This window comes from Acidovorax sp. 210-6 (genome assembly GCF_010020825.1).
Lineage (GTDB): Bacteria > Pseudomonadota > Gammaproteobacteria > Burkholderiales > Burkholderiaceae_C > Simplicispira > Simplicispira sedimenti.
Genome location: NZ_JAACJE010000001.1, coordinates 1,524,212 through 1,637,084 on the forward strand (window position 1 = coordinate 1,524,212; position 112,873 = coordinate 1,637,084).

103 protein-coding genes, 2 tRNA genes, 1 pseudogene, 3 riboswitches and 1 other annotated feature (2 of these 110 cut by a window edge) are annotated in these 112,873 nt (G+C 65.5%); of the genes and pseudogenes, 62 read left to right on the forward strand and 44 right to left on the reverse strand.

The window, feature by feature from the left end; genetic code table 11:
* The 3 genes in view from GWK50_RS07035 to GWK50_RS07045 are tightly spaced (each overlapping or abutting the next) and all read left to right on the forward strand, a layout consistent with a single transcriptional unit that may run on beyond the window.
* Positions 1-179 carry the 3' end of an ABC transporter permease subunit gene (locus tag GWK50_RS07035; RefSeq protein WP_242455318.1) on the forward strand. 616 nt of this gene lie to the left of the window's left edge, so only the last 179 of its 795 coding nucleotides appear in the window; the start codon falls outside the window, past its left edge; the stop codon is at positions 177-179.
* Entirely contained in the window at positions 176-1,042 is an 867-nt protein-coding gene (locus tag GWK50_RS07040; protein WP_162015759.1) for an ATP-binding cassette domain-containing protein, read from the forward strand. The genes GWK50_RS07035 and GWK50_RS07040 overlap by 4 nt, the downstream gene beginning before the upstream one ends.
* A complete protein-coding gene (locus GWK50_RS07045) occupies positions 1,033-2,265 on the forward strand; it encodes an NnrS family protein (protein WP_242455319.1) in 1,233 nt (410 codons plus the stop codon). Before GWK50_RS07040 ends, GWK50_RS07045 begins: the two co-directional genes overlap by 10 nt.
* A 58-nt stretch (positions 2,266-2,323) precedes the next feature.
* Here the strand turns inward: GWK50_RS07045 and GWK50_RS07050 are convergent, their stop codons facing one another.
* Positions 2,324-3,472 (reverse strand): Fic family protein, encoded by a 1,149-nt coding sequence (locus GWK50_RS07050; RefSeq protein ID WP_162015760.1) that lies wholly within the window; start codon positions 3,470-3,472, stop codon positions 2,324-2,326.
* Positions 3,473-3,583: 111 nt separating this feature from the next.
* Between GWK50_RS07050 and GWK50_RS07055 the strand changes: the two genes are divergently transcribed.
* The gene (locus GWK50_RS07055; protein WP_162015761.1) at positions 3,584-3,817 is read left to right on the forward strand and encodes an NnrS family protein; all 234 of its coding nucleotides are present in this window, start codon (positions 3,584-3,586) and stop codon (positions 3,815-3,817) included.
* A 125-nt stretch (positions 3,818-3,942) separates the two neighbouring features.
* Here the strand turns inward: GWK50_RS07055 and GWK50_RS07060 are convergent, their stop codons facing one another.
* Complete coding sequence (locus tag GWK50_RS07060; protein ID WP_162015762.1) at positions 3,943-5,487, reverse strand: hypothetical protein; 1,545 nt, start codon at positions 5,485-5,487, stop codon at positions 3,943-3,945.
* Between the two features lie 122 nt (positions 5,488-5,609).
* Here GWK50_RS07060 and GWK50_RS07065 point away from each other — a divergent pair.
* From GWK50_RS07065 to GWK50_RS07085, 5 genes are all read left to right on the forward strand, one after another.
* Positions 5,610-6,844, forward strand: a protein-coding gene (locus GWK50_RS07065; protein WP_162014894.1) for an IS3 family transposase whose coding sequence is annotated in 2 segments (ribosomal slippage) — positions 5,610-5,898 and positions 5,898-6,844 — 1,236 coding nt in all. Because the reading frame shifts where the segments join, the coding sequence is not laid out codon by codon here.
* Positions 5,888-6,004: a sequence feature (AL1L pseudoknot), on the forward strand. (Overlaps the previous gene by 117 nt.)
* 245 nt (positions 6,845-7,089) lie before the next feature.
* Positions 7,090-7,839 carry a molybdate ABC transporter substrate-binding protein gene (gene modA / locus GWK50_RS07070; RefSeq protein ID WP_197905051.1) on the forward strand — a complete coding sequence of 250 codons (750 nt, stop codon included), beginning with the start codon at positions 7,090-7,092 and terminating at the stop codon, positions 7,837-7,839.
* Positions 7,840-7,841: 2 nt separating this feature from the next.
* On the forward strand, positions 7,842-8,513 hold the full coding sequence (gene modB, locus GWK50_RS07075) for a molybdate ABC transporter permease subunit (protein ID WP_162015764.1): 672 nt from the start codon (positions 7,842-7,844) through the stop codon (positions 8,511-8,513).
* Between the two features lie 177 nt (positions 8,514-8,690).
* The gene (locus GWK50_RS07080; RefSeq protein WP_162015765.1) at positions 8,691-9,371 is read left to right on the forward strand and encodes an ATP-binding cassette domain-containing protein; all 681 of its coding nucleotides are present in this window, start codon (positions 8,691-8,693) and stop codon (positions 9,369-9,371) included.
* Positions 9,364-10,176 (forward strand): TOBE domain-containing protein, encoded by an 813-nt coding sequence (locus tag GWK50_RS07085; protein ID WP_162015766.1) that lies wholly within the window; start codon positions 9,364-9,366, stop codon positions 10,174-10,176. The genes GWK50_RS07080 and GWK50_RS07085 overlap by 8 nt, the downstream gene beginning before the upstream one ends.
* Positions 10,177-10,180: 4 nt before the next feature.
* Here GWK50_RS07085 and GWK50_RS07090 read toward each other — a convergent pair whose 3' ends face one another.
* The 5 genes from GWK50_RS07090 to GWK50_RS07110 all read right to left on the reverse strand — a co-directional run bounded on the left by GWK50_RS07090 (position 10,181) and on the right by GWK50_RS07110 (position 13,810).
* Complete coding sequence (locus tag GWK50_RS07090) at positions 10,181-10,672, reverse strand: dihydrofolate reductase (protein WP_162018043.1); 492 nt, start codon at positions 10,670-10,672, stop codon at positions 10,181-10,183.
* A gap of 22 nt (positions 10,673-10,694) precedes the next feature.
* On the reverse strand, positions 10,695-10,997 hold the full coding sequence (locus GWK50_RS07095) for a hypothetical protein (RefSeq protein WP_162015767.1): 303 nt from the start codon (positions 10,995-10,997) through the stop codon (positions 10,695-10,697).
* Between the two features lie 2 nt (positions 10,998-10,999).
* On the reverse strand, positions 11,000-11,854 hold the full coding sequence (locus tag GWK50_RS07100) for a thymidylate synthase (protein ID WP_162015769.1): 855 nt from the start codon (positions 11,852-11,854) through the stop codon (positions 11,000-11,002).
* Between the two features lie 64 nt (positions 11,855-11,918).
* Positions 11,919-13,349, reverse strand: a complete 1,431-nt coding sequence (locus tag GWK50_RS07105; RefSeq protein WP_162015771.1) for an FAD-binding oxidoreductase — start codon at positions 13,347-13,349, stop codon at positions 11,919-11,921.
* A gap of 44 nt (positions 13,350-13,393) precedes the next feature.
* Positions 13,394-13,810, reverse strand: a complete 417-nt coding sequence (locus GWK50_RS07110) for a DUF2069 domain-containing protein (protein WP_162015774.1) — start codon at positions 13,808-13,810, stop codon at positions 13,394-13,396.
* 22 nt (positions 13,811-13,832) lie between these two features.
* Here GWK50_RS07110 and GWK50_RS07115 point away from each other — a divergent pair, with 22 nt between their 5' ends.
* Positions 13,833-15,101 (forward strand): YihY family inner membrane protein, encoded by a 1,269-nt coding sequence (locus GWK50_RS07115; RefSeq protein ID WP_162015775.1) that lies wholly within the window; start codon positions 13,833-13,835, stop codon positions 15,099-15,101.
* 42 nt (positions 15,102-15,143) lie between these two features.
* Here GWK50_RS07115 and GWK50_RS07120 read toward each other — a convergent pair whose 3' ends face one another.
* Together GWK50_RS07120 and GWK50_RS07125 are read right to left on the reverse strand one after the other, a co-directional pair.
* Positions 15,144-15,962 (reverse strand): alpha/beta hydrolase, encoded by an 819-nt coding sequence (locus tag GWK50_RS07120; RefSeq protein WP_162015777.1) that lies wholly within the window; start codon positions 15,960-15,962, stop codon positions 15,144-15,146.
* A 3-nt stretch (positions 15,963-15,965) separates the two neighbouring features.
* Positions 15,966-17,267, reverse strand: coding sequence for an O-acetylhomoserine aminocarboxypropyltransferase (locus GWK50_RS07125; RefSeq protein WP_162015779.1), 1,302 nt, complete (start codon positions 17,265-17,267; stop codon positions 15,966-15,968).
* A gap of 161 nt (positions 17,268-17,428) precedes the next feature.
* Here GWK50_RS07125 and GWK50_RS07130 point away from each other — a divergent pair, with 161 nt between their 5' ends.
* A complete protein-coding gene (locus tag GWK50_RS07130; RefSeq protein WP_162015781.1) occupies positions 17,429-17,878 on the forward strand; it encodes a CBS domain-containing protein in 450 nt (149 codons plus the stop codon).
* Between the two features lie 176 nt (positions 17,879-18,054).
* Positions 18,055-19,152 (forward strand): chorismate synthase, encoded by a 1,098-nt coding sequence (gene aroC / locus GWK50_RS07135; protein WP_162015783.1) that lies wholly within the window; start codon positions 18,055-18,057, stop codon positions 19,150-19,152.
* 19 nt (positions 19,153-19,171) lie between these two features.
* On the opposite strand, the gene GWK50_RS07140 is transcribed toward aroC, so the two are convergent.
* The 4 genes from GWK50_RS07140 to GWK50_RS07155 form a co-directional block, all read right to left on the reverse strand.
* Complete coding sequence (locus GWK50_RS07140; RefSeq protein ID WP_162015785.1) at positions 19,172-20,059, reverse strand: DMT family transporter; 888 nt, start codon at positions 20,057-20,059, stop codon at positions 19,172-19,174.
* Positions 20,060-20,216: 157 nt separating this feature from the next.
* Positions 20,217-20,666, reverse strand: a complete 450-nt coding sequence (nrdR, locus tag GWK50_RS07145) for a transcriptional regulator NrdR (RefSeq protein ID WP_162015787.1) — start codon at positions 20,664-20,666, stop codon at positions 20,217-20,219.
* A 25-nt stretch (positions 20,667-20,691) separates the two neighbouring features.
* Complete coding sequence (gene glyA / locus GWK50_RS07150) at positions 20,692-21,936, reverse strand: serine hydroxymethyltransferase (RefSeq protein ID WP_162015789.1); 1,245 nt, start codon at positions 21,934-21,936, stop codon at positions 20,692-20,694.
* A 37-nt stretch (positions 21,937-21,973) separates the two neighbouring features.
* Positions 21,974-22,127: riboswitch (ZMP/ZTP riboswitch) on the reverse strand.
* A gap of 49 nt (positions 22,128-22,176) precedes the next feature.
* On the reverse strand, positions 22,177-23,040 hold the full coding sequence (locus GWK50_RS07155; protein ID WP_162015791.1) for a lytic transglycosylase domain-containing protein: 864 nt from the start codon (positions 23,038-23,040) through the stop codon (positions 22,177-22,179).
* Positions 23,041-23,757: 717 nt separating this feature from the next.
* On the opposite strand from GWK50_RS07155, the gene GWK50_RS07160 reads away from it, so the two are divergent.
* Both GWK50_RS07160 and GWK50_RS07165 read left to right on the forward strand, forming a co-directional pair.
* Positions 23,758-27,501, forward strand: a complete 3,744-nt coding sequence (locus GWK50_RS07160) for a DUF748 domain-containing protein (protein WP_242455320.1) — start codon at positions 23,758-23,760, stop codon at positions 27,499-27,501.
* Between the two features lie 151 nt (positions 27,502-27,652).
* On the forward strand, positions 27,653-30,340 hold the full coding sequence (locus GWK50_RS07165) for a DUF349 domain-containing protein (protein ID WP_242455321.1): 2,688 nt from the start codon (positions 27,653-27,655) through the stop codon (positions 30,338-30,340).
* Positions 30,341-30,468: 128 nt separating this feature from the next.
* Here GWK50_RS07165 and GWK50_RS07170 read toward each other — a convergent pair.
* Positions 30,469-30,553 (reverse strand) — tRNA-Leu (locus GWK50_RS07170).
* Positions 30,554-30,657: 104 nt separating this feature from the next.
* Positions 30,658-30,742, reverse strand: a tRNA-Leu gene (locus GWK50_RS07175).
* A 34-nt stretch (positions 30,743-30,776) separates the two neighbouring features.
* Here GWK50_RS07175 and rnr point away from each other — a divergent pair.
* Positions 30,777-33,101 carry a ribonuclease R gene (gene rnr, locus GWK50_RS07180; protein WP_162015794.1) on the forward strand — a complete coding sequence of 775 codons (2,325 nt, stop codon included), beginning with the start codon at positions 30,777-30,779 and terminating at the stop codon, positions 33,099-33,101.
* Positions 33,102-33,144: 43 nt separating this feature from the next.
* Here rnr and GWK50_RS07185 read toward each other — a convergent pair whose 3' ends face one another.
* Positions 33,145-34,107 carry an alpha/beta fold hydrolase gene (locus GWK50_RS07185; RefSeq protein ID WP_162015796.1) on the reverse strand — a complete coding sequence of 321 codons (963 nt, stop codon included), beginning with the start codon at positions 34,105-34,107 and terminating at the stop codon, positions 33,145-33,147.
* Between the two features lie 87 nt (positions 34,108-34,194).
* Here GWK50_RS07185 and GWK50_RS07190 point away from each other — a divergent pair, with 87 nt between their 5' ends.
* Positions 34,195-34,929 carry an AraC family transcriptional regulator gene (locus GWK50_RS07190; RefSeq protein WP_162015798.1) on the forward strand — a complete coding sequence of 245 codons (735 nt, stop codon included), beginning with the start codon at positions 34,195-34,197 and terminating at the stop codon, positions 34,927-34,929.
* On the opposite strand, the gene GWK50_RS07195 is transcribed toward GWK50_RS07190, so the two are convergent.
* The 3 genes from GWK50_RS07195 to GWK50_RS07205 all read right to left on the reverse strand — a co-directional run bounded on the left by GWK50_RS07195 (position 34,916) and on the right by GWK50_RS07205 (position 39,165).
* Positions 34,916-36,442 (reverse strand): NAD(P)H-hydrate dehydratase, encoded by a 1,527-nt coding sequence (locus tag GWK50_RS07195; protein ID WP_162015800.1) that lies wholly within the window; start codon positions 36,440-36,442, stop codon positions 34,916-34,918. The genes GWK50_RS07190 and GWK50_RS07195 overlap by 14 nt on opposite strands.
* Before the next feature lie 70 nt (positions 36,443-36,512).
* Positions 36,513-37,757: an FAD-dependent oxidoreductase gene (locus tag GWK50_RS07200; protein ID WP_162015802.1), complete on the reverse strand. Its 1,245-nt coding sequence runs from the start codon at positions 37,755-37,757 to the stop codon at positions 36,513-36,515.
* A gap of 49 nt (positions 37,758-37,806) precedes the next feature.
* Positions 37,807-39,165, reverse strand: coding sequence for an amidase (locus GWK50_RS07205; protein WP_162015804.1), 1,359 nt, complete (start codon positions 39,163-39,165; stop codon positions 37,807-37,809).
* A gap of 151 nt (positions 39,166-39,316) precedes the next feature.
* Between GWK50_RS07205 and rpsB the strand changes: the two genes are divergently transcribed.
* The 16 genes from rpsB (at position 39,317) to GWK50_RS07285 (ending at position 54,315) form a co-directional block, all read left to right on the forward strand.
* Complete coding sequence (gene rpsB / locus GWK50_RS07210) at positions 39,317-40,066, forward strand: 30S ribosomal protein S2 (protein ID WP_162015806.1); 750 nt, start codon at positions 39,317-39,319, stop codon at positions 40,064-40,066.
* A 98-nt stretch (positions 40,067-40,164) separates the two neighbouring features.
* The gene (gene tsf / locus GWK50_RS07215; RefSeq protein WP_162015808.1) at positions 40,165-41,091 is read left to right on the forward strand and encodes a translation elongation factor Ts; all 927 of its coding nucleotides are present in this window, start codon (positions 40,165-40,167) and stop codon (positions 41,089-41,091) included.
* Between the two features lie 58 nt (positions 41,092-41,149).
* Positions 41,150-41,872 (forward strand): UMP kinase, encoded by a 723-nt coding sequence (gene pyrH / locus GWK50_RS07220; protein ID WP_162015810.1) that lies wholly within the window; start codon positions 41,150-41,152, stop codon positions 41,870-41,872.
* A 26-nt stretch (positions 41,873-41,898) separates the two neighbouring features.
* Entirely contained in the window at positions 41,899-42,456 is a 558-nt protein-coding gene (gene frr, locus GWK50_RS07225) for a ribosome recycling factor (protein ID WP_162015812.1), read from the forward strand.
* A 26-nt stretch (positions 42,457-42,482) separates the two neighbouring features.
* Entirely contained in the window at positions 42,483-43,190 is a 708-nt protein-coding gene (gene uppS / locus GWK50_RS07230; protein WP_162015813.1) for a polyprenyl diphosphate synthase, read from the forward strand.
* Between the two features lies 1 nt (position 43,191).
* A complete protein-coding gene (locus tag GWK50_RS07235; protein WP_162015815.1) occupies positions 43,192-44,046 on the forward strand; it encodes a phosphatidate cytidylyltransferase in 855 nt (284 codons plus the stop codon).
* On the forward strand, positions 44,043-45,230 hold the full coding sequence (gene ispC, locus GWK50_RS07240; protein WP_162015817.1) for a 1-deoxy-D-xylulose-5-phosphate reductoisomerase: 1,188 nt from the start codon (positions 44,043-44,045) through the stop codon (positions 45,228-45,230). The genes GWK50_RS07235 and ispC overlap by 4 nt, the downstream gene beginning before the upstream one ends.
* A 33-nt stretch (positions 45,231-45,263) precedes the next feature.
* Positions 45,264-46,625 (forward strand): RIP metalloprotease RseP, encoded by a 1,362-nt coding sequence (gene rseP, locus GWK50_RS07245; RefSeq protein ID WP_162015819.1) that lies wholly within the window; start codon positions 45,264-45,266, stop codon positions 46,623-46,625.
* A 44-nt stretch (positions 46,626-46,669) separates the two neighbouring features.
* Entirely contained in the window at positions 46,670-48,967 is a 2,298-nt protein-coding gene (gene bamA, locus GWK50_RS07250; RefSeq protein ID WP_162015822.1) for an outer membrane protein assembly factor BamA, read from the forward strand.
* The gene (locus tag GWK50_RS07255) at positions 48,967-49,479 is read left to right on the forward strand and encodes an OmpH family outer membrane protein (protein ID WP_162015824.1); all 513 of its coding nucleotides are present in this window, start codon (positions 48,967-48,969) and stop codon (positions 49,477-49,479) included. The genes bamA and GWK50_RS07255 overlap by 1 nt, the downstream gene beginning before the upstream one ends.
* A gap of 27 nt (positions 49,480-49,506) precedes the next feature.
* Complete coding sequence (lpxD, locus tag GWK50_RS07260; protein WP_162015826.1) at positions 49,507-50,496, forward strand: UDP-3-O-(3-hydroxymyristoyl)glucosamine N-acyltransferase; 990 nt, start codon at positions 49,507-49,509, stop codon at positions 50,494-50,496.
* On the forward strand, positions 50,496-50,936 hold the full coding sequence (fabZ, locus tag GWK50_RS07265) for a 3-hydroxyacyl-ACP dehydratase FabZ (protein ID WP_162015828.1): 441 nt from the start codon (positions 50,496-50,498) through the stop codon (positions 50,934-50,936). The genes lpxD and fabZ overlap by 1 nt, the downstream gene beginning before the upstream one ends.
* A gap of 31 nt (positions 50,937-50,967) precedes the next feature.
* Complete coding sequence (gene lpxA / locus GWK50_RS07270) at positions 50,968-51,756, forward strand: acyl-ACP--UDP-N-acetylglucosamine O-acyltransferase (protein WP_162015830.1); 789 nt, start codon at positions 50,968-50,970, stop codon at positions 51,754-51,756.
* 18 nt (positions 51,757-51,774) lie between these two features.
* Positions 51,775-52,941, forward strand: a complete 1,167-nt coding sequence (gene lpxB, locus GWK50_RS07275) for a lipid-A-disaccharide synthase (protein WP_162015832.1) — start codon at positions 51,775-51,777, stop codon at positions 52,939-52,941.
* Positions 52,904-53,542 carry a ribonuclease HII gene (rnhB, locus tag GWK50_RS07280; RefSeq protein ID WP_162015834.1) on the forward strand — a complete coding sequence of 213 codons (639 nt, stop codon included), beginning with the start codon at positions 52,904-52,906 and terminating at the stop codon, positions 53,540-53,542. Before lpxB ends, rnhB begins: the two co-directional genes overlap by 38 nt.
* A complete protein-coding gene (locus GWK50_RS07285; RefSeq protein WP_162015836.1) occupies positions 53,539-54,315 on the forward strand; it encodes an RNA methyltransferase in 777 nt (258 codons plus the stop codon). The genes rnhB and GWK50_RS07285 overlap by 4 nt, the downstream gene beginning before the upstream one ends.
* Here the strand turns inward: GWK50_RS07285 and GWK50_RS07290 are convergent.
* Positions 54,309-55,124, reverse strand: coding sequence for a hypothetical protein (locus tag GWK50_RS07290; RefSeq protein WP_162015837.1), 816 nt, complete (start codon positions 55,122-55,124; stop codon positions 54,309-54,311). The two genes, GWK50_RS07285 and GWK50_RS07290, sit on opposite strands and share 7 nt — an antisense overlap.
* A 320-nt stretch (positions 55,125-55,444) precedes the next feature.
* Here GWK50_RS07290 and carA point away from each other — a divergent pair, with 320 nt between their 5' ends.
* The 5 genes from carA to GWK50_RS07315 all read left to right on the forward strand — a co-directional run bounded on the left by carA (position 55,445) and on the right by GWK50_RS07315 (position 61,390).
* The gene (gene carA / locus GWK50_RS07295) at positions 55,445-56,614 is read left to right on the forward strand and encodes a glutamine-hydrolyzing carbamoyl-phosphate synthase small subunit (RefSeq protein ID WP_162015839.1); all 1,170 of its coding nucleotides are present in this window, start codon (positions 55,445-55,447) and stop codon (positions 56,612-56,614) included.
* Positions 56,615-56,644: 30 nt separating this feature from the next.
* Complete coding sequence (locus GWK50_RS07300; RefSeq protein ID WP_162015841.1) at positions 56,645-57,061, forward strand: hypothetical protein; 417 nt, start codon at positions 56,645-56,647, stop codon at positions 57,059-57,061.
* Between the two features lie 11 nt (positions 57,062-57,072).
* Entirely contained in the window at positions 57,073-60,318 is a 3,246-nt protein-coding gene (gene carB, locus GWK50_RS07305) for a carbamoyl-phosphate synthase large subunit (RefSeq protein ID WP_162015843.1), read from the forward strand.
* 160 nt (positions 60,319-60,478) lie between these two features.
* Positions 60,479-60,955: a transcription elongation factor GreA gene (greA, locus tag GWK50_RS07310; protein ID WP_162015844.1), complete on the forward strand. Its 477-nt coding sequence runs from the start codon at positions 60,479-60,481 to the stop codon at positions 60,953-60,955.
* Between the two features lie 9 nt (positions 60,956-60,964).
* Positions 60,965-61,390, forward strand: coding sequence for a DUF4149 domain-containing protein (locus GWK50_RS07315; protein WP_162015846.1), 426 nt, complete (start codon positions 60,965-60,967; stop codon positions 61,388-61,390).
* A gap of 46 nt (positions 61,391-61,436) precedes the next feature.
* Here the strand turns inward: GWK50_RS07315 and GWK50_RS07320 are convergent, their stop codons facing one another.
* A complete protein-coding gene (locus GWK50_RS07320) occupies positions 61,437-61,913 on the reverse strand; it encodes a YhbY family RNA-binding protein (protein WP_162015848.1) in 477 nt (158 codons plus the stop codon).
* Positions 61,914-61,999: 86 nt separating this feature from the next.
* Here GWK50_RS07320 and GWK50_RS07325 point away from each other — a divergent pair, with 86 nt between their 5' ends.
* From GWK50_RS07325 to glmM, 4 genes are all read left to right on the forward strand, one after another.
* Positions 62,000-62,671, forward strand: coding sequence for an RlmE family RNA methyltransferase (locus tag GWK50_RS07325; RefSeq protein ID WP_162015850.1), 672 nt, complete (start codon positions 62,000-62,002; stop codon positions 62,669-62,671).
* Positions 62,672-62,806: 135 nt separating this feature from the next.
* Positions 62,807-64,726 carry an ATP-dependent zinc metalloprotease FtsH gene (gene ftsH / locus GWK50_RS07330; protein ID WP_162015852.1) on the forward strand — a complete coding sequence of 640 codons (1,920 nt, stop codon included), beginning with the start codon at positions 62,807-62,809 and terminating at the stop codon, positions 64,724-64,726.
* A gap of 62 nt (positions 64,727-64,788) precedes the next feature.
* Positions 64,789-65,655, forward strand: coding sequence for a dihydropteroate synthase (gene folP / locus GWK50_RS07335; RefSeq protein ID WP_162015853.1), 867 nt, complete (start codon positions 64,789-64,791; stop codon positions 65,653-65,655).
* The gene (glmM, locus tag GWK50_RS07340; protein ID WP_162015855.1) at positions 65,652-66,983 is read left to right on the forward strand and encodes a phosphoglucosamine mutase; all 1,332 of its coding nucleotides are present in this window, start codon (positions 65,652-65,654) and stop codon (positions 66,981-66,983) included. Before folP ends, glmM begins: the two co-directional genes overlap by 4 nt.
* A 6-nt stretch (positions 66,984-66,989) precedes the next feature.
* Here glmM and GWK50_RS07345 read toward each other — a convergent pair whose 3' ends face one another.
* Together GWK50_RS07345 and GWK50_RS07350 are read right to left on the reverse strand one after the other, a co-directional pair.
* Positions 66,990-67,883 (reverse strand): EamA family transporter, encoded by an 894-nt coding sequence (locus GWK50_RS07345; RefSeq protein WP_162015857.1) that lies wholly within the window; start codon positions 67,881-67,883, stop codon positions 66,990-66,992.
* A 65-nt stretch (positions 67,884-67,948) separates the two neighbouring features.
* Complete coding sequence (locus GWK50_RS07350) at positions 67,949-68,488, reverse strand: PadR family transcriptional regulator (RefSeq protein WP_162015859.1); 540 nt, start codon at positions 68,486-68,488, stop codon at positions 67,949-67,951.
* A 135-nt stretch (positions 68,489-68,623) separates the two neighbouring features.
* Between GWK50_RS07350 and GWK50_RS07355 the strand changes: the two are divergent.
* The 3 genes and pseudogenes from GWK50_RS07355 to GWK50_RS07360 all read left to right on the forward strand — a co-directional run.
* Positions 68,624-70,654 (forward strand): annotated as a pseudogene (locus tag GWK50_RS07355) (NADPH-dependent 2,4-dienoyl-CoA reductase); the annotation flags it as partial.
* Positions 70,652-71,131, forward strand: coding sequence for a nuclear transport factor 2 family protein (locus GWK50_RS20085; protein WP_347339552.1), 480 nt, complete (start codon positions 70,652-70,654; stop codon positions 71,129-71,131). The pseudogene GWK50_RS07355 and the gene GWK50_RS20085, both read left to right, overlap by 3 nt.
* Before the next feature lie 75 nt (positions 71,132-71,206).
* A complete protein-coding gene (locus GWK50_RS07360; RefSeq protein ID WP_162015862.1) occupies positions 71,207-72,022 on the forward strand; it encodes a crotonase/enoyl-CoA hydratase family protein in 816 nt (271 codons plus the stop codon).
* 38 nt (positions 72,023-72,060) lie between these two features.
* Here GWK50_RS07360 and GWK50_RS07365 read toward each other — a convergent pair whose 3' ends face one another.
* Positions 72,061-72,960 (reverse strand): LysR family transcriptional regulator ArgP, encoded by a 900-nt coding sequence (locus GWK50_RS07365; protein WP_162015864.1) that lies wholly within the window; start codon positions 72,958-72,960, stop codon positions 72,061-72,063.
* Positions 72,961-73,045: 85 nt separating this feature from the next.
* Here GWK50_RS07365 and GWK50_RS07370 point away from each other — a divergent pair, with 85 nt between their 5' ends.
* Both GWK50_RS07370 and GWK50_RS07375 read left to right on the forward strand, forming a co-directional pair.
* On the forward strand, positions 73,046-73,699 hold the full coding sequence (locus tag GWK50_RS07370; protein ID WP_242455322.1) for a LysE family transporter: 654 nt from the start codon (positions 73,046-73,048) through the stop codon (positions 73,697-73,699).
* Between the two features lie 34 nt (positions 73,700-73,733).
* A complete protein-coding gene (locus GWK50_RS07375) occupies positions 73,734-74,354 on the forward strand; it encodes a Crp/Fnr family transcriptional regulator (RefSeq protein WP_162015866.1) in 621 nt (206 codons plus the stop codon).
* Between the two features lie 36 nt (positions 74,355-74,390).
* Here GWK50_RS07375 and GWK50_RS07380 read toward each other — a convergent pair whose 3' ends face one another.
* Positions 74,391-75,035 (reverse strand): cytochrome c, encoded by a 645-nt coding sequence (locus GWK50_RS07380; RefSeq protein WP_162015867.1) that lies wholly within the window; start codon positions 75,033-75,035, stop codon positions 74,391-74,393.
* Positions 75,028-76,290, reverse strand: a complete 1,263-nt coding sequence (gene soxC / locus GWK50_RS07385) for a sulfite dehydrogenase (RefSeq protein WP_162015869.1) — start codon at positions 76,288-76,290, stop codon at positions 75,028-75,030. Before soxC ends, GWK50_RS07380 begins: the two co-directional genes overlap by 8 nt.
* A 192-nt stretch (positions 76,291-76,482) precedes the next feature.
* Between soxC and GWK50_RS07390 the strand changes: the two genes are divergently transcribed.
* The 3 genes from GWK50_RS07390 to GWK50_RS07400 all read left to right on the forward strand — a co-directional run bounded on the left by GWK50_RS07390 (position 76,483) and on the right by GWK50_RS07400 (position 80,107).
* Positions 76,483-77,298 (forward strand): GNAT family N-acyltransferase, encoded by an 816-nt coding sequence (locus GWK50_RS07390; RefSeq protein WP_162015871.1) that lies wholly within the window; start codon positions 76,483-76,485, stop codon positions 77,296-77,298.
* A gap of 212 nt (positions 77,299-77,510) precedes the next feature.
* Positions 77,511-79,631: a polyphosphate kinase 1 gene (ppk1, locus tag GWK50_RS07395; RefSeq protein ID WP_277950305.1), complete on the forward strand. Its 2,121-nt coding sequence runs from the start codon at positions 77,511-77,513 to the stop codon at positions 79,629-79,631.
* A 14-nt stretch (positions 79,632-79,645) separates the two neighbouring features.
* Positions 79,646-80,107: a histidine phosphatase family protein gene (locus GWK50_RS07400; protein WP_162015875.1), complete on the forward strand. Its 462-nt coding sequence runs from the start codon at positions 79,646-79,648 to the stop codon at positions 80,105-80,107.
* 24 nt (positions 80,108-80,131) lie between these two features.
* On the opposite strand, the gene GWK50_RS07405 is transcribed toward GWK50_RS07400, so the two are convergent.
* Both GWK50_RS07405 and GWK50_RS07410 read right to left on the reverse strand, forming a co-directional pair.
* Positions 80,132-80,620 (reverse strand): hypothetical protein, encoded by a 489-nt coding sequence (locus GWK50_RS07405; RefSeq protein WP_162015876.1) that lies wholly within the window; start codon positions 80,618-80,620, stop codon positions 80,132-80,134.
* Positions 80,621-80,666: 46 nt separating this feature from the next.
* The gene (locus tag GWK50_RS07410; RefSeq protein WP_162015878.1) at positions 80,667-82,145 is read right to left on the reverse strand and encodes a Ppx/GppA phosphatase family protein; all 1,479 of its coding nucleotides are present in this window, start codon (positions 82,143-82,145) and stop codon (positions 80,667-80,669) included.
* Between the two features lie 212 nt (positions 82,146-82,357).
* Here GWK50_RS07410 and GWK50_RS07415 point away from each other — a divergent pair, with 212 nt between their 5' ends.
* From GWK50_RS07415 to phoR, 8 genes are all read left to right on the forward strand, one after another.
* Positions 82,358-82,669, forward strand: coding sequence for a hypothetical protein (locus GWK50_RS07415; protein WP_162015879.1), 312 nt, complete (start codon positions 82,358-82,360; stop codon positions 82,667-82,669).
* 73 nt (positions 82,670-82,742) lie between these two features.
* Positions 82,743-83,735 carry a PstS family phosphate ABC transporter substrate-binding protein gene (locus GWK50_RS07420; protein ID WP_162015881.1) on the forward strand — a complete coding sequence of 331 codons (993 nt, stop codon included), beginning with the start codon at positions 82,743-82,745 and terminating at the stop codon, positions 83,733-83,735.
* A gap of 119 nt (positions 83,736-83,854) precedes the next feature.
* Positions 83,855-84,790 (forward strand): phosphate ABC transporter permease subunit PstC, encoded by a 936-nt coding sequence (gene pstC / locus GWK50_RS07425; protein ID WP_162015883.1) that lies wholly within the window; start codon positions 83,855-83,857, stop codon positions 84,788-84,790.
* The gene (pstA, locus tag GWK50_RS07430; protein ID WP_162015885.1) at positions 84,790-85,713 is read left to right on the forward strand and encodes a phosphate ABC transporter permease PstA; all 924 of its coding nucleotides are present in this window, start codon (positions 84,790-84,792) and stop codon (positions 85,711-85,713) included. The genes pstC and pstA overlap by 1 nt, the downstream gene beginning before the upstream one ends.
* Positions 85,714-85,746: 33 nt before the next feature.
* Entirely contained in the window at positions 85,747-86,541 is a 795-nt protein-coding gene (gene pstB / locus GWK50_RS07435; protein WP_162015886.1) for a phosphate ABC transporter ATP-binding protein PstB, read from the forward strand.
* A 10-nt stretch (positions 86,542-86,551) separates the two neighbouring features.
* Positions 86,552-87,253: a phosphate signaling complex protein PhoU gene (gene phoU, locus GWK50_RS07440; RefSeq protein ID WP_162015888.1), complete on the forward strand. Its 702-nt coding sequence runs from the start codon at positions 86,552-86,554 to the stop codon at positions 87,251-87,253.
* 18 nt (positions 87,254-87,271) lie between these two features.
* A complete protein-coding gene (gene phoB, locus GWK50_RS07445) occupies positions 87,272-87,979 on the forward strand; it encodes a phosphate regulon transcriptional regulator PhoB (RefSeq protein WP_162015890.1) in 708 nt (235 codons plus the stop codon).
* Between the two features lie 132 nt (positions 87,980-88,111).
* Positions 88,112-89,437 (forward strand): phosphate regulon sensor histidine kinase PhoR, encoded by a 1,326-nt coding sequence (gene phoR / locus GWK50_RS07450; protein WP_162015892.1) that lies wholly within the window; start codon positions 88,112-88,114, stop codon positions 89,435-89,437.
* Here phoR and GWK50_RS07455 read toward each other — a convergent pair.
* The 5 genes from GWK50_RS07455 to trxA all read right to left on the reverse strand — a co-directional run bounded on the left by GWK50_RS07455 (position 89,397) and on the right by trxA (position 94,942).
* A complete protein-coding gene (locus GWK50_RS07455; RefSeq protein ID WP_162018046.1) occupies positions 89,397-90,761 on the reverse strand; it encodes an MATE family efflux transporter in 1,365 nt (454 codons plus the stop codon). The genes phoR and GWK50_RS07455 overlap by 41 nt on opposite strands.
* A gap of 7 nt (positions 90,762-90,768) precedes the next feature.
* Positions 90,769-92,487 (reverse strand): hypothetical protein, encoded by a 1,719-nt coding sequence (locus GWK50_RS07460; protein ID WP_162015894.1) that lies wholly within the window; start codon positions 92,485-92,487, stop codon positions 90,769-90,771.
* A 262-nt stretch (positions 92,488-92,749) separates the two neighbouring features.
* Positions 92,750-93,004: a type B 50S ribosomal protein L31 gene (locus GWK50_RS07465; protein ID WP_044396829.1), complete on the reverse strand. Its 255-nt coding sequence runs from the start codon at positions 93,002-93,004 to the stop codon at positions 92,750-92,752.
* A gap of 98 nt (positions 93,005-93,102) precedes the next feature.
* Entirely contained in the window at positions 93,103-94,365 is a 1,263-nt protein-coding gene (gene rho, locus GWK50_RS07470) for a transcription termination factor Rho (protein WP_162015896.1), read from the reverse strand.
* Between the two features lie 244 nt (positions 94,366-94,609).
* Positions 94,610-94,942, reverse strand: coding sequence for a thioredoxin TrxA (gene trxA, locus GWK50_RS07475; RefSeq protein WP_162015897.1), 333 nt, complete (start codon positions 94,940-94,942; stop codon positions 94,610-94,612).
* Between the two features lie 194 nt (positions 94,943-95,136).
* On the opposite strand from trxA, the gene GWK50_RS07480 reads away from it, so the two are divergent.
* The 3 genes from GWK50_RS07480 to GWK50_RS07490 all read left to right on the forward strand — a co-directional run bounded on the left by GWK50_RS07480 (position 95,137) and on the right by GWK50_RS07490 (position 98,230).
* The gene (locus GWK50_RS07480; RefSeq protein ID WP_162015899.1) at positions 95,137-96,402 is read left to right on the forward strand and encodes a TIGR03862 family flavoprotein; all 1,266 of its coding nucleotides are present in this window, start codon (positions 95,137-95,139) and stop codon (positions 96,400-96,402) included.
* 94 nt (positions 96,403-96,496) lie between these two features.
* Positions 96,497-97,426, forward strand: a complete 930-nt coding sequence (locus tag GWK50_RS07485) for an adenylate/guanylate cyclase domain-containing protein (RefSeq protein ID WP_197904986.1) — start codon at positions 96,497-96,499, stop codon at positions 97,424-97,426.
* Positions 97,427-97,510: 84 nt separating this feature from the next.
* Positions 97,511-98,230 (forward strand): hypothetical protein, encoded by a 720-nt coding sequence (locus GWK50_RS07490; RefSeq protein ID WP_162015901.1) that lies wholly within the window; start codon positions 97,511-97,513, stop codon positions 98,228-98,230.
* A gap of 314 nt (positions 98,231-98,544) precedes the next feature.
* Here the strand turns inward: GWK50_RS07490 and GWK50_RS07495 are convergent, their stop codons facing one another.
* The 5 genes from GWK50_RS07495 to GWK50_RS07515 form a co-directional block, all read right to left on the reverse strand.
* Entirely contained in the window at positions 98,545-99,801 is a 1,257-nt protein-coding gene (locus GWK50_RS07495; protein WP_162015903.1) for an acyl-CoA dehydrogenase family protein, read from the reverse strand.
* Positions 99,802-99,835: 34 nt separating this feature from the next.
* On the reverse strand, positions 99,836-100,921 hold the full coding sequence (locus GWK50_RS07500) for a phosphotransferase (protein ID WP_162015905.1): 1,086 nt from the start codon (positions 100,919-100,921) through the stop codon (positions 99,836-99,838).
* An 8-nt stretch (positions 100,922-100,929) separates the two neighbouring features.
* Positions 100,930-101,649, reverse strand: a complete 720-nt coding sequence (locus GWK50_RS07505; protein WP_162015907.1) for a Crp/Fnr family transcriptional regulator — start codon at positions 101,647-101,649, stop codon at positions 100,930-100,932.
* Between the two features lie 218 nt (positions 101,650-101,867).
* Positions 101,868-102,647, reverse strand: coding sequence for an enoyl-CoA hydratase (locus tag GWK50_RS07510; protein WP_162015909.1), 780 nt, complete (start codon positions 102,645-102,647; stop codon positions 101,868-101,870).
* Positions 102,648-102,676: 29 nt separating this feature from the next.
* Positions 102,677-104,200 carry a 3-hydroxyacyl-CoA dehydrogenase gene (locus GWK50_RS07515; RefSeq protein WP_162015911.1) on the reverse strand — a complete coding sequence of 508 codons (1,524 nt, stop codon included), beginning with the start codon at positions 104,198-104,200 and terminating at the stop codon, positions 102,677-102,679.
* 73 nt (positions 104,201-104,273) lie between these two features.
* Between GWK50_RS07515 and GWK50_RS07520 the strand changes: the two genes are divergently transcribed.
* Positions 104,274-106,439 carry a hypothetical protein gene (locus GWK50_RS07520; protein WP_162015913.1) on the forward strand — a complete coding sequence of 722 codons (2,166 nt, stop codon included), beginning with the start codon at positions 104,274-104,276 and terminating at the stop codon, positions 106,437-106,439.
* Positions 106,440-106,522: 83 nt separating this feature from the next.
* On the opposite strand, the gene GWK50_RS07525 is transcribed toward GWK50_RS07520, so the two are convergent.
* The 4 genes from GWK50_RS07525 to GWK50_RS07540 form a co-directional block, all read right to left on the reverse strand.
* A complete protein-coding gene (locus tag GWK50_RS07525) occupies positions 106,523-107,437 on the reverse strand; it encodes a thiamine phosphate synthase (RefSeq protein ID WP_162015914.1) in 915 nt (304 codons plus the stop codon).
* Between the two features lie 10 nt (positions 107,438-107,447).
* Entirely contained in the window at positions 107,448-108,254 is an 807-nt protein-coding gene (locus tag GWK50_RS07530) for a thiazole synthase (RefSeq protein ID WP_162015916.1), read from the reverse strand.
* A gap of 4 nt (positions 108,255-108,258) precedes the next feature.
* Positions 108,259-108,456: a sulfur carrier protein ThiS gene (gene thiS / locus GWK50_RS07535; protein ID WP_162015918.1), complete on the reverse strand. Its 198-nt coding sequence runs from the start codon at positions 108,454-108,456 to the stop codon at positions 108,259-108,261.
* A gap of 100 nt (positions 108,457-108,556) precedes the next feature.
* Entirely contained in the window at positions 108,557-109,639 is a 1,083-nt protein-coding gene (locus tag GWK50_RS07540) for an FAD-dependent oxidoreductase (RefSeq protein ID WP_162015920.1), read from the reverse strand.
* Between the two features lie 44 nt (positions 109,640-109,683).
* Positions 109,684-109,802: riboswitch (TPP riboswitch) on the reverse strand.
* A 67-nt stretch (positions 109,803-109,869) separates the two neighbouring features.
* On the opposite strand from GWK50_RS07540, the gene thiD reads away from it, so the two are divergent.
* On the forward strand, positions 109,870-110,718 hold the full coding sequence (thiD, locus tag GWK50_RS07545; protein ID WP_197904987.1) for a bifunctional hydroxymethylpyrimidine kinase/phosphomethylpyrimidine kinase: 849 nt from the start codon (positions 109,870-109,872) through the stop codon (positions 110,716-110,718).
* Positions 110,719-110,784: 66 nt separating this feature from the next.
* Here the strand turns inward: thiD and GWK50_RS07550 are convergent, their stop codons facing one another.
* Positions 110,785-112,059, reverse strand: a complete 1,275-nt coding sequence (locus GWK50_RS07550; protein ID WP_162015924.1) for a cytosine permease — start codon at positions 112,057-112,059, stop codon at positions 110,785-110,787.
* A 57-nt stretch (positions 112,060-112,116) separates the two neighbouring features.
* A riboswitch (TPP riboswitch) is annotated at positions 112,117-112,220 on the reverse strand.
* A gap of 145 nt (positions 112,221-112,365) precedes the next feature.
* Positions 112,366-112,873: the 3' portion of an excinuclease Cho gene (gene cho, locus GWK50_RS07555; protein WP_162015926.1), read on the reverse strand. Its footprint extends 386 nt past the window's final position; 508 of the gene's 894 nt are visible here — the last part of the coding sequence; its start codon lies off the right edge, out of view — the gene reads right to left on this strand; the stop codon is at positions 112,366-112,368.

The following is a 112,873-nucleotide window of genomic DNA, read 5'->3' on the forward strand; positions in this document are numbered from 1 at the left end:
AGCTGCTCGCCAGCACCGACGGCGTGGGCGCCGCGCTCGCGGCCAGCCGCTCGCAGCTGGACACCGCCACCACCCTGGGCTGGATCAGCGCCGTGGTGGGCTGCCTGCTGGTCGTCGAATACGGATTTTTGGAACCGCTCAAGCGCGAAGTCGAACGCTGGCGGGAGGCGCCGCGATGAGTTTGCTGCTTCAAGACGTGCGCCACAGCTACGCGCTCACCGAGGTGCTCGGCGGCGTGGGCCTGGCACTTGCGCCTGGCCATGTGCTGGCGCTGGTGGGACCCTCGGGCTGCGGCAAGACCACGCTGCTGCACCTGTGCGCGGGCCTGCTGGATCTGCAGGAGGGCCGGCTGGACAACGCCTTTGCCAATCCCGCGCTGATGTTCCAGCAGCCGCGCCTGCTGCCCTGGCAGACCACCGCCGACAACATCGCCCTGGGCCTGCGCGCGCAGGGCCTGGCGCGCGCCGCCGCGCGTGAGCGCGCCCACGCCATGGGCGCCGTGCTGGGGCTGGACCTTGAAGCCCTGGCCGCCTACCCGCACCAGTTGTCGGGCGGCATGCAAAGCCGCGCCGCGCTGGCGCGCGCCCTGGTGCTGGAGCCCGATGTGCTGCTGATGGACGAACCCTTTGCCGCGCTCGACATCGGCCTCAAGGCGCAACTGCACCGCCTGCTGCTGCGCCACCAGCGCGAGAAGGGCACGGCCGTGCTGATGATCACGCACGACCTCATGGAGGCCGTGCGCCTGGCCGACACCGTGCTGGTGATGGCCGCCGGGCCGGGTCGCATCGTGCACCGGCACAGCCCGCCAGCCCCCGCCCTGGCGCGCACCGACGCCATGGTCTACCACGACACCGCCGAGCTGCTGCGCGTGCCCGCCGTGCGCGCGGCCTTCGGGCTCGATGCGCTGGTGGACGAGGGTACCTGCCTGGCCGATGAATTCGCCGACACCCTGCCGCCGCCCGAGGCGCGCGTGCTGCCCCTGCAGCCGCTGCCGCAGGAAGGCAACGCCACCCCCACCGCGCGGAGGATGCGATGCGGATGACCGCCCCCGTGATGACCCCGCCCGGCCTGCTGTCGCTTCAGCACCCGGTCTGGATGTGTGCCATGCGCCCCTTCTTCCTGCTCACCATGGGCTCTGCCGTGCTGCTCATCGCGCTGTGGAGCGCCGTGCTGGCGCTGGGCCTGCCGCCGCCGCCCGTGGCGGGCGGCGCGCTGGTGTGGCACGCGCACGAGCTGCTGCTGGGTTTTGGCCTGGCGGCGGTGGCGGGCTTCGTGCTCACCGCCGTGCCTGAGTTCACCAATACCGCGAGCGCCAGCCCGCGCACCGCGCGCCAGCTGGTGCTGCTGTGGCTGCTGGGCCGCGCTGGCTTCTGGCTCTCGGGCGTGGCGGGCAGCCCCGCGCTGGCGCTGGCCGCCTTGGCGCACCTGGGCCTGGCGGGCAGCCTGCTGGCGCTGCTGTGGCCCGCGCTGCGCACCTTGGCCGGGCGGCGCCACCACGCCTTTGGCTGGGCGCTGGCGGGCCTGTTCGTGCTGGTGGCAGGCTTCTATGCCGATGCACTGCGCGGTGCCTACCCTATGCGCTGGCTGCTGGCCCTGCTGGGCCTGGTGATGGTGCTCATCATCGTGGCCATGAGCCGCATCTCCATGCGCATCGTCAACAACGCCATCGACCAAACGGGCGAGGGCCGCGAGCCCTACCTGGCCCGCCCGCCCCGGCGCAACCTGGCCATTCTGTGCATCGCGCTGTTCACGCTGGCCGAGTTCGTGCAACCGGGCGGCCGCGCCAGCGGCTGGCTCGCCTGCGCCGCCGCCGCCGCGCTGTGCAACCTGATGGGCGACTGGCACGTGGGCCGCCCGCTGCTGCGCCGCCTGCCGCTCATGCTCTACGCCGTGTACGCCTGCATGGCGCTGGGCTACGCCCTCATCGGCACGGCCCTGCTCGCGGGCGGGCCGGGTATGGGCGCGGGGCGCCACCTGCTCACCGTGGGGGCCATCGGACTGTCGATCTACGCCGTGATCTGCATCGCCGGGCGTGCGCACTGTGGCCATCCGTCCGACGGACGGCCCTGGGTGGCGCACGGCGCGGTGCTCATCGTGGCCGGGGCGGTGCTGCGCGCGGGTGCGGCCTTTGCGCCGGAGGCGGCTTCAGCTCTGCTGGGCCTGGCCGGGCTGTGCTGGGTGGCGGCGTTCGGGCTGCTGTGCTGGCGCATGGCCCCGGTGCTGTGGCGTGTGCGGCCGGATGGGTTGTGGGGGTGTCAGGGGTAGGCGGCTGGCCTGTGCAGAAGCCGCCGGGGCCAACGTGCTGCGGGCTTGCGGATGCTTGTCACCGCGAGAGCAGTTCAACGTAGGCCTGGTAGCTGTAGCTCCTGTTCTTTTTTTGCCCTGTCATCTCGGCCACGACGCCCAATTCTTCCAGCACCTTGACCGCGGCCGTGGCGGTGGGGAAGCTGGTATCGAGTTGCTGGCGTACGCGCTCGATGGTGAAGCGCGGCATCATGGGCAGCATTTCGAACAGCCGGTAACTTGCAGGGCCTGCCTTGGCGGATTGCAGCAGGCGCCTGCGGTCTGTGGCCACAAGGCTGGCGATCGCAATGATGTTTTTCTCCGCATCGCCCGCCGCAGTGGCGACACCCTCCAGAAAGAACCTGACCCAAGATTCCCAATCACCCTCCGTGCGGATGGCCGACAGGCGACGGTAGTACTCCGCCTGGTGCTGCTTCAGGTAGCCGCTGAGATACATCAACGGCTCGGACAGCAACCCCCAATGCTCGAACAGGGCCGCGATCAGCAGGCGGCCAATGCGCCCGTTGCCATCCAGAAACGGGTGAATGGTTTCAAACTGCGCGTGGATGAGCGCCACCTTGACCATGGGCGGCACATCCGTCGCCGTGCCGTGAATGAACCGCTCCATATCGGCCAGCAGCGCCGGAACGTGCTCCGGCGGCGGTGGCACGAAGACCGCGTTGCCGGGCCGTGTACCGCCGATCCAGTTTTGCGACCGGCGCAACTCGCCCGGTTGCTTGCCAGCGCCCCGAGCCCCATCCAGCAGGCGCCGGTGTGCTTCGCACAACAGCCGTACGCTGATGGGCAGCCCGTGGGGGTCGCGCAGCTGCTCCTGAGTCCAGCGGAATGCACGAAGGTAGTTGGTGACTTCTTCCACATCCTCGGTATTGCGCACCTTGACCCCCGCTTCTTCGTCGAACAGGTCGGTCAGCGTGGCCTGCGTGCCCTCGATCTGCGACGTGAGCAGGGCTTCTTTGCGGATGGCGCTGTACAGCAACCAATCCACCGACGGCACCAGGCCGGACACCCCCGCCAGACGAGCAAGCGCCAGTTCGGCCTGCCGGTGGAGTTCGGTGAATACCTCGGGCGACAGGTCCGGGTCCGAGGGGGGCAAGGAATGGGGCACGAATGCACGCACAGACTCGCCCAGCGTCGTGGAAATCGCGTAGGTGCCCGTGGTGCGTGTCATGGAAAGCGGCTTTGAACAGTGTGTAGGTAAATTAAAGCATTCTTTAATTTAAACGGCAACAATGAAAGAGCGCGTTCATGTGCGCAGGGTGGATCGCCAACGGGTGTTGCCATGGCCATCGTGCAAGCACCGCTTGCACCTGTCGATCTGCACTGTGATCTGCATCGCCGGGCGCGCGCACTGCGGCCAACCGGCGGGCGAAAGGCCTTTGTGCCGGACGCGGCTTCAGCCCTGCTGGGCCTGGCCGGGCTGTGCTGGGCGGCGGCGTTCGGGCTGCTGTGCTGGCGCATCGCCCCGGTGCTGTGGCGCGTGCGGCCGGATGGGTTGTGGGGGTGTCAGGGGTAGGGCGGCAATGCTGCTGAGCTGTATTCAACGAACAGCGGAACTGGCTGCCACTCATTTGTACCGAAGTATCAGTCTCGCAAAGTATATGCCAAAGGAGAAAAACAAAATTTGAATTGAAGTAGGCGTCAAGCCTTCAATTCTTGAAGTCGTGCTTTAAACATTGACAATACCCTGTTATCTGCTGCCTTCAATTCGTTCTCTAAACCTACCGGTAGTTGGTGATTTTTCCCCAATTTTTCTCGTAAATGATCGAATAAGAAAAACGCTGCGGTAATTGGATCAGAGTTTCTGGTGGCCACTTCTTGTAGAAATGGGAGTAGATCTATATCTCCGCGTCTAACACCCGCTTGGAGAAGCTCAAAATCATCAATTGATACCACTAGAACATTCCGCAATGGTAGCCGGGCATTGACGCCGATGTCATCGAAATCAATTGACCCAGGAGGCAATAGTTTCTCAAGTCGTTCGCCGTGGCCTATGTATAATTCGCGACTAGTTACGATTATCGCAAACTCTTCGATCGCGGCGGCTCGCTTGGGATAGCGTTCAGACTCTCGTCTCAAGCGCTGACTCACTCGGCGTGCTTGGTAGAGAGCATCCGTCACTCTTTCTAGTCTACTAATTAGCTTTGAGGGTTCTTCCTCCAAAATTGTCACATCACGGTTGTAGGCCATCTTCGCCTCAACGAAAACATTCGTTCCCTCAAATCCTAGAATAGATTCAACAGCGGAGCCCTGTTTACCCATTTTTAGTTGCCAGGCCTCTTCTGAAATTTGCGACGGATGAATCTCCCGACACAACTGGGTGACGTATTGCTCAAATTTCCGAGTGAATATCCGCAGATATAACTCGCCGTTTGCTTGCATTAGCTGATAATGCAGAAACCCTTCCAGGGCGCGGTTGAGCATCCGTGGATGCCAGATGAATAGAGCTTCTTGATCGGTTTCGAGAAATGGAAATTTGGCCGCAAATGGGATCTGATATAGCTCCCATTTGTTCGGTCGTTCACCAACTTCCTTTTGTAACTCTAAACGCAGTTCTAGCAAGTTTCGAGTTAGCATTTTGATGATTTTCAAAACTGCGGGGCGTACAGCCTCAGGAAAACTGTCAAAGCTTGAGGGCGGAAGTGTTCGCGCTGGAAGCCCTGTAAATCTAGCGAGAGTTGCCGCCGCGTCAATGAACATCGCCGGAGTCATGCCGATAACCTCCTCGAACATCTGTTTTGCGGCGTCAGAATTCTCATCATTCTTCAATAGAAATGCCCATCTGATGGTGGAGCCGCGTCGATCAACTTGGAACTCAATTTGCGCAGGAAGATAGGACCTTAGAGACGCTTGGAGGCTCGGTCCCTTAAGTGAGGCAGCGCCTGTTAGATTCCACAATTCCTCCCGGAGCTCGTCAAACATGATGCCGGGCAGAGACGCCCCTAAGCATTGAGATGCGGCACGGTTCCGACATGCGAGCTGAACAAGCAACAACGTAATTCCTGGGAGCCTCCCAAGGTCGTCAAGCTGGTTTTTGGCGGGTAGAGCAAGGATCTTCATCGCGACGTCAACCACCGACACGATGGAATATTCGCTGAGCACGCGAAATACGGCTTCAAGTCGTTGCTGTATCTCTATCTCAGTCAGCGTTTGTGCGAGGTCACTAGTTGAATGGGGTGTTGCCATAGCGGTTTCGAGGTGAAGCGGGTTTAACAATGAGGTTGACGGTCTGGGGAATTGAATCGGCCGGGCTCGCTATGAACCGCCCCGGGTTTTGAGGAGGCTCCAACACTTGAGAAGATGGAGCTATGAACAAGTCACCGAAGTTCTCCCCGGAAGTGCGCGAGCGCGCCGTGCGCATGGTGCAGGAGCACCGAGCCGACTACCCGTCGCTGTGGGCAGCGATTGAATCGATTGCCCCCAAGATTGGCTGCGTGCCACAGACCTTGAACGACTGGGTCAAGAAGGCCGAGGTCGACAGCGGCCAGCGCCCCGGCACCACCACCTCGGATGCGCAGCGCATCAAGGAACTGGAGCGTGAGGTCAAAGAATTGCGCCGGGCCAACGACATCCTGAAGACGGCCAGCGCGTTTTTCGCGCAGGCGGAGCTCGACCGCCGACTCAAGTCGTGAAGGCCTACATCGACCGCCACCGTGATGACTACGGGGTCGAGCCCATCTGCCGGGCGCTGCAGATGGCCCCGTCGTGTTACTGGCGCCACGCAGCCCGGCAACGCAACGCGCAACTGCGCAGTGCACGCGCCCAGCGTGACGAGGGTTTGAAGGCCGACATTCAGCGCGTGTGGCACGCCAACTGGCAGGTCTACGGAGCCGACAAGGTCTGGCTGCAGATGAACCGCGAGGGCATCGTGGTGGCGCGCTGCACGGTCGAGCGTCTGATGCGTGCCATGGGCTTGCAAGGGGCACGCCGTGGCAGGGCGGTGCGCACCACCACGCCGGATACCTCGGCCCCGTGCCCGCTGGACCACGTCAACCGGCACTTCCATGCCAGCCGTCCCAACGAGCTATGGGTGTCGGACTTCACCTATGTCTCCACCTGGCAAGGCTGGTTGTATGTGGCCTTTGTGGTGGATGTGTACGCTCGGCGCATCGTGGGCTGGCGCGTCAGTCGCAGCATGCAGACGGACTTCGTGCTCGATGCCCTGGAGCAGGCTCTGTACGAACGCCAGCCAGCGGCCCATGTCTTGACGCACCATTCCGACAGGGGCAGTCAGTACGTCAGCATCCGCTACACCGAACGCTTGGACCAGGCGGGCATACAACCTTCGGTGGGCAGCAGGGGAGACAGCTATGACAACGCGCTGGCCGAGACCATCAACGGTCTGTACAAGGCCGAGTTGATTCACCGCCGGGGACCTTGGAAGACCAGGGAATCCGTGGAACTGGCCACCCTGCAATGGGTGCACTGGTTCAACCACGTCCGACTGCTCACGCCGATTGGGGGCATCCCTCCGGCAGAAGCTGAGGCAAACTACTGGAGGCAACTCGCCGCCAGCGACACCTCGACAAAGGTGTCAACTTAAACCAACCGGCCTCCTCGATACCCGGGGCGGTTCACTACAGCCCGCAACCACCTGGCAGAGCACACGCCACAGATGCAGCTTTAACGTACATCTTTGCTGTGCGTTTAGCGTACAAGTTTGCTTAGATGCTCGGCACATAACTATTGCGGTGCATCAAAAGCCCTGTCCAAGGCCCAAAACATCGTTATAACCAAGCGTATACTTCGCTCGCTTGTAACGCTCCCGAACCTCGTCCCATGGCCCTTATGCCCCTGAAACGCAGCCTCACCGCCTGTCTTCTGGCAGGCCTTGCCGGCGCCGCCATGGCGGGTGAAGTCATGGTGTCGGCCGCCGCCAGCCTGACCAATGCCTTCAAGGACATTGCCCAAGGCTACGAAGCCGCGCACCCCGGCAGCAAGGTGTTGCTGAACTTCGGTGCGTCCGGCGCCTTGTTGCAGCAGATGGCCAAGGGCGCGCCGGTGGATGTGTTCGCCTCGGCCGACCAGGAGACCATGGACGCCGCGCAGCAGCAGGGCCTGGTGCGCGCGGCCGACTGGGCGGACTTTGTGCGCAACGCTCTGGTAGTGATTGCGCCTGTGGACGCCAAGGCGCCGCCCGCCGCGCTGAAGGACCTGGCCGCGCCCGGCGTGGCGCGCGTGGCGCTGGCGCTGCCCGCTAGTGTGCCCGTGGGGCGCTACGCCAAGCATGCGCTGGAGGCGGCAGGCCTGTGGGGCGCGGTGCTGGCCAAGGCGGTGAACACGACGAACGTGCGCCAGTCGCTGGACTACGTGGCGCGCGGCGAGGTGGATGCGGGCTTTGTCTATGCCACCGATGCCGCGCTGATGAAGGACAAGGTCAAGACCGTTTTTGATGTGCCGCTGGACGTGGCCATCCTCTACCCCATCGCGCGCACCGCTGCCAGCGGCAACGCCACGGAGGCGGCGGCGTTCATTGCCTATGTGCGCTCGCCTGCCGGGCAGGCCATTCTGGCGCGCTACGGTTTCTTGAAGCCCTAACGATGGACGGCGCCTGGCCCGCTCTCTGGCTCTCGCTGCAGGTGGCCACCTGGGCCACGCTGGCGTGCCTGGTGCTGGGCACGGGCGTGGGCTATGCGCTGGCGCGCTGGCGCTTTCCGGGGCGCGACCTGATCGACACGCTGCTCACGCTGCCCATGGTGATGCCGCCCACGGTGCTGGGCTACTACCTGCTGGTGCTGCTGGGGCGCAAGGGCTGGGTGGGCGGCTGGCTGCACGACACCTTCGGCATCCAACTCATCTTCACGCTGACGGGCGCGGTGATCGCGGCCACGGTGGTGGCGTTTCCGCTGGTGTTCAAGCCCGCGCGCGCCGCCTTCGAGGCGGTGGACCCGCAGTTGCAGGACGCCGCGCGCGTGCTCGGCATCTCCGAGGCGGGCGTGTTCTGGCGCGTCACGCTGCCGCTGGCCTGGCGCGGCATCCTGGCTGGGGTGCTGCTGGGCTTTGCACGGGCGCTGGGCGAGTTCGGCGCCACGCTCATGGTGGCGGGCAGCATTCCGGGCAGGACGCAGACGCTGTCGATCGCCGTGTACGAGGCCGTGCAGGCCGGGCAGGACGATGTGGCCAATCTGCTGGTGCTCATCACCTCGGTGGTGTGTGTAGCGGTGCTGCTGGCGGTGGGCAAGCTGGCGCCCGGGCGCGTGGCAAGGCAATGAGGCATCCCCCTGTGGCGCTGCGCGCCTTCCCCCTTCTCTCGCCTCGCTGCGCGATGCGGGAAGGGGGACGCCACCCGCGCGGCGGGGCGGCCCTTGCGCGGTGGCCGCTGGCTTGGGCCGCGCCTGTATCTTGGGCTGATTGCAGTTTGCGAAGCAGCGAAACACAGAGAGGTTTGCATGCGGCTTGACGTGGACATCCGCAAGACGCTGCGCTCGGGACACCGCACGTTTGAACTGCAAGCGCGCTTTTGCGCACAGGGCGAGCGCGTGGTGGTGGTGGGGCCCTCGGGCGCCGGCAAGAGCATGCTGCTCAAGGCGCTGGCCGGGCTGCTGCGGCCTGACGCGGGCCATGTGCGGCTGGATGGCGAGACGCTGTTCGATGCCGCACAGGGCATCCACCGGCCGCCGCGCGAGCGCGCCGTGGCCTACCTGTTCCAGGACTACGCGCTGTTCCCCCATCTCAACGTGCGCCAGAACATCGCCTTTGGCGAGCTGCAGGGCTGGCGCAACCCCCCGGCGGCGCATGCCAGCCCGGAGGTGGAGCGCTGGCTCGATGCCTTCGGGCTGCGCGAGGTGGCGCACCAGCACCCGCATGAACTCTCGGGCGGGCAGCGCCAGCGCACGGCCCTGGCGCGCGCGCTGGTGGCCCGGCCGCGCGCGCTGCTGCTCGACGAGCCCTTCGCCGCGCTCGACACCGACCTGCGCGCCAGCATGCGCGCCGAGCTGGACGCGCTGCAGCGCCGCCTGCGCGTGCCCATGGTGCTGATCACGCACGACCCCGAGGATGTGCGCGTGTTTGGGGAACAGGTGCTGCGCATGGATGGCGGCCACATGATGGAGGACATTGCCCATGCCTGAACAAGACAAACGCATCAAACTCGGCGGCTCCCTGTGGATGACCGTGGGCGGCGAGAGCCTGGGCGGCTTGGGCCGCGTGCAACTGCTGGCGCTGGTGGGCGAGCAGGGCTCCATCACCCACGCCGCCAAGGCCATGAAGATGAGCTACAAGGCCGCCTGGGACGCCATCGACACCATGAACAACCTGGCGGGCGAGCCGCTGGTGGAGCGCGTGGCGGGCGGCAAGGGCGGCGGCGGCACGCGGCTCACGCCCCGGGGCCAGCAGTTGGTGGAGAACTTCCGCCGCATCGAGGCCGAGCACCAGCGTTTCATCGCGCAGCTGGGCCAGCAGGCCCAGGGCATTGCCGACGACTACCTCTTGATCCGGAACATCAGCATGAAAACCAGCGCGCGCAACCATTTCGCGGGCACCGTCACCCGCGTGGTGCACGGCGCCGTCAACGACGAGGTCGAAATCGAAGTGCGGCCGGGCCTGTGCATCGTCGCCACCGTCACGCACGAGAGTGCCGAGGGCCTGGGCCTGGCCGTGGGCGCGCAGGCGTTCGCGCTGGTCAAGGCCTCGTCCATCGTGGTGGTGACCGAGGCCGAAGGCGCGCATTTTTCTGCGCGCAACCGCCTCGATGGAACGGTGTCGCGCATCGCGGCGGGCGCGGTGAACGACGAGGTGGTGATGGATGTGGCCGATGGGGTGTCGATCGCCGCGGTCATCACGCACGCCAGCAGCGAGGCCCTGGGCCTGGCGGTGGGCGCACGCGCCACGGCGATCTTCAAAGCGTCCAGCGTGATCGTCGGCGCCCCGGCATAGGCGCTCAGCGCCGCTCGTAGCGCACGAAGGCGAAGGGCAGGCCGCCCGCGCCGGTGTGCGCCTCGCGCGCGGTTTCCAGCCATTCGGGGCCGAGTTCGGGTGCGAAAGCGTCGCCGTCGAAGTCCTGCGCGATCTCGGTCACTTCCACGCGCTGGGCCAGGGGCAGGGCCTGGGCGTAGATCTGCGCGCCGCCAATCACCCACACCGTGGCGGGGTTCGATTGCTCTGCTATTTGTAGCGCCTCGCGCAGGCTGGATGCGTGCTGCGCGCCCATTTCATTCCAATCGTCCTGGCGCGTGACGACGATGTTCGCGCGGCCCGGCAAGGGGCGGAAGCGCGGCGGCAGCGAGTCCCAGGTCTTGCGGCCCATGATGACGGGGCTGCCTTGCGTGAGCTGCTTGAAGTGCGCCAGGTCCTCCGGCAGGTGCCACGGCATGGTGCCGTCCTTGCCGATGACGCCGTTGGCGGCGCGTGCGTAGATGAGGGCGATGTGCATGGTGTCGGCGCGGGTGAGGGGGTCAGCCAAAGATCCAGGTGAAGATGAACGTGAGCAGGGCCAGCCCAAGTACGGTGCCTGCCACCACTGCCTGCCGCCGGTTGCGCAGCAAGGCCAGCAGCGGCACGCTTGCGAGGAGCAGAGAGACCACGCCCATGCCTTGTGCGTCGGTACCGAACAGTGCCGGAGCCATGCCGAAGCGGGTGGAGCGCTCGGGCACCACTTCCGTGAGCAGGGCCAGCACGCCCAGGGCGGCCAAGGTCAGGCTGATCAGTACGAGGCACACCTTGGCCAGTGTGCCGGGTCGTGCCGGTGGCCGGGGCATGCCTACACCGCCACTGGCGCCTTGATGGCCGGGTGGCATTGGTAGTCCAGCACCTCGAAGTCTTCGTACTCATAGTCGAAGATGCTGTCCGGACGGCGCTTGATGTTCAGCGCCGGGTAGGGGTAGGGCGCGCGTGCCAGTTGCGTCTGCACCTGCTCGGTATGGTTGCTGTAGATGTGGCAGTCGCCGCCGGTCCAGATGAAGTCGCCCACGGCCAGGTCGCACTGCTGCGCCACCATGTGCGTGAGCAGGGCGTATGACGCAATGTTGAAGGGCACGCCGAGGAAGATGTCGGCGCTGCGCTGGTAGAGCTGGCAACTGAGCTTGCCCGGCTCACCGGCCACCTGCGAAGGCGCCACGTAGAACTGGAAGAACGCGTGGCAGGGCATGAGCGCCATCTGGTCCAGTTCGGCCACGTTCCAGGCGCTCACGATGATGCGGCGCGAGTCCGGGTTGCTCTTGAGCGTGTCGATCACCTGCTGGATCTGGTCGATGTGCCCGCGAGGGTTGTCAGGGGTGGGCGCGGGCCAGCTGCGCCACTGCACGCCGTACACGGGGCCGAGGTCGCCGTCCGCGCGCGCCCATTCGTCCCAGATGGTCACGCCGCGCTCCTGCAGCCAGCGCACGTTGCTGTCGCCGCGCAGGAACCACAGCAGTTCCAGGATGATGCTCTTGAGGTGCACCTTCTTGGTGGTGACGAGCGGGAAGCCCTCCGAGAGGTCGAAGCGCATCTGGTGGCCGAACACGCTTTTCGTGCCCGTGCCCGTGCGGTCGCCCTTGTCTACGCCGTGCGTGAACACGTGGCGCATGAAGTCTTCGTACTGCGAGCGGATCGGGCGGTTGGCAGCGTTGGTCATGGTCAGGAATTTTGAATCAAAAGTGGCTTCTGCGCTTGTGGATAAAGCGCCAGCAGCTACCAAATCAGGAGTTTTCTGGCATCGCCAGCACCCGCCCCGGGTTCATGAGGTTTTGCGGGTCCAGCGCCTGCTTGATGGCGCGCATCATCGACAGGGCCACGGGCGACTGGTAGCGCGCGAGCTTGTCGGTCTTGAGCGCGCCCACGCCGTGCTCGGCCGAGAACGAGCCGCCGAACTGCGCCACGGCTTCGTACACCAGATGGTTCACCCGGTCTTCCTGGTCGCGCAGGAAGGCCTTGGCGTCGCCGCCCTCGGGGGCCTGCACGTTGTAGTGCAGGTTGCCGTCGCCCAGGTGGCCGAAGTTGACCAGGCGCACGCCGGGAACCTCGCGCTGAAGCAGCGCGTCGGCGTGCTCCACGAACGCGGGGATGCGCGAAATGGGCACCGAGATGTCGTGCTTGATGTTCAGCCCCTCTTCGGCCTGGGCCAGCGGGATGTGCTCGCGGATGCTCCAGAGCTGCTGCGCCTGCGCGATGTTTTCGGCCACCACGGCGTCCTGCACGCAGCCGGCCTCGAAGGCGGTTTCCAGCAGCGCCTCGAAGCGGGCGCGGGCGTGGTCCTCGGATTCGCTGTCGGAGTTTTCCAGCAGCACGGCCCATTGCACTTCCGGCTGGTCGATGAAGGGTACGCGCAGTTGCGGCATGTGCTTGTCCACCAGTTGCAGCGCGAAGCGCCCCATCACCTCGAAGCCGGTGAGCCCGGCGCCCAGGTGCTGGTGCGCCAGGGCCAGCAGGCGCACGGCCTGCTCCATCGACGACACGGCAGCCCAGGCCGTGAGCTGCGCGGCCGGGCGCGGGTAGAGCTTGAGCGTGGCGGCGGTGATGACGCCCAGCGTGCCCTCGCTGCCGATGAACAGGTCGCGCAGGTCGTAGCCTGTGTTGTCCTTGCGCAGGCCGCGCAGGCCGTCCCACACCTCGCCCTGGGGCGTGACGACTTCCAGGCCCAGGCACAGGTCGCGCGTGTTGCCGTAGCGCACCACCTGCGTGCCGCCGGCGTTGGTGCCCAGGTTGCCGCCGATGGTGCAACTGCCTTCGGCTGCGAGCGAGAGCGGGAACAGCAATCCGGCTTTCTCGGCTGCATCCTGCACGTTCTGCAGGATGCAGCCGGCCTCGACGGTGAGGGTGAGGTTGTCGGTATCGAGCGCGCGCACGGCGTTCATGCGCGTGAGGCTCAGCACCACCTCGCGGCCCGAGGTGTCAGGCGTGGAGCCGACCGACAGGCCGGTGTTGCCGCCCTGCGGCACCATGGGCGCACCCGCGGCGGCGCAGGCCTTGACCACGGCGGCCACCTCCTGCGTGCTGCCCGGGCGCACCACGGCCAGGGCCTTGCCGTGCACGCGGCGGCGCCAGTCCTGCTCCCAGGCGCTGAGGTCGCCCTCGGTCAGTACATGGGGGGCGCCGACGATCTGGCGCAGTTGTTCAATCAGGTCAGGCATGGTTCCACTCCGTCCGCGCGGCTGCGCAGGCGCTTTGCAATCAATCAGGAAGGGTCGGTCGCTGCGGATGGGGCATAGCGCAGCCGCAGCCGCACATGGGCGGCGCAGGCGGCAAACAGGATCAGGCACAGCAGCAGTTCGGCCAGCGCCAGCCAGTTGCTCGGGGCAGGGTCGCTCCAGCCGCGCACCACGGCCTCGGTGAAGTACAGCCACACCATCAGGCTGACCCAGCGGTAGGTGTACATGCGGTTGCGCAGAATGCCCGCCAGCGGAATGCACAGCGGCAAGGCTTTGAGCGCCAGCCACGAACCGCCCGGCCGCAGCGGTGCCAGCAGCAGTTCCCAGGCCAGGCACAGCGCAATCAGGGCCAGCAGGGCGGCCACGGCGGTGCGGCGGGTGGCGTCCACCCAGCGGGTGTGATCCAGGGGCAAGGGCAGGGCAGGGGCGTCGGACGGGTGCATGGCGGATGGCATCATAGCGGCCATGCCCTTTTCCCTACAGTCCGTGGTGCAGCGCCTGCAGGCCCTGCCCGAAGAGCTTTCGCACTTTCCCTGGGCCACCACGGCCCACACCCTGCGCGAGCGCTTCCGTGAAGACCGCCTGGGCCTGACGGCCAGCAGCCTGACCTTCACCACCGTCCTGGCGCTGGTGCCCTTTGTTGCGGTGGCGCTGGCCGTGTTCACGGCCTTCCCCATGTTCGCCAAGCTGCAGGACGTGCTGCAGCGCTGGCTGGTCGAGAGCCTGGTGCCCGACAACATCGCGCGCCAGGTGCTGGGCTACCTCACGCAGTTCGCGTCCAAGGCCAACCGGCTGGGGCTGCTGGGTTTTTCCGTGCTGCTGGCCACCGCGCTGGCGCTGATCCTCACCATCGACCGCACGCTCAACAACATCTGGCGCGTGCGCCGGCTGCGCCCGCTGGGCCAGCGCGTGCTGATCTACTGGGCCGCCATCACGCTGGGCCCGCTGCTGCTGGGCGCCAGCCTGGCGCTGACCTCGTATGCGCTGTCGGCCTCGCGCGGGCTGGTGGGGCAGATTCCGGGCGGGTTGCGACTGCTGCTCGATTCGATCGAGTTCTTCGTGCTGGCGGCAGGCATGGCGGGCCTTTACCACTATGTGCCCAATACCCAGGTGAACTGGCGCCACGCCTGGGCGGGCGGTTTCTTCGTGGCGGTGTGCATGGAGCTGGCCAAGAAAGGGCTGGCGCTGTACGTGGCCAAGGTGCCCACCTATTCGGCGGTGTACGGCACCTTCGCCACGCTGCCGATCCTGCTGGTGTGGATCTACGTGGCCTGGGTTATCGTGCTGCTGGGGGCCGTGGTGGCCGCCTACCTGCCCAGCCTGCTGGCGGGCGTGGCGCGGCGCTCGGGCCACCAGGGCTGGAACTTCGAGCTGGCGGTGGAGGTGCTGCAGCAGCTTGACGTGGCCCGCCACACCCCGGCGCGGGGCCTGCGGGCCGATGCGCTGGCGCAGCGGCTGCGCGTGGATGCGCTGCAGCTCGAACCGGCGCTCGATGCCCTGCTGGCCCTGGACTGGGTGGGGCGCTTACAGGAGGAGGACGGGGCCACGCCGCGCCAGGCCGAATCGCGCTACGTGCTGCTGGCCGACCCGCAAACCACCCCGCTGGCGCCGCTGGTGCAGCGCCTGCTGCTGGAGCGCACGCCCAGCCTGGAGGGGGTGTGGGGCCGGGCGGGGCTCGATGGGCTGCTGCTCGGCGATGCGTTGGCCGGTATTGAGAGCGAAAAACGGCCTTGACGCAATACCAGTAAGCGCTAGTAGCTATCTATTCGATAGCATTCAGCGCGCCAGGAAGTCCCGGAGGGCGAACAGCGTTTCTTCCGGCGTCTCGGTCATCTGGTGGTGGCCGACCGGGAGGTGAACCACCTGTACCTGCTTGCCGGATTCACGCGCCTTGGCGATCAGACCCTGGGCGGCCTTGGGCGTCGTCATCTGGTCCTGCGCGCCCAGGGCGAACAGCACGGGGCAGGCGATGCGCGCGATGGCCTCGTTGCCGCCCGCGTAGCTGTCGCAGGCCACAAAGCCGCGGTGGAAGACGTTCACCTCGCGGTTGCTGCGCAGCACGCGGCGGCCCAGCGCCATGCTGGCGCCGTACACCCAGGTGCCGGGGCCCAGGGCCGTGGGGGGCGCGCACAGGGTGCTGCGCGAGAACACGTTGACCATGCGCAGCGCCTTCTCGGGCTCGTTCAGCGAGGCCTCGATGAGCGCGGGCGACACCTTCATCGGGAAGGCCGTGCCCACCAGCACGAGGTGACTCGCGCGCTCCTGCAGGCGCGCGGCGGCTTCCAGCGCGATCAGCGAGCCCCAGCTGTGGCCCACCAGCGCGGCGCGCGGCGCGCCCACGGCGTCCAGCAGGGCGACGATGAAGTCCGCCGCTTCCTCCACCGAGGCGGGCGCCGGGCCTGCGCTCTTGCAGTGGCCGGGCAGATCCACCGCCAGCACGTTCCAGCCGTGGTTGGCGAGGTAGCGGCTCTGCATGGCCCAGACGCTGTGGTCGTTGAGCACGCCGTGGATCATCACCACGGTGGGCTGGGCCGGGTTGAAGGGCTTGCCGCCGGTGTAGCAGAAGGTTTGGTGGCCGTTGACTTGCAGTTCCATGGCTCAGGCTCCTGCCTTTTCCGCGGCCTTGAGGGCGCGCTTGAGGTCGTCGATGAGGTCGTCCGGGTCTTCCAGGCCGATGGACAGGCGGATCGTGCCCTGCGTGATGCCCGCGCCCGCGAGCGCGTCGTCGGACAGGCGGAAGTGCGTGGTGCTGGCGGGGTGGATCACCAGGCTGCGGCAGTCGCCCACGTTGGCCAGGTGGCTGAAGATCTTGAGCGTCTCGATGAACTTCTTGCCCTGCGCGCGCGTGCCCTTGAGGTCAAAACTGAACACCGAGGCCACGCCGCGCGGCAGCAATTTTTGGGCGAGTTGGTGGCTGGGGTGGGATTCGAGCAGCGGGTGGCCCACGCGCTCGACGAAGGGCTGGCTGGCCAGGAATTGCACCACCTTCTCGGTGTTGCGCATGTGCTGCTGCATGCGCAGCGGCAGCGTCTCGATGCCCTGCAGGATGAGCCAGGCGGTGTGCGGGCTCATGCAGGCGCCGAAGTCGCGCAGGCCCTCGCGGCGTGCGCGCAGCAGAAAGGCGCCCACGGTCGATTCCTCGCTGAACACCATGTTGTGGAAGCCCTCGTAGGGCGCGGTCATCTCGGGGAAGCGCCCCGAGCCTTCCCAGTCGAACGCGCCGCTGTCCACCACCACGCCGCCGATCACCGTGCCGTGGCCGCTCAAGAACTTGGTGGCTGAGTGGTACACCAGGTCGGCGCCGTGCTCGAACGGTTTCATCAGCCAGGGCGTGGTGAAGGTCGAGTCCACCAGCAGCGGAATGCCGTGCTCGTGTGCGATGGCGCTGACGGTGGGGATGTCGAGCACGTCCAGGCCGGGGTTGCCCACGGTTTCGCCGAAGAACAGCTTGGTATTGGGCCGGATGGCGGCGCGCCATGCGTCGATGTCGCCGGGCTTGACGAAGGTGGTTTCGATGCCAAAGCGGCGCAGCGTGTAGTGCAGCAGGTTCTGCGAGCCGCCGTAGAGCGCGGTGCTTGCCACGATGTGCGAGCCCGCGCCCATCAGCGTGCAGATGGCCAGGTGCAGCGCGGCCTGGCCGCTGGCCACGGCGATGGCGCCCGCGCCGCCTTCGAGCGCGGCCATGCGCTGCTCGAACACGGCGTTGGTCGGGTTGCTGATGCGCGAATAGACATGCCCGCCGCGCTCCATGTTGAACAGCGCGGCCGCGTGGTCGCTCGATTCGAACACGAACGAGGTGGTCAGGTGGATGGGCACGGCGCGCGCGCCCGTGGCGGGGTCGGGGGTGGCGCCTGCGTGCAGGGCCAGGGTATCAAAGCCGGGATCGGCGTAACCAGGCATGGACTTGTCTCCAGAAAAGGGCTGGGCAGCCAGGGCGTGGGGCAATTGGATGATGACACGCCCTACTGATGGCTGCGCATTTGTGGGCTATATTTGACCACTCAACGTACCGCGATTCTGGCGCCCGCGTGACGCGGCGCCCTTCACGAAGGCAGCACCCCATGAAAGTCAGCGACATTCTGCGCGTCAAGGGCAACACCCTTTTTACCGTTCATCCCGACGAACCCCTGGCACGTGCCGCCGAGGCCATGGCCGAGAAGGACATCGGCTCGCTCGTGGTCATGGAGTTGGGCGATCTGGTGGGCATGCTGACCTTTCGCGAGGTGATACAGGCCCTGGTCAAGCACAACGGCAGCGTGGGCACCATGCTTGTGCGCTCTGCCATGGACGACCACCCGCTCACCTGCACCATGGAAACCGACATGGACGAGGTGCGCCGCATGATGCTGGACCGCCACGCGCGCTACATGCCGGTGATGGACAAGCGCATGCTCATGGGCGTGATCAGCTTCTACGACGTGGCCAAGGCCGTGGTGGATAGCCAGAATTTCGAGAACAAGATGCTCAAGGCCTATATCCGGGATTGGCCGGAAGAGAAGACAACCCCCTGAGTCGCCTTCGGCGCCTTCCCCCTTCTCTCGCATTGCTGCGCAATGCGGGAAGGGGGACGCCACCAGCGCGGCGGGGCGGCCCTTGCGCGGTGGCTCTGGCCAAGAGTCGCGCCCGATGCAAGCGTCGGTGGCTCTTTCCCATTGCAGTGGGTGGCCGTCTGGGATAATCCGGCGCCATGAGCGGCAACACCTTCGGCACCCTTTTCTGCGTCACCAACTTTGGTGAATCCCACGGCCCGGCCATTGGCTGCGTGATCGATGGCTGCCCGCCCGGCATGCTGCTGTCCGAGGCCGATATTCAGTTTGACCTGGACCGCCGCCGCCCCGGCACCAGCCGCCATGTCACGCAACGCAACGAGCCCGACGCCGTGGAGATCCTCTCGGGCGTTTACGAGGGCCGCACCACCGGCACGCCGATCGCGCTGCTGATCCGCAATACCGACCAGCGCAGCAAGGACTACGGCGACATCCTGCGCACCTTCCGCCCCGGCCATGCCGATTACACCTACTGGCACAAGTACGGCCTGCGCGACCCGCGCGGCGGCGGGCGCTCGTCGGCGCGCCTGACGGCGCCCACCGTCGCGGCCGGCGCCGTGGCCAAGAAGTGGCTGGCCGAGAAGTTCGGCACGCAGTTTCGCGCCTGCATGACGCAGCTGGGCGAGCTGGACATCCCGTTCGAGAGCTGGGAGCATGTGCCGCACAACCCTTTCTTTGCCCCTGTGGCCGATGTGCAGCGCTACGAGGACTACATGGACCAGCTGCGCAAGGCGCACGACTCCTGTGGCGCGCGCATCCGCGTGCAGGCCACGGGTGTGCCCGTGGGCCTGGGCGAGCCGCTGTTCGACAAGCTCGACGCTGATATTGCTTACGCCATGATGGGCCTGAACGCCGTCAAGGGCGTGGAGATCGGTGCGGGTTTTGCCAGCGTGGCCCAGCGCGGCACCACGCACGGCGATGCGCTCACGCCTGAGGGCTTTGCCAACAACAACGCGGGTGGTGTGCTCGGCGGCATCAGCACCGGGCAGGACATTGAGGTGAGCATTGCCATCAAGCCCACCAGTTCCATCCTGAGCCCGCGCGAGTCCATCGACATCCACGGCCAGAGTACCGAGGTGGTCACCAAGGGCCGCCACGACCCCTGCGTGGGCATCCGCGCCGCTCCCATCGCCGAGGCGCTGCTGGCGCTGGTGCTCATGGACCACGCGCTGCGCCACCGTGCGCAGTGTGGTGACGTGGTGCAGGCGGTGCCGCCCATTCCCGCCGCGCGCCCCTGACGACGGCAGGACGGCGCGGTCAGCGCGGACGCAGGAACGCCAGCAGGCGCAGCGGGTTGAAGCCGGTCACCAGCGTGGTGGCCAGCAGCACCAGCGCGCCGCCCCACAGCATGCCAGGGCCCAGGGCCTCGTCCAGGAAGAGGCTGCCCCAGGCCACGCCGAACAGCGGGATCATGAATGCCGAACTCATCGCCGCCACGGGCGAGATCTGGCTCAGCACGCGCAAATTGAGCCAGTAGGCCAGGCCGGAGGTCACCACCCCCATCACCGCCACGGCCAGCAGCGCGGGTAGGGTGAACTGGGCCTGGTGCCAGTCCCACACTGCGCCCGGCACCAGCAGCACCAGCGCTGCCGCATGGATGCCTGCGGCAATGGCCAGCGGGCTGATACGCTGGGTGGCGCGCTTCATCCAGGGGGTGCACACGCCGTAGCAGGCGGCTGCGGACATGCAGGCCAGCGCCGCCAGCAGCAGCGTGGGCGAGGGCTCCACCGGCCCCAGCCGCACGATCAAGGCCACGCCGGCAAAACCGCACGCGCAGCCCAGCCACTTGCGCAGCGAGAGCGTGTCCTCCTTCATCCAGGCCGAGGCCAGCACGCCAAAGGGCACCACCATGGTGTTGAGCAGCGCGCTGTAGCCCGCGGGCAGGTGCAGGGCGGCATAGGCGTAAAGCAGAAAGGGCAGGGCGACGGTCAGCGTGCCCAGGCCTGCCAGTTCACGCCAGTGGCGCCAGGGCCAGGGCTCGCGTGTGGCGCGCATGATGGCCACCAGGGTGAGCGTGGCCAGCCCGATGCGCAGCGCCGCAGCCACATGGGGCCCCAGCGCCGGGCTGGCGATGCGAATGAACAGAAAGGAAGCGCCCCACAGGGCGGACAGCAGCACAAGCTGCAAGAGGTGGCGGGTTCTCACGGCAGTGCCATTGTGCCGGGGCGGGGCCAGAGGCGCCGTGCTGTACGCGACAGCATTTTGATAAAAAATGCTTGTAACGCCCGTCCATCAAGCGCGAGTAGCTATAAAAATAGTAGCAAATGATGAAAGGAGCACGGGCGTGCCTGCCGCCACGGGATCACTGGCGCACTTCGTCCACCAGGGTCTTGAATTCGTCGATGTCCTCGAAGCTGCGGTACACACTGGCGTAGCGGATGTAGGCCACCTTGTCGAGCTTCTTGAGTTCGCGCATGACCAACTCGCCGATACGGCTGGAGGGCACTTCGCGCTGGCCGAGGTTGAGGAGTTGCTCCTCGATGCGCTCAATGGCCGAGTCCACCTGTGCTGTGCTCACCGGGCGCTTGCGCAGCGCAATGCTGAACGAGCCCATGAGCTTGGGGCGTGCGTATTCGGTGCGTCGGCCGTCCTTCTTGACCACGCTGGGGAAGCTGACCTCGGGCCGCTCGTAGGTGGTAAAGCGCTTTTCGCAGGTGGCGCAGCGGCGCCTGCGCCGGATGAAATCCCCGTCCTCGGACACCCGGGTCTCGACGACCTGTGTCTCGTGGTGGCTGCAGAACGGGCACTTCATGGGCGTGCAGGCGCGCGCGGCCGAATCAGCGGTAGACCGGGAAGCGGCTGGTCAGCGCGTTGACCTTGGCGCGCACGGCGGCGATGTTGGCTTCGTCGCGCGGGTTGTCCAGCACATCGGCAATCAGGTGGGCCGTGGCGCGGGCTTCTTCTTCCTTGAATCCACGCGTGGTCATGGCGGGGGTGCCGATGCGCACGCCGCTGGTCACCATCGGCTTTTCCGGGTCGTTGGGGATGGCGTTCTTGTTGATGGTCATGTGGGCGGCGCCCAGCACGGCCTCGGCTTCCTTGCCCGTGATGCCCTTGGCGCGCAGGTCCACCAGCATGACGTGGCTTTGCGTGCCGCCGCTGACGATGCGCAGGCCGCGCTGGGTCAGCGTCTCGGCCACGACCTTGGCGTTCTTCACGACCTGTTCCTGGTAGGCCTTGAACTCGGGCGTGAGCGCTTCCTTGAAGGCCACGGCCTTGGCCGCGATCACGTGCATCAGCGGGCCGCCTTGCAGGCCGGGGAAGATGGCGCTGTTGATGGCCTTCTCGTGCTCGGCCTTCATCAGGATGATGCCGCCGCGCGGGCCGCGCAGGCTCTTGTGCGTGGTGGAGGTCACCACGTCGGCGTGCGGCACGGGGTTGGGGTACACGCCAGCAGCGATCAGGCCGGCGTAATGGGCCATGTCCACCATGAAGATGGCGCCGATTTCCTTGGCGATTTTGGCGAAGCGCTCGAAATCGATGTGCAGGCTATAGGCCGAGGCACCGGCCACGATCAGCTTGGGCTTGTGCTCGCGCGCCTTGGCTTCCATCGCGTCGTAGTCGATTTCTTCCTTGGCGTTGAGGCCGTAGGAGACCACGTTGAACCACTTGCCCGACATGTTCAGCGGCATGCCGTGCGTGAGGTGGCCGCCTTCGGCCAGGCTCATGCCCATGATGGTGTCGCCGGGCTTGAGGAAGGCCAGGAACACGGCCTCATTGGCGGAGGCGCCGCAATGCGGTTGCACGTTGGCGGCGTCGGCACCGAAGATCTTCTTCACGCGGTCGATGGCCAGTTGCTCGGCCACATCGACATACTCGCAGCCGCCGTAGTAGCGCTTGCCGGGGTAGCCTTCGGCGTACTTGTTGGTCAGTTGCGTGCCCTGGGCCCACATGACAGCGGGCGAGGCGTAGTTTTCGCTGGCGATGAGTTCGATGTGCTCTTCCTGGCGCTTGTTTTCGGCCTGGATGGCGGCAAAGAGTTCGGGGTCGGTTTGTTCGACGAGGATGTTGCGGTCGTACATGGTGTTGGCAGTCCTATGAACTTGTGTCCCTTGAAACAAGGGCTGCCCAGGCGAACGGCGGAACGCGCAACAGCGGTCGCTGGCCGCGCGGTACGCTCCCCGGTGGTTCACAGGAGGTTGCCCCTGCAGTTTTCCACGTCAGCGGCAGGCCCGGTGGGGGTCTGCGCCTATCGCCAGTTGCGTACCTTGCGAGTGTAACCGGAGCGCTGTTGGGCCGCCCAAAAGATCGCAAACAGGTTCTTACAGATCCGTGGCAGACAGCAAGGCCACTTTCTCGCCCAGACTGCTGGCGCCTGGTGCTGGGGATGCTGCAGCCGGGGCCGTCTTGGCAGGGGCCTGGGTGGCCAGTGTGGGCGGTGCCACGGCTTGTGTGGGCGGCACGGCCCGGCCCGTGGATGCGACCTGGCGCAGGCGGTAGTGTTCGGCCAGGACCTTTTCGGCGTAGCCGCCATCGTTCTGGGGGTCGGTGGCTCCGACGTAATAGGCCAGCCCACCCTGGACCGATCCGGCACGCGTGATGCAGTCCTGCAATACCTTCACGCCCACACGCAGATTCGTCACCGGATCGAAGGCGGCCAGGTGACCGCCCAGGGCTTCGTATTTGTCGGTGTGCACGCGCGTCATCACCTGCATCAGTCCTTGGGCGCCGACGGGGCTCTGGGCGAATGGGTTGAAACGTGACTCAATGGCCATCACGGCCAGGATCAGCGTCGGGTCCAGCTTGGCACGGGTGCCAATCTCGTAGGCCTCGGCCACCAGCAAGCCCAAGGGCTCCGGCGCCACGCGGTATTTTTTGCTAAGCCAGTAGGCCACACGGGCTTGCTCCTGGGGCAGCTCCTTGGGGTTGACGGCCAGGGTTCGTTCGCTGGGTTCCTGCAAGTCATCTGCCGGAACGACCAATGATTCTTGGCGGGCCTGCAACCAGTCCATCAACTGCGCCTCGCCGGCCTGGCGCAAATCGGGCCGGGCGGTCAAGGTGATCGCGATGATGGCTACGGCCACGCCCAGAAGAGCAAAGCCGCTGTGGGTGATGTGCAGAAACCCCTGTGCCAGGGTGGCAGCCAAGGAACGAAGCCCGGAGACCAAGTTGTTTGTCGCTGTCATAGCTTTCCTTTCTGGTGCGAACGCCATGCTGTGGTGGCCAGAGGCCATTCAAGGGCACAAGGTTTCGCCTGGATTGGTACGCCATCAAGTCCGGGCCATGGATATGGGGAAGGGCCCTGGAACTGACTTTGCCGATGTCGGCAGCGGTTCGGGTTACTACTGATGTTTCAGAAGCTGGCGGATTCTAGGAGGGCATTAAATGCCTAGTCAATACTAACAAATTGAAATTTAAGACATAAAAATTCTTAAAAAGCTGTCAAAAATCACAGATTTGGACCGATTTCTCCTATGAGCGGGGCCGATACAGGTGCTGGTGTGCTGAATGGGGTGGAGTGCTGCATCCAATTTCAATCGATGGGCATTCCGTGATTGACGGTCTGATTTGTGCTGGGGCGCGTTCTTTGATAAGGTGTGCTTGCCTCTTCGATGAAGGCATCGCCGAACGAAGCAAAGCCCGCTGCCAGTGCATGCAGTGCCAGCGCAGACAGAGTGCCGAGCTTCCAAGGCAACCCCCTGGGGGCAATCCCTTGCCCCCCGCGGTACGGACCACATTCCTCCGTACCGCAAACCGATGGCAAAGACCGTTGTGTCAGCCGTCAAGCCCGGATGGGTGGCGCATGGCGCCGCTCCTCCGGGCTTTCTTGTTTCAACCGGTTGCCGAGGCAGCGCCAAAGTCTGCTCCAATCGCGCCATCGTCTTGCCGTGCCAACGGACCCCATGAAGCGTTCCCTGACCTTGCCATTTGTCCGTTTGTTGTCGTCTTCCCAAGGGAATGCCTGGCGGCGCAGGCTCCAGATGGCCGCCGGGGCGCTGTTGCTGGTTTGGCTGGCGCTCTGGTTGGCGGTGCCGCCGCTGGTTCATGCCCGTGCGCAGCAGGCATTGAGCGACCTGCTGGGGCGCCAGGTGACCATGGGTCACTTGCAGTTCCTGCCCTGGTCGCTGGAGATCACCCTGCAGGATCTGAGTGTGGCGGGTCGGGACGGTGCCGCGCCGCAGTTGCAGGTGGCGCGCATCCATGTGGATCTGGAGATGCAGTCCTTGCTGCGCAGGGCGCCGGTGATCGATGCGCTGGAGGTGGATGCCCCCATCCTGCGTGTCACCCAGCTCGCACCTGGGCAGACCGATCTCGACGATGTGGTGCACAGGTTGAACCAGCCTGGGCCTGAGGGGGCTCAGCCCCAGGGTTTTGCCCTCTACAACATTGCCTTGCAAGGGGGCTCGGTCGATTTTGAGGACCGTACCGTGGGGCAAACCCATGAGGTGCGGGACATCACCTTTTCGCTCCCCTTCTTGAGCAACCTGAGTGCACAGCGTGCCGTCAAGGTACAGCCCAGGCTGGCCTTGCGCATCGGGAACAGTGTGTTCGATTCGGCGGCGCAGGCCATGCCCTTCGTGGAAAGCCATCGGACCGACGCCGTGCTGCGGTTCGACGGTCTGGATCTGGCGCCCTACAAGAACTATCTTCCTGCAGGCCTGCCCTTGACCCTCGCTTCAGGCACCTTGGATGCGGACTTGCGCATTGCTTTTGAGCAAAAGCCCCGGCCCATGGTCCAAATCAGTGGGGCGCTGGGCCTGAAGAAGCTGAGTTTGCACGACAGTCAACAGCATGAACGGCTGTCCTTGGACGCCCTGCAGGTGCAGGTGGCGGATTTCCAGCCCTTGCTGCGCACGCTGCGTGTGGATTCCGTGGTGCTGACCGCGCCCCAGGCGCACCTGCGCCGCAATCGCGCTGGTCAGTGGGATTGGGGGACTCAGACCGCGCTGGCCTCGCCCCCGCCATCGGCAGGCAAGTTGCAGCAGGCCGAGCCAGCGGCTGGTGGATGGAAGCTGTCCCTGGCCCGGTTTGCCGCACAGGGTGGATCGCTGCGATGGGAGGACGACAGTGTCCCGGGTGGCGCAAGACTGGCAGTGCAGGATCTGGTGCTGCAGGCGTCAGCCCTGTCCTTTCCAGCCACGGCACCCATGCAATGGGCCGGCAGCATGGCGATGGCCCCGCTGGATGGCGAAGGCAAGCAAGGCACGGCCCAGGCCGTTGTGCCGGCCACCCTGGCTTTTGCGGGTGCGGGTACGCCGCAGGAGGGGCGTACCGCGCTCTCGGTACGCAGCCTGCCACTGGAGTGGGGCGCCCCGTATTTGAGTGCCTGGTTCACGCCCAGGCTCTCGGGGGTGGTTGAAACCGATGCCGGGCTGGCCTGGAACGGGGGCGCCTGGGTGGCCCAGGTGGCCCGATTGGGGCTGGATGGGGCCAGATTGTCCTGCGTAGTCGCGGCAGACTGTTCCGAGGTCGAGGCCATGCGCAGCGTGCTGCGCGATCGGCGCACCCTGGCAGACCTCCAGCGCCTGGAGGTCGAGGATATGCGTGTCGATGGTGCACGCCATGCGGTGCAGATCGGGCGGATGGCGCTGGCCCAGCCGCGTGTGCGGGTAGAGCGGGATGCGCGTGGGCAATGGATGGTGGATCGCTGGCTGCGCGCGGCGCAGACCGCACCTCCGCCTGAGTCCGCTGCCGCCCCAGCGGTGAAGCCCTGGTCGCTGGTGCTGGGCCGCATGGAACTCGATGGCGGCGTTGTCTTGTTGAACGATGCTGCCCTCGGCCAGCGCGTATCGCTGGCGGCTACGGATGTGCGGGTGAGGCTGCAGGACTTTGCGCCTGCAGCGCCTGGCGCACGGCCCGCCGCCCTGACCTTGTCGGCCCGGCTGGGCGCCGGCCAGGCCGATCCCGGGCGACTGGAGTACGAAGGCGGCCTGGGCGTCATGCCTTTGCAGGTGCAGGGGCGGGTGGCAGCGCGGCATCTTCCCTTGCACGCGATGGCACCGTATGTTCAAGGTGGGCTGCGCGCGCGAGTGGGCAGGGCGGATGCCAGCTTTGTGGGGCAGGTGCAGGTGCGGCAGACCGAACCCGGCCTGCAATGGGCGGTGCAAGGGGATGCGGCCTTGGACGATGTGCGCGTACGCCTGGCTTCTGTGGCCCCCTCGGAGGCCGATGAAGGGCAGGAAACACTCCTGCTGCAAACGCAGGAGGATGGGGACGTCTTGCAATGGCGGTCGCTGGGAATGCGAGGCATCGACGCCGCACAGCCAGCGGGTGGACCGCTGACCTTGTCGGTCCGCGAATCGGCACTGAGCGATTTCTTTGCCCGCATCGTTGTGCAGTCCGATGGTCGCCTGAACCTGCAGGATCTGATGGGCCCGGTGTCCAACGCGCCAGAGAACACTACCGCTGCCGCAGCGGAGCAAGCGCCCCAGGCGCCCCAGGCGCCGCAAATTCGCCTCGGGCCCATCAGCCTGACGGGGGGGCGGGTGCATTTCACGGACCATTTTGTGCGACCCCAGTATTCAGCACAGCTTAGTGGCCTCACGGGACGTTTGGGCGCCATTACTTCAGCCCCCACCGAGGGTGGGGCACCGCCCGCCATGGCCGAGCTGGAGCTGCGCGGCAAGGCCGAGGGCACCGCATCGCTGGAGATCCTGGGCAAGCTCAATCCCCTGGCCCAGCCCGTGGCGCTGGATATCCAAGGGCGTATGCAGGGGCTGGAACTGTCTCCGCTCACGCCCTACGCCATCAAATATGCAGGCCATGGCATTGAGCGTGGCAAGCTCAACATGGAGGTCAGCTACCGTGTCCAGCCCGATGGGCAGCTCAGCGCCCAGAACAAGCTGGTGCTGCACCAGCTGGTCTTTGGCGAAGAGGTTGCGAATGCCCCCAGAAGCCTGCCGGTGCGGCTGGCCGTGGCCTTGCTGGCCGATCGCAATGGGGTGATCGATGTGGACCTGCCGATCAGCGGATCGCTCAATGACCCCGAGTTTCGCGTCGGTCCGGTGATCTTCAAGCTGCTGGGCAACCTGATTCTGAAGGCCGTGACAGCGCCTTTCTCGCTGCTTGCAGGCCTGGGTGGTGGTGACGCGGAACAGGGCTTTGTGCCGTTTTCCGAAGGCAGTGCGGCATTGGACGCGACCGCGCGTGCCTCCTTGGACAAGGTGGTCCAGGCGCTGGAGCAGCGCCCAGCGCTCCAACTCACCGTGGTGGGCCAGGCCAGCCTGCAGACCGAGCGTGAGGCCTGGAAGCGCGCACAGCTGGAGCAGGTGCTCCTGGCCCAAAAGCGCCGCATGGCGGCACCCGGCGGTACATCAGGGGCCGTGCCAGAGGCGCCGATCCGTGCCGAGGAGTATCCGGCCCTGCTCAAGGAGGTGTACCGCCGCGCCGACATTCCCAAGCCGCGCAACCTGGTCGGGCTGGCCAAAGACCTGCCCGAGAGCGAGATGCAGGCGCTGCTGCTGGCGAACATTGCCGTGCCCGATACGGCGATGCACGACCTGGCATTGGCACGGGCAGTGGCGGTGCGCGACTACCTGCTGGAGCGGCGCATGCCGCCCGAGCGATTGTTCCTGGGGGCGGTGCGACTGTCGTCCGGACAGGAAGGCTGGACCCCCCGTGCCGAACTGGGTTTGGGCATGCGTTGAGAGCCTTCTGATGGGTTTTGTCCAAATACCGGCGAAAATACCCCCTTTGCGCGTTCACCATTGACTGGCCAGACGCGCGTGCTGCGCACCGGGATGAGTCGGTGCGCCTGTTTCCAAAAAATCCATGTTTCCACTTTTTTCCCGCAGCAAGATGTCCGACGCACCTGAAACCACTCCGGCTCCGGCCAAGGCTTCCGAAGCCCATCCGTTGGACGCCATGACCGGTGGCGCCTTTTCTGCAGCGACCTCGGGCGAGCGTGCTGCGCGCATCCGTGAATGGCTGGCGACCACGCCCACCCCGGAGCAATTGCAAGAGGTGTTCAAGGAACTGAGCGCACGCGACAAGGGGGCTGCCCGTGCCGTGCGCGAGCGCCTGGACGAGATCCGTCGCGCCCGCAACCAGGAATCGATCGCCGTTGAATGGGCCGAAAAGGCCCGTGCCTTGCTGGCAGCGCCCCGCCTGAACATTGCCGACGCATTGGCATGGCAGCGCGACGCGGCCAAGGCCGGTGCACCGCTGTCGCGCGAACCCCTGTCGTTGCTCAAGGCCGAGCTGGCCGATCGCGTCAAGGTGATCGAGGATCTGCAGCACCGCGTACAGGTCCAGCGCGAAGCGGCCGTGCTGCTGGCCCAGCGCATCGAGGTGCTCTCTACCAAATCCTGGCGCGATGCCCAGGCGGCGCAGGAACTGCTCAGCACCGATGTGGCGCGTTGGCAGGAGCAGGCCCAGGCCCTGAGTTCCGACGCCAACTGGCCCAGCGTGGAGACACGTTTCCCGCCTTTGCTCGACGCCTCGCGCGCCCAATTGCTGGTGGTGTGGGAAGCTTTCAACTCTGCGCTGGCGCAGGCGGTGGCGGCCGCGTCTGACGAGCAGGCGCCGCTGCCCCCCGTGCCCGTATGGGCCGATGAGCTACGCCAGGCGCGTGGTCTGCCGGCGCAGGCCGAGACCGTCGTCACCGACAAGCCCCCACGCCCAGCCCGGCCCAAGACGGATCCGCAGGTGCTGGCTCAGGCCGCTCAGGCAGTGGAAGAAGCCCTGCGGCACTTGGAGCAAGAGACTGCCCAAGGCCACGGCAAGGCCAGTGCCGGTGCCGCATCGGCGCTGCGCGCGGTGCTCAAGACCCAGGGGCGCCATATCGACCATGCCCTGGAGCAACGGGTGCACTCCGCCCTGGTGGCAGCGGGTGAACTGGAAGGCTGGCAGCGCTGGAGCGCAGACCAGGTGCGCGAAGACCTGATCGCCAAGGCCCAGGCCCTGCTGCAACGCCCTGAGGGCCAGGCCCTGGGCGGCCGCAAGATCCAGGAGTCGCTGCGCCAGCTGCGTGAACAATGGAAGCATGCCGACCAAGGTGGCGCGCCCAACCATGCCCTGTGGAAGAAATTTGACGAGGCCTGCAATGCGGCCCACAAGGTGGTTGAGGTCTGGCTGGAAAAGCTGCGCACCGAAACGGCCGCGCACAAGGCGCAACGTCTGGCGCTGATCGAGGAAGTCCGCGCCTGGGCCGTTGAACACGCCAACGGGGGCGACTGGAAGGCCGTGCAACGTGCGCTGTTCCAGTTTGCCGAGCGTTGGCGCGAGAGCGGCCATGTGGGCGAAAAAGTCTATGCCGAACTCCAGCCGCTGTGGAAGCAGGCCCTGGCATCCGCCAGCGCACCGCTGGAGCAGGCACAGGCCGCCAGCCTGGCACGCCGCCAGGCCATGATCGACGAAGCCGCCCAATTGGGCTCTGCACCCAGCCTGCGCATTGACGCGATCAAGGCCCTGCAGCAGCGCTGGCAGGCCGAGGCACACAGCGTTCCCATGGACCGGCGCCAGGAGCAGAAGCTCTGGGATGCTTTCCGCAAGCCCATTGACGAGGCCTTCAACCGCAAGAGCGCCGAGCGTGAACGCGGTGCGACGCAGGCCAGCGCGCATGATCGCGCCGTGCTGGAAGCCGCCAAGGCCCTGGAGGCTGCCAATGCCGGGGGCGATGCGCAGCAAATCCGCAGCGCCATGGCAGCGCTGGAAGCGGCCCTGCGCGGCCAGGCACAGGCGGCCCGTGAAGCCGAAGCAGCCGCATCGGCGGCTGCGCCGGCCGATGCGGCGGTGGCAACCCAGGAGCCCGTGGCCGATGAGCCACCTGCCGAGGGTGGGGATGCAGGCGAGGCGCCTGCTGCCCCCGCTCCCAAGCCTGCGGCACGCCCGGTGGTGGCGGTGCGTGGGGACGATCGCCCTGGCATGAAGAAGGAAGCCCCGGCCGCTGCCACGCGTGGCGCAAGGCCCGGCGAGCGCCGTGATGCACGCCCTGGCCGCGATGCGGGTCGGCCCGACGCCCGTGGCCCGCGCGACGACATGCGCACTGGCGGCCGCTTTGCAGACCGCCGCCCTGAAGAGCGTGGCCCGCGCCTGGGTGATGCTGCATTCCGGGCTCAGCGCGAGGCGCTGGAGCACGCCCAGCAGGCGCTCAAGAAGCTGGCCGCCCAGGCCCATGGTGAAGCGCTCACGCAGCTGCTGACCGCCTGGGAAAAACGCGACGGCAGCCTGGTGCCATCGGCCCAGGAACTGGGTGGTCGTGTCCAGCCCGCTGTGCGCTCGGCCTGGGTGCAGGCCCTGGCAGGCGCGCCTGCGGGAGATGCCGCACAGGCACTGCTGCGCCTGGAGATCGCTGCCGAGGTGCCCACGCCGGCCGAACAACTGTCGGATCGGCGCATGCTGCAGTTGCAACTGCTCACCCGCCGCAACGACCCTGCTCCCGCAGAAACCTGGGGTCAGGATGCCGCGCGTGTGCTGGGTAGCGCCAGCGATGCAGCCAGCGCCCGCCGCCTGCAAAACGTGCTGAAGGCGCTGTTGCGCAAGTGATGTGTGGGGCCTGACCCGCTGGCCTTGTGCGGCGGGTCGGGTCTGCGCACTGTGTGAACAGGGCAGAGTGGGCACGAGGCCTTGAGAAATGAAAAAGGCCGCTGCGAATGCAACGGCCTTTTTTGTTTTGGTGCCCAGGAGAGGACTCGAACCTCCACGGAGTTACCCGCTAGTACCTGAAACTAGTGCGTCTACCAATTCCGCCACCTGGGCATTTCAGGAAATTCAAATTGTATAGCAAGAAAGCGCCTTCCTGAAATCGTTTGCGCTTTTTTGTTTTGAAAAAAGCCGCTGAAGCAGCGGCTTTTCGTTAAACTTGGTGCCCAGGAGAGGACTCGAACCTCCACGGAGTTACCCGCTAGTACCTGAAACTAGTGCGTCTACCAATTCCGCCACCTGGGCATTTCAGGAAAGACTTAGATTGTATAACAAAAAAATGAACTCCAGCGCCAAGCCTTTGCATCCATCCGACGAGATCGAGGGCACCGTGCAGGGGCACCGTGACGGCCACGGGTTCGTGGTCCGTGAAGACGGACAGGCCGATATCTTCCTCCCCCCCAACGAGATGCGTGCCGTCCTGCACAAAGACAGGGTGCGCGCACGCATCGTGCGCCACGACCGGCGCGGACGCCCTGAAGGCCGGGTGACCGAGATCCTGGAGCGCCCCGCGCATCCCATCATCGGTCGCCTGCTGCAAGAGAGCGGCGTCTGGATTGTGGCTCCCGAAGACAAGCGCTATGGGCAGGACATCCTCATCCCCGCAGGTGCCTTGGGTACCGCCAAGACCGGGCAGGTGGTGGTGGTGCAACTGACCGAGCCACCCGCGCTGTTCGGCCAGCCTGTGGGCCGCATCACTGAAGTGCTCGGTGAGGTGGACGACCCTGGCATGGAGATCGAGATCGCCGTGCGCAAGTACGGCGTGCCGCACGAGTTTTCCGAGGACTGCCTGGCCGAGGCTGGCGCCTTGCCCGACAAGGTGCGCGCGCAGGACAAAAAGCAGCGCATCGACCTGACCGACGTGCCGCTGGTCACCATCGACGGCGAGGACGCGCGCGACTTCGACGACGCCGTGTACTGCGAGCCTGCCAAGGTAGGGCGCGGCAAGGGCTGGCGCTTGCTGGTGGCCATTGCCGACGTGAGCCACTATGTGCAGACCGGCAGCCCCATCGACGTGGACGCCTACGACCGCGCCACCAGCGTGTACTTCCCGCGCCGCGTCATCCCGATGCTGCCCGAGAAGCTCTCCAACGGTCTGTGCTCGCTCAACCCCGATGTCGAGCGCCTGTGCATGGTCTGCGACATGCTGGTCACCGCCAAGGGCGAGGTGCATGCCTACCAGTTCTACCCGGCGGTGATGTTCAGCCACGCGCGCTTCACCTACACCGAGGTGGCCGCCATCTTGGCCAACACGCGCGGCCCCGAAGCCGCCAAGCGCAAGGAGCGCGTGCCCGACCTGCTCAACCTGCACGACGTGTACCGCGCACTGCTGCAGGCGCGGCGTGAGCGCGGCGCGGTGGACTTTGAAACCACCGAAACCCAGATCGTCTGCGACGAGAACGGGCGCATCGACAAGATCGTGCCGCGCACGCGCAACGACGCGCACCGTCTCATCGAGGAAGCCATGCTTGCCGCCAACGTGTGCAGCGCCGACTTCATCGCGCAGGGCAAGCAGCACGGGCTGTACCGCGTGCACGAGGGTCCCACGCCCGAGAAGCAGGACATTCTGCGCAGTTACCTCAAGGCCATGGCCGTGGGGCTGTCGATCAGCGAGAACCCGCAACCGTCTGAATTCCAGGCCATCGCCGAGGCCACCAAGGACCGGCCCGACGCGCAGCAAATCCACACCATGCTGCTGCGCTCCATGCAGCAAGCCATCTACACGCCCATCAACAGCGGCCACTTCGGCCTGGCGTTTGATGCCTACACGCACTTCACCAGCCCGATCCGGCGCTACCCCGACCTGTTGGTGCACCGTGTGATCAAGGCCATCCTGGGCAATACCAAGTACCGCCTGCCCATGCTGCCCACGCCGGGCGAAGCGCACGCCAAGCTGAGCAAGCGTTTGGCCAGCCGTGTGGCGCCACCCGGCAAGGTGCCGCGCAAGAAGGAGTCGGGCGCGGCCCTGGCCGAGACGCAGGCCTGGGAAGCCGCCGGCCTGCACTGCAGCGCCAACGAGCGCCGTGCCGACGAGGCCAGCCGCGACGTGGAGGCCTGGCTCAAGTGCAAGTACATGCGCGAGCATCTGGGCGAGGAATACGGTGGCGTGGTGTCTTCGGTCACCAGCTTCGGCATTTTTGTCACGCTCGATGCCATGTACGTCGAAGGCTTGGTGCACATCACCGAACTGGGGGGTGAGTATTTCCGCTTCGATGAGTCCCGCCAAGAACTGCGTGGCGAGCGCAGCGGCATCCGCTATGTGATCGGCACCCGCGTGCGGGTGCAGGTCAGTCGGGTGGATCTGGACGGGCGGCGCATCGATTTCAGGCTTGTCGGTGATGAAGATGTGCCGGGAGCCGCGCGCAACCCCCGCGAGAAGGCCAGTGCTGCGCCATCCGGTGGAGCGCGGTCCGCTCCTGCAGGCAAGCGCAGACCACCCTTGGACATCGAGGACGCTGGTCGCGGCAGCCTGGGCGGCGGTGGTCGCAAGGCGAGTTCCAAGTCTTCCAAAAACACGGCTTCGGCGGGCAAATCGCGGACGCAGTCCACCAAAGCGGGTGGCAAGACCGCCAAAGCCAAAGGGCGTTCCACGCGGCGGACCTGATTTGCTATCAAATATATAGCTGCTGACGCTTTATTTATGGGCGTCAGCGGCTTTTTTCATCTATTTTTGCGTTCATTTCATGCAAGAACTGCCCATACCGGGCAGACACGGCCAGGGGCGCCTCCATCATCGGCAGATGCCCCAGGCCCGGCAGCGTTTCGATGCGGGCCTGGGGCAGGAGTGAGCGCAGCGCCTCGGCCCCCGAGGCGTCAAACACGCGGTCCTGCTGACCCCACAGCGCCAGCGTCGGCGGCCGCAGTCCGCCGATCCGCTCCTGCAGCAGGTAGCGGTCCTTGAGCTGCGCATGCCACAGCCGGAGGTTGGAGGGCGCGTCGCGCACGGCATCGGCGCGCGCCGCCTCCAGAATCGGTGCGGGCAGGAACGGGCGCTGCGCGAACACCAGGTCCATCATCGCGTCGAAGGCCACCGCATCGTGCGCGACCAGCGGCGCCTGGCCCGCATCGATCAGCCGATCCGTGGTGCTGGGCCGCGTCGAGCGGATGCCATGTGGCGCACCGATGAAGGCCACGCTGGCCACCCGATCAGGGTGGCGCAGCGCAAACAGCGCGGCGATCGTGCCGCCCATCGAGTTGCCCGCCAGGTGCACACGCGGCAGGCCCAGCGCGTCCAGCCATGCGGCGAGACGTTCGGTGTGCGCCGCGTAGTCGTAGGCCTGGCCCTCGAGCCGATCGCTTTCGCCAAAGCCCGGCAGGTCGGGTGCGATGACGCGGTGGCTGCCGGTCAGCGGGCGGGCGAAGTCCACCCAGTGGTCCTTTTCGGCGAAGATGCCGTGCAGCAGCACGACCGGCGTGCCACCCGCGCTGCCTGCACCGCCCTCCAGGTAGTGGATGCGGTGACCCGCGGCTTGCACCGTCTTTTCCTCCAGGCCCGAGAGGCTGCGGTTGAGCCACAGCAGGGGCTCCTTGTAGAGAAGCGGAACGGCGTGGTAGGTGGTGATGGCGCACAGCAGCAGCAGGGCGCCGCCTGCAAGGACAAGGCGTTTCAAGGGATTCTCCAGAATGTGTGGTGGGGATGTGATCGGCCGTGCGCAAGGCTATCGGCAAGCCCGCCGGAAAACTTGTATGTTTGGGCTATGCGCGCGACGAACACACTGACCCTGGGAACCGACCGGGCCCTGTATGTGGGAGAGCTGCCGGCCACCGGCTGGCATCGCCACGCTGCGCCCGTGCTGCTGCTGGGGCTGTCGGGGCGCTTTGCGGTGCATCTGGCGCCGGGGCGCGTGGAAACCTGCCACAGCGCGCTCATCGACATGGGGGTCTGGCATCTGTTCGACCCGTGCGGCGAACGCGTGGCCTTGGTGTACCTGGAGCCCGATTCTGCCGAGGCCCGCAGCCTGCGGCCCTGGCTCGGGCAGCAAGGCGGTGTGGTGTTCGACCCGGCCGCGCGGACCCGCACGCGCGGCTGCACGGAGGCCCGGCTGCGCAGCTTCGACCTGCCGACCCTGCTGGGCCAGCGTTTCGAGGCGGCTGCCGAACTCGATTCGCGCGTATTGCGCAGCCTGCAGCATCTGCGCATGGCGCGCGACGGGGCCTTGCCGCGCGATCAGGTGGCGCAGGCGGCGCACCTGTCGGCCTCGCGCTTCAACCACCTGTTCCGCCAGGAAATGGGCGTGAGTTTTCGCAGCTACCGGGTGTGGTCCCAGGTGCGGGCGGCCATGGCGGGGCTGGCCACGCAAGCCCGGCTGACCGATGCCGCGCTGCACGGTGCGTTCAGCGACTCTGCGCATTTCAGCCGCACTTTTCGACAGACGTTCGGCATGACGCCGTCCAGCGTGCTCAAGCCCCTGCGCGAGGTCACGCTGGTGTGAAGGTGTCCCTGGGCCGCATGCGCCGCGCCAGCGCGCTGGCCGTCAGCGCCTGTTCGTCGGGCCAGGTATCGGCGGCGCGGCCATGGGCATACACCGCCTCGGCAGCCGCATCGAGCGGTGCCGGGCCGGCGGCCCAGTACGCGCCGATCAGGCCGGCGAGCACATCGCCGGTGCCTGCCGTGGCCAGGAGGGCGTTGCCGGTGGGGTTGATTCGCGGCGCTTGGTTGGGCGCTGCCACTACCGTGCCCGAGCCCTTGAGCACCACCACGCACTGGAACCGCTCGGCCAGCTGCTCGGCCGCCGCGAGGCGGTGCGACTGCACGCTGGCGGTATCGGTGCCCAGCAGGCGCGCTGCTTCCAGCGGATGGGGGGTGAGCACGGTGGCATGCGCTTTTGGCGCGCGGTCTGCCAGGGCCTGCGCGAGCGCGGCGTCGGAGGCGATGGCGTTGAGCGCGTCGGCATCGAGCACCAGGCGTGGGGCCTGGGCCAACACCTGGGGCAGTGCGGCGCGCACGGCCTCGCCGCCACCACAGCCGCACACCACAGTGAGCTGTTCGAGCTGCAGCGCATCGACATGGCGGAACATCAGTTCGGGTTGCCGCACATCGAGATCGAGCGTGCCGCCCAGCAGCGCCACCAATACCCGGCCTGCACCGCCATGCAACGCCGCGCTGGCGGCGAGCAGCGCCGCGCCGCCCATGCCCAGCCCCCGGGCGTCAAGGCCTTCGCCACCGATCACGGCCACATCGCCATAGCTGCCCTTGTGGCTGGCGTGCGCTCGCGCTGCGGCGGCGGGCGGGCCTGCCAGCCAGGCGCTGGCAGCCTCGCTCTGGCAGGGGACGCCCAGGTCGTCCCACCAGACGGTACCTGCGGCATCGCGCCCGGCACCGGTGAACAGGCCGGGCTTGAGTGTCAGCAGGCTCAGGGTGTGGCGCGCGGCGGGGGGCGCAGCGCCACGCATGGGCGCAAGGCCAGGGGCATATTGCCCGGTGTCGGCCTGCAGGCCCGAAGGGACGTCCACGCACAGCACGGGCGCCGGGCTGTGGTGCAGCGCATGCAGCAGCACCGTCAGTCGTTCGGAGGGGGGTGGGCGCTGGTCGCCCGGCGCCAGGCCGATGCCCAGCAAGGCGTCGATGCACAAATCCTGCGGTCCCAGCGGATGGGGGGCCTGCTGACTGAAGGCCACGCCCGCGTCCTGCGCGCGCTGCCAAGACAGGCGGGCGTCGGCAGGTGCTGTCTCGGGGGCGCCCAGCCAGGTCACCACCACGGGCATGCCTGCCCGGTGCAGCAGCATGGCGGCTTCCAGCCCGTCGTCGCCGTTGTTGCCAGGGCCGCAGGCGATCCATACGGTGCGTGCATGTGGGGCCATGGCGCGTGCCAGCCGGGCCACAGCCAGCCCGGCGCGCTGCATCAGGGTGTGGGGGGGCAGAGTGGCGGCGGCGCTGTGTTCCAGCCGCCGCGTGGCGGCGGTGTGGTGCAGCGGGTGGGCCTGGGTGGGATGGACGCGTTGCATGGCGGCACGGGGCGAGTCGGGAATCTGGCCATTGTGCCGCTGAAGTGCCCTACGGGCGGGTGTGAAACACCTACTGCCAGCGCTGCGGCGCCCAGGATTCGCTGGGCAATGCCGGGGTGCGCTGGGCCAGCTGGTCAGCCAGCAGGCGCGCGCTGCCGCAGGCCAGGGCCCAGCCGCTGGCGCCGTGGCCGAGGTTCAGCCACACACCAGGGGTGCCGCTGGGCCCGATGGCCGGGGCGCCATCGGGCAGCATGGCGCGGGCGCCGCGCCACACCTGCACGCCACTGGCGTGGGTGACGCCGCCTGGAAAGCACTCGCCCAGCACGCGGTACAGCGCGTGTACCGTCTGCGGATGGGCCTCGTGGGCGCGGCCCAATTCGGCGCCACCGGCAATGCGCACGCGCTGGCCCAGGCGGGCGATGGTGCTGCCGCTGGCGATGTCCACTACCGCGCTCTGGGGCGCGTGCAGGGCCTCGCGCATGGGCGCGCTGAGGGTGCTGCCATGCAGGGCTGCCAGCGGCAACCGCAGGCCCAGGGGGTGCAGCAGCGCTGCGGCCTGGGCACCGGCGCACAGCACCACGGCATCGAAGGGGCGTGGGCTGGCTTCGCCCTGGATCTGCAGGCCCGTGGGCGTGGTGCACACGCGCTCCACCGCGGCGCTCCATTGAAAGTCGGCCCCCTGCCGTTGTGCCGCCTGGCGCAGCAGCAGTGCGAACTGGCGGCAGTTGCCTGCCAGCCCATCGGGCAGATGCAGCGCACCCGCCAGCGCCAGCGTGGGGGAGAGGCCGGGTTCGATGCGGCGCGCCGTGTCGGCGTCCACTTCCAGCGCGGTGTGGCCGGTTTCGCGCAGGGCCTTGAGCAAGGGGGCTGCGGCCTCGGCGTCTTGGGCGCTGCGCAGCAGCAGCAGGGTGCTGGAGCTGTGCTCGAAGGGCAGATCCAGTTGCTGGGTCAGCTCCAGCAACCGCGCCTGGCTGTAGCGGGCCAATTGCAGCAAGGCCAGCCCTGCGGGTTGGGGGCTGTGTGCTGCCCGTGCCGCGGCGCGGCGCCACTGGTGCAGCCAGGACAGGTCGGACAGCGAGAGCTGGCGCCCCAAGCGCAAGGGGGCCTTGCGGCCCAGCCAGCGCGCGGGTGCGAGCAGGCCGGGCAGCGCCCAGGGAATGGCGGCCGCCGGGGCCAGCAGGCCGCCGGTGGCAAAGCTGTCCTGGGTGGCGGCGGCGTTGTGGCGGTCGAATACGGTGACGGCATGGCCGTCGGCGGCCAGTTCGTAAGCGGTGGTGACGCCGACGATGCCGGCGCCCACGATGGCGATCTTCATGGATTCAGGTATTTTTGGCTTGCAGCGCAATAGGGTAAAGCGCTGGCAGCTATTGTTTTTGTAGCAATTCTTCGATCTGAAGGCCCACATGCAGTACGGTGTCGTCGTGCAGCGCAGCGTGCCAGACCATCAGGCCCACGGGCAATTCGCCCGCAGTGTGGCAGGGCAGCGAGAGTGCGCAGCCGTCCAGCAGGTTGACTGCGCTGGTGTTGCGCAGCAGCAGGGCGTTGACGCGGAAGAACTCGGCGTCGCGGGCTGCATCCATGGCGGCGTCCTGCCCGTCGGCCGGGGCCACGCTGGCCAGCAGCGGCGCCGTGATCGGCACCGTGGGCGAGAGCAGGGCGTCGTACGGTGCCATGCAGGCCTGCATGTCCGCGATCCACTGCTGGCGCGAGCGCAGCAGGTCGATGTATTCCCAGGCCCGCAGTGTGGCGCCTGCTTCGATGCGCTTGCGCACGCGCGGGTCGTAGCGCTCGCCCGCGCGCTGCAGCAGTTCGCGGTGCCAGGCATAGCTTTCGGGGGCCGAAAAGCCGTAGGCGGGTTGCTGCCGCATGGCGGGCAGGTCGATTTCGGCGATCTGCGCGCCGGCCTGGCGCAGTTGTGCCAGCGTGCGTTCAAAAGCCTGGGACACGGGGGCGTCCAGCCCGTCGAGGAACACCGTGGTGGGCACGGCCAGCCGCAGTGCGGGCAGGGGCGCCGTGCTGCGCGCCACGCGGCGCTGGGCCAGCACCTCATGCACCACGATGGCGTCTCGCACCGAGCGTGTGGTGGCGCACACGGTGTCCAGCGTGGTGGACAGGGGCAGTGCGCCCTGCGTGGGCACCAGCCGGGCCGTGTTCTTGAAACCCACGACGCCGTTGAGCGCCGCCGGAATGCGGATGGAGCCGCCCGTGTCCGAGCCCAGGCCCACAAAGGCCGCCCCTGTGGCCACCGACACGGCGGCGCCCGAGGACGATCCGCCCGGCACGCGCGCCGGGCCGACCAGTGTGCCAAAGCGCCCGTCGTGGGCTGCCGGCGTGCCGTGGTGCGGGTTGACGCCCACACCGGAAAAGGCGAACTCGGTCATGTTGGTGCGGCCGATGACGGCTCCGCCCGCTGCGCGCAGCCGGGCCACGGCCGGGCAGTCGGCTGAGGCGGCGGGAGCGTCGGCCAGCACCACCGACCCTGCGGGGGTGGGTTGGCCCTGCAGGTCGAACAGGTCTTTCACCGAAACCGCCAGTCCGGCCAGCGGCAGGTGCTGCAGGCTGGGATTGGCGGCCTGGCTGCGGGCTTCGTCGAAGCCGGTGCGGACGAAGGCGTGGCGGCAGGCAGTGGACTGCGCAGCGGCAATGGCGCGCTCCATTTCCTGCGGCGCGCTGGTCTGGTGCGACTGCAGCATGCGCCGGGTGGTATCAAGGTCTGGGAGCATGCGTGTGCTAGAATCTTTGGGTTTTGCTGGGTGCGGCTGCAAGCGCAGTGGCCTTGGCAAGACCAATCGCAAACCAGTCCAAACAAGGTGTTGCAGCCCGCCTGGGCGCAATTGTCGGGCTGGATTTTAGACCCAACCTTCGGAGAATCTCATGTCCGTTACCATGCGCGAAATGCTGGAAGCCGGTGTCCACTTCGGTCACCAAACCCGCTTCTGGAACCCCAAGATGGCCCCCTACATCTTCGGCCATCGCAACAAGATCCACATCATCAACCTGGAAAAGTCGCTTCCGCTGCTCCAGGGTGCTGCCAAGTTCGCGCAGCAACTGTCGGCCAACCGCGGCACCATCCTGATCGTCGGCACCAAGCGCCAGGCCCGTGACATCGTGGCCGCCGAAGCGCAGCGCGCTGGCGTGCCTTTCGTCAACCAGCGCTGGCTGGGCGGCATGCTGACCAACTTCAAGACCGTCAAGACCTCGATCAAGCGTCTGAAGGACATGAAGGCCCAGCAGGAAGCCGGTCTGGACGCCATGAGCAAGAAGGAGCAGCTCATGTTCGTGCGCGAGATCGAAAAGCTGGAAAAGGACATCGGCGGCATCCAGGACATGACCACGCTGCCCGACGCCATCTTCGTGGTGGACGTGGGCTTCCACAAGATCGCCATCGCTGAAGCCAAGAAGCTGGGCATTCCGCTGATCGGTGTGGTGGATACCAACCACTCGCCCGAAGGCATCGACTACGTGATCCCCGGCAACGACGACTCTGCCAAGGCCGTGGAACTGTACGTGCGCGCCATCGCTGACGCCATCGTCGAAGGCCGTAACAACGCCGTCGCCGAAGTGGTGAAGGCTGTGGGCGAGGGTTCCGACGAATTCGTCGAAGTGGAAGAATCCGCTGCCTGAGGCCCCCGGCCCGCGCAATGACCTGCGCGAAAAAAAGTGGGGCTCGAACAGCCCCCTTTTTTTATCTGTTGAACTGAACTGAATACGGAGAAAAAACAATGGCTGCAATTACCGCAAGCATGGTTGCCGAACTGCGCGGCAAGACCGACGCTCCCATGATGGAGTGCAAGAAGGCCCTGACTGAGGCCGACGGCGACATGGCCAAGGCTGAAGAGCTGCTGCGCGTCAAGCTGGGCACCAAGGCTGGCAAGGCCGCTTCGCGCGTGACCGCCGAAGGCGTGGTCGCCAGCTTCATCGAAGGCTCCACCGGCGCGCTGATCGAAGTCAACAGCGAAACCGACTTCGTGAGCAAGAACGACAGCTTCATCGCCCTGGCCAAGGCTGCTGCCGAACTCGTGGCCAAGCACAACCCCGCCAACATCGAGGCCCTGGGCGCTCTGCCCTACGCGCAAGACGGCTTCGGCCCCACGCTGGAAGACGTGCGCAAGGGCCTGATCGGCAAGATCGGCGAGAACATGTCGTTCCGCCGCTACCAGCGCTTCAGTGGCTCCAACCTGGCCTCCTACCTGCACGGCTCGCGCATCGGTGTGGTGGTTGAGTTTGACGGTGACGCCAATGCCGCCAAGGACGTGGCCATGCACGTGGCTGCCATGAAGCCCGTGGCCCTGACCAGCGCCGACGTGCCCGCCGACCTGATCGCCAAGGAGCGTGCGGTCGCTGAAGGCAAGGCTGACGAAGCCAACAAGGAACTGGTGGCTGCTGGCAAGCCCGCACAGAGCGCTGAAATCACCGCCAAGCGCATCGACGGCGCCGTGCAGAAGTACCTCAAGGAAGTCTCTTTGGCCGACCAGGTCTTCGTGAAGGCCGCCGACGGCAAGCAGACCGTGGCGCAGATGCTCAAGGCCGCCAACACCACCATCAAGAGCTTCACGCTCTACGTCGTGGGCGAAGGCATCGAGAAGAAGCAGGACGACTTCGCTGCTGAAGTGGCCGCCCAGGTGGCAGCCGCCAAGGGCGCTGCCTGATCCTGCCATTGCACCTGCCGTCGATTTTCTCAACCCCCTTTCACCTATGGAGCCTGCCATGACCGTCGCCACCCCAGCCTACAAGCGGATTTTGCTCAAGCTGTCGGGTGAGGCGCTCATGGGAGACGACGCCTTCGGCATCAACCGCGCGACCATCGTGCGCATGGTGCAGGAGGTGGCCGAGGTCACCCGCATGGGCGTGGAAGTGGCGGTAGTGATCGGCGGCGGCAATATCTTCCGTGGTGTGGCCGGTGGTGCCGAGGGCATGGACCGCGCCACCGCCGACTACATGGGCATGCTGGCCACGGTGATGAATGCCCTGGCCCTGGCCGATGCCATGGACAAGCAGGGCCTGACGGCCCGCGTCATGTCCGCCATCTCGATCGAGCAGGTGGTGGAGCCCTACGTGCGCCCCAAGGCACTGCAGTACCTCGAAGAGGGCAAGGTGGTGGTGTTTGCCGCAGGCACGGGCAACCCCTTCTTCACCACCGACACGGCGGCAGCGCTGCGCGGCGCCGAAATCGGTGCCGAGCTGGTCCTCAAGGCCACCAAGGTCGATGGCGTGTACACCGCCGATCCGCACAAGGACCCGACGGCCACGCGCTATGCCAAACTCAGCTTCGACGAAGCCATGGTGCGCAATCTGGGCATCATGGACGCCACGGCCTTTGCGCTGTGCCGTGACCAGAAACTGCCCGTCAAGGTGTTCTCGATCTTCAAGCCTGGTGCACTCAAGCGCGTGGTGCTGGGCGAGGATGAAGGCACCCTGGTGTACGCCTGACGTCCATCCCGTGTGAGGAGAAAAACATGATCGCCGACATCAAGAAAAACGCAGAGGCCAAGATGGGCCAGTCCATCGCGGCTTTCAAGAACAACCTCGCCAAGATTCGCACCGGCCGCGCCAGCCCTGGGCTGCTCGATAGCGTGCAGGTCGAGTACTACGGTTCCATGGTGCCGCTGTCCCAGGTGGCCAACGTGTCCTTGCTGGACTCGCGCACGCTGAGCGTTCAGCCCTGGGAAAAGGGCATGGGTGCCAAGATCGAGAAGGCCATTCGCGAGAGCGATCTGGGCCTGAACCCCGCCAGCATGGGTGATCTGATCCGCGTGCCGCTGCCGCCCATGAGCGAAGAGCGCCGCAAGGAAATGACCAAGCTCGCTCGCAATGAGGGCGAGGCCGCCAAGGTGGCCGTGCGCAACCTGCGCCGCGATGCCAACGAAGCCGTCAAGAAGCTGGTCAAGGACAAGCAAGCATCCGAAGACGACCAGAAGCGCGCCGAGGCCGATATCCAGAAGGCCACCGACCGGCACATTGCCGAGATCGACACGCTGGTCACTTCCAAAGAGCAGGAGATCATGGCGGTCTGAGGACTGCCATGGTTCACGCTTTTTCCATGGCTGTTGCTTTGGTGCCGCCTCGGCATGTGGCCATCGTCATGGATGGCAACGGCCGCTGGGCCCAGCGCCGTTTTCTCCCGCGCCTGGCAGGCCACAAGCAAGGTGTGGAGTCGCTGCGCCGATGCGTGCAGGCCTGTGCCCAGCGCGGCATTGGCGTGCTCACGGTGTTCGCGTTTTCGTCCGAAAACTGGAACCGTCCGCAGGACGAGGTGTCCGGCCTGATGGAACTCCTGGCCAAGGCCCTCACGCGCGAGGTGCCGCAACTGTGCAAAGACGGCGTGCGCCTGCACTTTGTGGGCGAGCGTACGGGCCTGTCCGACAAGGTGCGCGAAGGCCTGGCCCAGGCCGAGCGCGAGACGGCGCACAACAGTCGCCTGGTTCTCAACGTGTGCTTCAACTACGGTGGGCGCTGGGACATTGCCCAGGCGGCAGCGCAACTCGCCGCGCGCGGCGAAGCCATCACCGAAGCCAGCCTGGACCGTGCCATGGCCTTGTCCCACGTGCCCGACCCGGACCTGTTGATTCGTACCGGCGGCGAGATGCGCCTGAGCAACTTTCTGCTCTGGCAGGCGGCCTACTCGGAGCTGGTGTTCAGCGACCGTTTGTGGCCCGAGTTTGACGAGGCTGCGCTGGACGAGGCCATTGCCGCCTTCCATGCCCGCGAGCGGCGTTTCGGCAAGACCTCTGAGCAAGTGAAAGCCTGAAATGCTCAAGCAGCGCATCCTCACCGCCCTGGTTCTGCTGGCCATTCTGTTGCCTGCCCTGTTCCATCCATCGCCCGTGGCATTCACCGCGGTCATTCTGGTGCTGATGGCGGCGGCGGCCTGGGAGTGGGGGCGGCTCAACGCCTGCGGCCCCGTGGGCTCGGTGCTGGTGGGCGCTGCCTGCCTGGCGCTGTGCGCTGCATCTTGGGCGCTGGGTTGGGTGCAGCGCCCGCTGGGGGTGCTGTGGCTGGCCGGTGGTGGCTGCTGGGTGCTGGGCAGTGCCTGGCTGCTGCGTGCGGGCGTGCCAGGGTGGCCGCGGGTGCCTGCCGCGCTGCGGCTGGTGGCGGGTATTGCTGCCCTGTGGATGGCATGGATGGCCGTGGTGCAGGCCCGCGCGCTGGGCGTCAATTTTTTGCTGTCGGTGATGTGCCTGGTCTGGATGGCCGACATCGCCGCCTATTTTGCGGGCCGCAAGTTCGGCCTGCGCTTCACGCGCGCCAAGCTGGCGCCCTCCATCAGTCCCGGCAAGAGCTGGGAGGGCGTGTGGGGTGGCGTTGCGGGCGTGCTGCTGCTGGCGCTGGGCTGGGTGCTTGCCGATGCGCATTTCCAGGCGGATCAACCCAGCTTTTACACCGTGGTGGCGCGCCAGGGCTGGTGGATGTTGCTGGTCGTCGCCTTGTTCATGACGGCCATGAGCGTGGCGGGGGATCTGGTGGAATCGCTCATCAAGCGCAGCGCGGGCGTCAAGGACAGCAGCCAGCTGCTGCCCGGCCATGGCGGCGTGCTGGACCGCGTGGACGCGCTGTTGCCCACGCTGCCGCTGGCCCTGATGATCACAACGCTGCTCTCCCCATGAAACAACGCATCACGGTGCTCGGATCGACCGGATCCATAGGCACCAACACGCTCGATGTGGTGGCGCGCCACCCCGAGCGCTTCGAGGTGTTTGCACTCAGCGCGGCCACGCAGGTCGATGCGCTGCTGGCGCAGTGTGCACGCTTCGCCCCGCGCTACGCCGTCATGGCCAGTCCTGAGCATGCCAGTGCGCTGGCAGAAAAATGCAAGCAAAATGGGCTTGTAACGCAGGTACTACAAGCGCAAGATGCTATCGAAACAATAGCATCGCACCCCGAAGTGGATATGGTGATGGCGGCCATTGTCGGCGCAGCTGGACTGGCGCCCTGCCTGGCCGCGGCGCGTGCTGGCAAGCGTTTGCTGCTGGCCAACAAAGAGGCGCTGGTGGTGGGGGGGGAGGTCTTCCTGCAGGCCGTGCGCGAGGGCGGCGCTACGCTGTTGCCCATCGACAGCGAGCACTCGGCCATCTTCCAGTCCCTGCCTGAAGACCCATCCACCTGGCAGCGCCGCGTGGACAAAATCATCCTCACCGCTTCGGGCGGGCCGTTCCGTCAGCGCGACCCGAAAACCTTGCACGAGGTCACGCCGGAGCAGGCCTGCGCCCACCCCAACTGGGTCATGGGGCGCAAGATCTCGGTCGATTCGGCCACCATGATGAACAAGGCGCTGGAGGTGATCGAGGCGCGCTACCTGTTCGGCCTGGCGCCGCGCAAGCTGGACGTGGTCATTCACCCGCAAAGCATCATCCACTCCATGGTGCAGTACACCGACACGTCGGTGGTGGCCCAGTTGGGTACGCCCGACATGCGCGTGCCCATCGCCTACGGTCTGGCCTGGCCTGAGCGCGTGGAGTCGGGGGCTGCGGCGCTCGACTTCCATACCCTGGGCGCCATGACCTTCGAGGCCATCGACGACCATGGGCATCCCGAGCGTTTTCCGGGCCTGCGCCTGGCCTGGGAGGCACTGGAAGCGCCTGCGGGCACCACGGCCGTGCTCAATGCCGCCAACGAGGTGGCCGTGGCGCAGTTTCTGGAGCGGCGCATCCGCTTCGACCAGATCCATGCACTGAACTTGGAAACTTTGTCCAGCGTGCCGGTCTCCAAGCCCGGATCGCTCGACGACCTGCTGGCGCTGGACCAGCAAGCCCGTGCCAGCGCGCAGCGCATTGCGCAGCGACTGGCTTGACCGAGCGGGTTCCACCACACCGCGGGAGTGTCCATGCTGACCGTTGTTGCTTTCATCGTTGCCCTCGGCCTCTTGATTGCCGTGCACGAATACGGCCACTACCGTGTGGCCGTGGCCTGCGGTGTGAAGGTGCTGCGCTTTTCGGTGGGCTTTGGCAAGCCTTTGCTGCGCTGGCAGCCCAAGGGCTCGCCCACCGAGTTCGTCCTGGGCGCATTTCCCCTGGGGGGCTTCGTGCGCATGCTTGACGAGCGCGAGGCACCGGTACCACCCGAAGAGCGCCATCTGGCCTTCAACACCCAGCCGCTGCGCTCGCGTGCGCTCATCGTGGCCGCCGGTCCGGTGGCCAACCTGGTGCTGGCCGTGTTGCTGTATGCGCTGGTCAACTGGATGGGCGTGCAGGAGCCCATGGCCTACCTGTCCAAGCCAGTGCCGGGTTCGGTGGCGCAGTCTGCGGGGCTGCATGGCGGCGAGCTGGTACGCCGCGCAGCCCTGGGTGACGGGGAGGAAATGCCCGTGCGCTCCTTCGAGGACCTGCGCTGGTTGTTGGCGCGCGGCGCGCTGGAATCGCAAGCAGCGCGCCTGGTCGTCGAGCCCACACCGGGCGCCGCCGAGCGCACCGTGCACCTGCCGCTGCAAGACATTGACACCCGCAATGCCGATCACCGCCTGATGCAGCTCATCGGCATCACCGGCCCCTGGACACCGCCCCTGGTGGGCGAGTTGATGGCTGGCGGTGCCGGCGAGCGCTCGGGCCTGCAGGCCGGGGATGTGGTGCTGCGCATTGGCGCCACCGACGTGGTGGACGGTGCGCAACTGCGTGCGCTGATCCGAGGCTCTGTGCAGGGCAAGGAGCCGCTGGCGCAGACCTGGCGTATCGAGCGCGCGGGCCAGGTGCTGGAACTGCAGGTGCTGCCTGAAGTGCAGCAGGAACACGGTGAAACCATTGCCCGCATCGGTGCGTACGTGGGAGGCCGCCCGCAGTTCGAGACCGTGCAGTATGGGCCGCTGGAAGGCGTACTCAAGGGAGCAGAGCGCACCTGGCAGGTGTCCGTGCTCACGCTCAAGATGATGGGGCGCATGCTCATTGGCGAGGCATCGCTCAAGAACATCAGCGGTCCGCTGACGATAGCCGACTATGCGGGCAGGTCTGCGAGCCTGGGCCTGGCCCAGTACCTGGGGTTTCTGGCACTCATCAGTGTGAGCTTGGGGGTGCTGAACCTGTTGCCGCTGCCCGTCCTCGATGGGGGGCACCTGATGTATTATCTTTGGGAGGGTGTGACGGGCAGGAGCGTCTCGGACGCCTGGATGGAACGCCTGCAGCGCGGCGGTGTCGCCGTGCTGTTTCTGATGATGTCCATCGCATTGTTCAACGATCTCTCCCGGCTCTTTGGCTAACCTACTGGCTGCCCGGTCTGTGCTGGGTGGCACCGGTTTCATTCATGAAAAAACAATCCAATCGCTTCGGTGCGCGCACCGCCACGGCCGTTGCAGCCATGTTTCTTGCCGTTCATGCGGCCTGGGCCCTGGAGCCCTTCAAGGTGCAGGACATCCGCGTCGAAGGCCTGCAGCGCGTGGAACCGGGCACTGTGTTCGCGTCCATTCCTCTGCGCGTAGGCGATACCTACAACGATGAAAAGGGTGCGGCGGCGATCCGTGCCCTGTTTGCCCTGGGCCTGTTCAAGGATGTGCGCCTGGAAGCGGTGGGCGGCGTGCTCGTGGTGGTGGTCGAAGAGCGCCCCACCGTGGCCGACGTCGATTTTGTGGGCGCGCGTGAGTTTGAAAAGGATGCGCTCAAGAAGGCCATGCGCGACATTGGTCTGACCGATGGCCGCCCCTACGACAAGGCCCTGACCGACCGTGCCGAGCAAGAGCTCAAGCGCCAGTACATCAACAAGAGTTTCTATGGTGCCGAAGTGGTCACGACCGTGACCCCCATCGAGCGCAACCGCGTGAACCTGACCTTCACCATCACCGAGGGCGATACGGCGCGCATCAAGGACATCCGCATCGTCGGCAACAAGGCGTTCAGCGAATCCACCCTCAAGGGCTTGTTCGACCAGGACACGGGGGGCTGGCTGAGCTGGTACACCAAGTCCGATCGCTATGCGCGCTCTAAGCTCAACGCCGACCTCGAAACGCTGCGCTCGTACTACCTGCAGCGCGGCTACCTGGAGTTCCGCATCGATTCGACCCAGGTGGCCATCTCGCCAGACAAGCAGGACATCACCATCACGGTCAATGTGACCGAGGGCGAGCGCTTTGTGGTCTCCAGCGTCAAGCTCGAAGGCAACTACCTGGAGCGCGATGAGGAGTTCAAGTCGCTGGTCACCATCCGCGCGGGCGAGCCCTACAACGCCGATCAGGTGGCCGAAACCACCAAGGCCTTTTCCGAACATTTTGGCAATTTTGGCTTTGCGTTTGCGCGCATCGAAGCCGTGCCGGAGATCGATCGCGATACCAACCGTGTGGCCCTGACCCTGCAGGCCGACCCGGTGCGGCGCGCCTATGTGCGGCGCATCGAGGTCGCAGGCAACAACCGCACACGCGACGAAGTGATTCGGCGCGAGTTCCGCCAGTTCGAATCGTCCTGGTACGACGGCGAGAAAATTCGTCTGTCGCGCGACCGCGTGGACCGTCTGGGATTTTTCACCGAAGTCAATGTCGAGACCCAGGAGGTCCCTGGCGCACCCGACCAGGTCGATCTGGTCGTGAATGTGGTCGAGAAACCCACGGGCTCGCTGCAACTGGGTGCCGGTTTTTCCAGCGCGGAGAAGCTGTCGTTCTCCTTTGCCATCAAGCAGGAGAACATCTTCGGCTCAGGCAACTACCTCGGGGTGGATGTCAACACCAGCAAGTTCAAGCGCACGCTGGTGTTCAGCACCACCGACCCGTATTTCACCCGGGACGGCATCTCGCGCACCGTCGATCTCTACTACCGTACCGACAAGCCTTATGAGGACCAGGGCGGGAACTATGAGTTGGTGACCACGGGGGGCGGGCTGCGTTTCGGGGTGCCGTTCACGGAAACAGACACGGTCTTTTTCGGTGCGGCGCTGGAGAGCAACCGCATCAAATCGGGCACCAACATCCCGGCGGCATACTTGGCGTACGCGGATCGTTACGGCTCTTCCAGCAGTTCCGTGCCACTGACCATTGGTTGGTCGCGGGATGGCCGAGACAGCGCGCTGGCGCCCAACAACGGGGTGTACCAGCGGCTCAACACCGACTGGTCCGTGGCCGGTGACGCCCGCTACCTGCGCGCGAACTACCAATATCAGCAGTACATCCCACTCAACAAGAAGTTCACCCTGGCTTTCAATGGGGAACTGGGCTGGGGCAAGGGCTTCAATGGCCGTCCCTTCCCGGTGTTCAAGAACTTCTACTCGGGTGGTCTGGGCTCGGTACGCGGGTTTGACCAGGGCACCCTGGGGCCGCGTGACGTCACCGGCGCATCGCTGGGTGGCCCCAAGAAAGTCACTTTCAACACAGAACTCATCGCTCCGTTCCCCGGCGCTGGCAATGACCGCACCCTGCGGATCTTTACCTTCCTGGATGTGGGCAATGTGTACGGCGAGGAGGAAAAAATGCGCTTCAGTGAGATGCGCGCCTCCGTCGGCGTGGGTTTGAGCTGGATTTCCCCGTTGGGTCCGCTGCGCCTTGCGTACGCCCAGCCCGTGCGCAAGTTCGCGGGCGATAGAATCCAGAAATTGCAATTCCAGATTGGAACGTCCTTCTAATGAAACACCTTTCCCGTCAACTCGCCCTGGTTCTGATGCTCAGCGGTGTCGGTGCAGCTGCACCGGCCTATGCCGATTTCAAGGCGGGCTTCATTCATACCGACCGTGTGTTCCGCGAAGCAAGCTCGGCCAAGGCCGCGCAAGCCAAACTGGAGCAGGAATTCTCGCGCCGCGACAAGGAAATCAACGACCTGGGCAACACGCTCAAGACCGCGACCGAGAAGTTCGAGCGCGATGCGCCTACGCTGTCGGACAGCCAGCGCCAGACCCGTCAGCGCCAGCTCATGGACCAGGACCGCGAATTCCAGCGCAAGCGCCGCGAGTTCCAGGAAGACCTCAACGCGCGCAAGAACGAAGAGCTCAACCAACTGGGCGAGCGCATCAACAAGGTCGTCAAGCAACTGGCCGAGCAGGAAAAGTACGACATCATCGTGGACCAGGCGGTGTACATCAACCCGCAGCACGACATCACCGACAAGGTGATCAAGGCCCTCAATGGTGCATCCAAGTAAGGTCTGCCTGAAGTGGATGGGTGCCGCGTGAGTGTGCGACTGGGCCAATTCATCGAGGCACTGGGCGGCACGCTCGAAGGAAACCCTGACCATCTGATCGCACGCCTGGCCCCGCTGGAGGCTGCGGGGCCGCAGGATCTGAGTTTCCTCAGCAACCCGCGCTACCAGCAGCAACTGGCCGCCTCCCAGGCGGCCTGTGTCATTGTGGCCCCTGCGATGCGCGAGCCTGCATTGCAGCGCGGTGCCTGCATCGTGGCAGACGACCCCTACGTGTACTTCGCCCGCGCCACACAGTGGTGGAAGCGCCAGCACGTACCTGCGGTGCAGCCGGGCGTGCACCCGAGCGCCGTGGTGCACCCCGATGCCGTGGTGGACGCCAGCGCCTGCATCGGCCCGCTGTGCGTGGTTGAGCGGGGTGCGCACATTGGCGCCCACACTTGGCTCAAATCGCGCGTCACAGTGGGCGAAGACTGCCATATCGGTGCACGTTGCATCGTGCATGCCGGTGCCGTGATCGGGGCCGATGGCTTTGGCTTTGCGCCTGAAAAAGGTGCCTGGGTCAAGATCGAGCAGCTGGGCGCTGTGCGCATCGGCGACGACGTGGAGATTGGTGCCAACACCTGCATAGACCGTGGTGCACTGGGCGACACGGTCATCGAAGACGGCGTCAAACTCGACAACCTGGTGCAGGTCGGTCACAACGTGCACATAGGGCGCCATTCGGCCATGGCCGGATGCGTGGGCATTGCGGGCAGCGCGCGCATCGGTGCGCACTGCAGCGTGGGCGGCGGCGGCATTGTGCTGGGCCACCTCACGCTGGCGGACCATGTGCATGTGTCGGCAGCTACCACGGTCACGCGCTCCATTCACCAGCCCGGGCTGTACACCGGCATGTTTCCCATCGACGACAATGCGCGCTGGGAAAAGAACGCCGCCACGGTCAAGCAGCTGCACAGTCTGCGCGAGCGCATCAAGGCCCTGGAAGGGCTTCTCCAGAACAACAAGATTGAACGCTGATGATGGACATTCACGCAATACTCAAGCAACTGCCCCACCGCTACCCGTTCCTGCTGGTGGACAAGGTGCTCGAACTCGAACGCAACCAGCGCATCAGGGCCATCAAGAACGTCACGTTCAACGAGCCTTATTTCATGGGGCACTTCCCAGGCCGTCCGGTCATGCCCGGCGTGCTCATCCTGGAAGCGCTGGCCCAGGCGGCCGGCCTGCTGGCGTTCGATGCCATGGGCCAGGTGCCCGACGAGAACAACATTTACTACTTCGTCGGCATCGACGGTGCGCGTTTCAAGCGCCCCGTGGAGCCAGGCGATCAGTTGATTCTGGACATCACGATCGACCGTGTGCGCGGCGGCATCTGGAAGTTCAAGGGCGTGGGCCGCGTGGGCGATGAGGTGGCCTGCGAGGCCGAACTGATGTGCACCATGCGCGCCGTCGGCTGACGCCGGGCACCCAACAGGGCAGGGCAGCGCCGTGAGCCACATTCACCCGACCGCCGTCGTCGATGCGCAGGCGTGCATCGACGAGCGCGCCAGCATTGGCCCCTTTGCCGTGATCGGCCCGCACGTGCGCATCGGTGCAGGCACCACGGTGGGCGCGCACTGCGTGATCGATGGGCACACCACCATCGGCCAAGACAACCGCATTTACCCATTCGCATCGCTGGGCGCTGCACCGCAGGACAAGAAGTACGGCGGCGAGCCCACCGAGCTGCGCATTGGCGACCGCAACACCATCCGAGAGTTCTGCACCTTCAACACCGGCACTGCGCAGGACAAGGGCTCCACCACCATCGGCAACGACAACTGGATCATGGCCTACGTGCACATTGCGCACGACTGCGTGGTGGGTGACCACACCACCATGGCCAACAACGCCACGCTGGCCGGGCATGTGGAGGTGGGGGACTGGGCCACCATCGGTGGCCTGACCGGCGTGCTGCAACGCATGCGCATTGGCGCGCACGCCATGGTGGGTTTTTCCAGCCATGTGGGCAAGGACGTGCCGCCGTTCATGGTGGTGGATGGCAACCCGCTGGCGGTGCGCGGCGTGAATCTGGTGGGGCTGCGTCGGCGCGATTTTTCCGACCAGCGCATCAGCGCCATCCGCGAGATGCACAAGCTTCTCTACCGCCAGGGGCTGACACTGGAACAGGCGCGCGCCGCGATGGCGCAACTGCCCGCCACGCATCCCGAGGCGGCGCAGGACGTGGCCTTGATGGATGCTTTCCTGGCCAGTTCCGTGGCGGGCATTGCCCGCTGAGTGGGGCTGGGGGCGTAGATGACGAGCACACCCCGCATCGCGATGGTGGCGGGTGAAACCTCTGGGGACCTGCTGGCCGGGCTGCTGCTCGACGGCCTGCGGGGCCTGTGGCCAGGTTTGCAGGCCTGCGGCATTGGCGGCCCACAGATGGCACGGCGCGGTTTCGAGGCTTGGTGGCCCAGCGAGCGCCTGGCCGTGCACGGCTACAGCATTGAGGTCTTCCGTCGCCTGGCAGGCATCATGGCCATCCGCAGGCAGTTGCGCCAGCGCCTGTTGCAGGACCGCCCCGACGTGTTCATCGGCGTGGATGCACCCGACTTCAACCTGGGCCTGGAGGCCGACCTGCGCGCCGCGGGCACCCGCACCGTGCACTTTGTCTGCCCCTCCATCTGGGCCTGGCGCGCTGAGCGGGTGGAAAAAATCCGCCGTGCTGCCAGCCATGTGCTGTGCATCTTTCCTTTTGAGCCCGAGCTGCTTGCGCGCCATGGCATCCGTGCCACCTATGTGGGCCATCCGCTGGCCGGGGTCATTCCTTTGGTGCCGGACCGCGCTGCTGCCCGCGCCGCGCTGGGCCTGGCGCCAGACGACAGGGTACTGGCCATTTTGCCGGGCAGCCGTTCCGCCGAGGTGCAGTACATCACTCCTAAGTTTTTTGAGGCTGCAGCGCTTGTCCAGCAAGCGCAACCAGCTATCAAAATGATAGTGCCTGCGGTGCCTGCCTTGCAGGCGCGCATCGAGCAGGCGGCCGGTGCGGCGGGCTTGGCGGGCCGTGTGCAGGTGGTCAGTGGCCAATCGCATGCCGTGCTCGCGGCCTGCGATGTGACCCTGATCGCCAGCGGCACGGCCACGCTGGAGGCGGCGCTGTTCAAGCGCCCCATGGTCATTGGCTACCACATGCACCCGCTGAGTTGGCGCCTCATGCGCCGCAAGCAACTGCAGCCCTGGGTGGGCTTGCCCAACATTCTGAGCGGCGATTTCGTCGTGCCCGAGCTGCTGCAGGACGCCGCGACCCCGCAGGCGCTGGCAGCGGCGGTGCTCGACTGGTTCCACGCCCTGGACCACGATGCTGCGCGCATGGCCGCGCTGCACCACCGCTTCACTGCGCTGCACGAAAGCCTGCGGCGCGACACCCCCCAACTAGCTGCCGATGCGATCCAAAAAGTCCTTGCCGACCCCCGTGCCTGAGCAGGCCATGCTTCCCTGGCCCATGCCGCAAGGCCTGGTGGCCGGGGTGGATGAAGCGGGCCGCGGTCCCCTGGCCGGGCCGGTGGTGGCGGCGGCCGTCATTCTGGACGAGCGCCAGCCCATCGCTGGGTTGGCAGACTCCAAAAAGCTCACCGCCCTGCGGCGCGAGCGCCTGTTCGACGAGATCCGTGCCAAGGCGCTGTGTTGCAGCGTGGCCGAGGCCAGCGTGGAAGAGATCGACCGCCTCAACATCCTGCAGGCCACCTTGCTGGCCATGCGCCGTGCTGTGCAGGGGCTGCGGCTCAAGCCGGGGCTGGTGCTGGTCGATGGCAACCGCCTGCCGGTGCTGGACATCCCTGCAGAGGCCATCGTCAAGGGCGATGCGCTGGTGCCTGCCATTTCGGCGGCCTCCATCCTGGCCAAGGTGCACCGCGACCGCTGGTGCGCCGAGGTGCATACGCAGTACCCCGAGTATGGTTTTGATGCCCACAAGGGCTACGGCACCGCCGCACACCTGCAGGCCCTGCGCGCGCATGGCGCCAGCCCGCTGCACCGCCGCTCCTTTGCGCCCGTGGCCCAGCACCTGGAGGCTGCGCCATGAGCTCCGTGCCGGTGACGCTGGTGCAGTCGCGTGACAACGCCTTTGCCAAGGACCTGCGGCGCCTGGCGCAGGACAGCACGGCCTACCGCAAGCAGGGCCGCCTGTGGCTGGAGGGCGACCACCTGTGCCGCGCCGCGCTGGCGCGCGGGCTGCGCCCGGCTGTGGCCGTGTTTTCAGAGTCTTTTTGGCCTCTGGTGCCCACTGAATGGGCGCAATGCGCTACAAAAATCATAGTTCTATCTGATGCGCTGTTTGCCGACATCAGCGCACTGGAGTCCCCCGCCGCCATGGGCTATGTGCTGGAGCTGCCCGCACCCCAGCCCCCCGATCCGCAGATGGCCAGCGTGGTGCTGGACCGGGTGCAGGACGCGGGCAACGTCGGCTCCATCCTGCGCAGTGCGGCCGCCTTTGGCTTTGGGCAGGTACTGGCGCTCAAGGGCAGCGCCGCGCTGTGGTCGCCCAAGGTGCTGCGCGCGGGCATGGGGGCGCACTTTGGCCTGCGCCTGCATGAAGGCCTGGCGGTGGAGGATCTGCAGGCACTGCGCGTGCCCCTGCTCGTCACCCATGTGCACGGGGGCGATTATCTGCACCAGGCCGCGCTGCCCTGGCCCTGCGCCTGGGTGTTGGGGCATGAGGGCCAGGGCGTGTCCGACGCGCTGCTGGCGCGGGCACAGCAGCGCATCCGCATCGCGCAGCCGGGGGGCGAGGAGTCGCTCAACGTGGCGGCGGCGGCGGCCATCTGCCTGCACGCCAGCGGTGTTGGTTCCTACTGATTGCGCAGGAACTGGTGCACGAAGTCACCCTGGTTGGGCGCATCTTTCTCGGTGGTGAAGACGATGCGCTGGTTTTCCACGCGCAGCTTCAGTTGGGGGCCGAACTGGCACTGCACCTGGCCCAGGCTGGCTGCGGTAGCCTTGAAGGCGGGCGTGTTCTGGCACAGGCGTTCCATTTGCGCGGCCACTTCGCCGCAGAAGCTGGAGATGCTCAGGGTCTGCATTGTTTCATCGTTGATGGCGGCCCATTCCACCGATGTCTGGACGGTGGTGCCGCAGGCAGCGCTGGCCTCCTTGTCCATTTGCGCCAGTTCCGCGCGGTAGCTTTCCTGCCGCTTGGGTCGGTCAAAGCGCGCCAGCTTGTCTTGCAGGCCTTGCTTGCGCTGCTGCTCATAGCGGGTGAGCAACTCACCAGCTTTGAAGTCCTTGCTCTTGTCGGCCTGGAAGGCCAGGGGCACACCGTCGCGCTGACCTGGCAGGTAGGCAGCGAAATGCTCTGCGTCGCTGTAGGCGGAGGCCTGCCGGTGCAGCAGCGCATGGGAGCGTCCATCGAGTTGCAGCGTGTACACCTCGCGTGAGCGCCCCTGGGGCTGCGACTCGGTCAGGAACACCACCTGATCGATCGGATGATTGATGCCGCTGACACGCAGCAGCGCCTGTTTGCCGTCGGCACTGGGGGCCAGTACCAGCTCAATGCCCTGTGGGCCGGAGAAGACCTTGGGGTACTTGGCCAGCTCCAGGGCCTGCGCGGCCATGGAGGTGAGGCAGCAGGTCAGTGTGAGGACAAGTGCGGAGGCGATAGTACGCATGGTCGAGGTGTGTGCAATGTAGGGAGAGGCCGGGAAGTCTAGGGGCGAGGCACCGCTCGGTATGGCCTGGAACACCTGCTTACGTAACCAGTTGAAAGCCCTTCGGGCCGTCCCAGAGAGGGTGCACCGGTGATGCTGCGCTGCGGCAATGTCAGCAGATCAGGGCGGTCTGCGGGTACAATCAGGGGCTTTCCTCGCAACAGCGTCGCCCGGCCGCATCCAAAGCAACAACCTATCCGAAAGCAGCCTTCCAGCCACAGGTGCCACTGGTGCCGCAGGCTGCGCAGGCACCGGGCGACCGTAACCAACCGGAGAACCCAGTGCTTTTGTCTCTACAGGGACGTTTCCCTCCCGCCATCCTGGCGCTCGCAGACGGCACGGTCTTTATCGGCAATTCGATCGGTGCCGCCGGCACCACCGTCGGCGAAGTGGTGTTCAACACCTCGATGTCCGGCTACCAGGAAATCCTCACCGACCCCAGCTACTGCCAGCAGCTCGTGACGCTCACGTACCCGCACATCGGCAACTATGGCGTCAACCCCGAGGACATCGAAGCCGACAAGGTCCATGCCGCGGGCCTGATCATCAAGGATCTGCCGCTGCTGGCCAGCAACTTTCGCCTGAGCGAGACGCTCTCGTCCTACCTCGTGCGTGAGGGCACGGTGGCCATTGCCGACATCGACACGCGCAAGCTCACGCGCATTCTGCGCACCCATGGTGCACAGAACGGCGCCATCGTGGGCCTGCCTGCAGGCACCTCGGTGACCCAGGCGCACATCGACGCCGCAGTGGCGGCCGCCAAGGCAGCCCCATCGATGGCTGGGCTGGACCTGGCCAAGGTGGTGACCACGCCCAAGGCCTACGAGTGGACGCAGACCGAATGGCAACTGGGCCAGGGTTACGGCACGCAGGAGGCGCCGCGCTTCCATGTGGTGGCCTACGACTTCGGTGTCAAGAAAAACATCCTGCGCATGCTGGCCGAGCGTGGCTGCCGCGTGACCGTGGTGCCCGCGCAGACCAGCGCTGCCGATGTGCTGGCGCTGAACCCTGACGGAGTGTTCCTCTCCAACGGCCCTGGCGACCCGCAGCCCTGCGACTACGCCATTGCCGCCACGCGCACGCTCATCGACAGCGGCATTCCGATGTTCGGCATCTGTCTGGGCCACCAGATCATGGCGCTGGCGTCTGGTGCGCGCACCTACAAGATGGCCCATGGCCACCATGGCGCCAACCACCCCGTCAAGGACCTGGATTCGGGGCGCGTTTCCATCACCAGCCAGAACCATGGTTTTGCGGTGGATCTGGAATCGCTGCCGGCCTGCCTGCGCGCCACGCACGTGAGCCTGTTCGACGGTACGCTGCAAGGCCTGGTGCGTACCGACAAGCCTGCGTTCTGCTTCCAGGGCCACCCTGAAGCCTCGCCCGGCCCGCACGACATTGGTTACTTGTTCGACCGCTTCACGCAGGCCATGCGTGTGGCCAAGAACTGAACGCAGCCCTCACCATCACCGCCCGGCGCCATGAAACTCTTCAGCTTCCCCCTGGCCTCGCTCGAAAAGGCGATCCACAAGCGCGTGCTCACCTTGCCATCCCCACACAAGGAATGGTTTGCCGAGCGTTGGCAGCAAAAGCCCTACAAGAAAGCCTTTGTGGAAAACAAGGCCATGCCTCTGGTCACGTTGGTGGCCAAGGGCAAGAACTGGGACGACGCGACCTTTTTTGAGGCGCTGCAGGAGTGGGACGTCGCCTTCTATGAGGCCGAGGCCGAAGTGCTGCGTCCCCTCGTGCAGGGCGACGGGCTTTTGCAACTGATGCAGAAAAACCTGCCCGCCGAGCGCGTGCAAGCGCTGCTGACCAAGCTGGAAACACGCCGCGCGGCGCCCGTGGCCACTGCCCCTGATGCTGCCCCGGCGGCAGCCAGCACCGCGACCGACTGAACCGACACACCATGCCAAAACGCACAGACATCAAAAGCATCCTCATCATCGGCGCCGGCCCGATCATCATCGGCCAGGCCTGCGAGTTCGACTACTCGGGCGTGCAGGCCTGCAAGGCGCTGCGCGAGGAGGGCTACAAGGTCATCCTGATCAACAGCAACCCCGCGACGATCATGACCGATCCGGCCACGGCCGACGTCACCTACATCGAGCCCATCACCTGGCAGACGGTCGAGAAGATCATCGCCAAGGAGCGCCCCGACGCCATCCTGCCCACCATGGGCGGCCAGACCGCGCTGAACTGCGCGCTGGACCTGTGGCGCAACGGCGTGCTGCACAAGTACAAGGTCGAGCTGATCGGCGCCACGCCCGAGGCCATCGACAAGGCCGAGGACCGCCTGAAGTTCAAGGATGCGATGACCCGCATCGGCCTGGGCTCGGCGCGCTCGGGCATCGCCCACAGCATGGACGAGGCCTGGGCCGTGCAGAAGAACGTGGGCTTCCCCACCGTCATCCGCCCCAGCTTCACGCTGGGCGGCACGGGCGGCGGCATCGCCTACAACCCGGAAGAGTTCGAGACCATCTGCAAGCGCGGCCTGGAAGCCTCGCCCACCAATGAGCTGCTGATCGAAGAATCGCTGCTCGGCTGGAAGGAGTACGAGATGGAAGTGGTCCGCGACAAGGCGGACAACTGCATCATCATCTGCTCCATCGAGAACCTCGACCCCATGGGCGTGCACACGGGCGACTCCATCACCGTGGCCCCGGCACAGACGCTGACCGACAAGGAATACCAGATCATGCGCAACGCCAGCCTGGCGGTGCTGCGCGAGATCGGCGTGGACACGGGCGGCTCCAACGTGCAGTTCTCGGTGAACCCGAAGGACGGCCGCATGATCGTCATCGAGATGAACCCGCGCGTGTCGCGTTCCTCGGCGCTGGCTTCCAAGGCCACGGGCTTCCCCATCGCCAAGGTGGCGGCCAAGCTGGCCGTGGGCTACACGCTCGACGAGCTGCGCAACGAAATCACGGGTGGCGTCACGCCTGCGTCGTTCGAGCCTTCCATCGATTACGTGGTGACCAAGATCCCGCGCTTCGCGTTCGAGAAATTCCCCACGGCCGATTCGCGCCTGACCACGCAGATGAAGAGCGTGGGCGAGGTCATGGCCATGGGCCGCACCTTCCAGGAATCGTTCCAGAAGGCCCTGCGCGGCCTGGAAGTGGGCGTGGACGGCATGAACGAAAAGACCCAGGACCGCGAGGTGCTGGAGAAGGAACTGGGCGAGCCCGGTCCCGAGCGCATCTGGTACGTGGGTGATGCCTTCGCCATGGGCCTGTCAGTGGACGAGGTGTACGACCTCACCAAGATCGACAAGTGGTTCCTGGTGCAGATCGAGGAGATCGTGAAGATCGAACTCGACCTGGACAAGCTCGCCGCCGAGAAGGGCGAGGGCGCGCTGGCCGCGCTGGACGCCGATACCCTGCGCGCGCTCAAGAAGAAGGGCTTCTCCGACCGCCGCCTGGCCAAGCTGCTCAAGACCACGGAACAGGCCGTGCGCGACCAGCGCCGCGCCCTCAACGTGCGTCCGGTCTACAAGCGCGTGGACACCTGCGCGGCCGAGTTCGCCACCAACACGGCCTACATGTACTCGACCTACGAGGACGAGTGCGAGGCCGCGCCCACCGACAAGAAGAAGATCATGGTGCTCGGCGGTGGACCCAACCGCATCGGCCAGGGCATCGAGTTCGACTACTGCTGCGTGCACGCCGCGCTCGCCATGCGCGAGGACGGCTACGAGACCATCATGGTCAACTGCAACCCCGAGACCGTGTCCACCGACTACGACACCTCGGACCGCCTGTACTTCGAGCCCGTCACGCTGGAAGACGTGCTGGAGATCGTGGACAAGGAAAAGCCCGCCGGTGTGATCGTGCAATACGGCGGCCAGACGCCTTTGAAGCTGGCGCTGGGCCTGGAGGCTGCTGGCGTGCCCATCATCGGCACCACGCCCGACATGATCGACGCAGCCGAAGACCGCGAGCGTTTCCAGAAGCTGCTGGGCGACCTGGGCCTGCGCCAGCCGCCCAACGCCACGGCGCGCACCGAACCCGAGGCGCTCGAGAAAGCGGCTGCCCTGGGCTACCCGCTGGTGGTGCGCCCCAGCTACGTGCTGGGTGGCCGCGCCATGGAAATCGTGCACGAGCAGCGCGACCTGGAGCGCTACATGCGCGAGGCCGTGAAGGTGAGCAACGACTCGCCCGTGCTGCTCGACCGCTTCCTCTCCAACGCCATCGAGTGCGACGTGGACTGCGTGCGCGACAGCTCCGGTGCCGTGTTCATTGGCGGCGTGATGGAGCACATCGAGCAGGCCGGCGTGCACTCGGGCGACTCCGCCTGCTCGCTGCCGCCGTACTACCTCAAGGCCGAGACCGTGGCCGAGATCAAGCGCCAGACCACCGCCATGGCCCACGGCCTGAACGTGGTGGGCCTGATGAACGTGCAGTTCGCCATCCAGGAGGCCGACGGCAAGGACATCATCTATGTGCTTGAAGTGAACCCGCGTGCCTCGCGCACGGTGCCCTTCGTCAGCAAGGCCACGGGCATCCAGCTCGCCAAGGTGGCCGCGCGCTGCATGGCCGGCCAGACACTGGCCGCGCAGGGCATCACCAAGGAAGTGACACCGCCGTACTTCAGCGTGAAGGAGGCTGTGTTCCCGTTCGTGAAGTTCCCCGGTGTGGACACCATCCTCGGCCCCGAGATGAAGTCCACCGGCGAAGTGATGGGCGTGGGCAAGACCTTCGGCGAAGCCTTCGTCAAGAGCCAGCTCGGCGCCGGTACCAAGCTGCCGACCTCGGGCAAGGTGTTCCTGACCGTGAAGAACGCCGACAAGCCGCGCGCCGTGGACATCGCGCGCCAGCTCGTCGCGCTGGGCTTTGAACTGGTCGCCACCAAGGGCACGGCCGCCGCCATCGAAGCGGCCGGCGTGCCGGTCAAGGTGGTGAACAAGGTGACCGAAGGCCGCCCGCACATCGTGGACATGATCAAGAACGACGAGATCGTCATGGTCATCAACACGGTGGAAGAGCGCCGCAACGCCATTGCCGACTCGCGTGCCATCCGCACAAGCTCGCTGCTGGCGCGCGTGACCACCTTCACCACCATCTTCGGCGCCGAGGCGGCCGTGGAAGGCATGCAGCACATGAACCAGCTCGACGTCATTTCCGTGCAGGAGATGCATGCCCAGCTGGCGGCTTGAAGCTGCCGTAATCACGGCATAATTGCGCCCTGAACCAACACCGCCGCGCGGCAACGTGCGGCGGTTTGCTTTTGGGTGCGGCCTACGGGGTATCCGGGGTCTGCACCGCCAGGGGCCGCGACAGGCGCGCCCATTCCCTTTGTTGATGGAGACAGACCGAATGGCCACCATTCCAATTACCAAGCGCGGTGCCGAGAAGCTCAAGACCGAGCTGCACCGCCTCAAGACCGTGGATCGCCCGGCGGTGATTGCCGCCATTGCCGAAGCCCGTGCCCAGGGTGACCTGAGCGAAAACGCCGAGTACGAAGCTGCCAAGGACCGCCAGGGCTTCATTGAAGGCCGCATCCAGGAAATCGAGGGCAAGCTCTCGGCGGCGCAAATCATCGACCCTTCCGCGGTGGATGCCGCCGGTCGCGTGGTCTTCGGGGCCACGGTCGAGCTGGAAGACGAAGATTCGGGCGACGCCGTGACTTACCAGATCGTGGGCGAGGACGAGGCCGATCTCAAGCAGGGGTTGATCAACATCTCCAGCCCCATCGCCCGTGCCCTGATCGGCAAGGAGGAGGGCGATACCGCTGAGGTGCAGGCCCCCGGTGGCGTGCGCCGCTACGAGATTGTCGGCGTCAGCTACGTCTGACCCCATCCCATGCGTGAACGCCTTCCCGCCTTGGTGGCGGCCCTGTGGTGGGGCAGTCTGTCGAGCATCGGCTTTCTTGCCGTGCCGCTGCTGTTTGCGCACCTGCCCACACCCGCCATGGCGGGCACCCTGGCTGCCAAGCTGTTTGCGGCGCAGACCTGGGTGTCGGTGGTCTGCTGCATGGGACTCTTGCTGATCTCTAGGCCAAAAATGGCTGTGACGCCCTATCCATGGGCGCGAGCAGCTATGCTTTTTATAGTGGGTGGTTTGTTGCTGGCGCTGGTGGTGCAGTATGGCGTGTCGCCGCGCATCGTGGCACGCCAGGACCTGAAGTTTTGGCACGGCCTGGGCACCTTGCTGTACACCTTGCAGTGGGCGTGTGCCCTGGTCACCCTGTGGCATACGCTGCGAAAGTCGCAGCCACCGCAGGATTGAGAACCCTGTTGCCCGCGTGTGAATCCACGCGGGCGCTTGTGACGTTTCAGTCGGCCTGGCGCTTCTTCACCGAGGTGGGTTTGCGCTTCTTGGCGCGTTTGATCTGGCCACCGGGCGTCAAACGTTGGTTGCCCAGCACGCGCAGCATCTTGATTTCGGGACGTTGCCCGCCGCGCTGGCTGTTCTTGACCACCTTCACGGTCTTGGGGCCGGGCATGCGGTCTTCGTCGATGGCGCGCTCCTTGACGGGCTGGGGGCGCCACAGCACCAGCAGCTTGCCAATGTGTTGTACCGGCGCGGCATTCAATTCGGCGGCGAGTTGCTGGTACATCAGTTCGCGTTCGGCGCGCTCGCCAGCCAGCACGCGGATCTTGATCAGGCCGTGTGCGTTGAGGGCGGCGTCCACTTCCTTGCGCACGCCATCGGTCAAGCCGTCGGCGCCGATGTGCACAACGGGGTCCAGATGGTGCGCTTGTGCGCGTTGTTCTCGGCGCTCGGCCGGGGTAAGTTCAATTTGGGGCATGGGCGTATTATCCGCGCCCTGCGGACAAGTTCTAAGTCGCCCCTCGGCCGGGCGGATGGCATGGTGTCCAGCGAGAATCCAGGATCATGAAAGTCAAAACCCAGAGCAAAAAAGTCAACAAGGCGTGGCTCAACGACCATGTGAACGACCCCTGGGTCAAGCTGGCCCAGAAAGAGGGCTACCGTGCACGCGCTGCCTACAAGCTCAAGGAGATCGACGAGCAGTTTGGCCTCATCCGTCCGGGTGCCACCGTGGTGGATCTGGGTTGCACACCAGGCGCCTGGAGCCAGTACGTGCGCAGGCGCCTGTCGCCCGATGGGGCGGCTTCGGGGGCGCTCAATGGCGCCATCATTGGGCTGGACATCCTGCCCATGGAGCCGATCGAGGGCGTTGCCTACCTGCAGGGGGATTTCCGCGAAGCCGAGGTGCTGGCGCAACTCGAAGGCTTGCTGCAAGGGCGGGCCGTGGATGTGGTGGTGTCGGACATGGCGCCCAATCTCTCGGGCATTGCCTCGACAGACGCCACGCGCATTGCCCACCTGGTGGAACTGGCGGTGGACTTTGCGTGCGCGCACCTCAAGCCCGAAGGGGCGCTGGTGACCAAGCTGTTCCATGGCAGCGGCTATGAGGCGCTGGTGCAGTTGTTCCGCAGCCGTTTCAAGGTGGTCAAGCCGGTCAAGCCCAAGGCCTCGCGCGATAAATCCTCCGAAACCTTTTTGGTGGGCATCGGTCTGAAAGAGGGTGCCCGGGCTGTGTAAACCCGGCCGAGCGCGAAAAAAAACCGCGCTTTTGCCATGGATGACCCTCCAAGGCAAGGGGGTCTTGGGTTGAAACGCCTAAAATCGCAACCATCTGGTGCCTGACACCGTTTGCCACTCTCACTGGAGCCGCGCTTGAACAATCAGTGGTTTTCTAAAGTCGCCGTATGGCTGGTCATCGCCATGGTGCTGTTCACCGTGTTCAAACAGTTTGACACGCGTGCGGTGGGCGCTGCCGGTCACATGGGCTATTCCGAGTTTCTGGAAGAGGTGCGCAACAACCGCATCAAGAGCGCAACCATCCAGGAGGGGCAGGGCGGCACCGAGATCGTGGCCATCACCCAGGATGATCGCCGCATCCGCACCACGGCCACCTACCTCGACCGGGGCTTGGTGGGCGATCTGATCAACAACAACGTCAAGTTCGACGTCAAGCCGCGCGAGGAAGGCTCGCTGCTCATGACCCTGCTCGTGAGCTGGGGCCCCATGCTGCTGCTGATCGGCGTGTGGGTCTATTTCATGCGCCAGATGCAGGGTGGCGGCAAGGGCGGTGCCTTCAGCTTTGGCAAGAGCAAGGCGCGCATGCTCGACGAGAACAACAACAGCGTCACCTTCGCCGACGTGGCCGGCTGCGACGAGGCCAAGGAAGAAGTCAAGGAGGTCGTGGACTTCCTGAAGGACCCAGGCAAGTTCCAGAAGCTCGGTGGTCGCATTCCGCGCGGCCTGTTGCTGGTCGGCCCTCCGGGCACCGGCAAGACGCTGCTGGCCAAGTCCATCGCGGGCGAAGCCAAGGTGCCTTTCTTCAGCATTTCGGGTTCTGACTTTGTGGAAATGTTCGTTGGCGTGGGCGCAGCCCGCGTGCGCGACATGTTCGAGAACGCCAAGAAGAACGCCCCCTGCATCATCTTCATCGACGAAATCGACGCCGTGGGTCGCCAGCGTGGCGCCGGCCTGGGCGGTGGTAACGATGAGCGCGAGCAGACGCTGAACCAGATGCTCGTCGAGATGGATGGTTTCGAGACCAACCTCGGCGTGATCGTCGTGGCTGCCACCAACCGTCCCGACATCCTGGATGCGGCCCTGCTGCGCCCAGGCCGCTTTGACCGCCAGGTCTATGTCACGCTGCCCGACATCCGCGGACGTGAGCAGATCCTTGGTGTGCACATGCGCAAGATTCCAGTCGGCCAGGACGTGAACCCTGCCGTCATTGCGCGCGGAACGCCGGGCATGAGCGGTGCCGACCTGGCCAACCTGTGCAACGAAGCCGCGCTGATGGCCGCACGCCGCAACGCGCGCGTGGTCGAGATGCAGGACTTCGAGAAGGCCAAGGACAAGATCATCATGGGCCCCGAGCGCAAGAGCATGGTCATGCCCGAGGAAGAGCGCCGCAACACGGCCTACCACGAGGCAGGCCACGCACTCATCGGCAAGCTGTTGCCCAAGTGCGACCCGGTGCACAAGGTCACCATCATCCCGCGCGGTCGTGCGCTGGGCGTGACCATGAGCCTGCCCGAGAAGGACCGCTACTCCTATGACAAGGAGTACATGCTGAACCAGATTGCCATGCTGTTCGGCGGCCGCATTGCCGAGGAAGTGTTCATGCACCAGATGACCACGGGCGCGAGCAACGACTTCGAGCGCGCCACGCACATCGCGCGCGACATGGTCATGCGCTACGGCATGAGCGAGGCCCTGGGCCCCATGGTCTACGCCGAGAACGAAGGCGAAGTGTTCCTGGGCCGCTCGGTGACCAAGACCACCAACATCTCGGAAGAGACCATGCAGAAGGTCGATGCCGAGGTGCGTCGCATCATCGACGAGCAGTACGCGCTGGCGCGCCGCCTGATCGAAGAGCACGCCGACAAAATGCACGCCATGGCCAAGGCCATGCTCGAATGGGAAACCATCGACAGCGAGCAGCTCGATGACATCATGGCGGGCAAGCCACCGCGTCCGCCCAAGGACTGGACGCCGCGCACCCCGTCTTCTGGCGGTGACAATCCAGGGGGCGGTACCCCTGCCGTGGCCAAGGATCCTTCGCCTACGGCCGCGTGACTCCCACGCAACCAGCATCACCAAACGGGGCCGAGGCCCCGTTTTGTGGTTTTGAGCACCCCATGAGCCCGATCTGGCAAACCACACGCTTCGCCATCGATCTGCGACGCCCGCAGGTCATGGGCATTGTCAATGCCACGCCCGATTCGTTTTCCGATGGTGGGCAGCATGCCGATACCGCCGCTGCACTGCGTCACTGCGAGCAGCTGCTGCGCGAGGGCGCCGACATCCTGGACATTGGCGGTGAATCCACGCGACCCGGCAGTCCCGCCGTCCCGCTGGAGCAGGAGCGCGAGCGTGTGATCCCCATCCTTCGCGAAGCCGTGCGCCTGGGCGTGCCGGTCTCGGTCGATACCTACAAGCCCCAGCTCATGCAGGAGGCGCTGGACCTGGGCGCCGACATCATCAATGACATCTGGGCCCTGCGCCAGCCGGGCGCTGCGCAGGCGGTCGCTGCACACCCCCGCTGCGGTGTGTGTTTGATGCATATGCACCGTGATCCGCAGACCATGCAGGTGCAGCCCATGCAGGGTGATGTGGTGCCTCAGGTGCTATTGTTTTTACAGCAGCAGGCGTTTTATATGCAAGCGCTGGGTGTTGATAGGCACCGTATTGTTTTGGATCCTGGCATCGGCTTCGGTAAGACGGTGGAACAGAATTTTGCGCTGCTGGCACGCCAAGCAGAGCTGTTGACCAGCGGCCACGCGTGGCTGGCAGGTTGGTCGCGCAAATCTTCGCTCGGCGCAGTCACGGGCCTGCCCGTGGAGCAGCGCCTGCACGCCAGCGTGGCAGCCGCCGTGCTGGCTGTCGAGCGCGGTGCCCGCATCGTGCGCGTGCACGACGTGGCCGCCACCGTGCAGGCCCTGGCTGTCTGGCGGGCCATGCAGGCCGCGCAGGCCACAACAACATCCACAGAGGGAACCCCATGACACGCAAGTACTTTGGCACCGATGGCATCCGTGGCACCGTGGGGCAGCCGCCCATCACGCCGGATTTTGTGTTGCGCCTGGCCCACGCCGTGGGCCGTGTGCTGCGCCAGACCGAGGATCGCCCCACGGTGCTGATCGGCAAGGACACGCGCATTTCGGGCTACATGCTGGAGTCGGCGCTGGAATCGGGCTTCAACTCGGCCGGGGTGGACGTGGTGCTGCTCGGGCCCTTGCCCACACCAGGGGTGGCCTACCTCACCCGGGCCCAGCGCGCCAGCCTGGGGGTGGTCATCTCTGCCAGCCACAACCCGTTTGCGGACAACGGCATCAAGTTCTTCAGTGCCCAGGGCAGCAAGCTGCCCGATGCGTGGGAGCTGGCAGTGGAAGCAGCCCTCGAAGAGGCTCCGGTGTGGGTGGATTCGGCCTCCCTGGGCAAGGCCCGCAGGCTGGACGATGCGGCTGGGCGTTACATCGAATTTTGCAAAAGCACTTTTGCCGGCGACCTCACGCTCAAGGGCATGCGCATCGTGGTGGATGCGGCGCATGGTGCGGCCTACCAGATCGCGCCCAAGGTGTTCCATGAGCTGGGCGCCGATGTGGTGTCCATTGGCTGTGCACCCGACGGCCTCAACATCAACCATGAGGTGGGTGCCACGCACCCCGATGCCCTGGTGCGTGCCGTGCGCGCCAACCATGCCGATGTCGGCATTGCCCTGGATGGCGATGCCGACCGGCTGCAAATGGTGGACGGTGCCGGGCGCCTGTACAACGGCGACGAGCTGCTCTACCTGCTGGCCCGTGACCGCATGGGGCGCGACGAGCTCGTGCCCGGCGTGGTGGGCACGCAAATGACCAACATGGCCATCGAACTGGCGCTGCGCGAGCGGGGCGTCAAGCTGGTGCGTGCCAAGGTCGGCGACCGCTATGTGCTGGAAGAACTGACACGCCACGGCTGGCTGCTGGGCGGCGAGGGCTCGGGCCACCTGCTGGCGCTGGACAAGCACACCACGGGCGACGGACTCATCAGCGCCTTGCAGGTGCTGCAGAGCTGCGTGCGCAACGACCAAACCATGGCGGAACTGCTGGAGGGCGTGCAACTCTTTCCGCAGGTGCTGCTCAACGTGCGCCTGCAGCCGGGGCAGGACTGGCGCGCCAACACGCGCCTGGCACAGGAAACGGCAGCGGTCGAGGCCGAGCTGGGTGACGGCGGCCGAGTGCTCATCCGTGCCAGTGGCACCGAGCCGCTGTTGCGCGTGATGGTGGAGGCACGCGATGCCGCACAGGCCAGCGCCTGCGCTGAACGACTGGCCCAGGCCGCAAAAGGGTAAGCGCGCTCAGACGCGCTGCAGCACCCAGCGCCGCAGGTGCGGCCACAGCAGGTTGAGCGCCAGACCGCCCATCACCAGTGCGGCGGCCAGCAGCTTCCAGCCCGGCAGCGATTCGCCCAGCCAGAAGGCCGAAGCGCCCATGCCGAACACCGGCACCAGCAGCGCCATGGGCGTGACCGTGGCGGCCGGATAGCGGGCCAGCAGCCAGCCCCAGGCGGCGTAGCCGAACAGGCTGTTGCCCACGGCCTGCCACGCGACGGCGGCCCAGGCGGCGGCGTCGGCATGTTCCAGGGCGGTGCGCACCGGCGTCCAGCCTTCCTGCCACAGCGTGAGCACCACCAGCGGCGGCACGGCAAAGGCGCTGGACCAGACCACGTAGGCCAGCATGTTCACACGTCCGGCCTGGCGCGAAACAATGTTGCCGCCCGCCCAGGACAAGGCGGCCAAGAGCATCAGCACCAGACCCAGCGGGGTGGCGCTGCCGTCGGTGTGCAGCAGGATCACGCCAATGCCGCCGGCGGCCAGTGCCAGTGACACACCCTGTACCGGGTGTGCCCGCTCGCCCGAGAGCCACATTGCCAGCCCGATGGTGAAGAACACCTGCGTTTGCACCACCAGCGAGGCCAGGCCCGGCGAGATGTGGCCATTCATGGCAATGAACATCAGCCCGAACTGCCCCACGCCGATCAACAGCCCGTAGGCCGCCAGATTGCGCCAAGGCACTGCTGGCCGCGCCACCAGAAAGATGGCAGGCAGGATGACCGCCACAAAGCGCAGGGTGGCAAACAGCAGCGGCGGCATTTGTGCCAGGGCCAGCTTGATGACCGCGAAATTGGTGCCCCAGACGGCAACCACACCCAGTCCCAACAGAAAGTGGCGCAGTGAAAGCGAAGGGTGCATGGTGGTGGTGGCGTGGGTGCGCGCAGCGAGGGCTGTCTGCGCGGCAGAGCCCAGAGTCTGACAGATCAGCCCGCCGATTGCAGCAAGCGCAGCATTTCGGCCCCCCAGGCCAGTTCCCCTTGCTCGTACAGAATGCCTTTTCTCAGGATCATGTGCTGAATGGCCTGCGCGCGCGACAGCGGCTTGCCCGGTGCAAAGTCCCGTGCCTCGATCTTCAGGTACTGCGCCAGGCGCTCCTGGTGCAGTGCCAGGTGGCGCTGGAGTTCGGGGACCAGATCGACCTCGCCCAGCACGGCATCGGCGCGCAGCTTCACGGTGAAGGCGTCACGCAGGTCCATGGGCTCCGTGCTCTCCTGGGCCCAGCGTGCCAACTCGGCGCGGCCTGCGCCCAACACGCGGTAGTGCTTCTTGCGCGTCTTGCCTGCGTCGGGCGGCACAAAGCCTTCGATCCAGCCTGCCGCTTCCATGCGTGCCAGCTCGCGGTAGATCTGCTGGTGCGTGGCGTGCCAGAAGTAGCCAATGGACTTGTCGAACCGCCGCGCCAGGTCGTAGCCCGAGGTGGACTTTTCCAACAGTGAAGTGAGGACTGCGTGCGGTAAAGACATGCGGTTCAGTCTAGCCGGGAGAACCCTGCTATGCAACCAGTTGCATAAAAATAAGAACGACCGTACACTTTTGTGCAACTGGTTGCATAGCGCGCCATTTCCCCCCTCCAGCCAACCTTTCTTGAAGGAACCGCCATGACCGCATCTGCCACGCCATTTCCCCACCTGCTTGCGCCGCTTGACCTGGGCTTCACCACGCTCAAGAACCGCGTGCTCATGGGCTCCATGCACGTGGGGCTGGAAGAGGCGCCCAATGGCTTCGAGCGCATGGCCGCCTTCTATGCCGAGCGTGCGCGCGGCGGTGTGGGCCTGATCGTGACCGGTGGCATTGCCCCCAACGACCGCGCCCGCCCCATGCCCGGTGGCGCAGCCATGACGAGCCAGCACGAGGCCGACAAGCACAAGGTGGTGACCCAGGCGGTGCACGATGCAGGCGGCAAGATCTGCATGCAGATCCTGCACTTTGGCCGCTATGCCTACCACCCCGAGCTGGTGGCGCCCAGCGCCCTCAAGGCGCCCATCAGCCCGTTCCGCCCCCATGCGCTGACCACCGAAGAGGTCAAGCAGACCGTGGAGGACTACGCCAACGCTGCCGTGCTGGCGCAAAGCGCAGGCTACGACGGCGTGGAGATCATGGGCTCCGAGGGCTACCTCATCAACGAATTCATCGCCGCGCAGACCAACCAGCGCGACGACGAATACGGTGGCAGTTACGAGAACCGCATCCGCTTTGCACTGGAGATCGTGCGCCGCACGCGCGAGCGTGTGGGCCAGAACTTCATCATCATCTTCCGCCTGTCGATGCTCGACCTGGTGGAAGGCGGCTCCACGCAAGAGGAAGTGGTGCAACTGGCCCAGGCCCTCGAAGCCGCAGGCGTCACCATCCTGAACACCGGCATTGGCTGGCACGAGGCGCGCATCCCAACAATAGCCACCAAGGTGCCGCGCGCGGCCTTTGCCTGGGTGACGCAGCAGCTCAAGGGCAAGGTGGGCATTCCGCTGGTGGCCACCAACCGCATCAACACGCCCGAAGTGGCCGAAGAGGTGCTCGCCAACGGCCAGGCCGACATGGTCAGCATGGCGCGCCCCTTCCTGGCCGACCCGGAGTTTGTGAACAAGGCCGCTGCAGGTCGCTCGCAGGACATCAACACCTGCATTGGCTGCAATCAGGCATGCCTGGACCACACCTTTGGCGGCAAGATCACCTCCTGCCTGGTCAACCCCCGTGCCTGCCACGAAACCATTCTGGTCCCCCTGCCGCTGCCCAAGAAGGAGCGCGTGGCCGTGGTGGGCGCAGGCCCGGCCGGTCTGGCCTTTGCCACCGAAGCCGCCCAGCGCGGGCTGGAGGTGACCCTGTTTGACGCGGCCAGCGAAATCGGCGGCCAGTTCAACGTGGCCAAGCAGGTGCCGGGCAAGGAAGAGTTCTACGAGACGCTGCGTTACTTCGGCGAGCGGCTCCAGCAGACCGGCGTGAGCGTGAAGCTGGGCCAGCGCGTCAGTGCCGACGAATTGGTGCAAGCCGGATTCAAGCAGGTGGTGCTGGCCACGGGCATCAGCCCGCGCCTGCCCGAGATCGAAGGCGTCCACCACCCCAAGGTGCTGGGCTACCTCGACGTGCTGCGCGACAAGAAACCGGTGGGCAAGACCGTGGCCGTGATCGGCGCGGGCGGCATTGGGTTTGACGTGAGCGAATACCTGCTGCACGAGGGCACCAGCCCCAGCCTGGACAAGGCCAAGTTCTTTGCCGAGTGGGGGGTGGATACCACCGGCAGCGCGCGCGGTGGCCTCAAGCCCGCCCATATCGGCGACATCCCACGCAAGATCTACCTGCTGCAGCGCAAGACCAGCAAGGTGGGCGACGGCCTGGGCAAGACCACCGGCTGGATCCACCGCACGGGCCTGAAGAACCGTGGCGTGGAAATGATCCCTGGCGTGCAGTACCGCAAGATTGACGATGCAGGCCTGCACATCACGGTGGACAACAAGGATATGACCCTGCCCGTGGACAACATCATCGTCTGCGCCGGTCAAGACCCCAACCGCGAGCTGCAGGCTGCATTGGAAGCGAAAGGCGTGCGCGTGCACCTGATCGGCGGCGCCGACAAGGCGGCCGAGCTGGATGCCAAGCGTGCCATCAAGCAAGGCACCGAGCTGGCGCTGCGCATGGACCTGAGCCCGGCACCCGCCGCCGCGCAGGCTGCACCCGGCGCAAGCCACCAGGCCCCGGCCGCCGTGCAGGCCAGCCTCAAAGCCTGGCACGCCATGGTGGCCGCGGGCGACCTGAGTGAGTTGCCCAGCATCCTGCACAAGAAGGCCGTGTTCCGCTCGCCCATGGCGCACACCCCGTACCCCAGCGCGCAGGCAGTGCAGGTCATCCTGGGCACGGTGGTCAAGGTGTTTGAAGACTTCACCTACCACCGCACCTACACCAGCGAAGATGGCATGAGCGCCATCCTGGAGTTCTCTGCCAAGGTCAATGGCAAGGAGCTCAAGGGCATCGACCAGATCCGCTTCGACGAAGAAGGCAAGATCGTGGACTTTGAAGTCATGGTGCGCCCCATGAGCGGCCTGCAGGCCCTGGGCGACGAAATGGCCCAGCGCCTGGCACCCTACATTGCCATGATGAAGGGCGCCAAGGCGTGATTTGCTATTAAATTGATAGCTGCTTGCGCTTATCCATCAAGCGCTTGCGGCCAAAAATACCTACAAGGAGCTTCCATGCCGACCTTTGAGACCCTTGCCGTCACGCTGCAAGACCACATCGCCACCATCCGCCTGAACCGCCCGGACAAGGCCAACGCCATGAACGCCACCATGTGGCAGGAAATCCGCCAGGCCTTTGACTGGGTGGACGCCACGCCCGAGGCCCGCGTGGCCGTGCTGCAGGCCGAGGGCAAGTACTTCACCGCCGGTATCGACCTGCAGATGATGATGGGCCTGTCTGCCCACATCGCCGACGACTGCGAAGGCCGCATGCGCGAAAAGCTGCGCCGCCTCATCCTCGATCTGCAAGACACCCTCACCAGCCTGGAGCGCTGCCGCAAGCCAGTGCTTGCCGCCATCCACGGTGGTTGCATCGGTGGCGGCATCGACCTCATCACCTGCGCCGACATGCGCTATTGCAGCGAGGACGCCAGCTTCTCCATCAAGGAAATCGACATCGGCATGGTGGCCGACGTGGGCACCTTGCAGCGCCTGCCCAAGCTCATCGGCCAAGGCATCACGCGCGAACTGGCTTACACCGGGCGCATCTTTGGCGCCGAAGAAGCGCAGCGCATCGGCCTGGTCAACCGCGTGTTCCACACGCGTGAGGCCTTGTACGCCGGGGTGCAGCAGATCGCCGCCACCATCGCCGCCAAGTCGCCGCTGTCCGTCCGCGGCACCAAGGAAATGCTCAACTACGCCCGCGACCACAGCGTGGCCGACAGCCTGAACTACATCGCCACCTGGAACGCGGCCATGCTGCAAAGCAAGGACCTGATGGAAGCCATGACAGCCAACATGGCCAAGAAAGCGCCGGAGTTCAAGGACTGACGATTTCCAGAAGGCCGAGCCGACATGGCAGATGCCCGCTAACGCACCAACTCTGCCCCCGCTGCCTGCTGCACGCAGCGTCCCAGCCGCTCCAGCGCTGGCAAGGGCAGGTTGGCGCATTGCCAGTACAGCGGCACATCCAGGTGCTGGCCGGGCAGCAGTTCCACCAGGCGACCGCTGCGCAGGTGTTCATGCACCATGTGCCATGGGTTCATGCCCCAGCCAATACCACCGAGGCAGGCGTCCACAAAGGCCTGGGTGGAGGGCAGGCGGTGGGCGAACAGCGGGACTTGCTTGCGTACGGCACGGCGCACCCAGCGGTCCTGCAGGCGATCGTTGCGGTCAAACACCAGGCTGGGCGCCTGGGCCAGTGCGGCCGGCGTCACTCCTTGCGCAAACCAGCGCTGCACATAGGCGGGCGAGGCGGTGGCCAGGTAGCGCAGGCCGCCCAGCTTGCGGCTGCGGCAGCCCTGGATGGGTTGTGCCAGCGAGGTCACCGCGCCCAGCACATGGCCCCGGCGCAGCCAGTCACCGGTGTGGTCCTGGTCGTCCACGGCCACGTCCACCAGGGTGTCGTCTTCGGCGCTGAAAGCCTGCAGCGCGGCAATGAACCAGGTGGCCAGGCTGTCGGCGTTGATGGCGATGCGTACCGTGGTGCGTGCCAGGTGGGGCTGTGCATCGCTCACCCAGGGCAGGTCGCGCCGCAGCTCGTCTTCCAGCAGCGCCACCGTATGTGCATGGCGGCACAGTCGCGCGCCCAGTTCGGTGGGGATGCAGGGTTGGCCGCGTACCACCAGCACGGCGCCGGCCCGGTCTTCCAGCAGACGGATGCGTTGCGACACGGCCGATGGCGTTACGTGCAGCAGGCGCGCGGCACGCTCAAAGCTGCCTTCGCGTGCCACGATGGCCAGGGTGGTGAGCAGGGTGGGGTCGAGCATGCGGCTGATTCAACGTTAGCAATACTGAATTCAGATTAGCAGAATTTGCTGGTAGGTGGCATGGTGCTTCGCCATACTGCGCACCATGTTCTCTTCCTCTGCGGTTTTGGATGTCTCTGCCATGGTGCCGGTGTTTGTGGCGGGATTGGTGCTGACGCTCTCGCTCATCGCGGCCATCGGGGCGCAGAACACCTATGTGCTGCGCCAGGGCCTGCGACGTGAGCATGTGGCCTTGGTGGTGCTGGTGTGTGTTGCGCTCGATGCCGCGCTCATGGCGCTGGGCATCAGTGGGTTGGCGGCGTTCTTGGTGCGCAGCCCAGTGCTGTTGCGCGCAGTGGCGTGCTTGGGTGCCGCAGCCTTGGCCTGGTATGCCTGGCAGGCCTTGGGTCGCGCGTTGCAGCCCCAGGCCCTGCAGGCGCAGGCCCAAGGCCAGCGGCAGGCGCCACGGCAGGTGCTTGCCCAGGTACTGGGCATCAGTCTGCTCAACCCCCATGTGTACCTGGATACGGTGCTGCTGATTGGCGCCATGGGGGCGCAGCAGCCTGCGGGGGCACAAGGCATCTTTTGGCTCGGGGCCACCAGTGCCAGCGCGCTATGGTTTCTGGGGCTGGGTTTTGGTGCGCGCTGGCTGGCGCCCGTATTTGCAAGGCCCCAGGCATGGCGCGTGCTGGACTTGTCGGTGGCCGTGATGATGGGCTGGCTGGCCTGGGGATTGCTGCGGCAGGGTTGGAGTGGGTAGCGGGGGTTTGGGTCTCGCGCGACAATCACGCGCCGTGAACCACAACCCCTCTGCCCAGACGCCGGCAGTGGGCTGCACCTTGTGCCAGCCCAGCGCCTTGCAACAGTTGCTGCAATCCCATGCACAGGCCAGCGCCCAGTGGATGGCGCTGCCCCGCCTTGCGTTGGATGGCGGGCAGGTGTTGTTGCGGGCGGGAGAGAGGGTGGAGCAGTGCTGGTGGGTGGAGCGCGGTCTTTTGCGCAGCTACTACCTGGATGCTCAGGGCAGGGAGAGCAACCGGGCCTTCCATTGCGAGGGCGACTGGGTGGGGCATGGTGTGCCGCCGGTGCCGGCAGTCAGCGAACACCATGTCGAAGCCCTGGAGCCGAGTGTGGTGGTGGCGTTGCCTTACGCCGTGCTGCGCAGCTTGTTGCAGGACCACCCGGCATTGGAGCCTCTGCTGCACGAGGCCCACAACAGCCTGTTTGCTGCACAGGCACGGCGCGAGGCCAGCCTGTTGGGCCACAGCCCTGCAGAGCGCTACCAGGCCTTTCGCGCAAGCCATGCCCACTTGGAGGGGCGCTTGCCCTTGCACCATGTGGCCCGCTATCTTGGCGTGACCAACGTGTCCCTCTCTCGCATTCGGGCTCGGTTGGGGCTGTCAGGCAAGGGCTGACAGGACAGCACCGTTGTGCTCTTCCTGGCCCATCGCTCAGTGCTCCATGACTGTTTTTGCCGCCGCGGGCATCACCACTTTGGGCAGTGTGCTGGCATTGATAACTGCCGAGGCGTCCAGAAGGCCGTTGCGGTACAGCAGGAAGGCGGTCAGTGCGTAGATGTCATCGTTTTCCAGGCTCTTGGGGGCGTGGTAGGGCATGGCACGGCGGATATAGTCGAAGAGGGTGGTGGCGTAGGGCCAGCGTGCGCCCACGGATTGAACCAGCAAGGGATGCTTGGCAATCCGCAGCGGGCGCAGTGGGTCGTCCCAGCCGATGAATCCATCGCTGCCCACCAGACGCGCGGCTGGCCCCTCCGTACCGCTGGGGCCGTGGCATGCAGCACATTGGTTTGCGTACAGAACACGTCCTTGGGTCACGCGGCCTTGGCCCGGCGGCAGTCCGCGTCCGTTGGGGAAGACGGTGATGTCATACGGAGCCAGTTCTTCCTTTTTCAGCGCAATGGCCAGTCCCACTGTGGCAGCCGAAGCGGGCTGCGGCGTCGGTGAGGTGGTCTGTGACCAGGCGTTTGCCGTCGTGAGCCCAAGGGTGGCAGCAACGATCAAGGCGATTTGCTCCACCCCGTGCACCAGGATGGCAGCCAGCCATTTGGCAGGGGAAAGATGGATGGGGTCAGGCATAGCAGTTTTCAACGCGACCATCACGGTCCACAGCCCAGGCCTGGATGGCGTTGTAGTGGTTGAAGGAGTGGGCTGCATAGCGGCCTTTCCAGGTGCTGCGGGTGGGCTGGGTGTGACCTTGCTCGTCGGTGGCGCGGCTCATCAGCACGGCTTTCTGGCCTTGCCACTGCCAGGGCAGGGTGAAGCGGGTGAAGGAGCGGTCCAGCACCGGCCCGTGCAACATGGCTTCGGTCCAGCTCCGCCCGCCGTCCACCGACACTTCGACGTGGGCGATGCGTCCGCGTCCGGACCAGGCAAGTCCTTCGATCTCGTAGTGGCCGCGGGGGCTGGGGAGTGTCTGTTGTCCGCTGGGGCGGGTGATGACGGATTTGACCTCCATGGTCAGCGCAAAGCGCTGGATGCGTCCGTCCGACAACACCTGGGTGTAGAGGCCCGATTCGTCCTTGGTGTGCGCAGGGATGTCGCTGAACTCAAGTCGGTGCAGCCATTTGACGTTGGCGTTTCCTTGCCAGCCGGGAACGAACAGCCGCATTGGATAGCCTTGTGAAGGTCGCAGGCGCTCGCCGTTCTGGTACAGCGCCAGCATTCCGTGCTGGCGCAGTGCTTGCAATGGCAGGCTGCGCGCGTGGGAGCCTGCATCGGCTCCTTCGGCAATCACCCATTGGGCGCTGGGTTGGGGGCGTGCCTCGTCCATCAGCAACGACAGGGGGATTCCCGTCCATTCCGAGCAAGAGACCTCCCCGGCCAACTGTCCCAGGGGGAGATCCATCGCGAAAGGTGACAGGGCGTTGGCAGCCGAGTTGCCTGCGCACTCCAGAAAGTGCACCTTGCTGACCATGGGGTAGCGCTGCAGCCGCTCCCAGTCCAGGCGCAGGGGGCGATCGACCAGCCCATGCAGCATGAGCTGGTGGCGTGCCGGATCGATGTCGGGGATTCCGTTGTGGTGCACCGCAAAGTGCAGGCCGCCCGGGGTGATGATTCCGCGCTGGTGCTGCAGTGGCGTGCGCCACACACTGAAGCCCGCTTCTCTGGATTCGGTGCGGACCACGGCCGCTTCTGCGGTGGCAGGCTGGCCATAGGGCGTGTCGGTACCTCCAGGGTTGCGTTGGTGGGGAGGCAATGCCGATCCAATGGGGGCACTGTGGGCCGGAGTTGCAAGAGTGGCTGCCTGTGCGCTGCCGGCCAGTGCCAGGGCGTGGCGCATGAACTTGCGCCGCGGCGGCAGAGGTTGTGATGAAGATTCGGTGTGCGTCATGCGCCGCAGTGTGGTGGTCGGCTGCGCAAGACGCATTAACCTTGGATAACGCGCGGAAGACACCATGCGATGTCATCGTTTGTTCATGGTTTGGACACGTGGATTTCATGCGGCGCGCCCACACTGCCTGTGTCTGCTGCCGGGGTCTGACTCGCCGAGTCTGCACCGGGGCGTGCCAACCAGGAGTCCACCATGAACGACTTGCCCAGCCCCACTTTGCCGCTTTCCCCTGTGTCCTTGCCCAGGGGGTCACTTCATTGCCCGGACGCTGCGGGCGCGCGCGGCAGTGTGGAAGTGGCTTGGGCGCGCCACCTCGACGAGGTAAGGGCGGCGCAGCGCCTGAGGTACGAGGTGTTTGCCGTGGAGATGGGTGCACGCCTCAAGCCTACGCTCCCAGGCCATGACATTGACGTGTTTGACGACTACTGCGAGCACTTGCTGGTGCGTGATGCACAAAGCCAGGAAGTCATAGGCACCTACCGCGTGCTGACACCTGCACAGGCACGCCGCATTGGCAGCACCTACAGCGATACCGAGTTCGACCTGACACGCCTGCGCAGCCTGCGCGCGCGCATGGTGGAGCTGGGCCGCAGCTGTGTGCATGCCGAGCACCGCCATGGTGGCGTGATTCTCGCCTTGTGGGGCGCTCTGGCCGACTTCATGGTGCGCAATCAGCTCGACACCATGGTGGGGTGCGCCAGCATCCCGATGTTGCACAACGGCGTGGTGTCGGGCGATATGGCGGCCAGCATCTGGCGCCAGGTGCGCCAGACCCATCTGGCGCCCATCGAATACCAGGTACGCCCGCGTCTGCCTTTGCCCGTGGATCGCTTGGATGATTCGCTGGACATCGAGCCGCCGGCGTTGATCAAGGGCTATCTGCGCCTCGGCGCCAAGGTGCTGGGCGCTCCGGCGTGGGATCCGGACTTCAATTCGGCGGATCTGCCCATGCTCATGCGCATTGCTGATTTGCCTCCGAAGTACCGCAAGCATTTCCTCGGGGCCTGAGCGGCGTAGGGGCGCATCCTGAGGGTCTCGGTGACAGAATGCAGATAAATTGGTGACTGTCACGAAACGGTCACTGTGTTGTCGAATACTTCCGTGGTTCCCCTTTGCTGGTGATTGCGTCCATGACCACAACAAAAAAAGCCGATAGTGCTACGGAAGCTGCTTTGATCCCCTCTGCCCAGATCCAGGGTTTGCCGCATGTGTTGGACGCTGTGGGGCACGTTGCGACCGCTCCTGCGGCAGCGGCGCTTTCCCCTGCAGCAGCCCGCGCATCGGCGGCGCAGTTGCGTTTGCTGGACCGAGACCACAGCATCCTGGCATTCAACGAACGGGTGTTCCATTGGGTGGGCCGCAAGGATGTGCCTTTGCTGGAACGCCTGCGCTATCTGTGCATCGTTTCCTCGAACCTTGACGAGTTCTTTGAGGTGCGTGCCGAGCCGCACATCACCGCAGCCCGTACCGGTGAAACCAAAGGCGAGCACACCGTTGCGACCTTTGAAGCGCTATCGGCCAAGGCGCACGACCTGGTGGAACGCCAGTACGCCTTGTACAACGATGCGCTGATGCCTGCGTTGGCACGTGAAGGGGTGCGCGTCGTCTCGCACGGTGAGCGCAACGCTGCCCAGCGTCGCTGGGTGCATGAGTATTTTGCGCGCGAGGTGCGCCCTCTGCTGGTTCCCATCAGCCTGGACCCGGCGCACCCGTTCCCCCAGGTGGCGAACAAGTCGCTGAACTTCATCGTGCGCCTCAAGGGCAGCGACGCGTTTGGGCGTGAGAACGAGATCGCCATTGTTCGCGTCCCACGCCTGTTGCCGCGCTTCACGCGCATGCCTGCCAAGGTAGCCCCCAAGGGCATGCAGTTTGTCAGTGTCTCCAGCGTGGTGCGCGCGCACCTGACGGATTTGTTCCCCGGCCGCGAGGTGGTGGAGTTCGCGCAGTTTCGGGTCACGCGGCATTCCGACTTGGCGGTGGATGAGGAAGATGTGCGCAACCTTCGCACGGTGCTGCGCCAGGGCTTGCAACACCGCAACTTCGGCACTGCAGTGCGGCTGGAGGTTTCTGCGGGGAGTTCCGAGTACCTGGCCGATTTTCTGCTGCGCCAGTTCGACCTGCCGCGCGCCGCGCTCTATCGCGTGCAAGGCCCTGTGAACTTGGTGCGGTTTTCGCAGCTCATTGATCTGGTCGCCAATCCTGCCTGGATGTTTGCCCCATGGCGCCCCACCTGGCCCCATCAAATCCAACCAAGTGCGTCGATTCTGGAACAGCTCAAGCAAGGGGATGTGCTGTTGCATCAGCCCTTCGAGAGTTTTGATGGCGTACTGGCCTTCTTGCGAGAGGCAGTGCACGATCCACAGGTGGTCGCTATCAAGCAGACCATTTACCGCACTGGGTCGGATCCGCAAATGCTGGACTTGCTGCGCGAAGCTGTGCGCCGTGGCAAGGAGGTGATGGCCGTGGTGGAGTTGAAAGCCCGGTTTGACGAGGAGGCCAACATCAACTGGGCCGAGGCCCTTGAGTCTGTGGGGGCGCAGGTCGTGTACGGTGTGGTGGGGCTCAAGACGCACGCCAAGATGCTGCTGGTCACCCGCCGTGAAGGGCGACAGATGGTGCGCTACGGCCACCTGGGTACCGGCAACTACAACCCCAGCACGGCACGCTTGTACACGGATCTGAGCTTTCTCACGGCCGACCGCGACATCACGGCCGACATGGACAATGTGTTCAACCACCTGGCCAGCCAAAATCGCCTGCCGCGCATGCGGCGCCTGCTGGTGGCACCGTTTCACCTGCACCGTCGCATGCTGGAAAAGATCGACCAGGTGGGGCTGGCGGCAGCACGCCGAGAGGGTGGGCGCATCGTCGCCAAGATGAATGCCCTGACCGACGAGGCCCTGGTACGTGCCCTGGTGCTGGCCGGACAGCGTGGTGCGCGCATCGATCTCATCGTGCGCGGTGCCTGTATCCTGCCGCCGCAACTGGCTGGGGTGACAGAGAACATCCGTGTGCGATCCATCATCGGGCGGTTTCTGGAGCATTCACGGGTTTTTTACTTCCGCTGTGGCAAGGAAGAAGAGCTGTACTGCTCCAGTGCCGACTGGATGAACCGCAACATGATGCGTCGGGTGGAATTGGCCTGGCCTGTGACCGACCCCAAGCTGCGTCAGCGCATCATCGACGAATGCTTGGTGGCCTACCTGCGTGACAGCCGTGATGCCTGGGAGTTGCAACCCGACGGCAGCTACCGCATGGCGGGCAATGTGCTCAAAGGCATGGGAGCGCAGGCAGCGCTGACCAGTCGCTACGCGCCAGCGCCCGCGCCGCGCAACGCTTGATGGACGAGGGTGGTATGGATCTGATCCTGTGGCGACACGCCGAAGCCGAAGAGGGGGGTGTGGGCATGGACGACCTGCAGCGTGCCCTGACACCTCGGGGCGAAAAACAGGCCGTGCGCATGGCAGCCTGGCTGGACCGCCAATTGCCCGAAGGCCTGCGCGTGCTCTGCAGCCCCGCACGTCGTACCGAACAGACGGCCCAGGCCCTGGGCCGCAAATACAAGCTGCGCGCTGAATTGCTGCCCAATGGCACTGCGCAGGATTTGCTGGATCTGGTCCAGTGGCCCCAAGGCAAGGGGGCCATTCTGGTGGTGGGCCACCAGCCTGCGCTGGGTCAGGTTGTGGCCCGCGTGCTGGGCATGTCGGTGGGGGAGTGCGCGGTGCGCAAGGGCTCGGTCTGGTGGTTGCGCCAGCGTGAGCGTGCAGGGCAGACCGAAACCGTGCTGCTCAGCGTGCAGTCCCCCGAGTTTCTCTGAGCTTCCGACCCCTGAAGGGGTGGATTACTTGTCGGATTTGGGCCTGCCGGTCTTGATGGTGGGAACGACCTCCAAGGCCGCATGCAATGCGTTGGGGGACATGGCCAGCAGTGCCATCAGCCCAGCGCGCAGCAACTCGCTCTTTTTGGCGGGCCGACCCAGCGCCACACTGCGCTCCTTCAGCGTGTCGATGCCGGCGTATTCATCCTTGGGGATGGTGAAACTGTCGCGCACCAGCTTGGGCTTCTTCGACTTGGCTTCTACCTTGGTGGGCTTTGCGGCCACAGGTTTGGCGGCTGCAGGCTTTGCCACGATGGCTTTGGAGGCGGTGCGCTTGGTGGCGGGGGCCTTGGCAGCGGGTTTCTTGGCGGCTGGCGCCTTGGGTGTGGCGACCTTGCTCACGGCTGGCTTGGAAGCCGCCTTGCGTGCAGGTGCCTTGGCGCTGGGCGCTGGGGTTGCGGCCGCCTTGGGTGTGCTTGCTTCTGTGGTGGGGGTGCTGGGGGTGTTGTTCATCAATACTCCTTTGAACGATATAAATAGTATAAATCGTTTATACCGTTCATGGCAGCTGTACGTCCAGTTCCCAGCCTGTGCGCTGCCAGGCTTCTATTTCTTCGCGCAACAGGTACGCCGATTGGGGGTAGCTTGCCGCCCAGCCGGTGCGCGCACGCAGGGAGAAACGGCTGCCATCCAGGCCCAGGGTCAGTCCGTGCAGATCGGGGTCGCGCCGTGCGTGACACAGAATCACGGCCAGCCGTAGGCACAGCAGTTGCACGGCAAACAAGGTGTCGCCCAGGTCGGCCTCGATCTTGCGCACTTTGCCCCTGTGGCCCAATACCAGTGCACCCAGGCGGTGCAGTTCGTGCTGGGCAAAGCCAGCCACATCGGTGTTGTCCAGGATGTAGGCGCCATGGCGGTGGTAGTCGCTGTGCGAGATGCGGCAGCCAATCTCATGCAACTGCGCTGCCCAGCCGAGTTTGCGCGCCCCTGTGCCCTCGTGGTCTGGCAAGGCCTGTGCAAACAGTTGGCCCGCCACCGCCGCCACCCGCTGGGCCTGGTCGCGATCCACGGCAAAGCTCTGCACCAGGCCTTGCACCGTCGAGGTTCGAAGGTCGGTCTCGGGCAGCTCGCGGTCCAGCATGTCGTACAGGGCGCCCTGGCGGAGCGCACCCTGGGCCACTTGCATGCTGCGGATCTCGAGCAGGTCAAACAAGGCCCGTAGGATGGACAGGCCGCCGCCGATGACGGCCCTGCGGTCGTCCTTGAGTCCTTCCAGCCGTACCTTGTCAGCGCTTTGGGCGCGCAGCAGGCGTTCGCGCAGCCAGTCCAGTCCCTCGAGCGTCAGCTCGCCGGGGCTGAAGCCAGCGGCGGTCAGCATGTCGCCGACCGCGCCAATGGTGCCCGAGGAGCCATAGGCCACATCCCAGGTGTCGGGGCGGTAGGTGCTCAGGGCTTCATCGAGCACGGCCTTGGCGGCGATTTCCGCGGTGGCAAAGGCCTGTTGTGTGAACTGCCCCTGTGGAAAGTAACGGCTGGACCAGGCCACACTGCCCACGCGAAACGAGGCCACCGCCTCGGGCCGAAAGCGCTGGCCCAGTATCAGTTCGGTGGAGCGGCCGCCAATGTCCACGACCAAGCGCTTCTCGTCGGACTGGGGCAGCAGGCGGGCCACGCCTTGGTAGATCAGGCGCGCTTCCTCAGGGCCAGATATCACATCGATGGGGTGGCCCAGCAGCTCACTGCCCCGGTGCAGGAAAACATCGCGGTTGCGCGCTTCGCGCAGCGTCTGGGTGGCCACCGCACGCACCCGCGCGCGGGGGAAATCGGCGAGCCGCTCGGCAAAACGTGCCAGGCAGTCCCAGCCACGCTGCATGGCTTCGAGGCTGAGGTTGTGCTCACGGTCCAGGCCGTTGCCCTGGCGCACGGTCTCCTTGAGGTAGTCCACGCGCTGGATGCGTCCATGCTCGTAGAGCCCGATTTCCAGGCGAAAGCTGTTCGACCCCAGGTCGACAGCGGCAAGAAGGGTTCCGTTTTGCATTGTTGGAATGAAAAGGTGGTGCGCCAGGGGCCGCCATGGCGAGCTTGTGGGGTTCGAGTGTGCCGGTGGTTTTTGACAACCTCGTGATTGTTGCGTCACGGATGTCAAAGCAACGGCATCAAGCAGTCAAATAACCATCACGAACAGTTCACGATACCGTCACAGACGCTTGCAATAGTGCCAGGGTTTCCTTTCAAACCTCTGGAGTGATCATGAAATCTGTGCTTTCCCTTCTTGCCCTGGCCGGTGTGGCCGTGATGTCGGGCTGCGCTTCCAGCCCCTCCGTGTCTGCGGGCATGCAGGCAGGCAAGTTTGTGTCGTACGAGTGCGAAGGCGGCAAGCGCCTCCAGGCGCGCCTTGCCGCGGACGGCAGCACCGTGCGCATCCGCCACGAAGGGGGCTACGAACTGGATCGCAAGGGCAATGGTGTGTACGAGGGCGAGGGCTGGCGCCTGGAGACCCAGGGCAAGGTGGAACTGCACCACCACGGCAAGCCTGTGGCGCGCGCTTGCCGTGCTGTCTGAGCGACTTGTCATCAATCAGTCACACAAAGCTCATAAATTCATCGCAATCCTTTCATTTTTACGAAAGTAACCCATGCAAACCAACCCCATCAAGTCGCTGATCGCTGTGTCCACCCTGGCATTTCTGGGTACCCCAGCGTTTGCGCAGGTCGTCAAGGTCGATGGTTCGAGCACCGTCTATCCGGTGACCGAAGCCGTGGCCGAAGAATTCCAGAAGGCCAACAAGGGCATGAAGGTCACGGTCGGTGTGTCAGGCACCGGTGGCGGCTTCAAGAAGTTCTGCCGTGGCGAAACCGACATCTCCAACGCTTCGCGCCCGATCGCGGCCAAGGAGATGGAAGCGTGCCGCGCTGCGGGCGTGGAGTATTTTGAAGTGCCGGTGGCCTTCGACGCGTTGACCGTGGTGATCAACCCCAAGAACGCCTGGCTCAAGCAAGCCACCGTGGCCGAGTTGAAGAAGCTCTGGGAGCCCGAAGCCCAGGGCAAGGTCACGCACTGGAACCAGGTCAACCCTGCCTGGCCCAACCAGCCCATCAAGCTGTTTGGTGCAGGTGCCGACTCGGGCACGTTCGACTACTTCACCGAAGCCATTGTGGGCAAGTCCAAGTCCAGCCGTGGTGACTTCACCGCGTCGGAAGACGACAACGTGCTGGTGCAGGGTGTGGCTGGCGATGTCAATGCCATCGGCTACTTCGGTTACGCCTACTACGCCGAGAACACTGCCAAGCTCAAGGCGCTGCCCATCGTCGAGAAGGAAGGCAAGCCTGCCGTGGCCCCGAGCGAGAAGACCGTTCTGGACGGCTCCTACCAGCCGCTGTCGCGTCCCATCTTCATTTATGTGAACGCCAAGTCGCTTTCCAAGCCTGAGGTGAAGAAGTTTGTGGACTTCTACATGACCGAGGGCGGCAAGATGGCTTCCGAAGTGAAGTACGTTCCGCTGCCCGCTGAGGCCTACAAGATGGCCCAGGACCACATCATCAAGGGCAAGAAGGGCACCGTGTTTGGTGGCAAGAACGAAGTCGGCATCACCATCAAGGAACTGCTGGCCCGCGAAGCCAAGATGTAATGGCCTGAGCCATGGCGCCCTGCACACCTGCCCGTTGGGCGGGGCAGGGCTTTTCACGCAAACCGGTATGTCTGCTGATTCCTACAATGACCGCGACCTCCACAACCCCGGATCGAACCATGTCGAATCCACCACTCACGGGTGATGCCAGGCTGGCGCAGTTGGCGCGATCCAAAGTCGCGCGCAAGCGCAAGGACCGCTTCGTCGAGAGCATTCTTTTGCTTGCGGCCTGTGTGTCGGTCTTCACCACCCTGGCCATCGTCTATATCCTGATCAAGGAGTCGTTGGTGTTCTTCTCGCAGGTGTCACTGTGGGATTTCCTCACGGACACGCAGTGGACACCGTTGTTCGATGACGCGCATTTCGGCATCTCGGTGCTGTTGGCTGGCACCCTTTCCAGCTCATTCGTGGCGCTGCTGATCGCAGTGCCGTTGGGCACGATCATCGCGATCTATCTGTCGGAGTTTGCCGGGCACAAGACGCGTGAAGTGCTCAAACCCATGCTGGAATTGCTCTCGGGCATTCCGACCATCATCTACGGCTTCTTTGCGCTGCTGGTGGTCACACCCTTGCTGCAAAAGCTCATGCCAGAGCTGCCCACGTTCAACATCCTCTCCGCCGGATTGGTGATGGGCATCATGATCATTCCGTACGTGTCTTCGCTGTCGGAAGACGCCATGCGGGCCGTTCCCATGAGCCTGCGCGAAGGCGCCTACGCCCTGGGTTCCACGCGCTTTCAGACTGCCACGCGGGTGGTGGTGCCTGCGGCGCTGTCGGGGATTGCATCGGCCTACATCCTGGGTATTTCGCGTGCTGTGGGCGAGACCATGATTCTTGCGGTGGCCGCCGGCATGCAGCCCAACCTGACACTCAACCCCATGGAGTCTGCCGCCACGATCACCTCGTTCATCGTGCAGGTGGCCCTTGGTGACCTGCCGCACGGCAGCGTCGGCTACCAGACCATTTTTGCTGCAGGCCTCACGCTGATGCTGCTGACCCTGTCTTTCAACCTGCTCGGCTACTGGCTGCGCCGCAAGTTCCGTGAGGCCTATTGATGAACTCTCCAACCGTTTCCAAAGAGCGGCTGCGCTCCATCATTCGTTCGCACAAGCGCTGGGACATTGTTTTCGGCATCGTCGGCCTCATGGCCATGTCGGTCGGCATTCTCACGCTCGTAGCGCTGTTCGCGCAGATGGTGATCGACGGCTTCCCGCGTCTCACGGCCGAGTTCTTCACCAACTTCCCCTCGCGCCGCGCCGGCCAGGCGGGCATCGTGTCTGCATGGGTCGGCTCCTTGCTGGTGATGTTGGTGACGGCCCTGTTCGCCATTCCGGTGGGTATTGCCAGCGCCATCTACCTGGAAGAGTACGCGCGCAAGAACTGGTTTACCGATGTGATTGAAATCAACATCACCAACCTGGCAGGTGTCCCGTCCATTGTGTACGGTTTGCTCGCCTTGGGATTGTTTGTGTACACCTTTGGTTTTGGCCAAAGCATTCTGTCTGCCGGCCTGACCCTCGCCTTGCTGATCCTGCCGATTGTGATTGTGGCAACACGCGAGGCCTTGCGCGCCATTCCGCAGACCGTGCGTGAAGCCGCCTACGCCTGTGGCGCCACCAAATGGCAGGTGTGCAGCGACCATCTCATTCCGTACGGCATGCCCGGCATTTTGACGGGGGTGATCATCGGCCTGTCCCGCGCCATTGGCGAGACTGCGCCCATCATCACGATTGGCGCGCTGACCTTCATTGCCTTCCTGCCACCCGCACCCTTCGTTGAGGGGGCCGGCATGTTCGACTGGCTGATGTCGCCGTTCACTGTGATGCCGATCCAGATTTTCAACTGGACCTCCCGCCCCGACCCGGCTTTCCACGCGAATGCGGCCGCAGCCAGCCTGGTGCTGGTGGTGCTGACGCTGAGCATGAACGCCACCGCCATCTGGTTGCGCTATCGCCTGCGCAAAAACCTCAAGTGGTAATCAACGCAACCCTGTCTGGAACCTTCTACGATCATGGCAACCCCTGCTTCCACCACGGCCGTCGCACCCAAGCTCAAGGCCCAGTCCAAGAACCTGGACTTCTTCTACGGCGACTTCAAGGCCCTCAAGTCCATCAGCATGCCGATCTATGAAAACAAGGTCACGGCCTTGATCGGCCCCAGCGGCTGCGGCAAGTCCACGTTTCTGCGCTGCTTCAACCGCATGCACGACCTGTACCCTGGGCATCGCTATGGCGGCTCCATCGAACTGCTGCCCGACCAGATCGACCTGCTGCACCACCATGTGGACCCCATCGAAGTGCGCATGCGCCTGTCCATGGTGTTCCAGAAGCCCAATCCGTTCCCCAAGTCGATCTTCGAGAACGTGGCCTACGGCCTGCGGGTGCGCGGCGAAAGGTCCAAGACCTACATCGAGGACAAGGTGGAGGCTGCGCTCAAAGGCGCTGCGATCTGGAATGAAGTGAAAGATCGCCTGGACGAAGTGGCCGTCAACCTCTCGGGGGGGCAGCAGCAGCGTTTGTGCATTGCGCGCTCGCTGGCCACGGATCCGGAGATCATCCTGTTCGACGAACCCACCTCGGCGCTGGACCCGATTGCCACGGGCGCTATCGAGGAGCTGATCGCTGAAATCAAGCACAAGGTGACCATCCTGATCGTCACGCACAACATGCAGCAGGCTGCCCGCTGCAGTGATTACACGGCTTACATGTACCTGGGCGAGCTGATGGAGTTTGGCGAGACCGAAGAAATCTTCTTCAAGCCCAAGCGCAAGGAAACCGAAGACTACATTACCGGCCGTTTCGGCTGAGGAGGACACTGTGCCCGAAAAGCATCTTTCTTCGCAGTTCGACAGCGAACTCAACGGCGTTTCCACCCGCGTGATGGAAATGGGGGGGCTGGTCGAGTCCCAGATCCGCCACGCCATCTATGCACTGTCCCAGTTCAGTCTGGAATCGGTGGACCAGGTGCTGGCCATCGAGGAGCGCGTGAACGCCATGGAGGTCGAGATTGACCACGACCTCTCCACCATCATCGCCCGGCGCCAGCCCACGGCGCGCGATCTGCGCCTGTTGCTGGCGTTCTCCAAGGCGACGGCCAATCTGGAGCGCATGGGCGACGAGGCGAGCAAGATGGCGCGCATGGTGCGCTCCATCATCGAGGGCGGAGCGCCCCGGTCGCTGCCCACGGGCGATCTGCGTCTTGCGGCGGACCTGGCATCGGGGCAATTGCGCAAGGCACTTGACGCCTTTGCTCGCCTGGACGTCAAGATGGCCGTGGCCATCCTGAAGGAGGACGATCTGATCGACCAGGAGTTCGGCGGATTCGTGCGCAAGCTCATCACCTACATGATGGAAGACGCGCGCACCATCTCGCCCAGCCTGGATCTGTTGTTCCTGGCCAAGGCCATTGAGCGCATTGGCGATCACTCCAAGAACATCGCTGAACTGATCATTTACCTCGTCAAGGGCATGGATGTGCGTCACACTTCCCTGGGCGATATCGAATCGGCCGTGCTGTAAACGGGTCTGCGCGACACCATGAGAAAACTACCCCGAGTCCTGATCGTCGAGGATGAGCCGGCCATTGCCGAGCTGATTGCCGTCAACCTGCGCCACAACGGATTCCAGCCTTTCTGGGCCGAGGACGGTGACAGCGCCCAGCGCGAGCTGGATGCGGTGTTGCCCGATGTGATTCTTCTGGACTGGATGCTGCCCGGCCAAAGCGGGTTGGCGCTGGCACGCAAATGGCGCGCCGACAGCCGCACCAAGCCTGTGCCCATCCTCATGCTCACGGCGCGCGGTGATGAACCCGACAAGATCGCCGGGCTCGATGCCGGGGCCGATGACTACATCACCAAGCCCTTCTCGACCCAGGAGCTGCTGGCGCGCATCCGCGCGGTGCTGCGCCGCCGGGCCCCCGAGCAGGTGACCGACAGCGTGAGCATTGGCGAGCTGGTGCTCGATGCTGCCACCTACCGCGTGTCCTTCCAGGGGCAGTTGCTCAAGGTGGGGCCGACCGAGTTCAAGCTCTTGCACTACCTCATGAAGCATCCCGAGCGCGTGCACAGCCGCGCGCAACTGCTCGACAAGGTGTGGGGTGACCATGTGTTCATCGAAGAGCGCACCGTCGATGTGCACGTCAAGCGCTTGCGCGAGGCGCTGGGCGCTGCGGGTACCATGATCGAGACGGTGCGTGGAGCGGGGTATCGGCTCACCGCCCAACCGCAGGTGCCCATGCGCGCTTGAGGCGTATGCCCGGCGGAGCTTGTGCTCAGTCGCCGATGGTGCTCGGCGCGGGCATGCCCAGGACTCACGACGCCACGTCAATCGACAACGAACGGCTGCGCCATCTGGCGCAGTTTCTAAGGTGCTGCGCGCATGGTTCTGCGTTTTCTGATCTTTCTCTTCTGGCAATTGCTGGGGGGCGCCATCGGCTGGTGGCAGGGTTCTGCCTGGGGTGCTGCGCTGGGCGCCGCTGTGGCCGCCTGGGTGTGGTTTGTGCTGGACATGTGGCGTGGCGGGCGCATGTTGCGCTGGCTGCGCCAGGGGGATGTGCAGCGAGGTCTCGAGCTCTACGGACTGTGGGGCGAGGCCGTGGAACGTGTGCGCCGTCTGGTGCGCCAGCAGCAGGATCTGGTGCGGGAGAGCGACAAGCGCCTGCAGGACATACTGGGCGCCTTGCAGGCTTCACCCAATGGGGTGGTGCTGCTGGATGAGGAAGGGCGCATCGAATGGTGCAACGACACGGCGGCGGAGCATTTCGGCTTTGATCCGCAGCGCGATGCCCTGCAATCCATCCGTAACCTGGTGCGCGATCCGGAGTTCAATGCTTACCTGGCCGAGCATGACTATGCCCGTGACGTGGTGCTGGAAGGGCGCGGCAGCACGCCTTCGCGGCCGGTGCGCGTCTCCGTGCATGTGCACACCTATGGCGAGGGCCGTGCCTTGCTGCTGTCGCGCGATGTCACGGCGCTGGAGCAGGCCGAGGCCATGCGGCGCGACTTCGTCGCCAACGTGTCGCACGAAATCCGCACCCCACTGACCGTGCTGACCGGGTTTGTCGAGACCTTGCAGACGCTGGACCTCGAAGCCCCCGACCGCGCGCGCTACCTTGCCATGATGGCGCAGCAGGCGGCGCGCATGCAAAGCGTGGTGCAGGATTTGCTGACGCTGTCGCGCCTGGAGGGCAGCCCTTTGCCGGGCATGGCGGAGTGGACGCCGGTTTCCAGCCTGTTGCAGCGCTGCGAGGAGGAGAGCCGGGCGCTGTCGGCCCTGCTCACGCAGAACCAGGCCCAGGGCCATGTGCTGGAGTTTGATACCGGCGCCGCCCAGTGGCAGGACATCGCAGGCAGTCCAGCCGAACTGCAAAGCGCTTTGTCCAACCTCATCAGCAACGCAGTGCGTTACACCCCAGGCGGCGGGCGCATTGTGGTGCGTTGGAAGCGAGCCGCCGATGGTGGCGCTGTGTTCTCTGTGCAGGACACGGGCCCGGGCATTGCCCCCGAACACATTCCCCGACTGACCGAGCGCTTCTACCGCGTGGATCGCAGCCGCTCACGTGAAACGGGAGGCACCGGCCTGGGCCTGGCCATCGTCAAGCATGTGCTGCAGCGCCACGGCGCGAGCCTGGACATCCGCAGCACCCTGGGCAAGGGCTCCACCTTCAGCGTGCACCTTCCTCCGGCACGCTTGCGCTCGAGCTGAGCAACGCCCGGCGCAGCATGGCTGCGAAGACCACTGCGGTGACCACCAAAGCGGCGGCGCTGGCGGCCCAGAAGGGGACGGGGGACGCCAGTGAGGCTACGGGCCCAAACCCATGGTAAGCCCACAGGTAGCCGCCACCCAGGCCCACGCCCCACAGCATCACGCCATACACCACCAGGGGTGCCAGCGTGATGCGAAAGCAGCGCAGCAAAAAGATGCACAGGGTCTGCACCGCATCTGCCAGGTGGTACAGCGCCACCCAGCCCAGCAGGCCCGCGGCAGCCATCACCACTTGGGCATCGTTGGAATAGACCGATGCAATCCAGTGATTTGCTATAAAAACAATAGCTGCTAGCGCAATACCGATAAGCGTTAGAAGCCTAAAACCTATATAAACAGCCTGCCGCGCATGCGCCGCTTGTCCTGCACCGCGCCAGTAGCTCACGCGGGCACTGGTGGCGATGGCCAGCGAAAGCGGCACCATGTACAACACGGCGGCCATGTTGGCGGCAATCTGGTGTGCGGCCGAGGCCAGCGTGCCCTGGCGCGCAATGAACAAGGCCATCAGCGTGAACGAGGTCACTTCCACGGTGACGGCCAGCGCCGAAGGAATCCCCAGCCGTGCAAAGGCGGCCAGTTGCGCACGGTTGGGTGGTTCCATGCGCTGCCACACCTGCAAAGGGGTGTACATCGCTTGCGTGCGCAGCAGCCACAGGGCCACGGCCAGCATGCCGCAGTTCACCACCAGGGTGGCCCAGCCGCAGCCGACGACCCCCATCGCGGGCATGCCCGCACCGCCAAACGTCCACCAGATGGACAGCGGAATCTTGACCAGCAGTGAAACCACCTGCAGCCAGGTGACCCACTGCGGGTGCCCCAGGGCCTGGTTGAGCGTGCTGAAAACGCGGAACAGCAGGGCGGGAGGCAGCGCTAGGGCCAGCACGGCCAGGTACTGCTCCACACCGGGGCGAAGGGCCTCGGGCACCTGGGTCCAGGCCAATACCGGGTCCGGGTGCAACAGCACGGCCATGCCGGGCACGCAGGCCAGGGCGCAGAGGTACAGCGACTGGCGCAGCGAGCCGCCAATGGCCTGCGGCTTGCGCGCGCCGCGCAGTTCCGCCCAGATGGGCAGCAGCGCGCTCAGCATGCCCAGCAGGGGAACGTACACGCTGATGTAGAGGGCCGAGCCGATGGCCAGCGCAGCCAGCGACTCTTGTGCATGGCGGCCTGCGACGATGGTGTCCGTCACACCAAAGGCCATGACCGCCAGTTGGCCGACGAGCACCGTGCCCGCGTGGCGCGCGATCAAGGAGCGGTCTGACAGGCCCGACTCAGTCTTGTGGGACATGGCGGCGGTAGAGCTCCAGCACATCGCCGCGTTCGCGCGGTCGGTCCACACGGTGTTGCAGGGTCCAACCCGTCAGATCAGGCAAGGGCATGGGTTTGCGCGCGTTGGCACTGCTGGCATACGGCGCATGTACCAGCCAATCGCAGCGGGGGGTATCGTCCAGCGGCACCAGTCGCAACTGTCCATGGAACTGCAGTGCGGCCATCTGGGTGCGGTCCAGCCCATACATGTGCATGCAGGTGGGCTGGCCTGCGAGCCGTGCCAGTGTGCGCATCTGGGGCACGTCACTGCGCACGTAGTCGAGCATGGGCAGCCACAGCGTTGTCAGCAACAACCAGCACAGGGTGGTACCTGCAGCGGGCAGTACCAGGCTTTTCCAGATGGCACTGCGGTGGCGGCCGGCACGCCACCACACCAGGGCGCACCAGGCCAGGGTGGCAACCAGGGCCACCGCAAAGGCAATCGCCGAAAACTGTGGCTCAAAGCCCCGTGCCAGTTTGGCGACGTTGGCGGCAGGTTTGGCTGGGACGCCTGTCTGCGTGGACACCCAGATTACCCAGATCGCAATGACCGAGGCGCTGAAGAACAGCAGGGTGAACCAGTCGATCAAGGCCGACATGCTGCGCCGCAGTGTGGGCAGGGCAAAGGCTGCCAGTGCCGCCAGGGCCGGCAGGCTCAGCAGCAGGGCACGGTCCGAGGGCAGGGTACCCACGGCGCAGCCCAGCGTAACCAGCACAAACCACAGTGGCAGCAGCAGGTGCAGGTGCGGGCGGCGATGCAGGATCTGCCTGCGCCAGCGCCACAGCGTCCACAGTGCCAGCGGCCATGCGGGCCAGGCAAACCAGACCAGCAGGCGAGCCAGGTCCAGCCAGTCCTTGCCCAACTCCTGCGGCCAGGCCAACTTCCAGCGCCAGGCGTCCAGCCACCAGGTCAGTGCGGCGGCAATCAGCGCCGAAGCAAGGGCCAGAACACTCCATTGCACGGCATGTCTTCTCTCCGACGGCTCGGCATGGGTATCGCTCAGGTACAGGGCTGCGGCGCCCAGGGCATAGAGCAAGGCCAGTGTGGGTGCACCGCTCAGCACCAGCCCCACCATGCCTGCGGCCAGTGCCGTGGCTGCCAGCGTCTTGGACTGTGGCCCAGTGGCCAGGCCATAAAACACCAGTGTCGTGCAGCACAGTTGTACGAGGTAGGACGTGGTTTCGTGTGTGGGCTGTGCCAAGCCCAGGCAGGCCAGCAAGGCCAGCAGCCCGCCGTCGGCCATGGCACGGGCGTAGTCTGCCGGTTGGGCCTCGCCGCCAAAGGCAAAGGCCACGGGCTGCGCGCCCGGACTGCGCGCCAGCGCGTAGATGCCGTACCAGGTGGCCAGCAGGGTCAGCGCCACCAGCAAGACGAAGGGGATGCGCGCTGCGAGTTCCGGTGCAGCCCAGGGAGTGGTCAGTTGGATGGCCCAGGCACCCAGCCAATAGGGCAGCAGGCCGTCCGTCTCAGGCGCCAAACCGCCCAGCAGTGGGGCCATCCAGGGGGTGTGGCCACCGGCCAGTTCCTGCATGTAGCCCAGTGCCGCCATGTCGGCGCCGCGCCAGGGATTGCGCCCTACAAAGCCGGGCAGGATGTAGGCAGCGCACAGCAGGAACAAGGCCCAACGGGGCAGCCGCCGCACGGCGCTTTGAGGAACGATGGCGGGACTGGGTTGGTTCACGCGGCGGCTCGCTGAGGGTTCGTCGCAGGATACTAGTGTCCTGAGTTAAAAATTCGTTTCATAAAAAGGCCGAGAATCGCCGTCATGCTGCGTTGCAAATCCGCGCGATAGCTACGGCTATCGCTGTGGTTTGCGCCTTGCCTGGCAACGATTTCGACATTTTTTATATCTTCAACGAATCTCCAACTCAGGACACTAGGAATGAAAAAGGCAGCACGGTCTCCCGGGCTGCCTTGGGGCGAAAACGGCGCAGGAAGCGAGATTACTTGGCAGCCGTCTTGCCGAAGCGGTTGCGGAAACGCTCCACGCGGCCGCCCATGTTGTCCACCGACTTCTGGGTGCCGGTGTAGAAGGGGTGCGACTCGCTGGAAGTATCCAGCTTGAACAGGGGGTATTCCTTGCCCTCGAAGGTCTCGGTTTCCTTGGTGTTCACGCAGGAACGCGTCACGAACTTGAAACCGTTGGACAGGTCCACGAAGAGCACTTCGCGGTAGTTGGGGTGAATGCCTTCTTTCATGATTTCTCTCTCATGTCAAACGGGAGCCGCACCAGCCCATCTGGTGTACTTTCCGCATCAAGCCTTTGATTATCGCATAAACACGCGCAGCAGCAGCATCAGCCGCCGCGGCGCATGGCCTCGAAGAATTCCACGTTGGTCTTGGTTTCCCGCATCTTCTTGATCATGAGCTCCATGGACTCGATCTCGTCCATGTTGTACATGAACTGGCGAAGGATGCGGGTCTTCTGCAGAATTTCCGGGGGCAGCAGCAGCTCTTCGCGGCGCGTGCCGCTCTTGTTGAGCTCGATGGCCGGGAACACGCGCTTTTCGTAGAGGCGGCGGTTCAGGTGGATTTCGCAGTTGCCGGTACCCTTGAACTCTTCAAAGATCACTTCGTCCATGCGGCTGCCGGTATCGACCAGTGCCGTGGCAATGATGGTCAGCGAGCCGCCTTCCTCGACTTTGCGCGCCGCGCCGAAGAAGCGCTTGGGGCGCTGCAGCGCGTTGGAGTCCACGCCGCCCGAGAGCACCTTGCCGCTGGAGGGCACCACGTTGTTGTAGGCCCGTGCCAGGCGCGTGATGGAGTCGAGCAGGATGACCACGTCCTTCTTCAGCTCCACCAGGCGCTTGGCGCGCTCGATCACCATCTCTGCCACATGTACGTGGCGTGCGGCGGGCTCGTCGAAGGTCGATGCAATGATTTCGCCCTTGACCGAGCGTTGCATCTCGGTCACTTCCTCGGGGCGCTCGTCCACCAGCAGCACCATCAGGTGCACGTCGGGGTTGTTGGCCGTGATCGCGTGGGCGATGTGTTGCATCATCACCGTCTTGCCGCTCTTCGGCGGAGCGACGATCAGCGCACGCTGGCCGCGCCCGATGGGGGCAATGATGTCGATGATGCGGCCGGTGATGTTCTCTTCGCTCTTGATGTCGCGCTCCAGCCGCATGTGTTCCTTGGGGAACAGCGGCGTGAGGTTTTCGAACATCACCTTGTGCTTGTTCTGCTCGGGCGGGCCACCGTTGACCTTGTCGAGCTTGGTCAGGGCAAAGTAGCGCTCGCCGTCCTTGGGTGTGCGCACCTCGCCCTCGATCATGTCGCCGGTGTGCAGATTGAAGCGACGCACCTGGCTGGGACTGATGTAGATGTCGTCCGTGCTGGCCGTGTAGCTCGTGTCGGGGCTGCGCAGGAAACCGAAGCCGTCCGGCAGGATCTCCAGCACACCGTCGGCAAACACCTGCTCGCCCGCCTTGGCGCGCTTCTTGATGATCGCAAACATCAGTTCCTGCTTGCGCATGCGACCGGTGTTTTCGATGTCGAGTTCCTCGGCCTGCTTGAGGACTTCAGACACATGCAGTGCCTTGAGTTCGTTGAGATGCATGAATGGACTCCGGGGAAGGAGTGAAGAAAGTCTCTGGGGGGGTGGGACTTGCCGGTGCGCCTGCGGTGGGCAGGCTGGCATGCCTTTGGGTCTCGAACCAGCAGCGTGTGCCTGCGTGCTGGTGAACAGCAGCGATTATGACAGGAAAAGTGCCCGCATCCTGGATGGCTGCCGAAAGCAGGTGAAAGCGGGGTGAGGAGTCCCTTGCGCGCACGCGCTCAATGCGCGCAAGGGACCCGGGAGATCAGGCCAGTTGCTGGTCGATGAAGGCGGTGAGCTGGGCCTTGCTCATGGCGCCGACCTTGGTGGCGGCAAGCTGGCCGTCCTTGAACAGCATGAGCGTCGGGATGCCACGGATGCCAAAGCGTGCAGGCACTTCGCGGTTTTCATCGACATTCATCTTGGCAATGGTGAGCTTGCCCTGGTAGCTGCCAGCCACTTCATCAAGAATGGGGGCGATCATCTTGCAGGGGCCGCACCATTCGGCCCAGTAGTCCACCAGAACCGGGGTGGACGATTTCAGGACATCGCCTTCGAAACTGGCGTCGGAGACGTGCTTGATGAGATCGCTTGCCATGCGTATTCCTTCTCGAAAAATGTGTGCGGATCGGGGTGCTTTGAATGCTTCCATTGTGACAGAAACCCCTATGTCCCCAAGGGGACAGTGGCTGGTTTACCGCTATGACTGCCATAGCGCAAAACGATCTGCGATGGGGGTGCGGGTGCGCGCGACAATAGCAGCCCTCCCGGCGACCAGAAAAGAGACGCGCAATGCATGAAATGACAACCGATGTGGCCGTGGTGGGCGCAGGCCCTGCAGGCCTGATGGCCGCGCAGGAGCTGGCCCTGGCAGGATGGAGCGTGCACCTGTTTGATGCCATGCCCTCGGTGGGGCGCAAGTTCCTGCTTGCGGGCAAGGGGGGCATGAACCTGACCCATTCCGAGCCCCTGGATCGTTTCATGCAGCGCTACGGCGAACGCCAGGCGCAGCTGGCTCCCTTGCTGCATGCCTTTGGGCCGGATCAGGTGCGGGCCTGGGCGCAGGGCTTGGGCGTTGAGACCTTTGTCGGCACCTCGGGCCGCGTGTTTCCGGTGGACATGAAGGCCGCGCCCCTGCTGCGCGCGTGGCTGCACCAGCTGCGTGGGTTGGGAGTGCGCTTTCACATGCGCCACCGCTGGCAGGGCTGGGATGGGCAGGGCCGCTGGTGCTTTGCTTCACCCCAGGGCGACGTGGCGCTCAGCTCGCACGCCGTGGTGCTGGCCCTGGGGGGGGCGAGCTGGTCGCGTCTGGGGTCGGACGGTGCATGGTCGGCACCGTTGCAGCAGCGGAAGATTCAGGTGCAGCCGCTGCGCCCGGCCAATTGTGGTTTCGATGTGCAGAGCCCGGCGGCGCCTGCGCAGGCATCGGGCTGGTCGCCCCACTTCGTGCAGGCCCATGCAGGCCAGCCGTTCAAGTCGGTGGCGCTGCATTTTGTGGATCGCCAGGGCCGCCGGTTTGCGCGCAAAGGGGAGTTTGTGGCCACCGGCACTGGCGTTGAGGGTAGCCTGATCTATGCCGTGTCTGAGCTGCTGCGCGATGACATCGAGGCCACAGGCCGTGCCACGTTCATGCTGGACCTGCTGCCCGACTGGACGGCAGAGCGCGTGGCCGCAGCGGTGGCCCACCCGCGGGGCTCGCGTTCATTGTCCAGCCACCTCAAGAGCCGCCTGGGGCTGGAGGGCATCAAACTCGCTTTGCTGTACGAGCTGCTGAACAAGGAGCAAATGCACGATGCTCTCATACTGGCGCAGTCCATCAAGGCCTTGCCGCTGACTGTGGTGGCCCCACGTCCCCTGGATGAGGCCATCAGCACGGCGGGTGGGGTGGACTTTGCTGCGCTGGATGAGCAGCTCATGCTGCATGCCATGCCCGGGGTGTTTTGCGCCGGGGAAATGCTGGACTGGGAGGCGCCCACCGGCGGCTATTTGTTGACGGCCTGCATGGCCACAGGCGTGCAGGCAGGACGGGGTGCCGTGCGTTGGCTGCAACAAAACTAGGCACAGGAATGATGCGTCGCCAGGGTGCTTACCGGGTTGGAGGCAATTGAACTAAACTGGGCTCCATGTCCATCGCTGCCGCTGCAAAGACTCCATGAGCACCATTTCGACGGTGGTCTTTGCCGATCTCACGGGCAGCACCAGCCTCTACGAAACCTTGGGCAACGAGCGTGCTGCAGCGGTGGTTTCGCGCCTCACGCAATGGATTGGGGAAATCATCCAGGCCCACGAAGGCCGGGTGGTCAAGAAGCTTGGTGATGGGGTGCTGGGGGTTTTTGAAAGCGCCAACCAAGCCGTCTTCATGGCGGGTGAGATGTTGCGCAGCCACCAGTCGCACCTGCAGCGCTGGCCTGAGTCCGTGCGCATGGAAATTCGCTTGGGTGTGGCCAGTGGAGAGGTGCTGCAGGTCGATGGCGACACCTATGGCGACGCGGTGAATGTGGCCTCGCGCCTGTCCGAAAAAGCTGGACCCAGCGAGGTTTGGGTCAACGATGTGACGGCGGTGGATGCCGGTGTGGTGCCAGGCATCCGCTTTCGCAAACTGGGCGAATTCGACATCCGTGGCAAGACGGAGTCGCAGATGGTCTTTCTGGCGGAATGGCGCGATGTGGATGCCACCGACATGTTGACCATGCAGGCGGGCCTGAGTGCAGCGGCGCCCTTGAACGATTCGCAGCTGGGCAGCATTCGCATTAGCTGGAATGGCACGACCCTGGAGTTCTCGTCGGACGAGGTGCCCGTGCAAATCGGTCGCGCCAATGGCATGCAGTTGTGCGTGCCCGACCCCCGCGTCTCGCGGGTGCATGCGCGCATCGACTGGCACCAAGGCTCGTTCACCCTGACGGATCAGAGCAGCTTCGGCACCTGGGTCCTTTTTGAAGCGGGTGAAACTGCGGTCCCGCTGCGCCGCGATTCCTGCTTGCTGCATGGCGCGGGAAGGATCGCGCTGGGCATGCCCTTTGGTGCGGGTGCGCCAGTGCTCAGTTTTCTGGTTTCTGGCAGTAACATGCGCTTACAGCGCTGACGCTCCCTTCAGGAAGATCTGCGCTGTCCGCCGCCGAGTGCCTGTGGCCTGGGCTTGACTGGATTTCGCAGCGAGAGGACCGCCATGTTCGAACAACTGCGCAAGGCCTTCGGCCTGAACAACCATCCCAAGGCCAGCAGCCAGGGCGTTGCCACGCCAGGGCAGTTGGCCCTGTGGGCAGGTGCCCAGCGCTGGGACTTTGCCTTTGAAGGTGAGCCCGATCGCTTCGTGCTGCAAGGGCAGGTGGTCGAGCACCCTTGGCGGCTCGAAAGTGGCGCCCCCACACGCGACTACATCCAAGGCACCGAACTGCGCGTGCGTGCCGAACTCGCACTCAGCCCCGACGCGCATGTGATGGTGATCAACCGTGCGCTCAAGGAGGAGTTGGAGGGAAGGGTGTATGGCGCCATTACCGACAGCCTGCAAACCACCGTGAACCAAAGCCTGCCGCAAGAGATGCGCTGGCTGTCCATCTATGAGGAGCTGCGCTGGCCGCAGATGCCAGCGTCCTTTCTGCGCGCCTTTGCCGTGGTGGGCGAAGACCTGGACACTGCGCGCCACTGGGTGAATGCAGCGCTGGTGTCGCAGTTGATGCGGGATCAGCAGCAGTTGCCGCCTGGTCAGGTGCCGCTGGTGCTGATGGTCAGCGATGCCAGCATGGCGCTGCGCATGCAGAGCACGGCACGCTATCTGCCTGACCTGGAATACGCCATGGCCCTGTTCCTGACGGCCTCCGTGGTCGCCACGCACCACCTGCCGCCCACAGCGGATGACCATGGGCCATCCACCCTGCCGGTGACATGACACCCACACACCCTTGAGATCGTGAACACGGTCTCATACGGATTTGCCTTCAACCGTAAACGATAGTTGGTTTGCCTCGCCGTGCTACAGCACTGTCTTCGGTTTCCCGCCTAGTGATCCGATTGAATGCACACCCGTATCAGTTTTTCATGGTGCGCCGCACCACCCGCAACCCATGAAACCGGGGCGGCCCAAGCGCGGGCAGCCGCGCAAGGGCCGCCCCGCCGCGCTGGCTGCGTCCCCCTTCCCGAATTGCGCAGCAATTCGAGAGAAGGGGGAAGCCGCGAAGCGGCTCAGGGGGTTGTTATTTCACTTCAGTGCGCCGCCTTGGGCTTGGGGGCCATGTACTTGCCCAGTTCCCACTTGGCGATGGCGTTGCGGTGCACTTCATCCGGGCCGTCGGCAAAGCGCAGTGTGCGCGCCTGGGCGTAGTTGAAAGCGAGCGGGAAGTCGTCGCACATGCCGCCGCCGCCGTGGGCCTGGATGGCCCAGTCGATCACCTGGCAGGCCATGCTGGGCGCCACCACCTTGATCATGGCGATTTCGGTCTTGGCGACCTTGTTGCCAGCCACGTCCATCATCCAGGCGGCCTTGAGCGTGAGCAGGCGCGCCATGTCGATCTTGCAGCGCGCCTCGGCAATGCGCTCTTGCGTCACGGTCTGCTGGGCCAGCGGCTTGCCGAAGGCGACGCGCGAGATGGCGCGCTTGCACATCAGTTCCAGCGAGCGCTCGGCCAGGCCGATCAGGCGCATGCAGTGGTGGATACGGCCAGGGCCCAGGCGACCCTGGGCGATCTCGAAGCCGCGCCCTTCGCCCAGCAGGATGTTGGAGGCGGGTACGCGCACGTTCTCGAACAGCACCTCGGCGTGGCCGTGCGGTGCATCGTCGTAGCCGAAGACGTTGAGCGGCCGCACGATCTTGACGCCGGGGGTGTCGGCGGGCACCACGATCATGCTTTGCTGCGAGTGCTTGGGCGCTTCCGGATCGGTCTTGCCCATGGTGATCAGCACCTTGCAACGCGGGTCCATCGCGCCCGATGTCCACCACTTGCGGCCATTGATGACGTACTCGTCGCCCTGGCGCTCGATGCGCGTTTCGATGTTGGTGGCATCACTCGACGCCACGTCGGGTTCCGTCATGGCAAACGCGGAACGGAACTTGCCTTCGAGCAAGGGCTTGAGCCAGGCTGCCTTGATGGGCTCGGAGCCGTAGCGGGCAATGGTCTCCATATTGCCGGTGTCAGGCGCCGAGCAGTTGAATACTTCGCTGGACCACAGCACGCGGCCCATGATTTCGGCCAGGGGGGCATATTCGGCGTTGGTCAGTCCGGCACCGTGGTAGCCCGACGCTTCGGCCGTGTCCACCGGCAGGAACAGGTTCCACAGCCCGGCGGCCTGCGCCTTGGGCTTGAGGTTCTCGATGGTCTGCAGCGGTGTCCAGCGCTTGCCGGCCGCCGTGTTGGCAGCCAGTTCGGCGGCGTACTGGCTTTCGGCAGGGTAGATGTGCTCGTCCATGAACTTGAGCAGGCGCTCGCGCATTTCTTTGGTTTTGGGGGAATAGTCAAAGTCCATGGGTTCTCCTAGAAAAAGGGGGTGAGCATGCTGCTTACGCGCGCTGGGCAAAGGCCCAGGCCATCTGGGCCAGGGGTCGTGCGCCGTCGCCGGAAGCCTTGGCCTGGGCGCTGGAGGCGGTGCCTGCCTCTACGCGCTTGGCAATGCCTTGCAGGATGGCTGCCAGGCGGAACAGGTTGTAGGCCAGATAGAAGTTCCAGTCGCTGGCCAGCTCTTCGGGGGTGGCCAGGCCGGTGCGTTCACAGTACTTGCGGATGTATTCCTGCTCTGACGGGATGCCCAGTGCCGCCAGGTCCAGCCCGCCAATGCCCCGGAAATGCCCGGGCGGAATGTGCCAGGCCATGCAGTGGTAGCTGAAGTCGGCCAGTGGGTGGCCCAGGGTGGACAGCTCCCAGTCCAGCACGGCAACCACGCGGGGCTCGGTGGGGTGGAACATCAGGTTGTCCAGCCGGAAGTCGCCATGCACGATGGACACGCGGCTTTCGTCGCGCGCACTGGCGGGCATGTGGGTGGGCAGCCAGGCCATGAGCTGGTCCATCTCGGGGATGGGCTGGGTGATGGAGGCCTGGTACTGCTTGCTCCAGCGGCCGATCTGGCGCTCGAAATAGTTGCCCGGCTTGCCGTAGTTGGCCAGGCCCTGCTGCGCAAACTTGACGCTGTGCAGCGCCGAGATGACGCGGTTGGTTTCGTCGTAGATGGCGGCGCGCTCGGCCGGCTGCATACCGGGCAGGGACTGGTCCCACAGCACGCGGCCCTGCATGCACTCCATGATGTAGAAGGCGCGGCCGATGATGGACTCGTCCTCGCACAGAGCGTACATGCGCGGCACGGGGACATCAGTGCCCTGCAGTCCGCTCATCACGGCGAACTCACGCTCAATGGCGTGGGCTGAGGGCAGCAGCTTGGCCACCGGGCCGGGTTTGGCGCGCATCACATAGCTCTGGCGCGGGGTGATGAGCTTGTAGGTGGGGTTGGACTGCCCGCCCTTGAACATCTCGACGCTCAGGGGGCCCTCGAAGCCCTCCAGGTTTTGCTGCAGCCAGGCGCTGAGTGCGGCGGTGTCGAAAGCGTGCTGCTCAGAGACAGCGCGGGTGCCGATGAAATGGTCGAAATTGCTCATGGATGGGGTCAGTGATCGGTGTCGATGATGTGCATGAGTGCGTCACGGTCGCGCACAAACAGGCCGCCCGGCTCGATGCGGATGATGTCCTCGCGCTCCATGGCCTTGAGCTCCTGGTTGACGCGCTGGCGCGAGGCGCCCAGCAACTGGGCCAGTTCTTCCTGTGCCAGTTGCAGGCCTATGCGCATCTCGTCGCCATGCGCCAGGCTGGGAATGCCATAGCTGCGCACCAGGTGCAGCAACTGCTTGGCCAGGCGTGCCCGCAGGGGCAGGGTGTTGAGGTCTTCCACCAGGCCGTAGAGCTGGCGAATGCGCCGCGCATGCAGGCGCAGCAGGGCTTCGTACAGCTCCACGTGCTGGGCCAGGATCTTTTTGAAATCGGCCTTGGCCACACCCAGGATGGTGGTGTCGCCGTGGGCATAGGCATCGTGCGTGCGCCGGTCGCCGTCGAAGATCGCCACGTCGCCAAACCAGATGCCCGGCTCCACATAGGTCAGCGTGATCTGCTTGCCTGAAATGGAGGTCGAGCTCACCCGCACCGCACCCTTGGCGCAGGCGATCCACTCCTCGGGCGGATCGCCGCGTGCGGCGATCAGGTCGCCGTCCTTGAAGCGTTTGACGTAGGCGCATCGCAGGATGTCGTGTCGAAGTGAAGGGGACAGGGTTGAGAACCAGCGGCCTGCATTGATTGCAGCGCGTTCGTCGATGGTAAGAATCGGATCGTCCATGGTCTGTCTTGTGGGTGACTGGAAACGCGTTCATTGTCGCGTGCGGGACCGGCGCGGCGCATGGGGGTTGTCACCTGCGTGTCTGCGCGGGCGCGCAAGTGCATGCCGGGGCGCATGCCACGGCCATGTTTCAAGAAAAATAGGGCTCCAGCGCCCTTGATACATGCGCTGTAAGCTATCAAAAATATAGCAATGGCGGCAAGGCGCCGCAGCCTGCATCAGCGCCAGTGTGGCGTGCGCTTGTCCAGAAACGCGGCGATGCCTTCGCCCGCGTTGGCGTGTGTCAGGTTGCGCAGGAAATGCGCGCGTTCCAGGTCGAGCTGGGCGCTCAGCGGCTGGTGCGCGGCCTCGTCCAGCAGTTCCTTGCAGCTGGCCAGGGCGTTGGGTGCGCGGCCATGCAGCGTGTCGGCCAGATCGAGGGCTGCCTGCAGCGCTTGCCCCGTGTCGGCCAGGCGGTTCACCAGACCCAGCGCATGCAGGCGCTCGGCCTCCACCAGATCGCCGCACATCAGCAGCTCGGCGGCCAATGCGCGGGGCAGGGCGCGCGCCAGGTGCCAGCTTGTGCCGCCGTCGGGCGACAGCCCCACGCGCGCATAGGCCGTGGCAAAGCGTGCGCTGCGTGCGGCCACGACGAGGTCGCAGGCCAGCACCAGCGCCAGCCCGGCCCCGGCGGCGCTGCCTTCAACGGCCGCGATCACTGGCTTGGGGTAGGTGCGGATGGCCTCGATCCAGTCGTGCAGGGCGGTGATGCTGGCTTGCTGCGCGGGCAGGTCTTGTACGCGCTGTGTTTGCAGCCGTTGCAGGTTGCCCCCGGCGCTGAACACGCCGCCTTCGCCCGTGAGCACCACGCTGCGCACCTCGGCATTGCGTTCGGCGCTGCCCAGTGCCTCAATGCCTGCGGCATAGATGGCGGGGTCCAGCGCATTGCGCAGGCCGGGGTTCGAGAGGGTCAGGACCAGGGTCTGGCCGTGGCCGGTGCTGCGGAGTTCTGCGGACATGGGGCGGTCGGTTCAATGGGGTTGGTGCTTCATTCTTCCACGTGCTGCAGGCTCAGCCCCAGCGCACCGCGGCGGCGCAGCCAGGGGCTGGGGCGGTAGCGCGGGTCACCGTACACCGTTTGCAGGTTGAACAGAACTTCCAGCACATTGGTGGGACCCCAGCGGTCGCCCATGGCCAGTGGCCCCAGGGGGTAGCCCAGGCCCAGGGTGACGGCGGCCTCCAGGTCGCGCGGCGTGCAGATGCGGCGCTGGCAGATGTCGGCGGCGATGTTGACGATGCAGGCCACCACGCGCTGCGTGACAAAACCGCCGCTGTCGCGCACCACGCTCACGGGCTTGCCGTCGCGTGCCAGCAGCGCGTGGGCCGCGGCGCGGATGTCGCTGCGTGTGGTGGGGTTGGTGGCCAGCACGCGGCGCTGGGTGGAGGCCTCGTCGATGAGCATGTCGATGCCGATGGTGCGCGCCGGGTCCAGGCGTTCGACCACGGCCACGGTGGTCACGTCAAAGCCCAGCGGTGCCACCAGGATGAGGGCGCCAGCGGACGGTGCGGCACCGGTTTCGATGTCTGCCCCCAGGTTCTTGAGCAACTGATAGATCTCGGCGCGCCGCGCTGCGCGGGGCGATACCCACACGGGCGGCACACTGTCCACCTGCGGCGCGGGGGGCTCGGCGGGCTGCTGGGCTGTGCCATCCGTGTAGCGGTAAAAGCCCTCGCCCGTCTTGCGCCCCCACAGGCCACCGGCCAGGCGCTGCGCTGTCGTCACGCTGGGACGAAAGCGGGGCTCTTCGTAGAACTGGTGGTAGATCGACTCCATCACTGGGTGCGAGACATCCAGCCCCGTCAGGTCCATCAGCTCGAAAGGCCCGAGCTTGAAGCCGGCCTGTTCGCGCAGGATGCGGTCCACCGTGGCACAGTCGGCCACGCCTTCCTCGACGATGCGCAGGGCCTCGGTGGTGTACCCCCGGCCCGCGTGGTTGACGATGAAGCCCGGCGTGTCCTGCGCGCGCACCGGCGTGTGGCCCATGGCACGCACCAGCGCATCGAGCCGCTCGCACACCGCCATGTCGGTGCGCAGGCCGGGCACGATTTCCACCACCTTCATCAGCGGCGCGGGGTTGAAGAAATGCAGCCCGGCAAAGCGCTCGGGGTGCTGCAGCTGGGCGGCCAGCGCGGTGACCGACAGCGATGAGGTGTTGGTGGCCAGTACCGCCTGGGCAGGCAGCAGGGTCTCCAGGTCGGCAAACAGGGCCTGTTTGGCGTCCGCACGTTCGACTATGGCTTCGACCACCAGGTCGCAGCCCGCCAGCGCTGACAGGCCGTCCACAGCCTGCAGTTGTGTGGTCCATGTGTGTGCCTGTGCTGCGCTGATGCGCTCACGTGCCTGGGATTGTTGCCAATATGCAACAATGGTGCTGCGCGCGGCTTCGGCGGCGCCGGGCTGCGCATCCAGCAGCACAACCCGGCAACCCGCCTGTGCGGCCAGTTGTGCAATACCCCGGCCCATGGCGCCAGCGCCCACCACGCCAACGGTCGAAAATGAGTGGTTTGTCATGCGGTTATCACTATCTCGGTGTCGATAGATTTTGTGCAAGAATCGGCAGCTACTTTTGCAAAAGAATGTAAGCGTGATTGTCCGCTATGTCCTGATTTCCCTGTGGCTCGGTGCTGCCGCTGGTGCCGCTTCGGCGCTCACCGTGGGTGCCGCCCGTGGCGGCGTGGTACTGGGGCGCCCGGTGGATGTGGCGGTGGAGGTCACCCCCGACCCCGGCAAGGCGCTCGCGGACTCATGCATTGCTGCCGAGGTTCTGACCGGCGACCGCCCCCTGAGCCGCGTGCGGGTGCTGCCCTTGCCGGAGGTTCCGGGCCGCACGCCGCTGGTGCGCATCCAGACGGCGGCCATCGTTGATGAGCCCGTGGTCACCATCACCTTGACGGCTGGATGCGCGGGCAAGATCACGCGCAACTTCACCCTGCTGGCCGACCCGCCCGATTACGTTGCACCCAGCCGTACCACGGTGCTGGCGCAGCCTGTCGCGCCTGCCGTGGCGGCCTCCGTGCCTGCGGTTGTGGCGGGGGTCGAACCTGGGGCGATGGCTTCAACCACCGCACCCAAGCTCATTCGGCGCGCGGCTGCGCCCAGCGCCCCCGCTCAGGCAGAGGCCCGCGTGGTGGCCCCCAAGGCGTCGCGCAAGACCCCGCCGCGCGCGGCCAAGCCTGCGCTGCCCGCCGCGACCGAGCCCCCATCGCGCCTGGTGATGGAACCGCTGGAGGACTGGCTGGCCGATGACGCAGCGCGGCCCCTGCCGCTGCGCCTGAGTACCGATTTGTCGCAGCCCCAAGAGGCGACCACCCCCGAGCAGCGGGCCCAGGCCCTGGCGCAGTGGAAGGCTCTGAACATGACGCCGGAGGAGGTCCTCCAGCAGAGCGCGCGCACCGCGGCGCAGGACCAGGAGCTGGCCCAAGCGCGCAGTCAGGCCGCGCAGGAGCGAGAAACCGCCGTGCAACTGCAGCAGGCTTTGCGCGAGCGCTTCCCGGCCAGTGTGGTCTATGCGCTGGCCGCTCTGGTGCTGGCTGCTCTGGGCGCTGCCGCCTGGATGCTGTGGCGCATGCGCCAGTTGGCGCAGCAGGCCCGCAGCGATTGGGAGGCGCCCATTGCGCGCGAAGCCAGTACCGCCAAGGTTGCGCCTGTGCCGTCTGCACCGGCGCCGCTGTCCCACGCAGCGCCTGCCCCGGTGGCGCCCGCGACGCATGGACCCGCACCCGTGCCGGTGTCGCAAGAGATTCACCCCACGCCGTCCTTGTTTGCAGAGCTGACGGGTGTTGCAGCCCCAGCCGATGTGGCATACCGGGCGCAGGACGACGCGGGCCAGGCGCAGGCTGGCGCGGAATCCGACGCTCCAACAGCAGTCGATGCCACGCCCGAGCCCCAGCTGCGCATCAACCCCGAAGAGCTGTTCGACCTGCAGCAGCAGGCAGAGTTTTTTGTCTCGGTGGGCGAGCACCACCAGGCCATTGGCGTGATGAGGCAATACATCGCAGCCAACGAAACCACGGCCCCTGCGGCCTACCTGGACTTGTTGCGCCTGTACCGTTCGCTCAGCCGCGTGGAAGACTTCAACCAGTTGCGGGCGCAGTTCCACCAGCACTTCAATGCCCGCGTACCCGAGTTCGCTGCGTTCAATCGCGCGGGCCGGGCGTTGTGGAGCTACACCGAGGATCTGGCGCAGATCGAGGCCGTGTGGAGCGACGAATCCGTGTTGCCGCTGCTCGATCGCCTGCTGTTCCGCCGTGGCAGTGCACCGCACGAGCGCTTTGACCTTGAGGCCTATGACGACCTCTTGCTGCTCTATGCCATCGCTCGCACCACCTCGCCCGCGTCGCGCGGTGCCCCGCCACCGCGCCAGCGCACCACGCCGGATGCGGTGGAGCTTGCCGCACCCCAGATGGCTGCGGCAGTCCCGGCGGCTGCAGCGCAGGCGGTGGTACGCAAGAACGATTTTGACGACAGCTTGCTGGACTTCGACTCGGGCTGGCTGCGCGAGCCCCCGTCCCAGCAGGACCCGCTGACCGCAGTGCCGCCCGACAACCATGTCGAGCCGCACATGCTGATCGACTTTGTGCTCTCGGAGTCCGCGCCCATGCCCGAGAACGACCTGCCGCCCATCACACAGAGCGATCTGCCGCCGGTGGCACCCTCGGGTGCGCCGGGCCAAGGGCAGGTGGTGGGTTTTGGTACCCACAACGACCGCTTCGAGGCGCGGCACGACCCCGATCTGCACAAAAAACCCTGAGCGTTCAGGGTCTGTATGCTATTGATTTGATAGCTGCTAGCGCTTATCCATCAAGCGCTGGAGCCTGATTTGGCTTGAATTTTTCAGGCGCTGGCCATGGCGCGCAGCAACTGTGCTGCGGCGGCCTCCGGGTCGGGGGCGGCCACCAGGGCGCGCACCACGGCAATCGAGCCCACGCCTGTGGCCCGCACCGGGCCAAATTGCTCCAGCGCAATGCCGCCAATGGCCACCAGTGGGTAAGACGCCTGCATCAGCCGCGCATAGGCGGCCAGCCGCGCCACGCCCTGCGGCGCCGTGGCCATGCGCTTGAGCGTGGTGGGAAACACCGCGCCCAGCGCCAGGTAGCTGGGGCCCACAGCGTCGGCACGCAGCATTTCGGCGTAGCCATGCGTGCTCACGCCCAGGCGCAGGCCGCTGGCGCGCAGCTCCTGCAGCGCGGGCGCGGGCAGGGCGTCCAGGTCTTCCTGGCCCAGGTGCACGCCGTAGGCCCCGGCGGCAATGGCCTCGCGCCAGTGGTCATTGATGAACAGCAGCGCACCCGTGCCCTGCACGGCCTGCACGGCGGCGCGCACTTCGTGGGCAATGGCAGTAGGGTCGTCCGACTTGAAGCGCAGTTGCACCGTGGGCACGCCGGCACGCGCCATGCGGCCGACCCAGGCGGCGTCGGGCAGCACGGCGTACAGGCCCAGCGCGCGTGGGCAGGACGTAAAGGCCTGCGGGTGCGGCACAGGTTGCAGGCCAAAGTCACGCGCGTCGTCGGGCCAGTGTTGGGCATTGAACTGGCCGGTGCGCAGCGTCTGCGCCTGCCAGGCGCGGGCCAGCACCAGCGCGTCGGCGGCGATGAAGCCCAGCGCGCTGCAGGCCTGCAACGCGGCCTGGAACGCGGGGTGGGCCTCGGCGCTGACGGGCACGGGCTGGGCCGTGCAGGGGGCAAAGCGTTCGGCGTGTGCCTGCACGATGGCTTGTGCCATGGCCGGAATGGGGGCGGGGCTGTTCATGTGGCGCTGCTCATGCCTGGTGCCAGAACGGCGTGCCCATCAGCGGGGTGCTGGGCTGTGCGGCCTGCTGCGGCTCGATGGCGCCTGCCAGGCGAGCGGCGCGCCCGGCCTGCACGGCATCGGCAAAGGCGCCGGCCATGGCCACGGGATCTTGCGCCAGCGCCACGGCGGTGTTGAGCAGCACGCCGTCGTAGCCCCACTCCATGACCTGGCAGGCGTGCGAGGGCAGGCCCAGACCGGCGTCCACCAGCAGCGGCACGTCCAGCCGCTCGCGCAGCACCTGCAGGGCGTAGGGGTTCATGGGGCCGCGGCCCGTGCCTATGGGTGCGGCCCAGGGCATCACCGCCTGGCAGCCCACATCCACCAGGCGCTTGCAAAGCACCAGGTCGTAGGTGGTGTAGGGCAGCACGTAGAAGCCTTCGCGCACCAGTGTTTCGGCGGCGGCCACGAGGTTGAGCGTGTCGGGTTGCAGCGTGTAGTCGTCGCCAATCACTTCAAGCTTGATCCACGGCGTGTTGAACACCTCGCGCGCCATGTGCGCGGTGGTGATGGCTTCCTGCACGCTGTGGCAGTTGGCGGTGTTGGGCAGCACGGGCACGTTCAGGCTGGACAGCAGCTCCCAGAAGCCCTGGCCGCTTTCGGCCGGGTTGCTGCCCTGGCGGCGCAGCGAGGCGGTGACCATGGCCGGGCGGGCGCGTTCCACGGCGGCCTTGAGTGCCGCAGGCGAGGGGTAGCGTGCCGTGCCCAGCAGCAGGCGGCTGGAGAAGCGCTGGCCGTAGAGGACCAGGGCGTCGTCGGTGGAGGAGGTGTTGTGCATGGTGTTAGCCCCCGGTGACGGGGGAGATGACTTCTACCCGATCACCCGCATGCAGCGGGTGGCGCGGGTGTTCGGTGGCGGGGACGAATTGCGTGTTCACGGCCACGGCGTAGGGTGGCCGCGCCTGCAGTGCGGCCAGCGCATCGGCCACGGTGGCGCCCTCGGGCAGTTCGACGGGCTGGGCGTTGATGAGTACCTGCATGGGAGTTTGCTGCGATGTCAGTTTTTCATGGAGCTTGCACCAACCGGGATGCATGAAACTGGCGCGGTCCAGGCCATCGAAGGCGACTCAGGAGGGTGGATCACTTCAACAGTTCCATGGCGAGGTCAAACTGCTGCGCCAGGGGCGAGGCGCCACCGTCCAACACCTGCAGCACCACGTCGTGCAGGGCCGGGGCAATCATCCAGCCGTGGCGGTACATGCCGTTGACCTGCAGCGTGCGCGGCGCGAGCTGGCGCACGGCGGGCAGGTTGTCGGCCAGGGCGGGGCGGCACTGCACCGACAGCTCCAGGATGCGCGCCTCGGCAAACCCAGGGTGCACGGCGTAGGCGGCGCTCAGCAGCTCCAGCGTGGAGCGCACGCTGGCGCTCGAGAGGTCTTCGGACTCGATCTCGGTCGCACCAATGACAAACACGTTGCCTTCCTTGGGCGCGATGTAGGCCGGGTAGCGCGGGTGCAGCAGGCGCGTGGGGCGCTGCAGCGTGACTTCGGGTGCGTGCACGCGAATCACCTCGCCGCGCACGCCGCGCAGTTGCGGCCATTCGCCGCGTGCGCCCAGGCCCCGGCAGTCCAGCAGCCAGCCCGGATGGTCCGGGCCAAAGTCGGCCAGTTCGCGCGGCGTGTTCCAGTGCAGTTGCACGCCCAGGCGCTCCAGCTCGTGGGCCTGTGCGGCCAGCAGTTGGCGGTTGTCGAGCTGGCCTTCGCCCGGCAGGTACATGCCCTGGGCAAAGCGCGCGGCCAGTGCGGGCTCGATCTGGGCCATGCCTTGCGCATCCAGCGATTGCACGGCGGGCAGTTCGGTCACCAGGGCGCGCGTGGCATCGAACTGCTGGCGCATGCGCGTGGCTTCCGGGGCGTCCTGGCGGTGCCAGACCAGCAGCGTGCCTTCCTGCTGAAAAAACACCGGCTGCGACAGCGGTGCAATCAGCTCGGGCCAGCGCGTGAGCGAGTGGCGCCCCATGCGCACCACGCCGTGTTCGGCCACGGCCGATTCGGCCAGCGGCGCAATCATGCCGCCCGCCACGCGCGCGGCAGAGTGCTCGGCCAGCGGGCCGCCCTTGTCGTACAGGCTGACGGCATGGCCCTGGCGCGCCAGGGTGACGGCCAGCAGGCGGCCCAGCAGGCCAGCGCCCAGGATGGTGAAGGAGGTGTGAGCGAGCGTCATGGTTTGTCCGATAAAGGTTGAGGCCGGGGGACAAAACGGGCAGGCGCCTGCGACTTGAAACTCCCCACGCCAGCATGACCTGGATCGGGTAACGGGGCGCGGTGCCCCAGGGTGTTTCTCAGTCCGCTGCCACCGCAGTGGCGGGACACCCCTGTTTCGTCCGTAGCCACGGATTACAGCACAAGCCGCATGTTCCGGACTTGATGTGGCACAGGCATAATTTTTTCACCATGACACACAGCCAGAATTCTTCTGCCCTTGCGCCACGCTACGTGCGCGTGCTCTCCATTGCAGGCTCCGACAGCGGTGGTGGGGCGGGCATCCAGGCCGACCTCAAGACCTTCAGCGCCCTGGGCTGCTACGGCATGACGGCCATTACCGCCATCACCGCGCAAAACACCCAGGGCGTGCGCGCCATCCATGGTGTGCCGCCCGACATCCTGCGCGCCCAGATCGAGGCCGTGGTCGAGGACATCGGCGTCGATGCCGTCAAGATCGGCATGCTGCATTCCCCTGAAGTGGTGCAGGTGGTGGCCGACGCCATCCGCCGCTACCAACTGCCGAATGTGGTGCTCGACCCCGTGATGGTGGCCACCAGCGGTGACCGCCTCATTGCCACCGAAACCGTGTACGTGCTGGTGCGCGAGTTGTTCCCGCTGGCGCAGGTGGTGACCCCCAACCTCGACGAAGCTGCGCTGCTGCTGGGCCGCCCCATCGCCGGTATCGAGGCCTTGGATGCCGCCGCCCAGGCCCTGCGCGCGCTGGGCGCGCCTGCCGCCTTGCTCAAGGGCGGGCACCTGCCGGGCGATGAGGTGGTGGACGTGTTGGCCCTGGCGGACGGCCGCCTGGCGCACCTGCGCTCGCCACGCATCGCCACGACCAACGGCCACGGCACGGGCTGCACGCTTTCGTCGGCCATCGCCGCCCACCTGGCCCTGGGCCATGCCCTGCCCAGCGCCGTGGCGCAGGCCCGCAGTTACATCCTGGGCGCCATCAAGGCGGGCGCCGCCGTGCGCACCGGCCACGGCCATGGGCCGCTGAACCACGGCTATGCACCGGTGGCGCAGGTATTGCGCTGAATTGAGGGTATTTTTGGCCTCTGGCGCCCGTCCATTAAGCGCAAGAAGCTATCAATACAATAGCAATCAGGCGCTGCGTGGCCGCGTGGCCCAGGCCAACGCAAAGCTCAGCGCCAGTGTGGGCAGGGCCGAGCCCAGCGCCGGTGCCACCTTGGGCAGCAGGTGGTACAGCGCCACACCTGCCAGCCAGATGGCAATGGGCCCGGCATGGGCCTTGCCCGCCTGGGCCAGCAGGGCGCCCGCATTGGCGCCAAAGGCCAGGCGCCCCAGGATCACGCCAAACAGCGGCACGAACACCGAGCTGAGCATCAGCAGAAATGGCTCCAGGCTGTGCATGGGCAGCACCAGCGCGAGCAGCGTGCACACCACGGCCAGCACCGCGCCCCAGCGGCGCACACTCCAGCCCGGCAGCAGGCTGTGGCTAGAGACGGCGCCCGAGTAGGTGTCGCCATAGGCGTTGTCCACCTCGTCGATGAGGATCAGCGACAGCGCAATCAGCCCGCCCTGGGCCAGCAGCAGCGCGGTCACCAGATCCTGGCTGGGCAGTGTCAGCGCCACCAGCACGCCCAGCGCGTAGCACCACATGTTGGCCAGCGCATAGCCTGCCCAGGCGCCGCGCAGCGCGGCACCGCCATGGCGACCATGGCGCGCGTAGTCGGCCACCAGCGGCAGCCACGAAATCGGCATGGCGATCACCAGATCCAGCGCGGGCATCACACCCATGCCGCCGTCGCCACGGCGCTGCCAGAGGGCGTCCAGCCCTTGCTCTTGCGCCAGCCCCAGAAACTGCCACGACAGCCACAGCAGCGACAACACCACCAGCGGCAAGGCCACGCGGGCGATGATGCGGCGTACCAGTTGAACCATGGAGCCGCTGATGAGCAGCAGCACTACGCCGCCCCACAGCAGCGTGGCCAGCACCGGCCAGTGCGCACCTTCCCAGCCGCCGCCCTGGCGACCAATCGCGACGCTGGCATCGCGCATCACCACCAGCTCAAAGGTCCCCCAGCCAATGAGCTGGATGATGTTGAGCACGATGGGCAGGCGCGCGAACTGGCGGCCATACACCGCATGCATCAGCCCTGCGCTGGCCAGGCCGCTGTCGCAACCGATCTTGGCCACCCAACCCAGCAACCCTGCTCCCAGGATGGAGCCCGCCACAATGGCCAGCAGCGCCTCTTGCGTGCCCAGCGCAGGCATCAGGTAGGCGCCCACCTGCATCACCAGCAGACCCACGCCCAGGCTGAACCACAGCGAGGCATGGTCGTGCCATTGAAAGACGCGCTGGTCGGCGCCGACAGGTGTCAGCGCCTCGTTGGCGGATGCGTTGCGGGTGCTCATGTGGACTCCTTGGCAGTGCGGCACAAGGAAGGTCCGGGCCATGCGCGAAGGGGCATGGCAATCGAGGACGGGCTTCCCTGCGCGAGGATGATCTCAATCAGGTTCAAAGGGACTCTCTCAGCCCCTTGCCAGCGTTGGCAGGGGCACCCCCAGCGAATGCACCGCTGTGCGGCGGTGCGGGGCGCATTCTAGCGGGGGCGCACGAAGTGTGCTGATGCGCGTTTTGGGCGGAGGGCGTCAGCCTTGGGTGGCGCCTTCCGCTGTCGGTGTGGCAAGGTCGACCAGCGCGCACAGGGAGGTGTGACATCACAGCAAGATGATCTCGGAGCGCCCGCTGAGCAACGGCTTGCACAGGATCTTGTAGCCATCGGCGTCGAATCCCGCCGCCACGCAATCCAGTGCCGACGCTTCTTCGGGCTTGCTCACGCTGCCCAGGTAGCACCAGTGGCGCAGCACATGGATCTGGACATCGTTAGCATGGGGTGGCGGTGCTGATTCGTTCCGCTCGGGGGTAAAGCGTTCGACCAGACCGACCGTGCCCGGATACGGCCAGGTGGCGATCTGCAGGTCCAGCAGCGCGGTGAAGAGGCGCTGGCGGTGTGCGTTCGGCGATTCATCACCCCGGCAGACCCCGGCGCACTGGTGCAGCATGGCCCTGAAGCACGCCTTGCCGGGCGGGAGTTTTTCCAGGCCGAGTGCGCCGTAGCAGAGCTTGTGCTGGTCTGCGAGCTTGCGCAGCCCTTCCTGGGCGGCGCGGTGGCTGTTGAACAGGCCGTACAGGCCGGACTCGGTGGCGAACTGGATGTCCTTGGCA

Bases quoted from the DNA above. Each gene is read 5' to 3' on its own strand.
- GWK50_RS07155 (WP_162015791.1), bottom strand. From the start codon at position 23,040: ATGACAGCGACAAACAACTTGGTCTCCGGGCTTCGTTCCTTGGCTGCC.
- glmM (WP_162015855.1), top strand. From the start codon at position 65,652: ATGACACGCAAGTACTTTGGCACCGATGGCATCCGTGGCACCGTGGGG.
- GWK50_RS07235 (WP_162015815.1), top strand. From the start codon at position 43,192: ATGCTCAAGCAGCGCATCCTCACCGCCCTGGTTCTGCTGGCCATTCTG.
- GWK50_RS07325 (WP_162015850.1), top strand. From the start codon at position 62,000: ATGAAAGTCAAAACCCAGAGCAAAAAAGTCAACAAGGCGTGGCTCAAC.
- pstC (WP_162015883.1), top strand. From the start codon at position 83,855: ATGTCGAATCCACCACTCACGGGTGATGCCAGGCTGGCGCAGTTGGCG.
- aroC (WP_162015783.1), top strand. From the start codon at position 18,055: ATGAGCGGCAACACCTTCGGCACCCTTTTCTGCGTCACCAACTTTGGT.
- GWK50_RS07370 (WP_242455322.1), top strand. From the start codon at position 73,046: ATGTTCTCTTCCTCTGCGGTTTTGGATGTCTCTGCCATGGTGCCGGTG.
- pstA (WP_162015885.1), top strand. From the start codon at position 84,790: ATGAACTCTCCAACCGTTTCCAAAGAGCGGCTGCGCTCCATCATTCGT.
- GWK50_RS07480 (WP_162015899.1), top strand. From the start codon at position 95,137: ATGCATGAAATGACAACCGATGTGGCCGTGGTGGGCGCAGGCCCTGCA.
- GWK50_RS07100 (WP_162015769.1), bottom strand. From the start codon at position 11,854: ATGACCAACGCTGCCAACCGCCCGATCCGCTCGCAGTACGAAGACTTC.
- rnhB (WP_162015834.1), top strand. From the start codon at position 52,904: ATGCGATCCAAAAAGTCCTTGCCGACCCCCGTGCCTGAGCAGGCCATG.
- GWK50_RS07415 (WP_162015879.1), top strand. From the start codon at position 82,358: ATGAAATCTGTGCTTTCCCTTCTTGCCCTGGCCGGTGTGGCCGTGATG.
- GWK50_RS07550 (WP_162015924.1), bottom strand. From the start codon at position 112,059: ATGAGCACCCGCAACGCATCCGCCAACGAGGCGCTGACACCTGTCGGC.
- GWK50_RS07525 (WP_162015914.1), bottom strand. From the start codon at position 107,437: ATGAACAGCCCCGCCCCCATTCCGGCCATGGCACAAGCCATCGTGCAG.
- GWK50_RS07540 (WP_162015920.1), bottom strand. From the start codon at position 109,639: ATGACGCTCGCTCACACCTCCTTCACCATCCTGGGCGCTGGCCTGCTG.
- glyA (WP_162015789.1), bottom strand. From the start codon at position 21,936: ATGTACGACCGCAACATCCTCGTCGAACAAACCGACCCCGAACTCTTT.
- GWK50_RS07530 (WP_162015916.1), bottom strand. From the start codon at position 108,254: ATGCACAACACCTCCTCCACCGACGACGCCCTGGTCCTCTACGGCCAG.
- thiD (WP_197904987.1), top strand. From the start codon at position 109,870: ATGACACACAGCCAGAATTCTTCTGCCCTTGCGCCACGCTACGTGCGC.
- GWK50_RS07515 (WP_162015911.1), bottom strand. From the start codon at position 104,200: ATGACAAACCACTCATTTTCGACCGTTGGCGTGGTGGGCGCTGGCGCC.
- GWK50_RS07510 (WP_162015909.1), bottom strand. From the start codon at position 102,647: ATGTCCGCAGAACTCCGCAGCACCGGCCACGGCCAGACCCTGGTCCTG.
- GWK50_RS07500 (WP_162015905.1), bottom strand. From the start codon at position 100,921: ATGAGCAATTTCGACCATTTCATCGGCACCCGCGCTGTCTCTGAGCAG.
- carB (WP_162015843.1), top strand. From the start codon at position 57,073: ATGCCAAAACGCACAGACATCAAAAGCATCCTCATCATCGGCGCCGGC.
- GWK50_RS07105 (WP_162015771.1), bottom strand. From the start codon at position 13,349: ATGCCTGACCTGATTGAACAACTGCGCCAGATCGTCGGCGCCCCCCAT.
- GWK50_RS07300 (WP_162015841.1), top strand. From the start codon at position 56,645: ATGAAACTCTTCAGCTTCCCCCTGGCCTCGCTCGAAAAGGCGATCCAC.
- GWK50_RS07080 (WP_162015765.1), top strand. From the start codon at position 8,691: ATGCGGCTTGACGTGGACATCCGCAAGACGCTGCGCTCGGGACACCGC.
- GWK50_RS07200 (WP_162015802.1), bottom strand. From the start codon at position 37,757: ATGAAGATCGCCATCGTGGGCGCCGGCATCGTCGGCGTCACCACCGCT.
- uppS (WP_162015813.1), top strand. From the start codon at position 42,483: ATGGCTGTTGCTTTGGTGCCGCCTCGGCATGTGGCCATCGTCATGGAT.
- rnr (WP_162015794.1), top strand. From the start codon at position 30,777: ATGAACTCCAGCGCCAAGCCTTTGCATCCATCCGACGAGATCGAGGGC.
- phoR (WP_162015892.1), top strand. From the start codon at position 88,112: ATGGTTCTGCGTTTTCTGATCTTTCTCTTCTGGCAATTGCTGGGGGGC.
- GWK50_RS07040 (WP_162015759.1), top strand. From the start codon at position 176: ATGAGTTTGCTGCTTCAAGACGTGCGCCACAGCTACGCGCTCACCGAG.
- greA (WP_162015844.1), top strand. From the start codon at position 60,479: ATGGCCACCATTCCAATTACCAAGCGCGGTGCCGAGAAGCTCAAGACC.
- rseP (WP_162015819.1), top strand. From the start codon at position 45,264: ATGCTGACCGTTGTTGCTTTCATCGTTGCCCTCGGCCTCTTGATTGCC.
- GWK50_RS07315 (WP_162015846.1), top strand. From the start codon at position 60,965: ATGCGTGAACGCCTTCCCGCCTTGGTGGCGGCCCTGTGGTGGGGCAGT.
- GWK50_RS07085 (WP_162015766.1), top strand. From the start codon at position 9,364: ATGCCTGAACAAGACAAACGCATCAAACTCGGCGGCTCCCTGTGGATG.
- GWK50_RS07110 (WP_162015774.1), bottom strand. From the start codon at position 13,810: ATGCACCCGTCCGACGCCCCTGCCCTGCCCTTGCCCCTGGATCACACC.
- GWK50_RS07255 (WP_162015824.1), top strand. From the start codon at position 48,967: ATGAAACACCTTTCCCGTCAACTCGCCCTGGTTCTGATGCTCAGCGGT.
- folP (WP_162015853.1), top strand. From the start codon at position 64,789: ATGAGCCCGATCTGGCAAACCACACGCTTCGCCATCGATCTGCGACGC.
- soxC (WP_162015869.1), bottom strand. From the start codon at position 76,290: ATGACGCACACCGAATCTTCATCACAACCTCTGCCGCCGCGGCGCAAG.
- GWK50_RS07410 (WP_162015878.1), bottom strand. From the start codon at position 82,145: ATGCAAAACGGAACCCTTCTTGCCGCTGTCGACCTGGGGTCGAACAGC.
- GWK50_RS07365 (WP_162015864.1), bottom strand. From the start codon at position 72,960: ATGCTCGACCCCACCCTGCTCACCACCCTGGCCATCGTGGCACGCGAA.
- GWK50_RS07060 (WP_162015762.1), bottom strand. From the start codon at position 5,487: ATGGCAACACCCCATTCAACTAGTGACCTCGCACAAACGCTGACTGAG.
- GWK50_RS07190 (WP_162015798.1), top strand. From the start codon at position 34,195: ATGCGCGCGACGAACACACTGACCCTGGGAACCGACCGGGCCCTGTAT.
- GWK50_RS20085 (WP_347339552.1), top strand. From the start codon at position 70,652: ATGGACCTGAGCCCGGCACCCGCCGCCGCGCAGGCTGCACCCGGCGCA.
- nrdR (WP_162015787.1), bottom strand. From the start codon at position 20,666: ATGAAGTGCCCGTTCTGCAGCCACCACGAGACACAGGTCGTCGAGACC.
- GWK50_RS07420 (WP_162015881.1), top strand. From the start codon at position 82,743: ATGCAAACCAACCCCATCAAGTCGCTGATCGCTGTGTCCACCCTGGCA.
- GWK50_RS07045 (WP_242455319.1), top strand. From the start codon at position 1,033: ATGCGGATGACCGCCCCCGTGATGACCCCGCCCGGCCTGCTGTCGCTT.
- GWK50_RS07095 (WP_162015767.1), bottom strand. From the start codon at position 10,997: ATGCCCCGGCCACCGGCACGACCCGGCACACTGGCCAAGGTGTGCCTC.
- modA (WP_197905051.1), top strand. From the start codon at position 7,090: ATGCCCCTGAAACGCAGCCTCACCGCCTGTCTTCTGGCAGGCCTTGCC.
- pyrH (WP_162015810.1), top strand. From the start codon at position 41,150: ATGACCGTCGCCACCCCAGCCTACAAGCGGATTTTGCTCAAGCTGTCG.
- GWK50_RS07125 (WP_162015779.1), bottom strand. From the start codon at position 17,267: ATGCCTGGTTACGCCGATCCCGGCTTTGATACCCTGGCCCTGCACGCA.
- GWK50_RS07165 (WP_242455321.1), top strand. From the start codon at position 27,653: ATGTCCGACGCACCTGAAACCACTCCGGCTCCGGCCAAGGCTTCCGAA.
- GWK50_RS07320 (WP_162015848.1), bottom strand. From the start codon at position 61,913: ATGCCCCAAATTGAACTTACCCCGGCCGAGCGCCGAGAACAACGCGCA.
- GWK50_RS07115 (WP_162015775.1), top strand. From the start codon at position 13,833: ATGCCCTTTTCCCTACAGTCCGTGGTGCAGCGCCTGCAGGCCCTGCCC.
- rho (WP_162015896.1), bottom strand. From the start codon at position 94,365: ATGCATCTCAACGAACTCAAGGCACTGCATGTGTCTGAAGTCCTCAAG.
- GWK50_RS07505 (WP_162015907.1), bottom strand. From the start codon at position 101,649: ATGGACGATCCGATTCTTACCATCGACGAACGCGCTGCAATCAATGCA.
- GWK50_RS07205 (WP_162015804.1), bottom strand. From the start codon at position 39,165: ATGCTCCCAGACCTTGATACCACCCGGCGCATGCTGCAGTCGCACCAG.
- trxA (WP_162015897.1), bottom strand. From the start codon at position 94,942: ATGGCAAGCGATCTCATCAAGCACGTCTCCGACGCCAGTTTCGAAGGC.
- GWK50_RS07120 (WP_162015777.1), bottom strand. From the start codon at position 15,962: ATGGAACTGCAAGTCAACGGCCACCAAACCTTCTGCTACACCGGCGGC.
- GWK50_RS07130 (WP_162015781.1), top strand. From the start codon at position 17,429: ATGAAAGTCAGCGACATTCTGCGCGTCAAGGGCAACACCCTTTTTACC.
- GWK50_RS07350 (WP_162015859.1), bottom strand. From the start codon at position 68,488: ATGTCTTTACCGCACGCAGTCCTCACTTCACTGTTGGAAAAGTCCACC.
- GWK50_RS07490 (WP_162015901.1), top strand. From the start codon at position 97,511: ATGTTCGAACAACTGCGCAAGGCCTTCGGCCTGAACAACCATCCCAAG.
- GWK50_RS07285 (WP_162015836.1), top strand. From the start codon at position 53,539: ATGAGCTCCGTGCCGGTGACGCTGGTGCAGTCGCGTGACAACGCCTTT.
- GWK50_RS07345 (WP_162015857.1), bottom strand. From the start codon at position 67,883: ATGCACCCTTCGCTTTCACTGCGCCACTTTCTGTTGGGACTGGGTGTG.
- GWK50_RS07380 (WP_162015867.1), bottom strand. From the start codon at position 75,035: ATGCCTGACCCCATCCATCTTTCCCCTGCCAAATGGCTGGCTGCCATC.
- GWK50_RS07050 (WP_162015760.1), bottom strand. From the start codon at position 3,472: ATGACACGCACCACGGGCACCTACGCGATTTCCACGACGCTGGGCGAG.
- GWK50_RS07390 (WP_162015871.1), top strand. From the start codon at position 76,483: ATGAACGACTTGCCCAGCCCCACTTTGCCGCTTTCCCCTGTGTCCTTG.
- GWK50_RS07405 (WP_162015876.1), bottom strand. From the start codon at position 80,620: ATGAACAACACCCCCAGCACCCCCACCACAGAAGCAAGCACACCCAAG.
- GWK50_RS07055 (WP_162015761.1), top strand. From the start codon at position 3,584: ATGGCCATCGTGCAAGCACCGCTTGCACCTGTCGATCTGCACTGTGAT.
- thiS (WP_162015918.1), bottom strand. From the start codon at position 108,456: ATGCAGGTACTCATCAACGCCCAGCCCGTCGAACTGCCCGAGGGCGCC.
- pstB (WP_162015886.1), top strand. From the start codon at position 85,747: ATGGCAACCCCTGCTTCCACCACGGCCGTCGCACCCAAGCTCAAGGCC.
- GWK50_RS07485 (WP_197904986.1), top strand. From the start codon at position 96,497: ATGAGCACCATTTCGACGGTGGTCTTTGCCGATCTCACGGGCAGCACC.
- ispC (WP_162015817.1), top strand. From the start codon at position 44,043: ATGAAACAACGCATCACGGTGCTCGGATCGACCGGATCCATAGGCACC.
- lpxB (WP_162015832.1), top strand. From the start codon at position 51,775: ATGACGAGCACACCCCGCATCGCGATGGTGGCGGGTGAAACCTCTGGG.
- GWK50_RS07465 (WP_044396829.1), bottom strand. From the start codon at position 93,004: ATGAAAGAAGGCATTCACCCCAACTACCGCGAAGTGCTCTTCGTGGAC.
- tsf (WP_162015808.1), top strand. From the start codon at position 40,165: ATGGCTGCAATTACCGCAAGCATGGTTGCCGAACTGCGCGGCAAGACC.
- GWK50_RS07360 (WP_162015862.1), top strand. From the start codon at position 71,207: ATGCCGACCTTTGAGACCCTTGCCGTCACGCTGCAAGACCACATCGCC.
- GWK50_RS07495 (WP_162015903.1), bottom strand. From the start codon at position 99,801: ATGGACTTTGACTATTCCCCCAAAACCAAAGAAATGCGCGAGCGCCTG.
- bamA (WP_162015822.1), top strand. From the start codon at position 46,670: ATGAAAAAACAATCCAATCGCTTCGGTGCGCGCACCGCCACGGCCGTT.
- GWK50_RS07160 (WP_242455320.1), top strand. From the start codon at position 23,758: ATGAAGCGTTCCCTGACCTTGCCATTTGTCCGTTTGTTGTCGTCTTCC.
- phoB (WP_162015890.1), top strand. From the start codon at position 87,272: ATGAGAAAACTACCCCGAGTCCTGATCGTCGAGGATGAGCCGGCCATT.
- GWK50_RS07090 (WP_162018043.1), bottom strand. From the start codon at position 10,672: ATGCACATCGCCCTCATCTACGCACGCGCCGCCAACGGCGTCATCGGC.
- GWK50_RS07400 (WP_162015875.1), top strand. From the start codon at position 79,646: ATGGATCTGATCCTGTGGCGACACGCCGAAGCCGAAGAGGGGGGTGTG.
- rpsB (WP_162015806.1), top strand. From the start codon at position 39,317: ATGTCCGTTACCATGCGCGAAATGCTGGAAGCCGGTGTCCACTTCGGT.
- GWK50_RS07195 (WP_162015800.1), bottom strand. From the start codon at position 36,442: ATGCAACGCGTCCATCCCACCCAGGCCCACCCGCTGCACCACACCGCC.
- modB (WP_162015764.1), top strand. From the start codon at position 7,842: ATGGACGGCGCCTGGCCCGCTCTCTGGCTCTCGCTGCAGGTGGCCACC.
- frr (WP_162015812.1), top strand. From the start codon at position 41,899: ATGATCGCCGACATCAAGAAAAACGCAGAGGCCAAGATGGGCCAGTCC.
- fabZ (WP_162015828.1), top strand. From the start codon at position 50,496: ATGATGGACATTCACGCAATACTCAAGCAACTGCCCCACCGCTACCCG.
- GWK50_RS07290 (WP_162015837.1), bottom strand. From the start codon at position 55,124: ATGCGTACTATCGCCTCCGCACTTGTCCTCACACTGACCTGCTGCCTC.